The organism is Streptosporangium nanhuense, assembly GCF_059358815.1.
On sequence record NZ_JCADBG010000002.1, the window covers coordinates 56,222 to 170,635 of the forward strand.

Annotated in this window: 105 protein-coding genes and 1 pseudogene (2 of these 106 only partly in view); 55 read left to right on the forward strand and 51 right to left on the reverse strand. The window is 71.0% G+C overall.

Translation table 11 applies throughout. The annotated features are described in order from the left end of the window. The 3 genes from AC5L38_RS05135 to AC5L38_RS05145 all read left to right on the forward strand — a co-directional run. Positions 1–484, forward strand: the 3' portion of a protein-coding gene (locus AC5L38_RS05135) for a Sco1979 family transcriptional regulator (RefSeq protein WP_495242067.1). The gene continues 377 nt to the left of window position 1, outside the view; only the last 484 of its 861 coding nucleotides appear in the window; its start codon lies beyond the left edge, outside the window; its stop codon occupies positions 482–484. Next, on the forward strand, positions 485–721 hold the full coding sequence (locus tag AC5L38_RS05140; RefSeq protein ID WP_344749145.1) for a DUF397 domain-containing protein: 237 nt from the start codon (positions 485–487) through the stop codon (positions 719–721). It begins immediately after the preceding gene. 177 nt (positions 722–898) lie between these two features. Continuing rightward, the gene (locus AC5L38_RS05145) at positions 899–1,102 is read left to right on the forward strand and encodes a hypothetical protein (protein ID WP_350970701.1); all 204 of its coding nucleotides are present in this window, start codon (positions 899–901) and stop codon (positions 1,100–1,102) included. Positions 1,103–1,211: 109 nt separating this feature from the next. Here the strand turns inward: AC5L38_RS05145 and AC5L38_RS05150 are convergent, their stop codons facing one another. Then, positions 1,212–1,793: a histidine phosphatase family protein gene (locus AC5L38_RS05150; protein WP_495241597.1), complete on the reverse strand. Its 582-nt coding sequence runs from the start codon at positions 1,791–1,793 to the stop codon at positions 1,212–1,214. Between the two features lie 231 nt (positions 1,794–2,024). On the opposite strand from AC5L38_RS05150, the gene AC5L38_RS05155 reads away from it, so the two are divergent. The 8 genes from AC5L38_RS05155 (at position 2,025) to AC5L38_RS05190 (ending at position 11,576) form a co-directional block, all read left to right on the forward strand. Beyond that, positions 2,025–2,879, forward strand: a complete 855-nt coding sequence (locus tag AC5L38_RS05155) for a Gfo/Idh/MocA family protein (RefSeq protein WP_495241598.1) — start codon at positions 2,025–2,027, stop codon at positions 2,877–2,879. A gap of 275 nt (positions 2,880–3,154) precedes the next feature. After that, the gene (locus AC5L38_RS05160; protein WP_495241599.1) at positions 3,155–4,114 is read left to right on the forward strand and encodes an ABC transporter substrate-binding protein; all 960 of its coding nucleotides are present in this window, start codon (positions 3,155–3,157) and stop codon (positions 4,112–4,114) included. A 146-nt stretch (positions 4,115–4,260) separates the two neighbouring features. Next, positions 4,261–5,316 (forward strand): FecCD family ABC transporter permease, encoded by a 1,056-nt coding sequence (locus AC5L38_RS05165; protein WP_495241600.1) that lies wholly within the window; start codon positions 4,261–4,263, stop codon positions 5,314–5,316. Between the two features lie 61 nt (positions 5,317–5,377). Beyond that, on the forward strand, positions 5,378–6,151 hold the full coding sequence (locus AC5L38_RS05170) for an ABC transporter ATP-binding protein (RefSeq protein WP_495241601.1): 774 nt from the start codon (positions 5,378–5,380) through the stop codon (positions 6,149–6,151). Positions 6,152–6,371: 220 nt separating this feature from the next. Next, complete coding sequence (locus AC5L38_RS05175; RefSeq protein WP_495242068.1) at positions 6,372–7,040, forward strand: adenosylcobinamide amidohydrolase; 669 nt, start codon at positions 6,372–6,374, stop codon at positions 7,038–7,040. A 400-nt stretch (positions 7,041–7,440) separates the two neighbouring features. Next, positions 7,441–9,150 carry a hypothetical protein gene (locus tag AC5L38_RS05180; RefSeq protein WP_495241602.1) on the forward strand — a complete coding sequence of 570 codons (1,710 nt, stop codon included), beginning with the start codon at positions 7,441–7,443 and terminating at the stop codon, positions 9,148–9,150. Beyond that, on the forward strand, positions 9,150–10,730 hold the full coding sequence (locus tag AC5L38_RS05185; RefSeq protein WP_495241603.1) for a serine/threonine protein kinase: 1,581 nt from the start codon (positions 9,150–9,152) through the stop codon (positions 10,728–10,730). Before AC5L38_RS05180 ends, AC5L38_RS05185 begins: the two co-directional genes overlap by 1 nt. A 183-nt stretch (positions 10,731–10,913) precedes the next feature. Next, complete coding sequence (locus AC5L38_RS05190) at positions 10,914–11,576, forward strand: response regulator (RefSeq protein WP_495241604.1); 663 nt, start codon at positions 10,914–10,916, stop codon at positions 11,574–11,576. On the opposite strand, the gene AC5L38_RS05195 is transcribed toward AC5L38_RS05190, so the two are convergent. From AC5L38_RS05195 to AC5L38_RS05205, 3 genes are all read right to left on the reverse strand, one after another. Continuing rightward, a complete protein-coding gene (locus AC5L38_RS05195; protein WP_495241605.1) occupies positions 11,516–12,220 on the reverse strand; it encodes a hypothetical protein in 705 nt (234 codons plus the stop codon). The genes AC5L38_RS05190 and AC5L38_RS05195 overlap by 61 nt on opposite strands. A gap of 486 nt (positions 12,221–12,706) precedes the next feature. Next, complete coding sequence (locus tag AC5L38_RS05200; protein WP_495241606.1) at positions 12,707–14,089, reverse strand: hypothetical protein; 1,383 nt, start codon at positions 14,087–14,089, stop codon at positions 12,707–12,709. 703 nt (positions 14,090–14,792) lie between these two features. Continuing rightward, on the reverse strand, positions 14,793–15,389 hold the full coding sequence (locus AC5L38_RS05205) for a TetR/AcrR family transcriptional regulator (protein ID WP_495241607.1): 597 nt from the start codon (positions 15,387–15,389) through the stop codon (positions 14,793–14,795). Between the two features lie 55 nt (positions 15,390–15,444). Here AC5L38_RS05205 and AC5L38_RS05210 point away from each other — a divergent pair, with 55 nt between their 5' ends. Further along, on the forward strand, positions 15,445–16,248 hold the full coding sequence (locus tag AC5L38_RS05210) for an SDR family NAD(P)-dependent oxidoreductase (RefSeq protein ID WP_495241608.1): 804 nt from the start codon (positions 15,445–15,447) through the stop codon (positions 16,246–16,248). A 148-nt stretch (positions 16,249–16,396) separates the two neighbouring features. Here AC5L38_RS05210 and AC5L38_RS05215 read toward each other — a convergent pair whose 3' ends face one another. Then, the gene (locus AC5L38_RS05215) at positions 16,397–17,026 is read right to left on the reverse strand and encodes a hypothetical protein (RefSeq protein ID WP_495241609.1); all 630 of its coding nucleotides are present in this window, start codon (positions 17,024–17,026) and stop codon (positions 16,397–16,399) included. 471 nt (positions 17,027–17,497) lie between these two features. On the opposite strand from AC5L38_RS05215, the gene AC5L38_RS05220 reads away from it, so the two are divergent. The 3 genes from AC5L38_RS05220 to AC5L38_RS05230 all read left to right on the forward strand — a co-directional run bounded on the left by AC5L38_RS05220 (position 17,498) and on the right by AC5L38_RS05230 (position 19,667). After that, positions 17,498–17,719 (forward strand): hypothetical protein, encoded by a 222-nt coding sequence (locus tag AC5L38_RS05220; protein ID WP_495241610.1) that lies wholly within the window; start codon positions 17,498–17,500, stop codon positions 17,717–17,719. Positions 17,720–17,964: 245 nt separating this feature from the next. After that, a complete protein-coding gene (locus AC5L38_RS05225; RefSeq protein ID WP_495242069.1) occupies positions 17,965–19,161 on the forward strand; it encodes an RNA-guided endonuclease InsQ/TnpB family protein in 1,197 nt (398 codons plus the stop codon). A 59-nt stretch (positions 19,162–19,220) separates the two neighbouring features. Further along, positions 19,221–19,667 (forward strand): carbonic anhydrase family protein, encoded by a 447-nt coding sequence (locus AC5L38_RS05230; protein ID WP_495241611.1) that lies wholly within the window; start codon positions 19,221–19,223, stop codon positions 19,665–19,667. A 392-nt stretch (positions 19,668–20,059) separates the two neighbouring features. Here AC5L38_RS05230 and AC5L38_RS05235 read toward each other — a convergent pair whose 3' ends face one another. Further along, complete coding sequence (locus tag AC5L38_RS05235; protein WP_495241612.1) at positions 20,060–20,311, reverse strand: hypothetical protein; 252 nt, start codon at positions 20,309–20,311, stop codon at positions 20,060–20,062. After that, positions 20,302–20,763, reverse strand: coding sequence for an ATP-binding protein (locus AC5L38_RS05240; RefSeq protein ID WP_495241613.1), 462 nt, complete (start codon positions 20,761–20,763; stop codon positions 20,302–20,304). The genes AC5L38_RS05235 and AC5L38_RS05240 overlap by 10 nt, the downstream gene beginning before the upstream one ends. A 137-nt stretch (positions 20,764–20,900) precedes the next feature. Between AC5L38_RS05240 and AC5L38_RS05245 the strand changes: the two genes are divergently transcribed. The 6 genes from AC5L38_RS05245 to trpS all read left to right on the forward strand — a co-directional run bounded on the left by AC5L38_RS05245 (position 20,901) and on the right by trpS (position 27,226). Further along, positions 20,901–21,734, forward strand: a complete 834-nt coding sequence (locus tag AC5L38_RS05245; RefSeq protein WP_495241614.1) for a helix-turn-helix domain-containing protein — start codon at positions 20,901–20,903, stop codon at positions 21,732–21,734. Continuing rightward, entirely contained in the window at positions 21,719–21,922 is a 204-nt protein-coding gene (locus tag AC5L38_RS05250) for a DUF397 domain-containing protein (protein WP_495241615.1), read from the forward strand. The genes AC5L38_RS05245 and AC5L38_RS05250 overlap by 16 nt, the downstream gene beginning before the upstream one ends. 353 nt (positions 21,923–22,275) lie before the next feature. Then, on the forward strand, positions 22,276–24,363 hold the full coding sequence (locus tag AC5L38_RS05255; protein WP_495241616.1) for a DUF6421 family protein: 2,088 nt from the start codon (positions 22,276–22,278) through the stop codon (positions 24,361–24,363). Next, positions 24,360–25,025: an SDR family NAD(P)-dependent oxidoreductase gene (locus AC5L38_RS05260; protein WP_495241617.1), complete on the forward strand. Its 666-nt coding sequence runs from the start codon at positions 24,360–24,362 to the stop codon at positions 25,023–25,025. Before AC5L38_RS05255 ends, AC5L38_RS05260 begins: the two co-directional genes overlap by 4 nt. Further along, positions 25,022–26,086: a threonine aldolase family protein gene (locus tag AC5L38_RS05265; RefSeq protein ID WP_495241618.1), complete on the forward strand. Its 1,065-nt coding sequence runs from the start codon at positions 25,022–25,024 to the stop codon at positions 26,084–26,086. Before AC5L38_RS05260 ends, AC5L38_RS05265 begins: the two co-directional genes overlap by 4 nt. A gap of 174 nt (positions 26,087–26,260) precedes the next feature. Beyond that, a complete protein-coding gene (gene trpS, locus AC5L38_RS05270) occupies positions 26,261–27,226 on the forward strand; it encodes a tryptophan--tRNA ligase (protein WP_495241619.1) in 966 nt (321 codons plus the stop codon). A gap of 63 nt (positions 27,227–27,289) precedes the next feature. Here trpS and AC5L38_RS05275 read toward each other — a convergent pair whose 3' ends face one another. Further along, positions 27,290–27,589 (reverse strand): DUF3467 domain-containing protein, encoded by a 300-nt coding sequence (locus AC5L38_RS05275; protein ID WP_329092600.1) that lies wholly within the window; start codon positions 27,587–27,589, stop codon positions 27,290–27,292. 74 nt (positions 27,590–27,663) lie between these two features. Then, a complete protein-coding gene (locus AC5L38_RS05280; RefSeq protein WP_495241620.1) occupies positions 27,664–28,296 on the reverse strand; it encodes a DUF305 domain-containing protein in 633 nt (210 codons plus the stop codon). A gap of 145 nt (positions 28,297–28,441) precedes the next feature. Here AC5L38_RS05280 and AC5L38_RS05285 point away from each other — a divergent pair, with 145 nt between their 5' ends. Next, a complete protein-coding gene (locus AC5L38_RS05285) occupies positions 28,442–29,182 on the forward strand; it encodes a thioredoxin-like domain-containing protein (RefSeq protein WP_495241621.1) in 741 nt (246 codons plus the stop codon). A 60-nt stretch (positions 29,183–29,242) separates the two neighbouring features. On the opposite strand, the gene ald is transcribed toward AC5L38_RS05285, so the two are convergent. Further along, on the reverse strand, positions 29,243–30,361 hold the full coding sequence (gene ald, locus AC5L38_RS05290; RefSeq protein ID WP_495241622.1) for an alanine dehydrogenase: 1,119 nt from the start codon (positions 30,359–30,361) through the stop codon (positions 29,243–29,245). Between the two features lie 1,058 nt (positions 30,362–31,419). On the opposite strand from ald, the gene AC5L38_RS05295 reads away from it, so the two are divergent. Beyond that, entirely contained in the window at positions 31,420–32,427 is a 1,008-nt protein-coding gene (locus AC5L38_RS05295; RefSeq protein WP_495241623.1) for an excalibur calcium-binding domain-containing protein, read from the forward strand. A gap of 38 nt (positions 32,428–32,465) precedes the next feature. Here the strand turns inward: AC5L38_RS05295 and AC5L38_RS05300 are convergent, their stop codons facing one another. From AC5L38_RS05300 to AC5L38_RS05310, 3 genes are all read right to left on the reverse strand, one after another. Continuing rightward, positions 32,466–34,688: a xanthine dehydrogenase family protein molybdopterin-binding subunit gene (locus tag AC5L38_RS05300; RefSeq protein ID WP_495241624.1), complete on the reverse strand. Its 2,223-nt coding sequence runs from the start codon at positions 34,686–34,688 to the stop codon at positions 32,466–32,468. Between the two features lie 177 nt (positions 34,689–34,865). Then, the gene (locus AC5L38_RS05305; protein WP_495241625.1) at positions 34,866–37,904 is read right to left on the reverse strand and encodes an AfsR/SARP family transcriptional regulator; all 3,039 of its coding nucleotides are present in this window, start codon (positions 37,902–37,904) and stop codon (positions 34,866–34,868) included. 90 nt (positions 37,905–37,994) lie between these two features. Next, positions 37,995–38,414 carry a helix-turn-helix transcriptional regulator gene (locus tag AC5L38_RS05310; RefSeq protein WP_495241626.1) on the reverse strand — a complete coding sequence of 140 codons (420 nt, stop codon included), beginning with the start codon at positions 38,412–38,414 and terminating at the stop codon, positions 37,995–37,997. Between the two features lie 1,632 nt (positions 38,415–40,046). Between AC5L38_RS05310 and AC5L38_RS05315 the strand changes: the two genes are divergently transcribed. From AC5L38_RS05315 to AC5L38_RS05330, 4 genes are all read left to right on the forward strand, one after another. Beyond that, positions 40,047–41,321, forward strand: a complete 1,275-nt coding sequence (locus tag AC5L38_RS05315; protein WP_495242070.1) for a helix-turn-helix domain-containing protein — start codon at positions 40,047–40,049, stop codon at positions 41,319–41,321. Positions 41,322–41,410: 89 nt separating this feature from the next. Further along, the gene (locus AC5L38_RS05320) at positions 41,411–42,031 is read left to right on the forward strand and encodes a copper resistance CopC family protein (RefSeq protein ID WP_495241627.1); all 621 of its coding nucleotides are present in this window, start codon (positions 41,411–41,413) and stop codon (positions 42,029–42,031) included. Next, positions 42,028–44,070, forward strand: a complete 2,043-nt coding sequence (locus tag AC5L38_RS05325; RefSeq protein WP_495241628.1) for a bifunctional copper resistance protein CopD/cytochrome c oxidase assembly protein — start codon at positions 42,028–42,030, stop codon at positions 44,068–44,070. The genes AC5L38_RS05320 and AC5L38_RS05325 overlap by 4 nt, the downstream gene beginning before the upstream one ends. 178 nt (positions 44,071–44,248) lie before the next feature. Continuing rightward, positions 44,249–44,662, forward strand: coding sequence for a sensor histidine kinase (locus tag AC5L38_RS05330; protein WP_495241629.1), 414 nt, complete (start codon positions 44,249–44,251; stop codon positions 44,660–44,662). A 46-nt stretch (positions 44,663–44,708) separates the two neighbouring features. Here the strand turns inward: AC5L38_RS05330 and map are convergent, their stop codons facing one another. Then, complete coding sequence (map, locus tag AC5L38_RS05335; RefSeq protein WP_495241630.1) at positions 44,709–45,557, reverse strand: type I methionyl aminopeptidase; 849 nt, start codon at positions 45,555–45,557, stop codon at positions 44,709–44,711. A gap of 44 nt (positions 45,558–45,601) precedes the next feature. Here map and AC5L38_RS05340 point away from each other — a divergent pair, with 44 nt between their 5' ends. Then, a complete protein-coding gene (locus tag AC5L38_RS05340) occupies positions 45,602–45,784 on the forward strand; it encodes a hypothetical protein (protein ID WP_344743302.1) in 183 nt (60 codons plus the stop codon). 15 nt (positions 45,785–45,799) lie between these two features. Here the strand turns inward: AC5L38_RS05340 and AC5L38_RS05345 are convergent, their stop codons facing one another. Together AC5L38_RS05345 and AC5L38_RS05350 are read right to left on the reverse strand one after the other, a co-directional pair. Next, entirely contained in the window at positions 45,800–46,459 is a 660-nt protein-coding gene (locus AC5L38_RS05345; protein ID WP_495241631.1) for a cyclase family protein, read from the reverse strand. Continuing rightward, positions 46,456–46,725, reverse strand: a complete 270-nt coding sequence (locus AC5L38_RS05350) for a CBU_0592 family membrane protein (protein ID WP_495241632.1) — start codon at positions 46,723–46,725, stop codon at positions 46,456–46,458. Before AC5L38_RS05350 ends, AC5L38_RS05345 begins: the two co-directional genes overlap by 4 nt. 102 nt (positions 46,726–46,827) lie before the next feature. Between AC5L38_RS05350 and AC5L38_RS05355 the strand changes: the two genes are divergently transcribed. Then, positions 46,828–47,778 (forward strand): LysR family transcriptional regulator, encoded by a 951-nt coding sequence (locus AC5L38_RS05355; RefSeq protein ID WP_495241633.1) that lies wholly within the window; start codon positions 46,828–46,830, stop codon positions 47,776–47,778. A gap of 117 nt (positions 47,779–47,895) precedes the next feature. Here AC5L38_RS05355 and AC5L38_RS05360 read toward each other — a convergent pair whose 3' ends face one another. Continuing rightward, positions 47,896–48,474, reverse strand: a complete 579-nt coding sequence (locus AC5L38_RS05360) for a hypothetical protein (RefSeq protein WP_495241634.1) — start codon at positions 48,472–48,474, stop codon at positions 47,896–47,898. 122 nt (positions 48,475–48,596) lie between these two features. Here AC5L38_RS05360 and npdG point away from each other — a divergent pair, with 122 nt between their 5' ends. From npdG to AC5L38_RS05375, 3 genes are all read left to right on the forward strand, one after another. After that, positions 48,597–49,262: an NADPH-dependent F420 reductase gene (gene npdG, locus AC5L38_RS05365; RefSeq protein ID WP_495241635.1), complete on the forward strand. Its 666-nt coding sequence runs from the start codon at positions 48,597–48,599 to the stop codon at positions 49,260–49,262. A 151-nt stretch (positions 49,263–49,413) separates the two neighbouring features. Further along, positions 49,414–50,586, forward strand: coding sequence for a trans-sulfuration enzyme family protein (locus AC5L38_RS05370; RefSeq protein ID WP_495241636.1), 1,173 nt, complete (start codon positions 49,414–49,416; stop codon positions 50,584–50,586). A 100-nt stretch (positions 50,587–50,686) separates the two neighbouring features. Further along, positions 50,687–51,598: a threonine/serine dehydratase gene (locus AC5L38_RS05375; protein WP_495241637.1), complete on the forward strand. Its 912-nt coding sequence runs from the start codon at positions 50,687–50,689 to the stop codon at positions 51,596–51,598. Between the two features lie 99 nt (positions 51,599–51,697). Here the strand turns inward: AC5L38_RS05375 and panB are convergent, their stop codons facing one another. Continuing rightward, positions 51,698–52,543, reverse strand: a complete 846-nt coding sequence (gene panB / locus AC5L38_RS05380; RefSeq protein ID WP_350970736.1) for a 3-methyl-2-oxobutanoate hydroxymethyltransferase — start codon at positions 52,541–52,543, stop codon at positions 51,698–51,700. Between the two features lie 408 nt (positions 52,544–52,951). On the opposite strand from panB, the gene AC5L38_RS05385 reads away from it, so the two are divergent. The 3 genes from AC5L38_RS05385 to AC5L38_RS05395 all read left to right on the forward strand — a co-directional run bounded on the left by AC5L38_RS05385 (position 52,952) and on the right by AC5L38_RS05395 (position 56,726). Beyond that, the gene (locus tag AC5L38_RS05385; RefSeq protein WP_495241638.1) at positions 52,952–54,112 is read left to right on the forward strand and encodes an MFS transporter; all 1,161 of its coding nucleotides are present in this window, start codon (positions 52,952–52,954) and stop codon (positions 54,110–54,112) included. Positions 54,113–54,529: 417 nt separating this feature from the next. Beyond that, positions 54,530–56,092, forward strand: a complete 1,563-nt coding sequence (locus AC5L38_RS05390; RefSeq protein WP_495241639.1) for an MFS transporter — start codon at positions 54,530–54,532, stop codon at positions 56,090–56,092. Between the two features lie 7 nt (positions 56,093–56,099). Further along, positions 56,100–56,726, forward strand: coding sequence for a TetR/AcrR family transcriptional regulator (locus AC5L38_RS05395; protein ID WP_495241640.1), 627 nt, complete (start codon positions 56,100–56,102; stop codon positions 56,724–56,726). 144 nt (positions 56,727–56,870) lie between these two features. Here the strand turns inward: AC5L38_RS05395 and AC5L38_RS05400 are convergent, their stop codons facing one another. Both AC5L38_RS05400 and AC5L38_RS05405 read right to left on the reverse strand, forming a co-directional pair. Next, complete coding sequence (locus AC5L38_RS05400) at positions 56,871–57,116, reverse strand: DUF397 domain-containing protein (RefSeq protein ID WP_495241641.1); 246 nt, start codon at positions 57,114–57,116, stop codon at positions 56,871–56,873. Continuing rightward, positions 57,101–57,939: pseudogene (locus AC5L38_RS05405) on the reverse strand (helix-turn-helix domain-containing protein). Before AC5L38_RS05405 ends, AC5L38_RS05400 begins: the two are co-directional and overlap by 16 nt. Before the next feature lie 275 nt (positions 57,940–58,214). Between AC5L38_RS05405 and AC5L38_RS05410 the strand changes: the two are divergent. Next, complete coding sequence (locus AC5L38_RS05410) at positions 58,215–59,975, forward strand: hypothetical protein (RefSeq protein WP_495241642.1); 1,761 nt, start codon at positions 58,215–58,217, stop codon at positions 59,973–59,975. 20 nt (positions 59,976–59,995) lie between these two features. Here AC5L38_RS05410 and AC5L38_RS05415 read toward each other — a convergent pair whose 3' ends face one another. From AC5L38_RS05415 to AC5L38_RS05465, 11 genes are all read right to left on the reverse strand, one after another. Then, a complete protein-coding gene (locus AC5L38_RS05415) occupies positions 59,996–60,193 on the reverse strand; it encodes a hypothetical protein (protein WP_495241643.1) in 198 nt (65 codons plus the stop codon). 75 nt (positions 60,194–60,268) lie between these two features. Further along, positions 60,269–60,745 carry a hypothetical protein gene (locus tag AC5L38_RS05420; protein WP_495241644.1) on the reverse strand — a complete coding sequence of 159 codons (477 nt, stop codon included), beginning with the start codon at positions 60,743–60,745 and terminating at the stop codon, positions 60,269–60,271. A 63-nt stretch (positions 60,746–60,808) separates the two neighbouring features. Next, positions 60,809–62,593, reverse strand: a complete 1,785-nt coding sequence (locus AC5L38_RS05425) for an NAD+ synthase (protein ID WP_495241645.1) — start codon at positions 62,591–62,593, stop codon at positions 60,809–60,811. 372 nt (positions 62,594–62,965) lie between these two features. Next, positions 62,966–63,298 (reverse strand): hypothetical protein, encoded by a 333-nt coding sequence (locus AC5L38_RS05430; protein WP_495241646.1) that lies wholly within the window; start codon positions 63,296–63,298, stop codon positions 62,966–62,968. Positions 63,299–63,886: 588 nt separating this feature from the next. Continuing rightward, positions 63,887–64,813 (reverse strand): TolB family protein, encoded by a 927-nt coding sequence (locus AC5L38_RS05435; RefSeq protein ID WP_495241647.1) that lies wholly within the window; start codon positions 64,811–64,813, stop codon positions 63,887–63,889. A 59-nt stretch (positions 64,814–64,872) separates the two neighbouring features. Continuing rightward, positions 64,873–66,996: a sensor histidine kinase gene (locus tag AC5L38_RS05440; RefSeq protein ID WP_495241648.1), complete on the reverse strand. Its 2,124-nt coding sequence runs from the start codon at positions 66,994–66,996 to the stop codon at positions 64,873–64,875. A 2-nt stretch (positions 66,997–66,998) separates the two neighbouring features. Next, entirely contained in the window at positions 66,999–68,477 is a 1,479-nt protein-coding gene (locus AC5L38_RS05445; protein ID WP_495241649.1) for a BTAD domain-containing putative transcriptional regulator, read from the reverse strand. Positions 68,478–68,562: 85 nt separating this feature from the next. Further along, on the reverse strand, positions 68,563–70,527 hold the full coding sequence (locus tag AC5L38_RS05450; protein ID WP_495241650.1) for a sensor histidine kinase: 1,965 nt from the start codon (positions 70,525–70,527) through the stop codon (positions 68,563–68,565). A 147-nt stretch (positions 70,528–70,674) separates the two neighbouring features. Then, positions 70,675–71,670 carry a terpene synthase family protein gene (locus AC5L38_RS05455; RefSeq protein WP_495241651.1) on the reverse strand — a complete coding sequence of 332 codons (996 nt, stop codon included), beginning with the start codon at positions 71,668–71,670 and terminating at the stop codon, positions 70,675–70,677. A gap of 101 nt (positions 71,671–71,771) precedes the next feature. Then, the gene (locus tag AC5L38_RS05460) at positions 71,772–72,317 is read right to left on the reverse strand and encodes an EF-hand domain-containing protein (RefSeq protein ID WP_495241652.1); all 546 of its coding nucleotides are present in this window, start codon (positions 72,315–72,317) and stop codon (positions 71,772–71,774) included. Between the two features lie 35 nt (positions 72,318–72,352). Then, a complete protein-coding gene (locus AC5L38_RS05465) occupies positions 72,353–73,423 on the reverse strand; it encodes a terpene synthase family protein (RefSeq protein ID WP_495241653.1) in 1,071 nt (356 codons plus the stop codon). Between the two features lie 193 nt (positions 73,424–73,616). Here AC5L38_RS05465 and AC5L38_RS05470 point away from each other — a divergent pair, with 193 nt between their 5' ends. Beyond that, positions 73,617–74,978, forward strand: coding sequence for a glutamine synthetase family protein (locus tag AC5L38_RS05470; protein ID WP_495241654.1), 1,362 nt, complete (start codon positions 73,617–73,619; stop codon positions 74,976–74,978). Positions 74,979–75,353: 375 nt separating this feature from the next. Continuing rightward, positions 75,354–76,088, forward strand: a complete 735-nt coding sequence (locus tag AC5L38_RS05475; RefSeq protein ID WP_495241655.1) for a hypothetical protein — start codon at positions 75,354–75,356, stop codon at positions 76,086–76,088. Between the two features lie 136 nt (positions 76,089–76,224). Here AC5L38_RS05475 and AC5L38_RS05480 read toward each other — a convergent pair whose 3' ends face one another. Next, positions 76,225–77,100, reverse strand: coding sequence for an alpha/beta hydrolase (locus AC5L38_RS05480; protein ID WP_495241656.1), 876 nt, complete (start codon positions 77,098–77,100; stop codon positions 76,225–76,227). A gap of 114 nt (positions 77,101–77,214) precedes the next feature. On the opposite strand from AC5L38_RS05480, the gene AC5L38_RS05485 reads away from it, so the two are divergent. The 3 genes from AC5L38_RS05485 to AC5L38_RS05495 all read left to right on the forward strand — a co-directional run bounded on the left by AC5L38_RS05485 (position 77,215) and on the right by AC5L38_RS05495 (position 82,736). Then, complete coding sequence (locus AC5L38_RS05485) at positions 77,215–77,925, forward strand: type 1 glutamine amidotransferase (RefSeq protein WP_495241657.1); 711 nt, start codon at positions 77,215–77,217, stop codon at positions 77,923–77,925. 263 nt (positions 77,926–78,188) lie between these two features. Next, positions 78,189–81,170, forward strand: a complete 2,982-nt coding sequence (locus AC5L38_RS05490) for a bifunctional [glutamine synthetase] adenylyltransferase/[glutamine synthetase]-adenylyl-L-tyrosine phosphorylase (protein WP_495242071.1) — start codon at positions 78,189–78,191, stop codon at positions 81,168–81,170. 228 nt (positions 81,171–81,398) lie between these two features. Further along, on the forward strand, positions 81,399–82,736 hold the full coding sequence (locus tag AC5L38_RS05495; RefSeq protein WP_495241658.1) for a hypothetical protein: 1,338 nt from the start codon (positions 81,399–81,401) through the stop codon (positions 82,734–82,736). Positions 82,737–82,745: 9 nt separating this feature from the next. Here AC5L38_RS05495 and AC5L38_RS05500 read toward each other — a convergent pair whose 3' ends face one another. The 6 genes from AC5L38_RS05500 to AC5L38_RS05525 form a co-directional block, all read right to left on the reverse strand. Then, positions 82,746–83,582 carry an LLM class flavin-dependent oxidoreductase gene (locus AC5L38_RS05500; RefSeq protein ID WP_495241659.1) on the reverse strand — a complete coding sequence of 279 codons (837 nt, stop codon included), beginning with the start codon at positions 83,580–83,582 and terminating at the stop codon, positions 82,746–82,748. Positions 83,583–83,633: 51 nt separating this feature from the next. Further along, positions 83,634–84,185 carry a C40 family peptidase gene (locus AC5L38_RS05505; protein WP_495241660.1) on the reverse strand — a complete coding sequence of 184 codons (552 nt, stop codon included), beginning with the start codon at positions 84,183–84,185 and terminating at the stop codon, positions 83,634–83,636. Positions 84,186–84,630: 445 nt separating this feature from the next. Then, entirely contained in the window at positions 84,631–84,813 is a 183-nt protein-coding gene (locus tag AC5L38_RS05510; protein ID WP_495241661.1) for a hypothetical protein, read from the reverse strand. A gap of 189 nt (positions 84,814–85,002) precedes the next feature. Continuing rightward, complete coding sequence (locus tag AC5L38_RS05515) at positions 85,003–85,506, reverse strand: hypothetical protein (RefSeq protein WP_495241662.1); 504 nt, start codon at positions 85,504–85,506, stop codon at positions 85,003–85,005. A gap of 290 nt (positions 85,507–85,796) precedes the next feature. After that, on the reverse strand, positions 85,797–87,221 hold the full coding sequence (glnA, locus tag AC5L38_RS05520) for a type I glutamate--ammonia ligase (protein ID WP_362676736.1): 1,425 nt from the start codon (positions 87,219–87,221) through the stop codon (positions 85,797–85,799). Between the two features lie 159 nt (positions 87,222–87,380). Next, positions 87,381–88,412, reverse strand: a complete 1,032-nt coding sequence (locus AC5L38_RS05525; RefSeq protein WP_495241663.1) for a hypothetical protein — start codon at positions 88,410–88,412, stop codon at positions 87,381–87,383. A 132-nt stretch (positions 88,413–88,544) separates the two neighbouring features. Between AC5L38_RS05525 and AC5L38_RS05530 the strand changes: the two genes are divergently transcribed. The 4 genes from AC5L38_RS05530 to AC5L38_RS05545 all read left to right on the forward strand — a co-directional run bounded on the left by AC5L38_RS05530 (position 88,545) and on the right by AC5L38_RS05545 (position 91,894). Further along, on the forward strand, positions 88,545–89,006 hold the full coding sequence (locus AC5L38_RS05530; protein ID WP_495241664.1) for an RDD family protein: 462 nt from the start codon (positions 88,545–88,547) through the stop codon (positions 89,004–89,006). A 207-nt stretch (positions 89,007–89,213) separates the two neighbouring features. Continuing rightward, on the forward strand, positions 89,214–90,269 hold the full coding sequence (locus AC5L38_RS05535; protein WP_495241665.1) for an RNA polymerase subunit sigma-70: 1,056 nt from the start codon (positions 89,214–89,216) through the stop codon (positions 90,267–90,269). 62 nt (positions 90,270–90,331) lie between these two features. Continuing rightward, the gene (locus AC5L38_RS05540) at positions 90,332–90,652 is read left to right on the forward strand and encodes a cupin domain-containing protein (protein ID WP_495241666.1); all 321 of its coding nucleotides are present in this window, start codon (positions 90,332–90,334) and stop codon (positions 90,650–90,652) included. A gap of 105 nt (positions 90,653–90,757) precedes the next feature. Beyond that, on the forward strand, positions 90,758–91,894 hold the full coding sequence (locus AC5L38_RS05545) for a serine hydrolase domain-containing protein (protein WP_495241667.1): 1,137 nt from the start codon (positions 90,758–90,760) through the stop codon (positions 91,892–91,894). Positions 91,895–92,049: 155 nt separating this feature from the next. On the opposite strand, the gene AC5L38_RS05550 is transcribed toward AC5L38_RS05545, so the two are convergent. From AC5L38_RS05550 to AC5L38_RS05590, 9 genes are all read right to left on the reverse strand, one after another. Beyond that, complete coding sequence (locus tag AC5L38_RS05550) at positions 92,050–92,844, reverse strand: class I SAM-dependent methyltransferase (protein ID WP_495241668.1); 795 nt, start codon at positions 92,842–92,844, stop codon at positions 92,050–92,052. Beyond that, positions 92,844–93,524, reverse strand: coding sequence for a DUF4191 domain-containing protein (locus AC5L38_RS05555; protein WP_436757093.1), 681 nt, complete (start codon positions 93,522–93,524; stop codon positions 92,844–92,846). The genes AC5L38_RS05550 and AC5L38_RS05555 overlap by 1 nt, the downstream gene beginning before the upstream one ends. 242 nt (positions 93,525–93,766) lie before the next feature. Further along, positions 93,767–94,696: a lipoyl synthase gene (gene lipA, locus AC5L38_RS05560; RefSeq protein WP_495241669.1), complete on the reverse strand. Its 930-nt coding sequence runs from the start codon at positions 94,694–94,696 to the stop codon at positions 93,767–93,769. Between the two features lie 233 nt (positions 94,697–94,929). Then, the gene (gene lipB / locus AC5L38_RS05565) at positions 94,930–95,607 is read right to left on the reverse strand and encodes a lipoyl(octanoyl) transferase LipB (RefSeq protein WP_389914308.1); all 678 of its coding nucleotides are present in this window, start codon (positions 95,605–95,607) and stop codon (positions 94,930–94,932) included. Positions 95,608–95,635: 28 nt separating this feature from the next. After that, positions 95,636–96,373: a Type 1 glutamine amidotransferase-like domain-containing protein gene (locus tag AC5L38_RS05570; RefSeq protein WP_495241670.1), complete on the reverse strand. Its 738-nt coding sequence runs from the start codon at positions 96,371–96,373 to the stop codon at positions 95,636–95,638. Between the two features lie 49 nt (positions 96,374–96,422). Continuing rightward, on the reverse strand, positions 96,423–97,319 hold the full coding sequence (locus AC5L38_RS05575; protein ID WP_495241671.1) for a TIGR01777 family oxidoreductase: 897 nt from the start codon (positions 97,317–97,319) through the stop codon (positions 96,423–96,425). A 210-nt stretch (positions 97,320–97,529) separates the two neighbouring features. Then, positions 97,530–99,047, reverse strand: coding sequence for a 2-oxoglutarate dehydrogenase, E2 component, dihydrolipoamide succinyltransferase (sucB, locus tag AC5L38_RS05580; RefSeq protein ID WP_495241672.1), 1,518 nt, complete (start codon positions 99,045–99,047; stop codon positions 97,530–97,532). A 38-nt stretch (positions 99,048–99,085) separates the two neighbouring features. Next, positions 99,086–100,465, reverse strand: coding sequence for a dihydrolipoyl dehydrogenase (gene lpdA, locus AC5L38_RS05585; protein WP_495241673.1), 1,380 nt, complete (start codon positions 100,463–100,465; stop codon positions 99,086–99,088). A 207-nt stretch (positions 100,466–100,672) separates the two neighbouring features. Then, complete coding sequence (locus tag AC5L38_RS05590) at positions 100,673–102,172, reverse strand: leucyl aminopeptidase (protein ID WP_495241674.1); 1,500 nt, start codon at positions 102,170–102,172, stop codon at positions 100,673–100,675. A 139-nt stretch (positions 102,173–102,311) separates the two neighbouring features. On the opposite strand from AC5L38_RS05590, the gene AC5L38_RS05595 reads away from it, so the two are divergent. The 3 genes from AC5L38_RS05595 to AC5L38_RS05605 are packed head-to-tail and all read left to right on the forward strand — an operon-like array spanning position 102,312 to position 104,654. Next, positions 102,312–102,647, forward strand: a complete 336-nt coding sequence (locus AC5L38_RS05595) for a GntR family transcriptional regulator (protein WP_329092738.1) — start codon at positions 102,312–102,314, stop codon at positions 102,645–102,647. Then, positions 102,644–103,681, forward strand: a complete 1,038-nt coding sequence (locus tag AC5L38_RS05600) for a DUF1648 domain-containing protein (protein WP_495241675.1) — start codon at positions 102,644–102,646, stop codon at positions 103,679–103,681. Before AC5L38_RS05595 ends, AC5L38_RS05600 begins: the two co-directional genes overlap by 4 nt. Positions 103,682–103,733: 52 nt before the next feature. Next, positions 103,734–104,654, forward strand: coding sequence for a CPBP family intramembrane glutamic endopeptidase (locus AC5L38_RS05605; protein WP_495241676.1), 921 nt, complete (start codon positions 103,734–103,736; stop codon positions 104,652–104,654). An 84-nt stretch (positions 104,655–104,738) separates the two neighbouring features. Here AC5L38_RS05605 and AC5L38_RS05610 read toward each other — a convergent pair whose 3' ends face one another. Next, positions 104,739–105,698: an adenosylcobinamide-GDP ribazoletransferase gene (locus AC5L38_RS05610; RefSeq protein ID WP_495241677.1), complete on the reverse strand. Its 960-nt coding sequence runs from the start codon at positions 105,696–105,698 to the stop codon at positions 104,739–104,741. A gap of 236 nt (positions 105,699–105,934) precedes the next feature. Next, positions 105,935–107,113, reverse strand: coding sequence for a bifunctional adenosylcobinamide kinase/adenosylcobinamide-phosphate guanylyltransferase (locus AC5L38_RS05615; protein ID WP_495241678.1), 1,179 nt, complete (start codon positions 107,111–107,113; stop codon positions 105,935–105,937). Between the two features lie 256 nt (positions 107,114–107,369). Here AC5L38_RS05615 and AC5L38_RS05620 point away from each other — a divergent pair, with 256 nt between their 5' ends. Then, entirely contained in the window at positions 107,370–107,576 is a 207-nt protein-coding gene (locus AC5L38_RS05620; RefSeq protein WP_362836278.1) for a hypothetical protein, read from the forward strand. A 162-nt stretch (positions 107,577–107,738) separates the two neighbouring features. Here AC5L38_RS05620 and AC5L38_RS05625 read toward each other — a convergent pair whose 3' ends face one another. Further along, positions 107,739–108,737: an aldo/keto reductase family protein gene (locus tag AC5L38_RS05625; RefSeq protein ID WP_495241679.1), complete on the reverse strand. Its 999-nt coding sequence runs from the start codon at positions 108,735–108,737 to the stop codon at positions 107,739–107,741. Positions 108,738–108,792: 55 nt separating this feature from the next. Between AC5L38_RS05625 and AC5L38_RS05630 the strand changes: the two genes are divergently transcribed. Beyond that, a complete protein-coding gene (locus AC5L38_RS05630) occupies positions 108,793–110,151 on the forward strand; it encodes an SMI1/KNR4 family protein (protein WP_495241680.1) in 1,359 nt (452 codons plus the stop codon). A gap of 291 nt (positions 110,152–110,442) precedes the next feature. Here AC5L38_RS05630 and AC5L38_RS05635 read toward each other — a convergent pair whose 3' ends face one another. Continuing rightward, on the reverse strand, positions 110,443–111,051 hold the full coding sequence (locus AC5L38_RS05635) for a DUF3043 domain-containing protein (RefSeq protein ID WP_389914343.1): 609 nt from the start codon (positions 111,049–111,051) through the stop codon (positions 110,443–110,445). Between the two features lie 145 nt (positions 111,052–111,196). Between AC5L38_RS05635 and AC5L38_RS05640 the strand changes: the two genes are divergently transcribed. From AC5L38_RS05640 to AC5L38_RS05660, 5 genes are all read left to right on the forward strand, one after another. Next, complete coding sequence (locus AC5L38_RS05640; protein WP_495241681.1) at positions 111,197–112,033, forward strand: PspA/IM30 family protein; 837 nt, start codon at positions 111,197–111,199, stop codon at positions 112,031–112,033. Further along, positions 112,030–112,308 carry a PspA-associated protein PspAA gene (gene pspAA, locus AC5L38_RS05645; protein WP_344746177.1) on the forward strand — a complete coding sequence of 93 codons (279 nt, stop codon included), beginning with the start codon at positions 112,030–112,032 and terminating at the stop codon, positions 112,306–112,308. Before AC5L38_RS05640 ends, pspAA begins: the two co-directional genes overlap by 4 nt. Before the next feature lie 9 nt (positions 112,309–112,317). Next, positions 112,318–113,223: a zinc metalloprotease HtpX gene (gene htpX, locus AC5L38_RS05650; protein ID WP_495241682.1), complete on the forward strand. Its 906-nt coding sequence runs from the start codon at positions 112,318–112,320 to the stop codon at positions 113,221–113,223. Between the two features lie 118 nt (positions 113,224–113,341). Next, complete coding sequence (pspAB, locus tag AC5L38_RS05655) at positions 113,342–113,956, forward strand: PspA-associated protein PspAB (protein WP_495241683.1); 615 nt, start codon at positions 113,342–113,344, stop codon at positions 113,954–113,956. A gap of 196 nt (positions 113,957–114,152) precedes the next feature. Next, on the forward strand, positions 114,153–114,414 hold the 5' portion of the coding sequence (locus AC5L38_RS05660) for a serine/threonine protein kinase (protein ID WP_495241684.1). The gene runs 2,390 nt beyond the window's last position; the window shows 262 of its 2,652 coding nt (coding positions 1–262); its start codon is at positions 114,153–114,155; its stop codon lies off the right edge, out of view.

The window sequence follows — 114,414 nt, forward strand, 5'->3', positions numbered from 1 at the left end:
GCAGACGTCCGCCTACGCGCACACCGTGATCCGGTTGGGCTACCCGGACGTGCCGGAGGCGGAGATCGAGCGTCGTGTGCATATGCGCATGCAGCGGCAGGATCGCCTGACGAAGAAGGACGGCCCCCGGTTGTGGGCGGTTATCGACGAGGCGGCCCTGAGGCGTCCCATCGGAGGCAAGGAGATCATGCGAGAACAGCTCCAGCACCTGCTGGAAGTGTCCTCGCTTCCCAACATCACCCTTCAGGTGATGCCCTTCCGATTCGGCATGCACGCGGCCGAGGGTGGTGCGTTCAGCATCTTGCGGTTTCCCGAGTCCGACCTGTCGGACGTCGTCTATGTCGAGCAGCTCTGGGGTGCCCTCTACCTGGACAAACGTGAGGATATCGATCCATATCTCACGGCCATGGAGCAGTTGTGCGTGGAAAGCACCACGCCCGGGGGCACCGCCGAGATCCTCGGCGACCTTCTCAGAGAGATGTAAATGAAGCAGACCTACAACGGCATGCCCGCCACTGACCTTGCCGGGGCCAGCTGGCGCAAGAGCCGCTACAGCAACTCGACGGGTAACTGCGTCGAACTGGCCGAACTGTCAGACGGCAGCATCGCGGTCCGCAACTCGCGTTTCCCCGAGGGGCCTGCCCTGATCTACACACGGGATGAGATTCGCGCCCTGGTGCTCGGGGTGAAGGATGGGGAGTTCGACGGTTTGACGGTGTAACACCGTTTTTACATCAGGGCCGCCGGGTTAACCGTGGCGCGCCTGTGACGTAACCGGGGGAGTGGATCGGCACGGAAGAGTTTGAGATCACAGTGATTGGGGGCTCAAACCGTGCTCGACCAGATGACCTTGTATCCGGTTGCCGACGACGTGTTGTTCGCACCAGGCGGGCGCGTCGTGATCCGCACTTACGGCGTCGCCTCGGCGGCGACCGGGGAGGGTACGCCCACTCCGGTGTCCTACCGCACATGGGTCACCGGAGTGCGCGACCAGCCGCGTTACTGGCGTTGGGGTCACTTCGAGGACGCCTGCCACGGCCATCGCAAGGTCCTCGAATGGCTGACCGGCCGGGGCCCCCAGCCCGTCGAGCTCGCCGCCTGAACGGGCGCTCCTCGCCGTACGGCGTGATCGCGCCAGGTCGGACGGCGGCGTTCCGGTCAAGGACCGCGCGACGTCGGACGGCGGCGTTCCGGGCGAGGACCGCGCGAGGTCAGACGGGGGCGTTCCAGGCGAGGACCACCGGCTCGCCGTGCTCGAAGCCGAGCCGGGAGTAGGTTCCGGTGTCCAGGCGGAAGAGACGCCCGTCCTGCGGGGGCAGCCCGAGCCATCGGGCGCACAGCACCCGCAGGTAGTGCCCGTGGGCGACCACGACCACGTCGCCCTCCGCCTGCCTGGCGCGGGCGATCACCCGGTCGGCGCGGGCGCCGACCTGCTCCGCGTTCTCGCCGGGATGGCCGGCGTCACCGGCGACGACGCCGTCGCGCCACAGATACCAGCCGGGGCGGCTCTCGCGGATCGTGGCGGTGGTGATGCCCTCGTAGCCGCCGTAGTCCCACTCCCACAGGTCCGGCTCGGTCTCGGGGTTCTCGATCCCGGCCAGCGCGGCGGTGTCCCTCGCGCGCCTGGCCGGGCTCACCAGGGCCAGGTCGAACGTCCGGCCCGAGATCAGCGGGGCCAGCGCCCGCGCCTGGTCCTCGCCCTTGGGGGTCAGCGGCAGGTCGGTGAGCCCGGTGTGCCGGCCGTCCCGGCTCCACTCGGTCTCGCCGTGCCGCAGCAGAGTCATCTGGTTCATGGTGGTCCCCATCATGCCGGTACGGACGCTGTCGCCGTCCGCCACCCTCCCGCCTACGGAGGGACCGGGGCTCGTCGAGGGGGCGTCGCCGGTTCGTCGGTGATCCGCGAGTGGCGCGTCGGTGGCCCGTCGGTGGCTCGTCGGTGGCGTGCCGGTGGCGCGTCGGCGGCGGGGCACGGAACACCGTCCAGGGCACACGATCACGGTGGGAGAGCGTGCGAAACTGGATCGGTGACGTTATCTGTGGGTCTGGTGGGCGCCGGACCGTGGGCCGAGATGGTGCACGCGCCGATGCTGGCGGCTGGTCCGAACACGCGTCTGGCGGGCGTGTGGGCTCGTCGTCCCGAGGCGGCGGCCAGGTTCGGCGCCCCGGTCTTCGAGCGGATCGAGGAGCTCTTCGACAACTGCGAGGCGGTCGCGTTCTCGGTTCCGCCCGCCGTCCAGGCGGAGCTGGGAGTGCGTGCCGCCAAGGCGGGCAAGGCGCTGCTGCTGGAGAAACCGCTCGCCGCCGACCTCGACGGGGCCCGGCGGCTGGCCGAGGCGGTGGCCGAGGCGGGCGTGGCCTCGCAGATGGTCCTCACCTGGCGTTACTCGCCCGCCACCCGCGCCTTCCTGGCCAGGGTCTCGGCCATCGAGCCGTTCGGCGGGAGGGCGGCCAACGTCTCCGGGGCGATGCTCGGCGGAGCCTTCGCCACCTCCTGGCGGCTGGAGCGCGGCGCGGTCCTCGACGTCGGCCCGCACATGATCGACATGCTGGACGCGGCGCTCGGCAGGGTCGTCGGGGTCCGGGCGCACGGCAACCCGCTGGGCTGGGTCGGCCTGCTGCTCGAACACGAGACCGGCGCGGTCAGCGAGGCGTCGCTGTGCATGAGCGTGCCGGGTGAGAACCCGCCCTCCGACGTCGAGATCTACGGGCGTCTCGGCAGGGAGTCCCTGGACGGCACCCGGCTGGGCTCCGACGTCTTCTCCCTCATGCTCGCCGAGTTCGCGCTGACCGTACGGCGCGGTGGCGGCCACCCGCTGGACGCCGCGCACGGCCTGCGCCTGCAGGAGATCATCGCCGCCGCCGAGGAACAACTCGGCTGAGGGGGAACGCGGCGGGAGCGGCCCGGCGGGAGCGGTCCGGCGGCGCCGCGGACCCGCGGCGCCGGGGACCCTGGGGAGACGTTCGGGGGGATTGATACCGTTCGTCTGACGCGCAGCGTGAGCGAAGTCCGGTGTGAGCCCGGCGCTGTCCCGCAACTGTCATGGCCCGTGAGGGTCGAGCCAGGTCGCCTCCGCCGCGTCGACGACGACCCTCGTGGAAAAGGGTGACCCGTCTCTCCTGGGTCTCTCGGTTCCGGCAACTGAAAGGACCTCGTGTGAGGCCCGTACGCAGCGTCCCCGCCGCCCTCGCCGGTGCCCTGCTCGCCGCGCTGACCCTGGCCGGATGCGGCCAGGACACCTCCGCCTCGTCCCCCGCCACCTCCGCGAGCGCGGCGGCCACCCCCTCGGCGGCGGGATTCCCCGTCACCGTCGAGGCGGGCAACGGCCCCGTCGCCATCGCCAGGAGGCCGGAGCGGATCGTCTCGCTGTCGCCCACCGCCACCGAGAGCCTGTTCGCGGTCGGCGCCGGGCCGCAGGTCGTGGCGGTGGACGACCAGTCCACCCATCCCGCCGACGCGCCGAAGAGCGACCTGTCCGGCTTCAAGCCGAACGTGGAGGCGATCATCGCCAGGAAGCCCGATCTGGTCGTGGTCGCCAACGACGCCGACGGCGTCGTGGCCGCGCTGGGCAAGGTCGGCGTTCCCGTGCTGCTGGAGCCCGCCGCCACCAAGCTCGACGAGGCCTACGACCAGATCACCGATCTCGGCGCCGCCACCGGCAACGGCGACAAGGCCACCGAGCTCGTCGCCGGGATGAGGAAGCAGCTCGACGAGATCGCCGCCGCCGCGCCGAAGGACGCGAAGCTCACCTACTACCACGAGCTGGACACCACTCCCTACGCGGCCACCTCCACCACCTTCATCGGGCAGATCTACGGGCTGTTCGGCCTGACGAACATCGCCGACGAGGCCCCCGACGCGGCCGGCGGCTATCCCAAGCTCTCCGCCGAGTTCATCGCCAAGGCCGACCCCGACCTCGTCTTCCTGGCCGACACCAAGTGCTGCGGCCAGTCCAGGGACACCCTCGCCAAGCGTCCCGGCTGGTCCAAGCTCTCCGCCGTCAAGAAGGACCAGGTCATCCCGCTCGACGACGACGTCGCCTCCCGCTGGGGGCCGCGCGTCGTCGACCTCGCCAGGCAGGTCGGCGACGCCGTCCAGAAGGTGGCGGCAGGCTGACCGGCGTCGGGAAGAAGAACCGAGAAATGCTCCCGCCCCGCCCCGAAGGACGAGGCATCCGCCCCGGACCTCCGGGGAGCCCGGGTGACGCGCCCTCGGGGTCGCCGTCCCCCGGCACCGGTACGAACATCAGCACGGGTGCCGATGTGGACTGGAAGGCAGGGGCCCAGGGCAGGCAGGCGGCACGGCTGAGCCCGCTGGTGACGGTCTCGGCCGTGGGCCTGCTCCTGGCGAGCATGTTCGCCGGGCTGCTGGTCGGCGCCGCGGGCATCGCGCCGCGCGGCGTGCTGCTCCAGCTGCTCGACTGGCTGCCGTTCGTCTCGGCGGACTCGGGGCTGGCCCCGGTCGAGCTGGGCCTGCTGACCGAGCTGCGGCTGCCCCGGGTGCTGCTCGCCGCGATCGTCGGCGGCCTGCTGGCCGTCGCCGGAGCCGGTTACCAGGGGGTCTTCCGCAACCCGCTCGCGGACCCCTACCTGCTGGGAGCCGCCGCGGGCGCCGGCCTGACGACCACGGCGGCGATCGTCTTCACCGGCGGCGACATCGAGGCGATCGGCATTCCCGCCGCCGCCTTCGCCGGGGCCGTCGGCGGCGTGCTGCTCGCCTACGCGCTGGGCAGCGTGGCCGGCCGGGGCGGCGGCACCGCGACGCTGGTCCTCGCGGGCGTCGCGGTCACCTCCTTCCTCACCGCGATCCAGACGTTCCTGCAGCAGCTCAGGGTGGAGGAGCTCCAGCGCATCTACGCCTGGATCCTCGGCGACGTCGGCGGCGGCTGGGGCCAGGTCGCGCTCGTCGCCCCGTACGCCGTCGTCTCGGTGGTGGTCATGCTGCTGCACGGCAGGCTCCTCGACGTGCTCTCGGTCGGCGACGACGAGGCGGTCACCCTCGGCCTGAACGCCGCCCGGGTCCGCCTCGTCGTGCTGCTCGCGGCCTCCCTGGCCACCGCGGCGGCCGTCGCGGTGAGCGGGCTGATCGGCTTCGTCGGCATCGTCGTGCCGCACGTGGTCCGCCGCCTGGCCGGGGCGTCCTACCGGATCGTGCTGCCGATCTCGCTGATCGGCGGGGCCGCCTTCCTGGTGCTCGCGGACCTGATCGCCAGGACCGTGCTCGCGCCCGCCGAACTGCCCATCGGAGTGGTGACCGCCTTCGTCGGCGCGCCGTTCTTCGTGGCCGTGCTGCGCGTGACCCGCCGGGTGGAGACATGACGCCGTACGGTGAGCGCGCGACCCGCGTGCCGCGCGCAGGGGAGAGGCGGAGGGGAGACCGGTGAGCCACCTCGTGGTGAGGGACCTGTCGGTCGTGCTGGACCGGCGCGCGGTGCTGTCCGGCGTCGGCCTGGACGTGCGCGACGGCGACTGGCTGGCCGTCATCGGCGCCAACGGCGCGGGCAAGTCCACGCTGCTGCGCGCCCTGGCGGGAGTGCTGCCCTTCGGGGGCGAGGTGCTCGTCGACGACGTGCCGCTCGGGCGGCTCAAGCCCAGGGAGCGGGCCAGGCTGCTGGCCTGCGCCCCGCAGTCCCCGGCGCTGCCCGCCGACATGACCGTGTTCGACTACGCCCTGCTCGGCCGTACCCCGTACATCCCCTACCTGGGCAGGGAGAGCCGCCACGACCGGGAGGTGACCGCCTCGGTGCTGGAACGGCTGGACCTCTCCTCCCTCGCCGCCCGCCCGCTCGCCCACCTGTCCGGCGGCGAGCGCCAGCGCGTCGTGCTCGCCAGGGCGCTGGCCCAGCAGGCGCCGGTGCTCCTGCTCGACGAGCCCACCACGGCCCTCGACCTGGGACACCAGCAGCAGGTGCTGGAACTCGTGGACCGGCTGCGGCTGGCCGACGGGCTCACCGTCGTCACGACCCTCCACGACCTGAGCCTCGCGGGTCAGTACGCCGACTCGATGATGCTGCTCTCGGGTGGCCGGGTGGCCGCCTCCGGCACCCCGGCCGAGGTGCTGACCGGGGAGCTGATCGGTGAGCACTTCGACGCCCGCGTCCGCGTCGCGGCCGGTCCCGGCGGCAGGCCCGAGGTCCACCTGGAGCGTCCTTGAACGGGCCCGGGGTTCGCCGGAGGCGTTGCGAAGTGTCTTCGAGCGGGCCTGGGGTTCGCCAGGGACGTTCCGAAGTGTCTTCGAGCGGGCCCGGGACCGGCCGGAGGCGTTCCGAAGTGTCCTCGAACGGGACCGAGACCCGTCGGAGGCGTTCGTGAACGGGTTCGACGAGGTCCGTCCGGACGTCGTGGAGCGGGCCCGGGGTTCGCACGGGGCGTCCCTGAGGCTGAGCCACCGCGACGAGGACGGCGCCCGGCTGGCCGCGCTGCTGTGGGAGTTCGGCCCCGGCTGGCGGGCGATCTCCTCGGCCATGGTCGGCGGCGGCATCGGCCCGGCCGCCTGGATGCTCAACGCCCAGGTGGTCGCCGGATACTCGCGGATGGACCCGGTGGACCACCTCCTGGAGCTGGCCCCGCCCGGCCCCGGGGTCGGCATGCTCACCGCGGCGTCGGTCGACCGCTTCACCCGGGCCCGCGACGGGGGAGCGGAAGTGGTGGCGACCGTCGGCCTGCGTGTCCCCACCTGGGCCGCCGCCCCGGAAGGCGCCGCCGACCCGGAGCTGGCCCCCATGTACCTGCCGGGAACGATCAACATCGCGGTCGCCGTACCGGTCGCCATGAGCGACGCCGCCCTCGTCAACGCGGTCATGACGGTGACCGAGGCCAAGACCCAGGCGCTGCTGGAGGCCGGTTTCCCCTGCACAGGCACCGCCTCCGACGCCGTCTGCGTGGCCGCCCCCGAGCGCGTCCCCGGCGGCCCGGAGGAGCTCTTCGGCGGCCCCCGCTCCACCTGGGGCGCCCGCATCGCCCGCGCCGTCCACACCGCCGTCCACCAGGGCGCCCGCCGATGGGCGAACCGTGATGGATCGGCTGCCGGTGGGCGAGAGTGAGACTTCCGACACTGAGCGGGTGACCGCGATGACGACGGAGCCGACGACCCGGCGGAGAGGCACGAGGCCGGGGGCGACGCTGCTCGCCCCCTTCGAGGTCTCCTTCGATCCCGCCGCGCCGCCGCGGCTGGAGGGACGGGCTTTCCTCGCGGACCGATCTTCGTACGGCATACCTTGTCGCGCCGGGAGCCGGTCAGGCTTAGACTTTGCGTAGCTGTCCGCGACGGGGCGTGGGCGTGACGATAGGCCGCAAGACGGGATGGTCAAGACGGGGTGGCGATGCCCTGCTCATGACCTTTTACGGGTGATGAGGGGAAAGAAAGTCAAGCCCTCGGGCCTGGACGGTTCACTTATTCACCCCCGTTTGCGACCCTGGTCCTATCCCCTGTAGGGAGTGGCGATGCGGCGGTTCGGTTCTGCGCTGGTGGCGTTCGGAGGGCTCTCTTTGGCGATCGCCGGGGTGGCTCCCGCCCTGGCGCACGAGCACCCCAGCGGGATCACCGACCTGGTGACCCCCGCGGTGGTCAGGATCGAGGCGACGGCGAAGGTCGACATCACGTTGCTCGACCACATCGGCGAGCTGGTGCACGTGGAGCGTTCCTACGAGGTGCCGATCGGCAGTGGCACCGGCACCGTGATCAACCCCGACGGCGGCATGGTCACCCTCACCCGGGTGGTCAAGACCGACCGCGACGTCCGGATCTACGCCGCCAACAAGATCTTCGCCGCGCACCACAAGGTCAAGATCCCCGACGACTTCGAGCGGCACAAGCTCAAGGACGACCAGCTCAACCACCACCTGCAGGAGTGCTACCCGCCCAAGCAGCCCACCGCCACCTGCATCATCGACGTGACCACCGAGATCACGGCCTTCCCCAACATCTCCCCCGCCGACAAGGAGGGGTTCAAGGCCGAGATCGTCCGCACCGGCGACAGGCCCGACAGCCCCGCGGTGCTGAGGCCCGTCGGCCGCGCCGACGGGAGCGCGGGCCTGCCCACCGCCCCGCTCGCCACCTCGGTGCCCGCCAAGGAGGGCTCGCCGGTGGCGATCGCGGGGTTCACCGGGCGGCCCGCCGCGAACCTGCCGGAGACCGTCGACATCGCCCACCTGCGGGCGGGCGGCGCCGGCGAGGGCGGCCGGCAGTTCAAGGACCCGGAGAACAAGGTCAACGAGCCGGAGAAGCTGGGCGCCCTGATCGACAGGGGCCTGCTCGGCGGCCCGGTGATCGAGGACAAGAAGGGCGAGATCGTCGGCCTGCTGATCGGCGGCGGCAAGGACGCCCGGATGATCGGCATCCGCGAGGTCACCAAGGCCCTGGCCGAGGCCGACGTCGCGCCCGCCAGAGGCCCGATCGACGCCGCCTTCGAGCAGGCGCTGACCCGCTTCCACACCCACTACTACGGCGACGCCGTCCCCGCCTTCCAGCGCGTGCTGGAGCTCTACCCGGGACACACCGTGGCGGCCGCGCACCTGAAGACGTCGCAGGCCAAGCGCGGCACCGCCGAGGACGAGGCCACCAAGAGGGTGGCCTCCTCCACCGACCTGCCCCAGGGCACGCCCCTGTGGCCGTTCCTCGCCGGCGGCGGCCTGCTGGTGCTGGCCGTGCTGACCACCGCGATCCTGCTCTGGCGTCGCAGGTCGCAGGAGCCCGACCCCGAGCCCGACCCGGAGCCGGGTCCGGGGCATGGGGCGGGGCAGGGGCCGGGCGCGGACACCCGGCCGCCGTTCCCGACCTCGCCGCCGATACCGATACCGACACCGCCGCGACCGGCCTTCGACGAGCAGGCCGACTCCACGGTCGTGGTCGGCCGCTCCTTCCCGGCGCTGCCCAAGATCTCCACCACGCCCGGCCAGCCGGTGCTGGTGGCACGCGACCCGGGTCACAACACCGGGCCCGGTCACAACACGGGGCCGGGTACGGGTTCCGGTCACAACACGGGTCCGGGTCACAACACCGGCCCGGGTCACAACACGGGTCCGGGTTCCGTCACGGGATCGGGGACGAAGCCCGGTGACACGCTGTCGCAGAAATACTGCACGGGTTGCGGGATGCGGCTGGGACCCGCCCACAGCTTCTGCGGTTACTGCGGCCAGCCGACCAAGACGTGATGTCCGTGAACGACAGGGCGCTGATCGGCCGGGAAGTGGCCGGTTACCAGATCGAGGACATCATCGGCAAGGGCGGCATGGCCGTCGTCTACCTCGCGGTCGACCCCAGGCTCAACCGCCGGGTGGCACTGAAGATCCTCAATCCGCTTCTCGGTGAGGACGACCGGTTCCGCCAGCGCTTCGTGCTGGAGTCGCGCACGGTCGCGAGCATCGACCACCCCAACATCATCCCGATCTACGAGGCCGACAGCGCCGACGACGGCACCCTCTACATCGCGATGCGTTACGTCGCGGGCCCCGACCTGCGCAAGCTCTTCTACGACCGGGGGCCGATGCCGGTCAGCCAGGTCAGCCGGATTTTCGCCCAGGTGGCCGCCGCGCTCGACACCGCGCACGCCCACGACCTGGTCCACCGTGACGTCAAGCCCGCCAACATCCTGATCGCCGCCCACACCGAGGGCGACCACGCCTATCTCACCGACTTCGGCATCACCAAGCACCGCACCTCGATCTCCGGGCTGACCCAGACCAACCAGTTCATCGGCACCCCCCGGTACATGTCGCCCGAGCAGATCAACAAGGAGCACATCGACGGCCGCTGCGACCAGTACGGCCTGGCCTGCGTGGTCTACGAGGCGCTGTCCGGGCGGCTGCCCTTCCAGCGCGACAACGAGATCGCCCTGCTCTGGGCGCACCTCGCCGAGACCCCCACGCCGCTCACCACGCTCCGTCCCGAGCTGCCGCTCGAGGTCGACGGCGTCATGATGCGGGCCCTGGCCAAGTCGCCCGAGCAGCGCTACGACACCTGCGGCCAGTTCATCGCCGAGCTGCGCGACGCGATCAGCGGCGCCGGCCAGCCGTACCAGCTCGCGCAGTCTCCCTACGCCCCGTCGGCGCCGACGGCCTCCAGGGTGTCCGAGACGACCGAGGCGTCCGGCACGCGGAAGGCGCCGAAGCGGAAGCCCTCGTCCGGGAGGGGCATCCTCATCGGCGCGGCCGTGGCGATCACGGCGATCGTCGCGCTGGTGGCGGTGCTCGCGACGTTCCTGCGCGGCGACGACACCTGGGTGGCGTACGAGGGCTCGCCCGCGGTGCCTGTCGCCTTCCAGTACCCCGGGGCCTGGACCCTCCAGCCGCACGCCGACGTGTTCGTGGCGGCCTCACCGAAGGTGGAACAGTTCCGCACGCTGTTCGCCACGCCCGTCACCGCCGACTGGGCCGCGGCGAACGAGATCATCAAGGACGCCCCGCAGGAGGCCACCGGCTTCTACGCGCAGACGCTCGACACCCTCGACCCGCTCAGCGGTGCCAAGCAGCTGCAGGAGACCCTGCAGTCCTCGCTCCCCGGCACGGTCAGCGTCTTCTCCCAGGTCGTCCAGGTGAGCGTGGGCGGACGAAACGCCTCGCGCCTGCAGGGGACGATCGCCGACCCGCAGCGCGGCGGCCAGCTCGAGTTCACCGGCTGGGTCGTCCAGCGGCAGGACGAGCCCGCCCTCCTGATCTACTTCTGCGCCTCCGGCAAATGTGACGACTCGGTCGCCAACCGGTTCGTGAGGAGCGTCTCGTTCCCGGCTTCCTGACGCGTTGACTTGTGTCCCACTTGTGAGCGGCTTGTCCGGGCGTTTTGTCCTATGGGCAAGAGGGTCGGCAGGCTTTAGTCTCCCCGAATGGCGGTTCTCCTTCCCCTTCTTCGGCACCCGCGTGCGGGCCGTCGATCGCCCGTCCCCGGAACGAGGTGTCCAGCCGCCTGACAAGGAGGAGAAGTGAACATCCGCGTCGTGATCGCCGACGACCAGGCGATGGTCCGCGCCGGGCTGAGGCTCGTGGTGGAGAGCGAGCCCGGCCTGGAGGTGGTCGGTGAGGCCCCCGACGGGATCGAGGCCCTCGCCGTGACCCGCCGCACCAAGCCCGACATCGTGCTGATGGACATCTCGATGCCGCGCATGGACGGTCTCACCGCCGCCAGGCAGCTGCTGGGCCAGCCCGACCCGCCGAAGGTCGTGGTGCTGACGACCTTCGACACCGACGAGAACCTCTACGCCGCGCTCCGCGCCGGGACCAGCGGGTTCCTGCTCAAGGTCTCGCCGCCCGAGCAGCTCGTGGAGGCCATCCGGGTCGTCGTCGCCGGGGACGCCCTGCTCGACCCGGCCGTCACCACCCGCGTCATCGCCTCCTTCGCCGGACGCCACGACCCCGCGCCCCCGCCGCAGCTGGCCGACCTCACCCCGCGCGAGCTGGAGGTGCTGCGCTCCCTGGCGCGCGGCCTGACCAACGCCGAGATCGCGGGGGAACTCTTCGTCGGTGAGGCCACGGTCAAGACCCACGTGGCACGGGTGCTGATGAAGCTCCACCTGCGCGACCGGGCTCAGGCGGTGGTGTTCGCGTACGAGTCGGGCGTGGTCCGGCCGGGGGCGGCCGTCGGATAGTAGGAGATCCACTCCTCGCGGCTCATCCGGAGCATCTTCACCCCGAGCGAGCCCAGCGCGACCGCGGGGGCGATCCACATCGGGACGGTCACCGGACCGTACGGGACCACCAGCGAGGCGCCGTAGCCGACCAGGACGACGAGCGGCACCCACCAGTGCGCGAATCCCGCCCGCCAGACGCCGATCAGCAGGACGGGCAGGCCGAAGACGGCGAAGAACAGCCAGGGCATCTGGAACCCGAAGACGACGCCGGGCAGGTTCAGCATCTCGTCGAGGATCCGCTGCGTCTGCTCGGGGGTGTTGCGCTGCCCGAGCCACCACTCCACCGGGTCGGAGATGAGCAGGCCCGACAGGTTGATGTAGCCGATGACGGTGAGCGAGCCGACGATGTGGCCGAAGACCACCGCGCGGCGGCGCATCACGTGCAGCAGGCTGAGGGCCACCAGGGCCATCAGCAGGTAGGCCCAGTGGTACAGCACCGACTGGACCTGGGCGAGGACGGGGTTGTCCCCGAAACTGACCGCCTCGCGATCGTCCCCCCAGGTGCCGGGGTCGAGGACGACGGCGATGGCCTGGAGCAGCGGGGCGACGATCAGTAACACGCCGGAGGCGATGCGCCGGAAGTCGGCGGAGTTCTTGAACATGGGGGTCTCCCTGCCTGTGTCTGTTGGCCAGGGGCCGGGGCGCGGCCTGCCGGCCGGGCGCCGTGACGGCCTGTTAGCCAGGAAGGTAGGCGGAGGCCCCCGGCCGGGTCGTCCGCCGCCGGGCTGATCCGGGGTCCCTCTCGTGGGGTAAGAAGATCTCACCACGAGCCGATCAAGGTTGTGAGGTGCGCGCCCTGTGAGGCCATGGGAACCGTGCGTGAACCGGCGACCGGAAAGACACGTGATGTTGCACGAAAACTGAACTCGATCTACGACAGCGTCCCGCGCCGCAACCCGGGGAGGCCGAGTTCCACCCGGGCAGAGCACCGACGAATACGGCATGCCGGCAACTACGTGGGGCAAGAATCGGCTCGTGAGCTTCAGGGCGCGGTGCTCTTGGGGTGCCCGCGGACGCCCCAAGAGCACCGGTACGCCATCTGATCAATCCGACGAACGGGACAGGGCGAACCGCCGCCGGGGTCCTTGTCAGGAGGTGGGCAGGCCGCTGTCCAATCGGCATCCGTCGGTGGTCCGCGTGTTGTCACAACGGTTGAGTTGGAGGCTGTCCACCACGTAGGCGAAAGACTGGCCGCTCGGGCTCACCACCGAGAGTTGCACGGTGGCCGCGCCGGCCGGTGCGATCGCCGAGACGTTGTGCTCCGCCCAATCGGAGGTCAGGGCGTGGAGCGAGCCGTCACTGTTCGAGATCAGCGCGTTCGACGCGTTGTACCAGGAGAGCCGCAGCTTGACGCCGCCGGAGGTTGCGGTCGTCAGCCGAACGAAGAACTTGTAGCGTTGCCCCGGGCTCACCTGGGGCCTGCGAGTGACCGACACGATCCCCTCGGCCCACGACTGGACGTTCATGGTCAGGGACCGCCGGCCGTCGTAGTAGCGGGCCGACACCTGGCTGTCCGGTCCGGGCGGGGTGGCCTGCATCCATCCGCCGCCGGAGACGGTGAAGCCCGTGGGGTACGCATAGGGCGCGTCCGCCTCGATCGTGCGTTCCTGCGCGGTCAGCAGGTCGTTGCTGTACCCCACGTCGCAGCAGACCGGCGCGGTGAGCATCGACCAGGTGGCGAGGTTGGCCTTGCGAGGGTGCGGATAGGCGCTCGTGTAGAACGTGGCCATGGTCTCGCTCGGGTCGTAATAGTTGTTGAACTCCTGGTCGACCTGCCAGGTGTGCCACTGGGTGGACATGACGTCGGCGTCCTCGTGGAGGACCGTCTCGGTGACCTTGGCGTGGTCGACGTCGAACAGGTGGATGAACTCGTGCAGCATGGTCGCGCTGTCCCACTCGTCGGTCGCCGCGACGCAGAGGACTTCGCAGAAGGCCTGCGCCGTCCCGTCGAAGTCCTCGAACACCATGTAGGTACGGTTGGTGTGGTCGTAACCCGCCGCCTCCAGATCGTCCTCGACGACGTCCGCGGCGGTCTCGCCGCCGATCACCCCGTTCTCGATCTTCTCCGGCACCACGAGGGCGCGTGCGTAGCCCGCGTAGCCGCTGGTGTCGTAGCCGGTCCGGCAGCTCAGATTGACGTGCTGGTCGTAGTTCGTGGACTCGTCCAGCGACCAGTCCACCCGGTCGACGATCTTGGCGATCCTCTCGACGAAGGCGTCGTAGTGGTTCCCGGACTCCTCGTGCCAGGCATAGATCACCTGGACCGCCGGGATACTCCCCGCGGCGTTCTTGGGGTCGGACAGTGTAGTGGTACAGCCCCGCTTGGGAATGTTCGCGTCCGCCGGCTGGACGTAGGGGACATCGGGTTCGGTGCCGATGGGATTGAAATCGGCGTGTGCCGTATCCGCCATCAGGACGACAAGTGCCACCGCGACCAGCGCGGACGTGAATCGCGTCAACCAGGCTGACAAAGGATTTTCCTCCAGTGATTTACCGTGCTGTGAACCCGTGAACGCCCATGGCGGGCAGCCGGGAATTCCGGGCGCCATTTCGGGGGTGAAATCCGGCGGTATGCCGGTAAGTGTGATGTGGCCGGTGACGCCGGCTCTGCGCGTGATCCTTTTCAAATGAGCCGCGAAACTCGGTCAGGAACGGAGCTCGCCTGAGTTCGGGTTCCGCCCAGCGCTCGGCCGGCTCCGCGGGCAGCGGTGGTGACAGGGCGGGGAGGCCGATAACCGCTGGTCCAACGGCCGAGATCCCGGCCTGGGGCAACTGGGCCCGGGCGGGTCGGGTCGGAAACCGCTCGTACGGCCGGTGGCTGGGCGCCGCCGGCCTTTTCGGGCCTCGAATCCCATTCCGAAAAAAACGTGTTCCGAATGTATGCGGGCGATGACCGCCTTACGTCTTTGCCGGAGAATCATCGGTCCAGGCAAAGGTAGGCAGCATCTGTTTCGACCCGATTTCGCAGCGACTCCCGGTACTGTTACCACTGAGCGGCAAGCCGTGAGCATGCGACGTTAAAAAGCCGTAATTACGACGGGGTGCGACCGCCGACGATCGGCGGCGCGTTTGCCGGGCCGGATGCACGGGATATCCGGAAGGCGGCGGTCTGATACGGCGGCTGTGGATCGGGATCCTCGGGGGCCGTAATCCGTGGGTCGCGAGGGATCTCCCTCAGCACTCGCCCATCGCGGCACGCGTCTGGGACGGCGACATGGGCGGGACGGGCAGCGGACGGGCCGCTCCGGCGCGCAGGCCGTCGAGGGTGAGGGCGAGGTGCCGCCGCCAGACGCCGGGAGCGACGCGGAACGTCGCGCGTACGGTCGCCGCGACCCCCCAGATCACGAACGCCATGTCGTCGAGCGCGACGTCGTCCCGCAGATCGCCCGACTTCTGGGCGCGCTCGACGATCCGGCTCATCAGCGCGTACCCCGTGTCGGCGCCGGCCGTGGCGCCGCGTGCGGCGAGGTCGTTGTAGCCGAGGTCGGTGGCCTGCAGCTCGCACACGCCGGTGATGAACGCGACGAACCCCTCCCAGGCGTCGTCCGCCGCGAGCGAGCTCGCGGCCAGGTCGGCGACCGTCGCCACCCGGTCCTCGAACACCGCCGCCACCAGCTCGGCGCGGGTCGGGAAGCGGTTGTACAGCGTCCCGATGCTCACCCCCGCCGTACGGGCGATCTCTTCCAGCGGCACGTCGAGCCCCCGGTCGGCGAAGAGCCGCCTGGCCGCCAGGAGGAGACGCTCGCGGTTGTGGAGGGCGTCCTTGCGCATACGGGAATCCTCGCTTAAGTTGAGGCGCATCTCAACTTGAGGAAGGTCTCAACTTATGGCACGGACCATCGTGATCACCGGCGGCACGAACGGCATCGGCAAGGCCCTCGCCCGGCACCACGCCGAGCGGGGCGACCTGGTCGTCGCCGTGGGCAGCGGCGAGGCGGGCGGCCGGCGCCTGCGCGAGGACGTGCCCTCGGCGCGCTTCGTCCAGGCGGACCTCGGCTCCATCCGGCAGACCCGCGCCCTGATCGAGCGGCTCCGCACCGACCACCCGGTGATCGACGCGCTGGTGCTCGGCGCCTTCAGGTACAACCTCGCGAGGATCGAGACCGAGGAGGGGTTCGAGCACACCTTCGCCCTGTACGTGATCAACCGCTGGCTGATGACCGAGGGCCTGCGCGAACCGCTGGCGAGGGCATCGGCGCCCGTGATCGTCGACCTGTGCGGTGTCGGAGGCATCCGCGCGGGACGGATCCACTGGGACGACCCGCAGCTGACCAGGGATTACCGGCCCTTCAGGGCGACGATGCAGGGCGCCAGGGGCAGGGAGTTGCTGGCCTCGACCTACTCCGCCGAGCGGACGGGCTACGTGCTCTACAACCCGCTCTTCGTCGCGACCGGACTGTTCGAGCCCTTCCGGCAGCCGGTACGCGGTCTCGTGCGGGTGACGTCGGCGCTGTTCGCCCAGCCGGTGGCCAAGGCCGTGCCGCCGATCGCCGCGCTGATCGACAATCCTCCGGCCGGGCCGCTCACCGCCTACCGCAGGGGCAGGTCCATCGCGTTCGCCGTCGACCGCGACGAGGCGCTGAGGTTCGAAAAGCTCGTCCGTGCGATGGTGGCGCCGTTCTCCGGATGAACGTCTTCCACCTGTCGTTTCCGGGTGGTCGGCGGTGCGCCCGGCCGGAGCCGGGTGGTCCCGGCAGGCCCCGCGTTCCCGGGTGGTCCCGGCAGCCCCCGCGTTCCCGGGCCTGCTGGCACCCGTCGTCCGCCGGTCGGACGTGCGCTCAGCCCACGCCGGGGACGACGGCGTTCTTCTCCTTGAAGTCGTAGCCGTTCTTCGCGGCGTTCTGCCGCAGGCTGTCGAAGGAGTTCTTGCTGGCCTGAAGGTCGGCCTCGGTGGCGGTGCCGTTCTTCAGCTTGCCGGTCAGGTTGCTGAAGCTGTCGGTGACCGCCTTGACGCCCTTGCACATGGTCGGGTTGGCCAGGGCGAAGCGCCTGGCGACCTTCAGCTCGTGCAGGGTGAAGAGCCCGGCCACGGCGGCCTTCGCGAAGGTCCGCTTCCGCTTCTCCGCTCCTTCCTTGAAACCGCCGCTCTGCAGCGGTTTGTAGATGTAGCGGTAGAAGGCTCCCAGCGCGAGACCCGCGTGCAGCGCGAAGCGGGTCTTGGCGAACCTCTTGGTGTTGGCGCCGACCGGGCACTCCTCCGCGGTGTACTCCTCGGCGCTGTCCGCCGAGAGATCGCCCGCGGGCGGGGCGCCCGCGGCGGGCGGAACGGCCGCGGGCGGCGCTGTCGTGGCCACGACGGCCTCGGGTTTGACCGCGACCGGCCTGTCGCCGCCGCAGCCGCCGATCAGTGTCACGGCCAGCAGTGCCGCTGCCGGGACGGCAACGGATCGGGCACTCCGTACGGACATCTTCCCCCCTGGATGACGGTTACGGCGTCGCCTTTCGACCTCTTTGTACCCTTTGTGATTGCTTCGACACTTTGCGTGAGAGGGGCTTCTGGGGTGTTCGGCCGGGTGGGTGTGGTCAGCGAGGTGGCCCGCTTGCCGCGCCTCGCGGGCCGGGGCCCTGATCGCAAGTAATCACTTGTTTACTTCTGGTCGTTTTGGACGCGAAAAAACAGGGTGCAGATTCACTCTCTTCGACTAACCTCGCCAATGCCCTTATGTCGCTCTTAATGCGTACATCGCCCTCTTTGGCACTCCGTAGGCGGCGTATTTGGCATCCCCTCGTACGAAAGGCGACTGGTGCGGTACCGTCTTGCCCCCATTGCGGTGGCCACTGTGTTTTCCCTCCCGTTCATTTCCCTTTCCGCTCCCGTTCAGGCTCAGGTCAAACCGTGTCACGGCCACGGCACGGACGGCGCGGTCCAGACCCCTGTCGTGATCGACCGTTCGGCGGCGTGCCCGGGCACCGGGTCCGCGCTCGCCATCCACTACCCGCACAGCGTCGACGGGACGCTCCTGTTCCAGGACAAGCCTCCGCTGGAGGAGGCGAGCGAGCACGACGACGTCAGGTTCGTCATCGGCACCGGCGGTTCCCAGCCGTACATCACCTACGGCGGCCAGCGCTACTTGGTTGCGGGCCGGCGCTCCGGCCTTTAGGTCGGAGTGGGGTGCCCGTTAGGGCGTGAATGTGCCCTGACTTTCAGGTCTTGCTGTTCGGCCCACGATGCGTAGGGCGTCAGGACGGCGCGGGGCTACCTGTGTCGCTCCGCGATGGTGGGTGCGCCGGAGAAGTGAGCGGTGTCGATGCGGCGGTCCAACTGGTCGCCGAGTTGTCGAACACTCATACTTTCGGTAATGGATTCCGTACTTTCGGTGATGGAATTCATGGCATCTTTGGTGCCGTGCAGCTTCGTTACAACTATCGGCTCTACCCCGACGCCGACCAGCGTGCCGCGCTGGCCCGCGCGTTCGGGTGCGCCCGGGTGGTGTTCAATGACGGGCTGCGCGCACGCCAGGACGCCCGAGACCAAGGCCTGCCGTACATCTCGGATGGGGACCTGTCCAAGCGGGTCATCACGCGGGCGAAGCTCACTGTGGAGCGCGCGTGGCTGGGCGAGGTCTCAGCGGTGGTTCTTCAGCAGGCGCTCGCCGATCTCAACACCGCGTACCGCACCTTCTTCGCCTCCCTGTCCGGCAAGCGTAAGGGGCGCACGGTGGGCTCGCCCCGGTTCAGGTCCCGTAAGGACAACCGGCAGAGCATTCGGTTCACCAAGAACGCTCGATTCGCCGTCACGGTGGGAGGGAGGCTGCGCCTGCCGAAGATCGGGGAGGTGCCTGTCCGCTGGTCGCGCTCCCTACCACCAGAGCCGTCATCGGTGACGGTGGTCAAGGACGCATCGGGCCGCTATTTCGCGTCGTTCGTGGTCGAGACGAGCGATGACCCCCTGCCGACCGTCGTAGGCGAGGTCGGTATCGACCTGGGGCTCACGCACTTCGCGGTGCTGTCCGACGGCCGCAAGATCGGCAACCCGCGTATTCTGCGGCGGGCGGCCAAGAAGCTCCGCAAGGCGCACAAGGCGCTGAGTCGCACACAGAAGGATTCGGTTAACCGCACGAAGGCCAAGCTGAAGGTCGCCAAGGTGTACGCCAAGGTGACCGACACGCGCCGGGACTGGGCACACAAGCTCTCCACCGCGTTGATCCGCGACAACCAAGCGGTGTACGTGGAGAACCTGGCGGTGTCCGGTCTGGCCCGTACGAAGCTGGCCAAGAGCGTGCACGACGCGGGCTGGTCGCAGTTCGTCGCCATGCTGGAGTACAAGGCCGCCAGGTACGGGCGGACCTTCGCGAGGATCGACCGGTGGTTTCCGTCGTCGAAGCTGTGCTCGGCGTGCGGCACCGTCGCCGAGTCGATGCCGCTGGACGTCCGGTCGTGGATCTGCGTCTGTGGCGCGGCCCATGACCGGGACGTCAACGCGGCGATCAACATTCTGGCCGCCGGGCGGGCGGACAGGTTAAACGCCTGTGGAGGTGACGTAAGACCACCGCTCGCGGTGGCGGACGCCGATGAAGCAGGAAGCCTTCGGGGTGTCGCATGAGCGGCACCTGCGAGAATCCCCGGCCTTCAGGTCGGGGAGCGCGTCAAAACCTGAACAACGTGCACTTCCACGGCCACGCCGAGTACAAGTTCGCCGGCCAGCCCTTCGCCCCTCTTGAGGCGCACTTCGTCCACGAGCGGGCGACCGGGCCGAAGGGCTACGTGGTCTTCTCGGTCCTCGTCGACGCCAAGACCTTCCACGGCCTCTCCCAGCACGACCGCCTGATCACGTTGCCCCCCGCGCTCGGCGAGTCCAAGAACGTCCACGGCGTCGACCTCAAGGCCCTGCTGCCCGAGAGCCACGCCACCTACCGCTACACCGGCTCCCTCACGACGCCGGACGAGACCGGCTCCTACTTCCAGCCGGTCAACTGGGTCGTCTTCGACCAGCACGCGAAGGCGCACCAGAACAACATCCAGTCCTACCGGTCCCTGTGGGGCCCGGAGGGCAACCACCGCGAACTCCAGGAGAACGACCAGGAGCCCAACTTCTACTCGTACCACTGACGCCACGCCGTTCCGGGCCCACCCGGTTCGGTGACTTCGACGACCACGCCGGCCGGGGTACGCCTCAGTCGGCGTGGTCGTCTCATGCGCCGGGTGGGGGAGGGGCATGTACGCGAGAGGGATGGTTCGTATGCCGCCGGGGCGGTGGGGGCATTCGCCGGAGCGGGACGGGACGCGCCCGACGTGAGCGAGGAAACCCAGTGGAACAGCATCGGATGCCGTGGAAAGCGGCGGTCAACGGTACGGACCTCGCGAAAGAAGTTTCCCTGATGCGTATTCACCGTGATCTCGCGCGCACCGATTCGCGCCGCTGTTCCGACGGGTTTCTCTTCCGAAGAACACGAAGGCGGAAATCGGTGAATCCCGGCGCCTCTATCTGGTCGCGAACCGGGTCAGCCGCCCTCTTGGGAAAGGGTACGGCCGGATGCTCGGCAGATCCGGCCGCCTTCTCGGGAAAGGGCACGGCTGGATGCGCTGCCGATCCGGCCGCCGGATGTTCTCCCGCTATCCGTTTCCAGGTCGAACCAGCCTTTCCTGGCCCGGTGGAGGAACGCGTCCCAGGCGTCGAAGCCGAGCAGGACGCCCGCCTGCCCGGGGGTGCTGATCCTGACCCCTTCGCGGGTGACAGCCACGATCACTCGCACGGGGGCACCGCCTGGTCGATCGCGCACCACACGGTACGGCCGAGATCCCCCTGGTCGCGGACTCCCCAGCGCTTCCGGGAGATCTCACCGACGATGCCGAGGCCGCGCCCGTACTCCTCGTCGTCGGCAGGTACGGCTCCGGGCTCCGGGGGCCTCCAGGAGCCGCCACCCGGGTCCAGAACCTCCAGGAAGAGGGAGTCCGCCCGCCGGGTGAGGGTGAGCGTTATCAGATCGTCGGGGCGTCTCCGCCTGGCGTGCACGACGGCGTTCGTCACCAACTCGGACGTCGCCAGCCGCACATTCTCGTAGGCCGGATGATCGGCACCGATCCATTCCCGTACATACGCGCGCGCCTTCGCGGCGGACGCGGGATCGATTTCGAGGTACGCCTTCCCTAGGACCTCGGATTCGCCGTCCGGGTATTTCTGCCAGAAGCCACACGCGGGATTCATCTTCACCTGCTCAGACAGCCGGGTTCCGAATACTTCTGTGCAGCATCGCATTACTGCGCTACATTCAGTAGTCGAACGGATGCGGTTCGTATTCAACGGTTCGGCTGAAACCGTCGATGAAACCGAGGTGATGTCCCATGCCGCAGGCCAAGGTGCTCGATCCCAGCACGTCACCGGTCGCCTTCTTCGGCTTCGAGCTCCGCCGATACCGCCAGGAGGCCGGTCTGTCCCAGGAGAAACTCGCCAAACTCATCGGATACTCCCTGGGCACGGTCTCCATGGTCGAGACCGGTCGCCGGTCGCCGACGGAGGACTTCGTCAGGCGAGGCGACGAGGCCCTCGGCGCGGAGGGGGCGCTCATCCGGATCAAGGAGATGATCGACAACGTCGCTGCCCAGCTACCGGCCTGGTTCCGCCCCTGGGCCGAGATAGAACAGGCCGCAGAGACCCTGCGGACCTGGCAACCGCTCATCATGCCGGGTCTGCTTCAGACAGCCGAATACGCGCGGGTGCTCTTCACTGATGAGCCTCGTGCCCCAGTGGACAGCGTGGAGAGAAACGTGGCGGCCCGGCTGGAGCGTCAACTCATCATGGAGCGGGAAAATCCACCCATGCTGTGGGTGGTTCTCGACGAAGGGGTGCTGAAGCGCCGAGTCGGCAGCGCATCGATCATGGCAGGACAGCTCGACCACCTGCTTGAGATGGGACGGCGGCCTTCTGTCGCCATCCAAATCGTTCCCTCGGAAACGGGAAACACCGTGGGTCTTCTGGGCGGGTTTTTCATTGCGCAGACCCGAGGTGTCGCCAATAGTGTTTATGTGGAGTCTGCCGGTTATGGGCAGATTTCTGATCGCCCTGATGACGTGGCGGACATCATGACCAAGTACGAGGCGATCAAGGCAGAGGCCCTCCCGCGGCGAGCGTCGCTGGAACTGATCGAAGAGATGAGGGAACGATGGACCAAGAGCTGAGCGAGGCCACGTGGGTGAAGTCGTCGCTCTCCGGCGGTAACGGTGGCGAATGCGTGGAGGTCGCGAGGCTGTCCGGTGGTCGGGTCGGTGTCCGCGACAGCAAGGACCGTTCGGGTCCGGCGCTGGTGTTCACCCCGGGGGAGTGGGCGGCGTTCACCCGCTGGGTCCGCGCCGACGACACCGTCTAGTTCCACGACGATCCGCAGTACGAGCAGGCTTCGGCCCCCGGGGGCGGGAGCCTGTTCCCTGTCTGCGACACTCTCGGCACTCACCCGTTGTCGACCTGCACTGGCTTGAACAGCGGCGCGAGGCCCTCGGTGAACCTGAGTTCCGCCGCCTCCTCGCCGGGCGTCTGAGCGCCGAGGCCATCGACACCGTCATCGCTGCGCTCGACCAGCCCGACGCCTGCCCCTTCCCGCGGCCCGCCCCCGCCCGCGCGGCCTCCATCTTTTACCCACTCCGGCCCGTAAGGGATGCGTCAAAACGGGCATAGGTTGTGTATATTTTCCGTTAACCACTCGCATCTGAAGGAGGATTTATCGTGACGGCGTTCCCCCGCGTACTGTTCGACGAGGCACACAGCGAGTCGTGGACCATCCGGCGGGAGGTCGCCGAGACGATGAATCCCGGCCATCCCGACGACAGCAGCTACGCCCGCGCGGCCGGGTTGTTGCGCGGGCTGGGGCACTCCGTGGACGCGCACGTCGAGGGGCCGCTCACCCCGGGGCTGCTGAGCGCGCGGGACGTGCTGGTGATCGCGCATCCCTCCGCTGATCGCTGGGAGCACACCACCGGGCTGGGCAGCCCGGTCCTGCCCGTCGAGGAGCTCGACGCGATCGAGGAGTACGTCCGCGACGGCGGCGGCCTGGTCGTGATGGCCGAGTACGAGCAGGACAAGTACGGCAGCAACCTCACCGAGCTGCTCGCGCGCTTCGGCGTGGGCGTCGAGCACACCCTCGTCCGGGACCCCGGGAGCGCCCACAACGGCGTGGCCTCCTGGGTCCTGGGCACCCCCCAGAACGCCCCGGAGAACGGGCAGGACCTGCTCGCCGGGGCCCGTCGCGCCTGCTTCTACCGGTCCGGCGTGCTCACCGCCCCCGATCACGCGGCCGTCCTGTTCGCCACCTCGCCCACCGCGACCCCCGCGAACCGCCCGCTGGCCGTGGCCGTACGGCACGGCGAGGGCCGCGTCGTGGTGGTCGCCGACTCCGACCTGTTCGGTGACGACTCGATCGGCGACTACGACCACGCCGCGCTCTGGGGCAACCTCGTCACCTGGGCCGCCCGCGTTCCCGCGCAGGGGGCCACCAGAGGCACCGGGGACTCCGAGACCCACGCCGAGTTCCGGAAGCTCAAGGACGCCGTCGAGGCCCTCAAGCCGCTGCAGGTCAAGGACGGCTCGGTCCCCGAGGAGGGCGACAAGCCGCGGGCCGCCGAGCTGGTCTCCGCGATCGCCGGGCACGTCGAGCGGCTCGCGCCGCGCTTCCCGCACGACGCCGCCTACCTGGCCGCCGTCGTCGCCGACCTTCGCAGGTGGGCCGGCCAGGGCCTGGGCGTCCCCGACTTCCTCGACGCGCTCGACGCCTTCCACCCCGACACCCAGCGGGTGGACGGGCTGGAGCACCTGGTCGTCTTCCCGATGTACACCCAGAACGGCACCACCTTCCGGCACATCGAGGCCGTGTGGATCCGGACGATCTGGCCCGAGTGGCTCGCCGAGCTGGAGCGGGGCGGCTACGACAACCCGATGTTCGTGCCGATCGCCTTCGAGGACTTCACCTCCGGCTACGACACCAACTCCGCGGTGCTCTTCCCCGAGACCGTCGCGGTCCGCGAGACCCCGGCCCGCTTCACCTGGGGCGGGATCTTCGCCGACCGGGAGGCCGCGAGGTTCCGGGCGGTGAGCGGGGCCGCCGCGGCCACGCTGAAGCTCGCGCTGCCGCCGGACGCGGCCAGGCTGATCGCGTCGCAGGAGCTGGCCCAGGACACCTTCGTGCTCTGGGACCTGATCCACGACCGCACCCACAGCCACGGCGACCTGCCGTTCGACCCGTTCATGATCAAGCAGCGGATGCCGTACTGGCTCTACTCCCTGGAGGAGCTGCGCTGCGACCTGACCGCGTTCGGCGAGGCCGTGAAGCTGGAGAAGGAGGGCGTGCCGCACGCCCGCTACGTCCAGCTGGCGATCCTGTTCGACCGGCTGTTCCGCTTCCCGATCACCGGTGACCGGGTCCGCAACTACGACGGCCTGGGCGGGCAGCTGCTCTTCTCGTACCTGCACCGCAACGACGTCGTCCGGTGGACCGACAACCGGCTGAGCGTCGACTGGGACCGGCTCGCCGGGGGTGTCGCGGACCTGCGGGGCGAGGTCGAGAAGCTCTACCGGGACGGCATCGACCGCTCCAAGCTCGCCCACTGGCTCGCCGCCCACCAGCTGGTCGCCGCCTATGTGGAGCCGAACCCCGCCTCGGTCTGGGCCAAGGGGGTCGGTGCCCTGCCCGTGGAGGGATTCCCCAAGGCGGTCGTGGACGCGGTGCTGCCCGACGAGTTCCCCCTGAGCATGTTCTACGAGGCCCTGCGCCGTAAGCTCGGCGACGTCGTCGACTCCACGAAGGGCATCCGAGCATGATCATTCTTGTCACCGGCGCGGGCGGTCCCGCGGGCCGGGCCGTCGTCCGCAGGTTCACCGGCGAGGGCCACACGGTGATCGGCGTCGACAAGAGCGGCGCCGAGGGGTCCCTCGCGGTCGACCTGCTCGACCCCGGCGCGGTCGCGAGGCTCGCGGAGGACGTGCGGGCCGAGCACGGCAGGGTGGACGGGATCGTGCACCTGGTCGGCGGCTGGCGCGGGTCCAAGACCTTCGCCGAGACGTCGCTGGACGACTGGGCGCTCCTGCACGACCTGCTGGTCCGTACCCTCCAGCACGTCACGCTCGCCTTCGAGCCGCTGCTCAAGGCGAGCGAGCGCGGCCGGTTCGCCATCGTCTCCGCGAAGGCGGCCGAGCGCCCCACCCAGGGCAACGCGGCGTACGGCACCGCCAAGGCCGCCTCCGAGGCGTGGACCCTGGCCTTCGCCGACGCCCTGGAGGGCACCTCCTCCACCGCGAACATCCTGGTCGTCAAGGCGCTCGTGCACGCGGACATGCGCGCGGCGAGCCCCGAGCGGACGTTCCCGGGCTTCACCGACGTCGACGACCTCGCCGAGGCGATCGCCGGCCTGTGGAGCACCGACGCCAACGGCACCCGGATCGACCTCACCGCCGACGAGAAGGCAGGGGGGAAGACCGCGTGACGGACGCCATCCGCAGGCACGACCCGCTGGTGAAGGGCTTCGCCAGCGACAACTACGCCGGGGTCCACCCGGAGATCCTCCAGGCGATCGCGCTCGCCAACGGGGGCCACCAGACCTCGTACGGCGACGACGTCTACACCGAAGCGCTCCAGGAGGTCTTCAGGAGGCACTTCGGCCCCGCCGCGCAGGCGTGGCCGATGTTCAACGGCACCGGTGCCAACGTGGTCGCGCTCCGCTCGATGACCGCCCACTGGGAGGCGGTGGTCTGCGCGGAGTCGGCGCACATCCACACCGACGAGGGCGGCGCCCCCGAGCGGTCGGCCGGGCTCAAGCTGCTGCCGGTCGCCACCCCGGACGGCAAGCTCACGCCCGAGCTGATCGACAGGCAGGCGTGGGGCTTCGGCGACGAGCACCGGGCACAGCCCAAGGTCGTGTCGATCACCCAGACCACCGAGCTGGGCACGCTCTACACGCCGGAGGAGATCCGGGCGATCTGCGACCACGCCCACGAGCTCGGCATGGTCGTCCACCTCGACGGCGCCCGCGCGACCAACGCCGCCGCCGCGCTGGACGTGCCGCTGCGCGCGTTCACCACCGACGTGGGCGTGGACGTGCTGTCCTTCGGCGGCACCAAGGCCGGCCTGATGTTCGGCGAGGCCGTCGTGGTGCTCAACCCCGACGCGGTGCGCGGCCTGCGCTACCTGCGCAAGAGCGCCATGCAGCTCGCCTCCAAGATGCGGTTCGTCTCGGTGCAGTTCGAGGCGCTGCTCGCGGGCGACCTGTGGCTGCGCAACGCCCGCAACGCCAACGCGATGGCCCGGCGGCTCGCCGACGCCGTGCGGGACGTGCCCGGGGTGGAGATCCCGCGCCCGGTGCAGGCCAACGCGGTCTTCGCGGTCCTGCCCAAGGACGCCACCGAGCGCCTGCAGAAGCGCTTCCGCTTCTACACCTGGAACGAGGCCACCGGCGAGGTCCGCTGGATGACCGCGTTCGACACCACCGAGGCCGACGTGGACGCCTTTGCCGCCGCCGTGGCGCAGGAGTTACACTCACCGGCATGAGCAAGCACGGTCCGGGTCTGTGGCGGGCCGCCGAGAGGCGGATCCGCTAGCCAGTCCCGACTGCGCACCAAACGGCCGCCGTTCACCGGCGGTCGTTTTCGCTTTTCCGGCGCGTTCCGGGGGCGTTCCCGGTACGACCGGCGGGCGGCGGTCCTCTTCTCACCAGGAGTGACCATGACAAAGCGCGCCTTCTCCGCGTTCAAACCGACCGGCCGCCTCACGCTGGGCAACCTCCTCGGCGCGATCATGCCCGCCGTGCGCCTCCAGGACGAGGCCGACTGCGTCTACGCCGTCGCGGACCTGCACGCCCTGACGATCAGACACGACCCGGAGCTGTTGCGCGCCCGCACCCGCGAGGCCGCGACCCTGCTGCTCGCCTGCGGCCTGGACCGCTCTCTCGTGTACGTCCAGTCGCGGGTGCCCGCGCACACCGGGCTGGCCTACCTGCTGGAGAGCACGGCCCACTTCGGCGAGATGCGACGCATGATCCAGTTCAGGGAGAAGTCGGCCGGGCGGGAGGAGGTGCGGCTCTCGCTGCTCACCTACCCCGCGCTGATGGCCGCCGACATCCTGCTGCACCGGGTGGACGTCGTGCCCGTGGGGGAGGACCAGCGCCAGCACGTGGAGCTGACCAGGGACCTCGCCCTGCGGTTCAACCGGCTGTACGGCGAGGTCTTCACCGTGCCCGAGGCCGTGCGCCCGCGGGTCGCCGCCCGGGTGATGGACCTGAGCGCGCCCACCTCCAAGATGGGCAAGTCGGACGGCTCGCCCGCCGGGACGATCTATCTGCTCGACCCGCCCGCCGACCTCCGGCGCAAGGTCATGCGCGCGGTGACCGACTCCGGCACCGAGGTCGCCTACGACCCGGCGGGCAAGCCCGGCGTCTCCAACCTGCTCGCCGTGCTCGCGGCCTGCTCGGACCGGCCGGTCGAGTCGCTCTCGTACGGGTCGTACGGCGCGCTCAAACGGGACACGGCGGAGGCGGTGGTGGAGACGCTGCGGCCCGTCCAGGAGCGCCACGCCGAGCTGTCGGCCGACCAGGCCGAACTGTCTCGGCTCCTGGAGGCCGGGGCGGCACTGGCCGCCGAGCGCACCGCCGGGCTGCTGGCCGAGGCGCGGGAGGCCATCGGCCTGCCGTGAGGCTCGCCGGGAACCCCTGCGCGGGGCCCGTCGTGAAGGCGTGAGGGCGCGCCGGGCCCCGCCTCAGTTCTTGTGACCCGTCTCGTGCTCGTACGCGGTCAGCTGCTGTTCGAGGGCCTTCATCAGCTCGAAGACCTGGCTCGGGGGAATGCGGATCCGGCTGACGATCCGGGTCGGCACGCTCACGAAGTGCTGCCCGGAGGAGGGGTCGTTGGCCAGCTGGGGCGGCCTGGTGATCACCGCGAAATCCAGGACAAAACCATCCTGGGTATGCCAAACGGAGGCGAAGTTGGCGTATTGCCCCATTTCCACCTCGGCGGAGATGCTCACCTCCAGGCGGTTCTCCGGCTCGTCGTTCACCATTCTCTTTCCTCCGGCCAGGTTGGCTCCATGCTGCCCTGACCGGAAACCGGCCACACAGGGACGCGCCGACGCTATTAAAGGATTGAAGGCAGCCGCTGGGCGCCGCGCTGCCGCAACATGTCGGTCATCAACTCGATCTCGCCAGTCTGACCGTCGACGATGTGCTGTGCCATGGTGGCCACCTCTTCGCGGTCGGACAGTTTCAGCAGACCCCTGCCCATCTGCACGCCGCCCTCGTGATGGCGGATCATGAGCTGCAGGAAGAGGATCTCCTGGTCCTTGCCTGTGGCCTCGCGGAGCTTTTTGAGCTCGTCCTCACTTGCCATACCGGGCATCGCGGCGGGCGCGTCCGGTGTTACAGCGTGACCGCCGCCGCCGTGGCCGGACATCCAGGCCATGGTGGGGCGATCGCTCGACTGGTTGAGACCCCACTGCTGCAGCCAGCCCGTGAACATGCCGCGCTGGGCCGTCTGCGTGACGATGATGTCGTAGGCCAGCCGCCGGAGCGCGTCGTCCTCGCTCCCGTCCCTGGCGATGAAGGACATCTCGACGGCCTGGGCGTGATGAACGGACATGTCGCGGGCGAAGCCCGCCTCCGGCGAGGCGTCGGTCGGGGTGGCCGTCCTCCCCACCACCAGCAGCAACGCGACCGCCGCGACCAGGCATCCGAGCAGCACGCCGACCGCCACGCCACGCCTGGGCCTCATGCCGTCTTTACCGGAGGTCTCCATTACCTGCCCAGAGTACCCACTGTCGTGAATCGTCGCTGTATCAGCCGTTGTCATCCCCTTATTCTCCACATACGCCGGTAGGGCATAGGGTGACCCGACGCTGTTTGTTGCTGGAGGGTTGATGACCAAGGAAAAGGCGCAGGCGAGGCGTGAGCACCTCACCCGTATGCGTGAGGAGCAGAAGCGCAAGGAGCGCAGAGCCGCGTTCCTGATGTGGGGTGCCGGAGGTGCCGTCGTCGTTCTGCTCGTCGCGGTCGTCGCCTTCTACATGGTCAACGAGCGCGCCACGAACTCGCTCGACAACGTGGCCACCGCGAAGTACGCGGGCAGTCAGCACACCCAGACCAAGGTGGCCTACAAGGAGACCCCGCCGATGGGCGGTGAGCACAACCCGGCCTGGCAGAACTGCGGCGTCTACGATCAGCCGATCAACAACGAGAACGCCGTCCACGCCATGGAGCACGGCGCCGTGTGGATCACCTACCAGCCGGACCTCCCCAAGGCGGAGGTGGACACGCTCAGGGAACTGGCCTCCAAGGACTACATGCTCCTGAGCCCGTACCCGGGCCTGCCCTCCAAGGTCGTGGCCAGCTCCTGGAACCACCAGCTCAAGCTGGACAGCGCGACCGACGGGCGTCTGCCCAAGTTCATCCAGAAGTACAAGAACGGCCCGGACACCCCCGAGCTCGGCGCGTCCTGCAGCGGCGGCGTGGGCACCACCACCGCCGAGGCGCCCATCCCGGACGTCGCGCCCAGCCAGAACCCGTCGTCGGCTCCCAGCGACGCCCCGGCCACGGACGCTCCCGCCACGGACGCCCCGGCCACCGACGCCCCGGCTCCCAGCGGCACCCCGGCTCCCTGATCGCCTGATCCGGCCGGTGTCCGACGCCGGTGACGCCGTCCCGACGAGGCGTCCCGGCGGCTAGGCCCGCAGGACCCGTTCCAGGGGCACCGCCTCCAGCCCGTGAGCCTCGGCCACGGGCCGGTTGGTCAGGTGCCCCTCGTGCGTGTTCAGGCCCAGCGCCAGCGCCGGGTCGCTCCGCAGGGCCTCCCGCCAGCCCAGGTGGGCGATCGAGAGGGCGTAGGGGACGGTCACGTTGGTCAGCGCGTACGTCGAGGTGTGCGGCACCGCGCCCGGCATGTTGGCCACGCAGTAGAACACCGAGTTGTGCACCCGGTACGTCGGGTCGGCGTGGGTGGTGGGCCGGGAGTCCTCGAAGCAGCCGCCCTGGTCGATGGAGATGTCCACCAGGACCGACCCCGGCCTCATCCGCGAGACCAGCTGGTTGTCGACCAGCTTGGGAGCCCTCGCGCCCGGTATGAGCACCGCGCCGATGACCAGGTCGGCGTTGAGCACCGCCCGCTCGATCTCGTACGTGGTGGAGGCGATGGTCTTGCAGTGGCCCTTGTAGATCACGTCCGCCTGGCGGAGCCTGTCGATGTCGCGGTCCAGCAGCAGCACCTCGGCCTGCATGCCGAGCGCGATGACCGCGGCGTTCATGCCGGAGACCCCGGCGCCGATCACGACCACGCTGGCCGCGTGCACGCCGGACACCCCGCCCATCAGCACGCCGCGCCCGCCGCCCTGGCGCATCAGGTGGTAGGCCCCCACCTGGGGGGCGAGCCGCCCGGCCACCTCCGACATGGGAGCCAGCAGGGGCAGGAAGCCGTTGGCGTTCTGCACGGTCTCGTAGGCGATGCCGGTGACCCCGGCGTCGAGCAGGGCGCGGGTGCACGCGGGGGAGGCGGCCAGATGCAGGTAGGTGAAGAGCACCTGGCCCTCGCGCATCCGGTGGTACTCCTCGGCGACCGGCTCCTTGACCTTCAGGACCAGCTCGCCCGCGGCCCACACCTCGTCGGCCGTGTCGAGGATGGTCGCACCGGTGCTCTGGAAGTCGGTGTCGGGAATGGAAGACCCCGTCCCGGCGTCTTTCTCGACGAAGACCTCATGGCCGTGCCGGACGAACTCGTGGGCCCCGGCGGGGGTCAGGGCCACGCGGTACTCGTGGTTCTTGACCTCACGGGGAACGGAGATCTTCACGGCTCCTCCAAGGGTGGGCGCGTGTCCTCTTCTTCACTGTGCGTTCCCCGAAAGGGAGCAGTCACGCGCAGAGTGGCAGGAATGGGGTCGGAGTCGATGACATTCCGTCAGCGGCCGTCGACGCTCGGTCTCCCGGGAGATGGTGTGACGTGCGGGGTTACCGGCTCCCCGCGCCGATCGGTAGGCTCGCCGCGAACAGGTGCGAGGAATACGGGGATATGACGATGGGGATGCACGCGGGGCAGGGTGGGCCGCCCGTACCGCAGGGACCTCCAGCCGGGCCTGACGACCCCTCTGGGGAGCCGTGGTCCTCGTCCGGCTCCTACGACGCCTTCACCCCGCCCGGCCGCCCTGGCGCCTCGCCCGGCCGCCACGCCCGCGACGCGGGAAGGCCGGGCGACGCCCCCTCCGAGGGGTCCGCCGGCCCCGGTGACCTCGGCGAACCGGGTCGCGGCGACGGGGGTTTCGGCGGTCCCGGTCCAGGTTCCGGTGGCTCCACCTTCGACGCCTTCGGCGGTTCCGGTCCCGCTCCTCGTTCCGGTCCCGGTTCCGTTCCTGGGTCCGGTGCTTCCGGCTTCGACGCCTTCGGGAGGCCCGTTCCCGATCATGGCGGTTCCGGCTTCGACGCCTTCGGCGGGCGCGGGGCCGGGCCCGGTGCTTCCGGCTTCGATGCTTTCGGCACCGGAAGTTTTGGCTTCGATGCCTTCGGCGCCGGTGGCGCGAGGCCCGGCGATCCCGGCTTCGACGACCTGGGCCCCGGCGGTACGAGGTTCGGCGATCCGGCTTTCGGGGATGCCGCTTTCGGCGGGCCGGGCCCCGGCGATCCGGGCGGCCATGATCTGGGCAGCCATGATCTGGGCGGCCACGGTCCGGGGGGGCCGGTTCCCGCGGTCCCGGGCGACCCCGAGCTCGACACCCTGGCCCTCCCCGAGGGGCGGGCCACCGGTCAGGTGCCCGGCGAGCCGGGGGCGGGCATACCCGGAGTCCCAGGCGTACCGGGGGCGGACGTACCAGGGGCACCGGTCGCACCGGTCGCACCGGGGGCACCGGGAGCGGGCGTGCCCGGCGCTCCCGGGACCGGCGAGCGGCGGGCCGGGGAGTCGCCGGACGGGGCGCCGGGGGAGCCCAGGGCGAGCCGGGTCACCACCGCGATCCTGGTGTCCGTCCTGGTCATCGTCGTGTTGATCACCGGTGTGCTCGGCACCATCGCGGTGCTCATGACCCGAAATCCCGACATGCCGCTCGGCGCCACGCCGCCCAAGAGGCTGGCGATCCCCCTCCACTTCGCCCCGGTGACCGAGGCGAAGCCCGGAGCCTGCACGGTCCCGGACACCTATCCCGACGACCTCGGGCAGACCTGTTACTCGATCGACGCCGGGGTCAACGTGAACGCCGTACGGAAGATCGAGGCGATCCAGGAGAAGAGCGGCGCCTACTCGGTCAGGATCGCGTTCGCGCCCGCCTTCCGCGAGCAGATCAACGACCTGACCGCGGAGGTGCTCAACGAGGACGACCCGGTCAGGCAGCAGATCGCGATCGTCGTGGGGGACAAGGTGGTGGCGGCACCCCGGGTCGCCCAGGCGATCACCGACGACAGCCTGAGCATCGCCGGTGCCTTCACCAAGGAGCAGGCGGACGCGATGGTCGTCAGGCTGCTCGGCTCCGGGGCCGTCGTCCCGCAGCCCAGCGGCACGCAGCCGAGCGCGTCGGTCTTCACCCCGCCGGACCCGGCCAACCAGCCCTCGAACCCCCCGGCGAGCTCTCCGGCGAGCCAGCCCGCGAACCCTCCGGCCAACCAGCCCGTGACCCCTCCGCCCACCACCGGCGACCCCGCCAACCCGGCCGGCACGAACACCGCCGGGACCGACGCGAACCGCCAGGCGGACACCACCGGCGACACCTCGGGGACCGCGTCCGGCGTGGGCACCGACCGCAAGTACCCCACTTGCAAGGCCGCGCGGGAGAACGGGGACGGCCCCTACACCAAGGGCGTCCACAAGGAGTACGAGTGGTACATCGACGGGGACGGGGACGGCGTCGCCTGCGAGCTGGAGGGCACCGGCTGACACAGGCTGACACCGGCTGACACAGCGCGAGACCGGGGTCAGCCGTCCAGGGCGATGTCGTGGGGGCGGATGGGCACCCGGGGCAGCCGCAGGCCGGTCGCGGCCCGTACGGCGGCGGCCACCGCGGGGGTGGAGGAGAGCGTGGGAGGCTCGCCCGCGCCGCGCAGGCCGTAGGGGGCGTTCGGGTCGGGATTCTCCATGATCGACAACTTCATGGGCGGCATGTCGAGGATGGTGGGGATCAGGTAGTCGGTGAACGACGGGTTGAGAACCAGCCCGTCGCGGACCTGGATCTCCTCCATCAGCGCCAGTCCCAGTCCCTGCGCGCTGCCGCCGTGGATCTGCCCCTCCAGCGCCAGCGGGTTCATGATCCGTCCCACGTCCTGGACGGCCGCCAGCTCCACCACCTTGACCAGCCCCAGCTCCACGTCCACGTCCACCACGGCCCGGTGGACGCACAGGGCGAGCTGGGTGTGCGAGTCGCCCTGCCCGGTGGCCGGGTCCAGGGGGAAGGTGGGCCGGTGCCGGTACTCCCTCGTCTCCTCCACCGCCCCGGCCCGCTCCAGCGCCTCCACCAGCGACGACCCGTCGCCGGTCAGCTTCCCCAACCGTTCCCGCACGGCCTCGCAGGCGGCCTTGACCGCGCCGCCGGTGACGTACGACTGGCGGGAGGCCGACGAGGAGCCCGCGGAGCCGACCGACGTGTCCGCCGTCGCGACGGTCACCGCGTCGATCCCCAGCTCGGTCCTGGCGATCTGCTCCTGGACCATCAGCAGGCCCTGTCCCACCTCGGCCGCCGCCGTGTGCACCAGGACGTGCGGCTCGCCGCCGATCAGCTCCACCCGCACCCTGGCGGTCGAGTGGTCGTCGAAGCCCTCGGAGAAGCAGATGTTCTTGATGCCGACGCCGTACCCGACACCGCGCCGCACCCCCTCGCCGTGGGTGGTCTGCGAGACGCCGCCCGGCATGCCCAGCAGATCCGGGACGTCCCGGGCGTCCGGCGTGGCGGGCAGCGGCATCGCGGCGAGCTCCCTGAGCATCTCGGCCAGCGGCGCGGGCGAGTCGATCACCTGCCCGGTGGCCAGCACCGACCCCTGGGAGACCGCGTTGCGGATCCTGACCTCGACCGGGGAGATCCCGCACGCCTCGGCCAGCCTGTCCATCTGCGACTCGTACGCGTAGCAGGCCTGGACCGCGCCGAAGCCGCGCATCGCGCCGCAGGGCGGGTTGTTGGTGTAGACGCCGTAGGCGTCGATCCACACGTTGTCCACCTCGTACGGCCCCACCCCCAGGGAGGCCGCGTTGCCGACCACGGCGGGAGAGGTGGAGCAGTAGGCGCCGCCGTCCAGCAGGATCTCCGCCCTGACGTAGAGCAGCCTGCCGTCGCGGGTGGCGCCGTGCTCGTAGCGCATCCGGGCCGGATGGCGGTGGACGTGGCCGTAGAAGGACTCCTCGCGGTTGTAGACGATCTTCACGGGACGGCCGGTGCGAAGGGCCAGCATGCACGCGTGGACCTGCATGGACAGGTCCTCGCGGGCACCGAACGCCCCGCCCACCCCGGCCAGCGAGAGCCGTACCTTCTCCTCGGGCAGCCCCAGGCACGGCGCGATCTGCTCCCGGTCGGAGTGCAGCCACTGCGTGGCGATGTACAGGTCCACCCCGCCGTCCTCGGCCGGCACGGCCAATCCGGACTCGGGGCCGAGGAAGGCCTGGTCCTGCATGCCGACCTCGTACTCGCCGGTGACGACCACGGGGGCCTCGAACGCCGAGCCGACCCGGATCGGCTGGTGGCGCACCACGTTCCCGCCCTCGTGGACCGCGGGGTAGGAGGCGTCGAAGGCGGCCCGGCGCGGGTCGGTGACGGCCTCGCGGACCTCGTACTCCACGACGATCGCCTCGGCCGCCCGCCTGGCGCGCTCCGGATGGTCGGCCGCGACCAGGGCGACCGGCTCGCCCTGGTAGCGGACCTGGTCGACGGCGAGCACCGGCTGGTCCCTGTGGTCCAGGCCGTAGAACTTCGCGCCCGGCACGTCCTCGTGGGTGAGGACCGCGTACACGCCGGGCATGGCCAGCGCGGGGCCGACGTCGATCGAGCGGATCCACGCCGACGGGTGCGGGCTGCGGAGGGTGACCCCCCAGATCATGTCCGCCAGGTACAGGTCGGAGGAGTAGGCGAACTCGCCCGTGACCTTCAGCGTCCCGTCGGGACGCAGGACGCTCTCGCCGACGCCGCGCTGCCGCCGTGTTTCGATGCCGCTCATCTCAGCAGTACATCAGCCTGGTCCGGGGGAGGACATGGCAGGCACGACGCAACGCGGGGGGTGGCCGTTGGCGACTCTTGCGGTTGTGCCCGGCGCCGCGCCCCGGTGCTCCCGTGCCCGCCACCCGAGCCCGGTGTCCCGGTGCCGGTGTGTCCGGTCGTGTGCGCGAGCCGCCCCTCAGAGAACCATCGTCCGGCTCGGGGGCGTGACGGGCTTCCCGCCGGAGGCCAGCACGAGCGCCTCCTCGATCGCCGCCTGCTCCTCCACCTCCTTGTTCCCGACCTCCCTGGCCAGCACGATGGAGCGCGCCAGGTGGGCCGAGGCGTGTTCCGTATCGCCGAGGAGCCGGTAGGAGCGGCCCAGGTCGAGCAGCAGGTACGGTTCGGCGATGCTCAGCCGCTCGGCGCGCGCGCAGTCCAGAGCGATCTCGAAGGAGGCCTTGGCCGACACGGCGTCCCCCATGGCGAGATGGGTGGTGCCGATCCTGCTGTGCACGGACGCCTCCTGGTAGCGGTTGCCCTCCTTCTGGCACATGGTCAGGGCCTCGTTCAGCACCTCCAGCGCCTGCTCGAACCGGCGCAGGCCGCTGTACCCCGCCCCGAGCATGGTGAGCGCGTAGGACTGGCCCGATCTGTACCCGATCGCGTTCGCGATCTCCTGCTGTTTCCGGGCACAGTCGACGGTCTCCTCGTAGCGGTCGAGTTCGAGGTAGTTCATGGCGAGACTGCCCAGCGCCTTCTGCTCCCCGTGCGCGTCGGAGAGCCGGCGGCACAGGTCCAGCTGACGCCGGAAGTGGGGTACGGCCTCCGCCGGGCGGTTGGCGATGTTCAGCGCGACACCGGCGAAGCAGTGCGCGTGCGACTCGATGCTGTGGTCGTTCAGCCGCCGGCCGATCGCGAGAGGCTGCGGGCTGATCGCGAGGAGCTGGTCGCGAAGCCCGGCGTGCTGGAGGTGCCAGAACAGCGCGAAGACCAGGGCGACGCCGAGCCGGGCGGTCCGCTCCCGGGTGGCGGACATCGCCTGGAGGGCCGCGGACAGGAGGTTGGCCTGCTCCCGGCGCAGCCAGTCGCGGGCCTCGTCGTACGAGGTCAGTGAGAGCGGCGCGGCGTCGAGGTCGACGTCCACCAGGACCGGGTGGGGATAGCGGCCCAGCTCTATGGCCAGGCGGGTGGTCCCGATGTACGAGCTCAGCGCCCGGTCCAGCGTGGCGTCGCGGTCGGTCTCCGTGTCCTCGCTCGCGGCCTGCTCCTTGGCGAAGAGCCGCACCAGGTCGTGCAGCCGGTATCTTCCCGGCTCGTCCATCTCCGCGAGGTGCGCGTCGACCAGCCGTTCCATCGCCTGCTCCGCCGTCTCCGCGGGGACGTCCAGCAGGGCGCCGACGATGTGCGCGGTGACGTCGTCCGTCTGCAGCACGCCGAGCGCGCGCAGCGCGCGGGCGGCCGTCCGGTCGGGGAGGTGGTCGCTGCCGGCGAGCATGTCGTAGCTGACCGCCAGGCTGGAGCGCACCGCGAGGTCGCCCGCCGCCAGTTCCCTCAACCGCCCGCGCTCGTCGTCCAGCCGGCTCACCAGGTCGTTCACGTTCCAGCGCGGCCGGTTCGCCAGCCGGGCCCCCGCGATGCCGACGGCCAGCGGCAGCCCTCCGCAGAGATCGATCAGGCGCCTCGTGGCCCGGGTGTCCTGGGCCACCCGCTCGGCCCCGATCAGCTTGGCGAGCATCGCGGAGGACTCGGTCGGCCGCATCCCGGAGATCGGCACGCGGGCACAGTCGTCGAGCAGGGTGAAGCTCTCCCGGCTGGTCGCCAGGATCGCGTTGCCCATCGGCACCGACAGCAGCGGACGGATCTGGGCCAGGTCGGCGGCGTCGTCCAGCACGACGAGCATCTCGCGGCCGTCGAGCTCGCCGCGCCACAGGGCGGCGGCCTCGTCGACGTCGGTGGGGACGGCCTGCGGGGGCGTGCCGAGGTCGCGCAGGAACCTGCCGAGCACCTCGACCGGTTCGAGCCGCTTCATGCCCGGTGTCGCCCCGCGCAGGTTCACGTACAGCTGCCCGTCGGGAAAACGGTCGCGGACCATGTGCGCGATCCGGACGGCCAGGGTCGACTTACCCGATCCGGGCGCTCCGGTGATCGCGACGACGTGGTGCGGCGGGCCCCCGTCCCAGGGGGAGAGCAGCCCTCTCAGCCGGACGAGCTCGCCCGTACGTCCGACGAAGCCGACGGGATCACGCGGCAACTGGCGGGCCATCTTCGTTCTCGGGGCCGTGCGACGCCGCGAGCTCGCGGGTTTCCGCTCGTCCGTGTCCGGGGCCGTGTCCGGGTTCGGGTGATTTTCCGAGTCCTGGGGGTTCGCCGGGGTCCCGGAGCTCCCGAGGGGCTCGGGGGCGGCGGGAGCCGTCGAGGGCAGGTCGAGCAGCGGGTCGGCGCGCAGGATCAGCTCGTGGCACCTGCGGAGGCTCTCGTGCGGCTGGAGGCCGAACTCCTCCGTGAGCAGGCGCCGGGTCTCCTGATAGACCCCCAGGGCCTCCACCTGCCGGCCGCAGCGGTAGAGCGCGATCATGTACAGCTCGCGGAGCCGTTCACGCAGCGGGTGTTCCGAGGTCAGGAGCACCAGCCGGGCGGCGGCCTCCTGGGGGCGCCCGAGCAGGAGCAGCAGGTCCGTGTGCAGCTCCAGCGCGGTCAGGCGCAGCTCGCTCAGCCTGTTTCGCTCGAACTCGGCGAACGGCCCGGGAATGCCGCTCAGGCAGGTGCCTCGCCACAGTCCCACGGCCCTGTTCAGGAAACGCAGGGCCTTCTCGTACGCGTTGTCCGCGTGCGCCCTGCGCGCCAGGCCGAGACACTCCTCGAACACCAGGGCGTCGACCTGCTCGGGGGGCAGCCGCAAGGAGTATCCGCCCGACACGGAGGCCAGCACCCCTGAGGGCCTGCGCGGATCCCGGTCGGGGTCGAGGGTCCTGCGCAGCCCGGAGACGTAGGTGTAGACGCTCTGTTCCGCCGTCTTCGGCGGGCGCTCCCCCCACACCCCGTCGATCAGCTTCTCCTTGGTGACGACCTGTCCGGCATTGATCGCCAGGACGCAGAGGACGGCCTGCCGCCTGGGCTCCCCCAGGTCGAACCTCTGCGATCCCCTCCGGCCGGTCACGGGGCCCAGAATGTCAATGCCGAGCCTCCCCGCCGGGAGATCCTCTTCGACGGGGGCGGTGGCGTGTGTCTCGTCCATCAGACCTCCACGCGGTCGGGCATGGCGCGGCGAAGCCGTGGAGAAGACACTATCCGACGAGTTTGTGACGCAAGATTCTCCGCGAATCACCTAGACGATTCCCGCCTTGGCGATACGGACTCCCGTCTGGAGTCTGCTGTGCGTCCCGAGCCGTTCCATCGCGTTGGCCATGTGGCGGCGCACGGTGCGGGAGGTCAGCCCGAGCCGGCGGCCGATCATCTCGTCCGTCATGCCCTCCGCGGCCATTCTGAGAATGGTCCTCTCCTGCTCCGTCACCGAGAACGACGCCTTCCACCCGCGGGGCCGCGACTCGGCGCGTGCCCAGACGTGCTCGAACAGCTCTCCCAGCAACGAGACCAGCACGGGGGCGCGCACCATGGTCATCCGGGACGCGTGGCCCGTCATGGCGATGCGGCCGTCGATCACCAGGAACCTCTCGGAGATCAGCGGGTCGACCCTCAACTCCACGGACGCGGGGAGAGCGGCCGTCTCGTACGGCGAATCGACCACGATCCTCGTCCGCACCTCCGGCGGGACGACGGCAGGGGCAAAAATCCGGAGGAACGCGGTGTTTTTCCCTGGTTCAGGAAGAAACATGTCTATCGTCCGCTCGGCGGACGAGCAGAGGGTCTCGGCGTCGTGGCGGACCCGGGACCGCTCTCCCGCGGAGGGGGAGGCCGGCAGGGAGTGGGTCATGTGCCCCCCGCGAGCCGTGCCGGACCGAACGCGCTCCCGGCGGGCGTCGCCGACGACCCGCGCCACGATGAGCCTCCGATGCGCCCTGCGCCGGAAAGGAGGTATTTTGCGCTGGAAAGGAGATGTCCTGCGCCAGGAGGTAGGTGTTCTGCGCCGAACGGGAGGCGTTCCGCGCCGGGGAAGGGGTTGAGAGCCGCGCGGGCGGGTGGTCGGTCGTCACCGTCGTGCGCGCGTGAGGGGGAGTCGCCCATCGATGTCGGTCCCTCCGTCATGTCATCCGGGCCGGTGGCGGCGGGGAGACGCTCGGAAGACGCCTTCTCGTGTCGGGCCCGGAGAAACGGACCCCCGTCACCGGTCTTCACCGGAGCTTTCCGGAATTCTCACCGCTCACTGTCGCAGGTGAGCCTAGAGATCATCTAGAGACGCCCGTCGGGGTCCGGGTGCGGGAGCGTGCGCCGGGGGCCGAAATCCGGCCGAAGGGCGGGGTGGCCGAGGGTGTGCGGGCGAATCGCATTCGTGGTTTTCCCGGGGCGGATCGCGTTTCTCGCTCCCGGAGGGTGGGCCGCATTCCCGGTTTTCAGCGGACCGGTGTGGCCGAATGCTTTCTTTGTGTCCACGACAAATCAGCCGTCTGCCTTTCGGAAGTCCGGCTGACCGCTTTAGGACATTGACTTGATGGTGGATTATTTCAATATATTTTTAGAGTAATGACTGGTTCTAAAGGAGGGGTGGCCGGTGACGCGGAGCCCGTTCGCCGACCGGCCTGCGGACCGGTCGGCGATGGGGAACGGGCGGAACGACATGACACCGACGAGATGGGCCGGGGGGCCGTCACCGGCATCCCCGGTCCGGGCCGTGTGGCCCGCGAGCCGTAACCTGCGATGAAGTCGTACGTATGTGACACGAATCATACACATGTGTTCTTCTGTCCGGGATCCCCGTGAAGAGAAACGATCTTCGTGGAGGGGTTCGGATCCCGGCTCGGCCGCGATCGGTGGCGCCGATTCGAGGGGCGCGGACGCCCCGGGTTCTCGGCGGGTGCCGTTATCGCTGCAGTGTGCGTGGCTGGTGCCCGCACACTCACGCCGGTGCGAGGCACCGGTTCCGCCGGGTGGAGCGGCTCGCTGGCTGGAAGCTCTCCACTGAGGGGCGGGGCTCTTTTCGTTCCTTGTCCTTCGGACGGGCTGAGCCTTCGCTCAGTCCCCGTACTCCCAGCCCAGGTTGGCCTGAGCGCTGGTCATCTGCGAAGAATACTTACCGGTGTCCTTCGAGGGGGCAGACGAATCAGCACTCACGGTCGTAGCATTGCCAGTGGCGGCAAAAGTGGCCGTAAAAAGCAGGGCGAGGGCAGACAAGGCAAGACGTCGGCGCACGGGGAGACTCCTGTCGTAGGTTCTGCTGCTCAAATGATATCTTTCAAGGGGTAACGTGACTGGTCAAGACTTGGTGGGGCAGCGCATCAAAACCGTCCGTCGGCAACGTGGTCTTTCTCAGGCGCAGCTCGCTCATCCAGAACTTTCGGACAGTTACGTCTCTCTGATCGAGAGTGGCAAGCGTACTCCGACGCCCGCGGTGCTGGAGCTTCTCGCCGAAAAACTCGACTGTTCCCTGACCTATCTGATCAACGGCGTCACGGCCGAGCAGATGCAGGAGATCGAGCTCGCGCTCGGCTACGCGCAGATGGCCCTGGACAACGGTGAGGTCGTCGAGGCCCGCACCCGCTACGCCGAGCTTCTAGCCGACAACGGCCTGGCGGGCCTGCCCCAGCTGCGGCAGGACACCGAGTACGGCCTGGCCCTCGCGACCGAGGCCTGCGGCGACCTGGACCAGGCGATCGCCCTCTTCAGCGGGCTGCACGAGGGCGACGCGGCGACCATGAACCCCGAGCGTCACATCGCGGTCGCCGTCGCGCTCTCGCGCTGCTACCGCGAGGCCGGGGACCTGACCCGGGCGATGCAGGTCCCCGAGAAGATCCTCACCGGCGCGGTCCAGCCCGTCTGGACCGACGGCCTCATGAGGCTGGGCGGCCAGCTCTTCGCCGCGTACGTCGACCGCGGCGACCTGCTCAGGGCGCGCCAGTTCTCCGCCGAGCTCCTCGCCGCCGCCGAGCTTCTCGCCACCCCGCTGGCGCTCACCCTGGCGCACTGGAACGCCGCGATCGCCGCCATCGAGACCGGTCACGCGGAGGAGGCGGTCACGCACGCCGAGCGCGCCCTGGCCATCCAGTCCGAGTACGGCGACCCGCGCCGGCTGGCCCGCCTGCGCAACGACTACGCCCAGGTCCTGCTGATCGCCCGGCCCATGGAGGCCGAGGCCTGGCGCGACGTACTGCTCAAGGTCGAGAAGGAGCTGGCGGAGAGCTCCGCCAGCTCGATCACCAAGATGCGCTGCGCGATGAACCTCGTCCGGGTGGAGCTGCTGCTCGCCAGGCCCGACCGGGCCGAGGAGCACATGCGCTTCGTCTGCGACCTGCTCGACGGCATGCCCAAGGCCCTTCAGGCCGAGGCCCGCCTGCTGCACGGCGAGACCCTCGCCGCGCTGGGCATGCAGGCGGACGCCTCGCGGGAGCTGTCCGCCGGGGCCGAATGCCTGGAGCAGGCGCCGGAGACCCGCTTCACCGCCCACGCCTGGCTGACCGCGGCCCGGGTCCTGGAGCGGATCGACGAGCCGGACCGCAGCGTCGACGCCTACAAGCGGGCGATGGCCTGCGTCGGGCTGTAGATCGGGATGGCGAGGGCGACCCGCGCGAGACCGTAGATCGGACAGGGGGGTCGAGACCGCGTGGTCACGTCGGTAGCCTTGTGGTTGCCATGAAGACTTCCCCTGTCGCGGTCGCCCTCGCGCTTCTCGTCGCCCTCGTCCTCGGTACGGCATTCGCCTCGCCCGCCCTCGCGCATGACCGGCTCAAGAGCAGCAACCCGGCCAAGGGCGCGAAGGTCGAGACCCTGGAGGAGGTGAAGCTGACGTTCAGCGCCACGGTGCGCTTCCCGAAGGTCGTCGTCCACTCCGGTGACGAGTCCTTCGAGGACGGCAAGGCCGCCATCGACGGCCCCGTGGTGACCCAGAAGGTCAAGGGAGGCCTTCCTCCCGGCAGTTACGTCATCGCTTACCGCGTGGTGTCCTCCGACGGCCACCCGATAGAGGGGGAGATCCCCTTCACCCTGCTCGGCTCCGCCGAGCCCTCCCCGTCCGAATCCTCGGCGTCCTCGTCTCCCCCCGCGTCCCCGGAGCCCGCCGCGAGCACGGCCACCGCCGAGGACCCCGCCGCGAGCACGCCGGTCGCCACGCTCAGCCCGGCCGCCGCGGCCGGGGCGTCCGGCGAGGACGGCTCCTCGGGAGGCGTGCCCGGCTGGATGTGGATCGTCGTCGGCGCCCTGACCGGCGTCGGCATCGGCCTGTTCTTCAGCATGCGCGGCAGGAAGCAGCCATGAGCAAGACCGCGCGGGCCGCGCAGGCGGCACAGGTCGAGGCGCCGAAGAACGGCCGGATCGCGAGGCTCGCCCTGGCCGGCACCGGGGCGGCCGTCGTCGCCCTGGTGGTCGCCATGATCGCCAGCGGTGCCGCGAGCCCGCGCATCATCCCCGGCCTGCCCGACCAGGGCGCGTTCACCCGCTGGGGACTTCCGCTGGCCAAGCTGGCGATGGACGCCGCGGGCGTGCTCACCGTCGGCACGCTCCTGGCCGCCGCGATCCTGCTCCCCAACGACAAGGGCCTGCTCGGCAAATCCGCCCTCGACTACGTCAAGGCCGCCTCCTGGACCGCCCTCGCCTGGGCCGGGGCCGCCGCCGCGACGATGGTGTTCAGCCTCTCGGAGGCGCTCGGGCTGCCGGTGGCCGAGGTGCTCGGCGGCGACGAGCTCACCAGCTTCGCCAGCCAGGTCTCCCAGGGCATCTCGCTGACCCTGGTCATCCTGTTCTCGGTCGCGATCGCGCTCTTCGCCCGGGGAGCGATCACCGCCGGCGCGGCCGGCGGCCTGCTGGTCCTCGCCCTGGCCACCATGCTCCCGCCCGCGCTGACCGGCCACTCCTCCTCCTCGCCCAACCACGACCTGGCGACCACCGGCGTCGCCGTCCACCTGGTCGTCCTCGCCCTGTGGGTGGGCGGGCTCGGCGTGCTCTGCGCGCACGCGCTGCGCCGCCGGCCGCACCTGGAGATCGCCGCCGCCCGCTTCTCGGCCCTGGCGCTGTGGTGCTTCGTCGGTGTGGGGCTGTCCGGCCTCTTCAGCGTCGTGGCCAGGCTCAGCGCGCTCTCCGAGCTGTTCACCTCCGCCTACGGCCTGCTGCTGGTGGCCAAGACCGTCGCGTTCGCGCTGCTCGGCGCCGTCGGCTGGTGGCACCGCAGGCGGACCCTGCCGCTGCTCGCGGCGGGCGGGTCCGGGACGTTCGTCCGCTTCGCCGTCGGCGAGGTCGTCGTCATGTTCGCGGCCGTCGGGCTGGCCGTCGCGCTGTCGCGCACCGCGCCGCCCCCGGCGGTCCTGCCCGTCGACAGGGCCTTCGACGTGCTCGGCTACACCATGCCGCCGGAGATCTCGCTGGCCAACCTGGCCTCGCTGTGGTGGTTCGACCTGTTCTCCGGCACGCTCGTCGCCCTGCTGGCCGGCCTCTACCTCGCGGGTGTCGTACGGCTCGCCCGGCGCGGCGACTCCTGGTCCAAGGGCCGTACGGCGGCCTGGTTCACCGGCGTGCTGATCCTGCTGATCGCCACCCAGAGCGGTGTCGCCCGCTACGCCAAGGTGCTCTTCAGCGCGCACATGGCCGAGCACATGACGCTGTCGATGATGGTGCCGATCTTCCTCGTGCTCGGCGCGCCCGTCACCCTGGCGCTGCGCGCCCTGCGGCCCGCCGCCCGCAGGGGCGACCGGGGCCCCAGGGAGTGGCTGACGACGATCCTGCACAGCAGGTTCGTCCGCGTCATCGCCCATCCGGCGATCGCCACCGCGATCTTCATCGTCTCCACCTACGCGCTGTACTTCACGCCGCTGTTCGCCGCCGCGATGGAGGAGCACCTCGGCCACATCGTGATGACGGTGCACTTCCTGCTCAGCGGGTGCCTGTTCTTCTGGGTGATCATCGGTGTCGATCCCGCCCCCTACCGGCTGCCGCACGTGGCCCGGCTCATCCTGCTGTTCGTGACCATGCCGTTCCACGCGTTCTTCGGCATCGCGCTGATGAGCATGACCACCGTGCTGGCCTCCGACTGGTACGACCAGCTCGGCCGCACCTGGGGCGCGTCCGCGATCGAGGACCAGCAGACCGGCGGCGCCATCGCCTGGGGGTTCGGCGAGATCCCGACCCTCATCGTGCTCCTCGCGCTGGCCTTCCAGTGGTGGCGCCACGACGATCGCGGGGCCCGCCGCGCGGACCGCCGCGCCGACGCCGTCGCGGCCCGCGACGGGGGCAGCGGCGACGTCCAGCTCGACGCCTACAATGACTACCTGGCCAAACTCAACAGGCGAGACGGCGCGGAGTAGCCGGACAGCTACGCCCTTCTATCTTCGAGCCCCCTCACGGACACCTCCCGGTAGCCTGTATTTCAGGGGGCTCGTGCTCACCGCAGCGGGTGCAGCGCTTTTGACCGCGCGCCACGCCCAGTCACATATCCGGTCGGGGGGCCGGTGGCTGCAATGTGCATCAGGGAAGGTTGAGCCTGTGTCCGAAGAAGTGCGCGTACGCGAGGGCCGGAGCCGGAGCCTGGCCCAGGCGCTCGAAGAGCATCTCACCGAATGGGCCGAGCGCACCGGGGTCACCGTCGAGATCTGGGCGCTGCCCGTCCAGGACGTCACGTCCGTGATCGCCGGAGCCGTGTTGGCCGCGCTCGGGGAGGCGCTGGCCAACGTCGAGCGGCACAGCGGCGCCCGGGTCGTCTCCGTCGCCGTCACCTTCGGGAGGGGCGGCCTGCGCATGACGGTGAGTGACAACGGCATCGGCTTCTTCGGGGAGGCGAGGGGCCGGGGCGTCGCCGCCATGCGCGCCCACTTCGAACAGCTCGGCGGCACGATGAGCGTCAACGGCGTCCCCGGCGAGGGAACCACCGTCACCGGGGTGGTGCCCTGCCAGGACTAGCCGGGATCAGGGGCCCGCCGCCGGGATCTCCGCAGGTCGGCCGGGTTCAGGGAAGTGTCAGGATCTCGTGGCCGGTCTCGGTCACCAGGATGGTGTGCTCGAACTGGGCGGTCCGCATGCGGTCCTTGGTGACGGCGGTCCAGCCGTCGGACCAGATGTCGTAGTCGATGGTGCCGAGCGTCAGCATCGGCTCGATCGTGAACGTCATGCCCGGCTCCAGCGTGACCGCCAGTGACGGGTCGTCGTAGTGGGGGACGATCAGGCCCGAGTGGAACGTGGTGCCGATGCCGTGGCCGGTGAAGTCGCGGACCACGCCGTAGCCGAACCGCTTGGCGTAGGCCTCGATCACGCGGCCGGCCACGTTGAGCTGGCGGCCGGGGGCGATGGCCTTGATGGCCCGGTTGGTGGCCTCGCGGGTGCGCTCGACCAGCAGGCGCGACTCCTCGTCCACGTCGCCGACCAGGAAGGTCGCGTCGGTGTCGCCGTGCACGCCGCCGATGAAGGCGGTGATGTCGATGTTGACGATGTCGCCGTCGCGCAGCACGGTGTCGTCCGGGATGCCGTGGCAGATCACCTCGTTGATCGAGGTGCACAGCGACTTGGGGTATCCGCGGTAGCCGAGCGTGCTGGGATAGGCGCCGTGGTCGCAGAGGAACTCGTGGCCGATCCGGTCGAGCTCGTCGGTGGTGACGCCGGGGGTCGCGTGCCTGCCGACCTCTTCGAGCGCCTGGGCCGCCAGCCTGCCCGCGACCCGCATCCGTTCGATGATCTCGGGGGTCTTGACGTCGGCCTCCCCGGTCTTCGGGGACTTCTTCCCGACGTACTCCGGCCGCTGGATGTGAGAGGGCACCTTGCGGATGGGAGAGATCCGCCCGGGCTGGAGCAGTGTCGTCATGGTCCCCCAGTCTAGTTGTGCTTCTCACTGGGCAGTATTGCCGCATGAGTGATCAATGGTGGTTCTGCCTGACGCACATGGCCGTCGAACCCGACGACGGATGCCCGAACAAGGACCGGATGGGCCCGTACCCGACCCGCGAGGCGGCGTCGGCCGCGCTGAAGACCGCGGCCGACCGGAACGAGGAGTGGAGGAAGAACGACCGCGCCTGGGACGGGGACGACTGAGGTCACCGGCCGGCGCTAGCCGTCCACGACGGCGTACGCGCGGACGGGGAAGGTCCCCAGGCCGGCCAGCAGCGGTGGCGCGGCGTGGAGGCGGAACCCGCTGCCGGGCAGCGCGGCCAGCCCCGTCATGTGCTCCACGATCGGGATGCCCGCTCCGAGCAGCAGCGTGTGCGCGGGCCGCTCGCCGCGGGGCGGGGTGTCGTCGATGTTGAGGCTGTCGATGCCGACGAGCGCGGGCCCCCGCTCCGCGAGCCGGCGGGCCGCCTCCGGTTCGAGGTAGGGGTGGCCGTGGAAGTACGCCTCGGTGCCGAAGTGCCGGTCCCAGCCGGTGTGCAGGAGGACGGCCCTGCCGCGCACGTCCAGCCCGGCGAACCGGTCGAGCCCCACCGAGGGCGCCCCCTCGGCCCGTACGACCAGGCCGGGCAGGTCGGCGAGCGACTCCAGCGGCACCCCCGCCAGGTCGGGCCCCTGCGGGTAGCGGTGGTAGGGGGTGTCGAGGTAGGTGCCGGTGTTGGCGACCAGCTCGACGCTGCCGATGTGGAACTCCGTGCCCGGGGCGTAGACCTCCCGCGAGGCCTCCCGGCTCAGGTGCACGCCCAGGCGGGGGCCGGGGACGCCGGGGTAGGTGGTCATCCCCTCGGTGATGCGGTGGCTCAGCTCGACCAGCCGGGTCACGGGACGCTCACCCCCTTCCGCCTCGTGCGGGCCCCGGCCATCCTGCCGATCGCGACGAGGCCGATCACGCCCCAGACGACGTTGAGGATCGCCGAGGGCCAGGCCGCGAGGTAGGCCGTGTTGACCATCAGGGCGACCGCCCCGGCCAGGTTGATCACCTGGTAGGTCATGCCGTCGCCGGACAGCCTGGACATCGACACCATGGCGTACCCGTACAGCATGAGGGCGGCGCCGGCCCAGCCGAGCAGGTTGACGAAGAGGGACACCGGATCACGCGCCCGACGGGGAGAAGCTCATGCCCCACGATTTCCACTTCCCTCGCTGAAGGGCAAATAAAGTTTTCTTAATATCCACGTAAGCTGAGCTGCATGGATATCGATCCCCGGCGGCTTCGGGTGCTCCACGAGGTCGCCCGTCGCGGCGGTGTCATGCGCGCGGCGGAGGCGCTCCACCTGACGGCCTCGGCGGTCTCGCAGCAGCTCGCGCTCCTGGAGCGGGAGGTCGGGCTCTCCCTCATCGACAGGTCGCAGCGCCGGGTCGCCCTCACCCCCGCCGGCCGGGTCCTCGCCGGATACGCCGAGCGCGTCGAGGAGGAGCTGGGGGAGGCGAGGCGGGAGCTGATCCGCTTCACCGAGCGGCTGGCCGGGCCGGTGGCGATCGCCGCGTTCCCGACGGTCATCCGGCACCTGCTGGTGCCCGCGCTGGGCAGGCTGGCCGAGCGCCACCCCCAGATCACGCCGCGGATCCAGGAGCTGTACGGGGCGCCCGCGCTGCGGGAGCTGCGCCTCGGCGGGGTCGACCTCGCCCTCACCGAGACGGACGCCGACAAGACCGACAAGGCCGTCGCGGCGCAGCAGTCCATCGCCTCCCACCCCCTCTACGTGGACGAGTACCGGATCGTGGCCCCGCCGGGCTGGGCGGAGGTCCCGAGGGAGGTCGCGGACCTGGCGGGGGTGCCCTGGATCGCCGGGCCGTCCGACCAGGCCTGCGGCCACGCCCTGGAGCGGTTCGCCGCCCTGCACGGGTTCACCCCGCGCCGGGTGCACATGATCCAGGAGTTCCCGCCCACGCTCGCCCTGGTCGCGGCGGGGCACGGGGTGGCGATCGTGCCGTCGCTGGCCCTGCTCGACGTCCCGGAGGGCGAGGTCGTGGTCACCGGCATCACCAACGTGGGCGCCAGGAAGCTGGACGCGGTGACCCGCCTCAGCCGCACCCGCTCGGGTGAGCCCGACCCGGTGCAGGCCGTGGTCATCGCGGCGCTCAGGGAGGCGGCCGAGGAGCTGTCGGGACGGCTCGGAGCGCGCTGGAACGCCTCCTAGCCGCACCGGCCGGGTTGCCCGGCCCGCTTGCCGGGCCCGGTTGCCCGGCCGGGTCGGTGACCCGGCGGGGTCCGGTCGGCGGGTGGCCGCCGGGTGGCCGGTCGGCGGTCGGAGGGCCTAGTCGGCGACCTGCGGGCCGCTGATCCGCTCCAGGAGCCTGGCCAGGCGGTCACGCAGGCCGGGACGGCGGCCGACCTCGCCCGCGGCCATGCTCACCAGGTGCTGGGCGCCGTCGAAGGAGAACGGCGCCCGTTCGGGGACCGTCAGCGCGTCGTGGGCCAGGCCCTTCAGGTCCGGGTCGCCGCCGTCCAGGGCCAGGATCGTCGTGCCGGTCCTGCGGGCGTCGCTCACCCGTTCCAGCAGCGCCTCGGGGGCGCGGTCCTCGGCCACCACGAACAGCGTCTCGCCCCGCCGGGCCCGCTCGATCCGCTCCAGCCCCACCCGCAGGTGCGCGGGCGCCCCGGGGACGGGGGCCCAGCGGACCAGCGTCGGGGAGAGCTGGGGCATCCCGGAGAGCCTGGCCTCGTCGCTCAGGTGCGCGGTCAGGTGCCAGGGTTCCCCGCGGGGCGTGCCGACCAGCAGCAGCCCGCCGGGGGAGCGCGTCGCGCGAAGGGCGAGGCCCAGCTCGCGGGTCCGCTCCACCCAGCCGGTCGAGGCAAGGACCTCGCGCAGCAGCGTCACCGATCCAGCGTCCATCGCACCATCGTGCCCCAGACACCCCGCGCCGATCCGGGAAACGCTGCCCTGAGATGATCTGGACAGGCGATATGGTCGACGGAGTCCGGCCCTGAGCGACCGGGGACGATGAGGAGCGGCGAGTGAGCACTGACATTCCGGACGTGAGCAAGGTCTCGGTCGGGATCCTGGGCGGGACCGGCGACCAGGGCAAGGGCCTGGCCCGGCGGTTCGCCCTCGCCGGGCACACCGTGCTGATCGGCTCGCGGAGCGCGGAACGGGCTCAGGCGGCGGCGGAGAGCATCGGCGGATCGGTGCGCGGCGCCGACAACGCGACCGTGGCGGTCGAGGCCGACGTGGTGATCGTGGCCATTCCCTGGGACGGGCACCGCTCGACGCTGGAGTCCCTCCGCTCCGAGCTGGCCGGGAAGATCGTCGTCGACTGCGTCAACCCGCTCGGCTTCGACAAGCAGGGCGCCTACGCGCTCCCGGTCGAGGAGGGCAGCGCCGCCCAGCAGGCGGCCGCCGTCCTGCCCGACAGCCGGGTGGTCGCCGCCTTCCACCACGTCTCGGCCGTCCTGCTGCTGGATCCCGAGGTCGAGGAGATCACCCTGGACGTGCTCGTGGCGGGCGACGACCGCGAGGCCACCGACACCGTCCAGGCGCTGGCGGCCCGCATCCCCGGCGTGCGCGGCGTGTACGCGGGCCGCCTGCGCAACGCCCACCAGGTCGAGGCGCTGACCGCCAACCTCATCTCGATCAACCGCCGCTACAAGGCGCACGCGGGCCTGCGCATCACCGACATCTAGCGTCCGGCCGGGCGGGGCCCTCGTCCGCGACGGACGGGCCCCGTCGACGACGGCCTTCCGGTGGTCGTCTGAGTGGATTCGACTCTTGAAGCAGGCCAATCTTGCCTGATTGGATCTGACAAATAGCTCCTTAACCGGACATCCTTGTCATATGACTGATTTTCGTCCGGAGACCCGCACCGTCCACCTGCCCCAACCGCCTCTGAACGGCAGCCAGCCCATCACGGTGCCGCTCTACCAGACCTCCGGGTTCGTCTTCGACGACCCGGCCGTTTTCGCCGACGGGATGGGCCGCCCGGACGGGGCCTTCGTCTACGGGCGGCTGTCGAACCCGACGGTCCGCTCCCTCGAGGAGGCCGTCTCCGGGCTGGAGGGCGGCGTCGGCGCCGTGGCCACCGGCTCCGGGATGGGCGCCATCAACTCCGTGCTGCTCGGGCTGCTGGCGCCCGGCGACCACCTGATCGCGCAGAAGCCGCTCTACGGCGGCACCGCCTCGATGATCAACGACCTGGCGGGGCGGTTCCGGATCTCTGTCTCCTACGTCCCGGAGGACGACCCGGCGGCGCTGCGCGCGGCCGTACGGCCGGAGACGAAGCTCGTCTACCTGGAGACCATCGCCAACCCGGTGACCCAGGTCGCCGACCTGCCGGGCATGTGCGCCGCGGCCCGCGAGGCCGGGCTGGTCTCGGTGGTCGACAACACCTTCGCCTCCCCGATCCTGTGCAGGCCCATCGAGCACGGCGCCGACATCGTGGTGCACTCCACGACCAAGTACCTGAGCGGGCACACCGACGTGCTCGGCGGGATCGCCGTCTTCGCCTCCGACGAGCTGTACCGCAAGGTGTGGTCCTTCCACACCAAGCTGGGCGCCACCGCGGACCCGTTCGCCGCCTGGCTCACCCTGCGCGGCATCCAGACGCTGCCGCTGCGGATGGAGCGTCACTGCTCCAACACCCGCGAGCTGGCCACCCGCCTGGACGCCCACCCCGCGGTCTCCGTCGTGCACTGGCCCGGACTGCCCTCGCACCCCTCGTACGAGCTGGCGGCCAAGCTCCTGCCCGACTTCGGGGGGGTCTTCTCCTTCGACCTGACCGGCGGGCGGGAGGCGGGGGAGCGGTTCATGAGCTCGGTGAGGCTGGCCCTGCTGGCGCCGTCCCTCGGCGGCGTCGAGACGCTCATCCTGCACCCCGCGACCACCTCCCACCGCTCCCTGACGGCCGAGGAACTCGCCCGGCACGGGATCGGCGAGGGGACCGTGCGGGTGGCGGTCGGCATCGAGCACGTCGAGGACCTGTGGGCCGACTTCGAGCAGGCGCTCGCCTGACGCCGCCGGGAGCAGGGCCCGCCGTGTCTCCTACACTGCGGCGCGGGGCCGGACGGTCACTTCCGGCACTTCCGGATCACTTTCTGGGGAGGGGGCGCGCGTGAGCGTGTCGATCGAGGACGTGGAGCGGGCCGCCGAGCGCATCGCCGGGCATGTCCTGCGTACGCCGGTGGTCGAGGTGTCGCCGGGGCTGTTCCTGAAGCTGGAGGGGCTGCAGCACTCGGGGTCGTTCAAGGCGCGCGGGGGTTTCAACCGTGCCCTGACCTCGGAGGGGATCCCCGAGGCCGGGCTGATCGCGGCGAGCGGGGGCAACCACGGCCTGGCGGTGGCGTACGTGGCGCGCGGCCTCGGCGTCCGGGCGGAGATCTTCGTGCCGACGGTGGCCAGCCCGGTGAAGGTCGCCGGGCTGCGCGCGCTGGGCGCTCGGGTGACCCAGACCGGCGCCGTCTACGCCGACGCGTACGAGGCCTCGGTCAAGCGGGCGGCCGAGACCGGTGCCCTGGACATCCACGCCTACGACCAGGCCGAGGTGGTGGCGGGGCAGGGCACGGTCGGCCTGGAGGTCCTGGAGCAGACCGGGGGAGTCGACACGGTCGTCGTCGCGGTCGGCGGCGGCGGGCTCGTGGCCGGGATCACCGTCGCCCTCGGCGGCCGGGCACGCGTGGTCGCCGTCGAGCCCGAGCTCATCCCGACCCTGCACCGGGCCCTGGAGGCGGGCGGGCCGGTCGGCGTCGAGGTCTCGGGTGTGGGGTCCGACGCGCTGGGCGCCAGCCGGGCGGGCGAGCTCGCCTACGAGATCACGAGCGCGGCGGGGACAGAGAGCCTCTTGGTCTCCGACGAGGCCATCGTCGAGGCGCGGCGCGAGCTGTGGCGGGAGCACAGGGTCGCCGCCGAGCACGCGGGCGCCGCGGCGTACGCGGCCCTGCTGTCCGGCGTGTACACCCCGGCCCCCGGCGAGCGGGTGGCCGTCGTCGTGTGCGGCGCCAACACCGATCCCGCCACGCTCGTCTGACCTCTCGCACGGGCCGGAACCGGCTCGTACGGGCTCCTACCGGAGAAAAGCCGCCCCGGTGCCCCAGGTTCTCCTGGGGCACCGGGACGGCCCGGGGTCTCAGCGGTAGCTGTGCTCGGCGGTGGGGAAGGCGCCGGTCGACACCTCGTCGGCGAAGCTGCGTACGGCCCGGTCCATCTCGTGGGCCAGGTCGAAGTACTTCTTGACGAACTTGGCGGGGCTGGCGGTCAGGCCCATCAGGTCCTGCCAGACGAGGACCTGCGCGTCGGTGCCCGGCCCGGCGCCGATGCCGATGGTGGGGATCGACAGGGACGCGGTGACCCGCTCGGCCAGGTCGGTGGGGACGCATTCCAGGACCACCGAGAACGCGCCGGCGTACTCCAGGTCCTTGGCGTCGGCCATCAGCTCGTCGCCCGACTGGCCGCGGCCCTGCACGCGGTAGCCGCCGAGCGCGTTGACCGACTGGGGGGTCAGGCCCAGGTGGGCCATCACCGGGATGCCGGCCGAGACCAGGGCCTCGACCTGGGGGAGCACCCGCCGCCCGCCCTCGAGCTTGACCGCGTGGGCCCCGGCCTCCTTCATGAAGCGGGCGGCCGTCTCCAGGGCCTGCTGGGGAGAGGACTGGTAGGAACCGAACGGCAGGTCGGCCACGACCATCGCGCGGGAGGAGCCGCGGACCACGGCCGCCGTCAGGGGCATGAGATCGTCCACCGACACGGGCAGTGTCGAGTCGTACCCGTACACGACCATGGCGGCCGAGTCGCCGACGAGCAGCACGGGGATGCCGGCCTCGTCGAAGACCCTGGCGGTCATCGCGTCGTACGCGGTGACCATCGGCCACCGCTCGCCGCGCTCCTTGGCGGCGGCGACGTCGCGCACGGTGATCCTTCGTCCAGCCTGGCCGCCGTAGAGAGAGGTCGGCCGGTTGGTGACGGAAGAGGACATGGGACCTCCAGTGAAAGTCTCGAGGCGCCCCTGTGGCGTCCCCGGACGGTTTCGATGATTGCACGCGTACGACAGGTTCAACAGACCCGATCGGTGCGGTAATCCGATGGGTGGGTACGGGTGATATGCGACACATTCATCCTTTTTGGTCCGGCGCGTTCGTGTTCCCGGCCCGCCCCCGTGCGTACCCTCGGCCCGGTGACGGAGTGTGAGCGGGCGGTACGTCCGGCCGGCGGGCGGAGGGCGGGCGGAGGGCGGGCGGAGGGCGGACGGAGGGCGGACGGAGGGTGCCGCCTCGGCGCGGTAATCCGGTGGCGGAAGTGCTACGGGTGTACGGCACAATGCTCGCGGAGGTAAGTAATCACAATGGCTTTGGAACCTTACCGTCGCCTGCTCGCGATTCCGGGTGTGCGATCGTTGCTGCTGGTGGGGCTGGTCGCCCGCATTCCCTCGACCGCGATCGCCATCACGCTGACGATGCACGTCGTCGACCCCAGCGGCCTCGGACTCGGCTTCGCCGCGGCCGGCCTGGTGACGATGGCGAGCACGGTGGGGATGGCGGTCGGCTCGCCGCTGGCCGGAAGGTTCGTCGACAGCCACGGCCTGCGCCCGGTGCTGCTGGTCACCACGCTCGCCCAGGTAGCCTTCTGGTCCACCGCGTGGGCGATGCCGTTCCCCCTGCTGCTCGCGGCCTCGGTGCCCGCGGGCCTGCTCAGCCTCCCGGTGTTCAGCGTGATCAGGCAGTGCCTCACGGCGCTGGTCCCGGTCGACCAGCGCAGGATGGGCTTCTCCCTCGACTCCATGATCGTGGAACTCTCCTACATGGCCGGTCCCGCCCTGGCGGTCGCGGGGGTGACCCTCCTGGGCAGCGTGCCCACCATGGGCGTCGTCGCGACCGGCCTGGTCGCCTCGGGAGTGGCCCTGATCGTGCTGAACCCGCCCGTCCGCTCGGACGAGGAGCTCCAGGAGCCGGTGGTGAAGGTCCCCCGGCGCCGGTGGCTCACCCCGGGCATGCTCGGGCTGCTCGGCACGGTCGCCGCGGCGACCTTCGTGCTGGCCGCCACCGAGCTGTCCCTGGTGGCGACGATGACGCAGGACGGCGACACCGCGTGGGTCGGGCTGGCGATCGGCCTGTGGTGCGCCTACTCGCTGATGGGCGGCTTCGTGTATGGCATGCTGCCCCGGGGGGTGTCGCCGCTGATCCTGATCGGTGCCATGGGCGTGCTCACCATCCCCGTCGGGCTGGTCGGCGGCGACTGGCACTGGCTGATCCTGGCCCTGCTGCCGGCCGGGGTGCTGTGCGCCCCCGCGCTGTCCTCCACGATCGAGACCGTGACCCGCTGGGTGCCCGCGGGGGCCCGCGGGGAGGCGATGGGCCTGCACGGCACGGCGCTGCTGATCGGCGCCGGTTCCGCGGCGCCCATCGCGGGCGTGATCATCGACGGCCCCGGTCCGGGGTGGGCCTTCGCCGCCGCCGGACTGGTCGGTGTGGTGATGGTGCTGGTCGCCCTGCCGTTCTGGCGGCGTACCGCGGCCGCGGTCAAGGAGCCCGTCCCGGTGGCCGCCTGACCTCTGCCCCGCCTGGCCGTGCCCGGTCCGGGAGGCGCCCGATTCCGGGGGGCCGGTCCGGGCCGTGCCCGCTTCGGGAGCGCGCCCGGTTTCTGGGTGTCGGTCCGGGCCGTGCCCGCTTCAGGGCGCGCCCGGTTTCGGGCGTCGGGGTTCCGGCCATGCCCGCTTCAGGGCGCGCCCGGTTTCGGGCGTCGGGGTTCCGGCCATGCCCGCTTCGGGGCGTCGCCGGCCCGGTGATCCGGGCCGTACCCGATGTCAGCGCTTCCGACGGCCCCCGGCCTCGGCGCGTCACGCCGGAGGGGCGCAGGATGAAAGCGGGATATTTCATGATAAATACGAAACGATACAGTTGCGTATCGTAATGATCAGCGCTACGGTGGTGTTTCGAAACTTAAGCGTATCGAATACGGGGCCTTCGTGGAACAACAGCTCGGCCACCCCCGGCGGTGGCAGATCCTGGGAGTGCTGGTCTTCAGCCTCCTGGCGGTCGTGCTCGACAACACCATCCTCAACGTCGCACTGAAGACGATCGCGGACCCTGAGGTGGGCCTGGGGGCCACCCAGAGCCAGCTGGAATGGGCGATCAACTCCTACACGCTCGTGTTCGCGGGCCTGCTGTTCACCTTCGGGGTGATCGGTGACCGCACCGGGCGCAAGCGCATGCTCATGGTCGGCATGGTGCTCTTCGGCCTGGCCTCGCTGGCCAGCGCCTACGCCCAGGACCCCATGCAGCTGATCGTCGCCCGCGCGTTCATGGGCATCGGCGGCGCCGCGATCATGCCGGCCACGCTGGCGATCATCTCCAACGTCTTCCCCCCGCAGGAGCGCGGCAAGGCGATCGGCGTCTGGGCCGGCGGGGTGGGCCTGGCCGTGGCGATCGGCCCGATCACCGGCGGCCTGCTCATCGAGCACTTCTGGTGGGGCTCGGTCTTCCTGGTCAACCTGCCGATCGTGCTGGTCAGCATGGTGCTCATCAGCCTGGTCGTGCCCGAGTCGCGCGACCCCAAGCCCTCCAGGCTCGACCCGGTCGGCGTGATCCTCTCCATCGTCGGCCTCGTCGCCGTCACCTACGGCATCATCCGGGGCGGGGAGCTGGCCACGATCGCCAGCGCCGAGGTGCTCGTCCCGACCGTCCTCGGCGTCGTCGTGCTCGCCGCCTTCGTCTGGTACGAGCGCCGCATCGACCACCCGGCCTTCGACGTCACCTATTTCCGTGACCCGCGCTTCGCCACCGCGGTCGGCATGATCGGCATCGTGTTCTTCGCGATGATGGGCGCGATGTTCTTCCTGGTCTTCTACCTGCAGATCGTGCTGGGCTTCAGCGCGCTGCAGGCGGGCGCCCTGATGATCCCCTTCGCCGCCGCACAGCTGATCTTCGCGCCGCTGAGCCAGCAGATGGCCGCCCGCTTCGGCGGCAAGCTGAGCGCCACCGTCAGCATGGTCGTCGTGGCCGCCGCGCTGGCCTCCTACGCGCTGATGGACCACAACACCCCGATCATCCTGCTGGAGGTCGTGTTCTTCGTCCAGGGCGCGGCGATGGCCAACATCATGCCCCCGGCGACCACCGCGATCATGGAGGCGCTTCCCAGGGAGAAGGCCGGGGTCGGCTCGGCCATGAGCAACACCGTCCGCCAGGTGGCCGGCGCGCTCGGCGTCGCGCTTCTCGGCTCGCTGCTCTCGGCCACCTACCGCGACCAGATCGCCCCCACCCTGACAGGCCTGCCCGACCAGCTCAGGCACCTGGCGGGGGAGTCGCTGACCGGCACGCTGGGCGTGGCCCAGGGCCTCGGCGCCCAGGGCGCGGCGCTGATCGAACCGGCCAAGCACGCCTTCGTCGAGGGCATGCACGTCACCGCCCTCGTCTCCGCGGTCATCGCGCTGGTCGGAGCCCTGATGGTGTTCAGGTGGCTGCCCGGCAAGTCCTCCAAGGCCCCCGCCCTGGGGGAGATCACTCCTGACCAGGAACCGGCGGTAGTGTAGGAGCGCCATGACGACCACCGACGAGATTCAGGCCGCCGGGGCTCAGAGCCCCCGCCCCGCGGGCCGTCCCCGCAGCGCCAGGGCGGAGAAGGCCATCATCGACGCGACCCTCGACCTGGTCGGGGAGGGCGTGGGCATCTCCGAGCTGTCGATCGAGGCGATCGCGGCTCGCGCGGGGGTCGGCAAGACCACGATCTACCGGCGCTGGTCGAACAAGGAGGACCTGCTCGTCGACGCGCTGGCGACCCTCAAGACGCCGCTGCCCCCGGTCGACGGGGTCTCGGTCCGCGAGGATCTGGTCGTCTACGCGCGGGTGTTCCTGCGCGACGCGTGCGACGCGCGCAGGCGCTGCGTGATGAACATCGCGATGAACGAGGCCGAGAGGCACCCCCGCCTGGTGGAGCGCATCCGTAAGGCGGCCATCGAGCCGCGCAGGGCGGCGATCACCGCCCTGCTGCGGCGCGGCGTCGTCACCGGCGAGCTGCGGGCCGGCCTCGACGTCCCCATCGCGATGGCCAATCTGGTCGGCACCGTCATGTGGTACATCCGCACCGAGGGCGTCGACGAGGGCACCGACCCCTCCGACCTGGCCGAACGGATCGTCGACCACCTTCTGGCGGGTCTCGGCCCCTGAGGCTTCTCCCGTACGGCCGCCGAGGAGACCTCTCGCACGGGCGGCGTCATGAATCTCGTTGCGAAACCCCGGCACCGGGCGCCGGGGTTTCGGCGTTTCCGGTGCTTCGGCGCCTTGATGTCTCGGTGCCTCGGACGTGAGGTGTCAGTCGCCGAGGTGGTCGAACTCGCCGAGCTTCACGCCCGCGATGAAGACGTCCCATTCGGCCCGGGTGAAGAAGAGCTTCGGCCCGCCGGGGTTCTTGGAGTCGCGCAGGACGTGCAGGGCGCCGAGGTCCGCCTTGTACCCGCTGCGAGGGGCGCCGATGACGGCCACCTCGACGCAGTTGCCGCCTTCGGAGCCGCTCAGGGAGGATTTGCGCCAGGTCGCGCCGGTCAGGTCTGCTGCCATTCCGTCATCACCTTCGCTATGAGGTCGGCGCTCGCCCGCGCGGGCAGGGCCGCCGAGCGGACAGCTTCGTATCGCCTGCAGATCGCCGCCACGTCGCGAGGATGGTCCGTGACATGCCCTACGGCGGCGGACTCCACGAATACACCATCCAGGCTGCCCTCGGCGCTCACAATGAAGAATCCTCCCTCCAGACCCGCGATCGCACCGCCGTTTACGTAGGCGCTTTTTGGTACGACCTGGATGGAGATATTCCGGTGCTCGGACGCGCTCAGAAGCGCGGCGAGCTGGTCGCGCATGATGTCCGGACCTCCGACGCCCCGGTGCAGGACTCCCTCGTCGAGCACGGTCCACAGCGGCGGGGGTTGTCGCGCGCCAGGATCTTCTGACGCTCCAGGCGGGCGGTCAGCAGCTCCTGCACCCGCTCGTCGGTCGTTCCCGGACAGGCCTCCAGGATCGTACGGGCGTAGTCGGGGGTCTGGAGGAGGCCGGGGACGAGCAACGGGTACCAGCCCCGCAGGCTGTGGGCCTGTTGCTCGATGTCCACCCAGGGGCGGAAGCGCGGCGGGAGGACGCCGTAGGTCAGCATCGGCCAGATCCGGATGAGCACGCCGTTGGCGTCGAGCGCCCGGTCGCACCGCTCGGTGAAGTCGAGCGACGGGTTGCGCCTGGCCCTCTCGACCATGCTGACCAGGCCGGTCGAATAGGCGATCTGCTGGGCCAGCTGCTCCTGTGACAGTCCGGCCTGATCGCGCAGGCGGCGAAGCTCGGAGGCGAAGAAGGTGAGGGGACTGGTCTCACCTTCCGGCTCACGCGGGGCGGGCATCGCGGGCTCCTTTCTCGTGCCGGGGCCGCTGGGGGACCGACGCGCGCTTCGTTATCGGACCACTACGAAAAGTAATGGCCCGTTGCCGCAATAGGAAGTGCGTATCCGGAACGCGGTGAAAAGTGCTTTGGATCCGGAGTCGGGGGCTCCGTCGGGTGCATATTTCCCGAGCGGCCGCCAGTCTTTTCTTGTCAACATCTTCAGTTGTTGAGAATTCGCGATAATCTGTTGGGGCTTTGTTTCGCTGACGTCTCGCCCCGAGGAGGCCGGGCCGAATGGCGGAGTTTGTCGGCATTGATCCGGCCGGGGCGCGGCGTCTCATCACCTCCATGGACGACGCCGTGCAGCGCGCTCAGACGCTGAGGCCCTCGCTGTCGGCCTCCATCGCCGAAGCGGGCACCGACTGGCCCGCCGGACCGGGCGCCGAGGTGCTCGACGGGGTCGGGCGCTTCCTTGACGAGACGCGGCGTGATCTGACCTGGCGGACCCAGACGATCGAGCGCGTCGAGGGCGCCGCTTCCCAACGGGGCCTCAGGACGGCGGAGTTCGCGTTCGGCGACGAGGTGGAAGCTCGGACCGCGGGAATCTTCGCGGGAAAACGAGCCCTGGCGGCATGGCAGGCGTACCAGAAGGACCCCAGCGTCCAGAACTGGGAGAAGGTCCAGGAGGCGCTCAGGGAAGGGCAGGGCAAGACCGTCGACGCCGCCTACTCGGCGGGACTGCTGACCACCCTGGGCACCGGCACTTTCGCGGGCATCTTCGCCGCCGTGAGCGCGAGAAACCAGAACGACGCGCGTGGCTACAGTCCGGCCAACCTGGCGAAGGCGAAGAAGGACCTGGGCCCGCTGGCCGAGGCGTTCGCCTCGACGGACGCGGCGGGCACCCTCCCCAAGGGGCTGCGCGACCACGCGTTGGGAGACCTGCCCATCGGAGACATGGCGGCGCTACTCGGACTGGCCCGCCAGTCACGCGAGTTCGTCCTGGCGGCCGGAACCAAGCTGCTTCAATACGGCGGTTCGCGGGTGGACGGGAAAGACTGGAACGCTTACTGGCTGGTCAAGGCGCTGAGCCGGGATGCGGGAGCGACCCAGCGGTTCCTGGCCTCGGCCGAGAACGCGGCGCTGCTGTTGCGGCCCGAGATGGTGAACGGCCTCGACGGTACGGACTTCGAGAAACTACTGGCCACCGCTCTGGACGGGGCCTTGGCCCCGGGGGCGGGGGACGTCACCCTCCGCCGTGACGCCTGGCTCAACATCATCGATCTCTACAGCAGGAAGAACTTCTGGCCCGCGCTGTCCGCCCCGTCTCCGGTCGGCCAGGTGCTCGCCACGCATGTATCACAGTATTTTCCCGAACTCATCGGCGTTTGGAATCGAAAGGATAGGTTTCCAAGTCGCGGAACGGATGAGGGATGGCAGAAGTTTGACTCTGGAAAGATTTCAAATTTCTTTGGAGGGTTACTTCAGAGTCCTGGGGCGCTGATACCGCTCAGGAATGGTTACGGGGAATTTTTGAAAGAACTCGATCTGGGGGAGGGGCATCCGTTTGGTGATGCCTCAACCGAGGAGGGCAGAAAAGGTCAACGTGAAATTTTCTACGAAAAAGTGGTCGAATCGGGAGCGTTGGCGTCAATTTTTTTCAGCGGCTTGCATGAAGCCGATCTGTCTGCTGACGAAACGGACAAGGTCATCGTAGAGCTTCTTACTTTCCCCTTGGACCTTTTTGGTGCAAGCGTCTTGGGTGAAGTGATCGATGGTGGTGTGTTCAAGGAGACGGTGGCCGGAAAAGTAGTCGACATAGTCGAAAAGAACAATTTGAAGAGCACGATCGAGGGGATCCTTGACAGAGAGAGGCCGGGAGAGGCCTCGGACCTGGTTGAGGTCCTGGTCGATGCTCAGATAGCCGCTCTTGGTGCCTCGCGGCAGGCCCATGGTCATCCGCCACTTGGGGATTCAGACCTTCGGCAACTCAGAGATCTGTTCTACGGGAGGCTTGAGCCGGTGTTGAAGACCGCACTCGACGCGCGTGGGGGATGATGATGGAGCCGAGTGAACTGCTACGCCAGGCCGAGGAAAAGGAAATATTGGCCGATCGGCTTGAGGGATACGTCAAGAACCTCGAAACGATCTTTGATCGAGTTAAGGCCGATTCGACTGCCGATGGTCCGGTATGGATCGGTCCATCGGCTGAGCGTTTCAATTCCGATGTGATTCAAAGGCGGTCGGATGTCATTCGGCTTGCGGAACAGTGTCATGGGGCCGCACGCAACCTGAGGCGGACCGCTTCGCGATTTCGAGAGCAGGCTCGTCTTTCTCGACCGCCTCTGTGATCATCGGCTTTCAGATATGCAGTCGGTCTTTCCGATGATCTCTACATTGGGTTGAGCATCCTGCGCGACCAGGATGACGGTAATTCCAGGATCATTTTTGTGTAAAACGCCGATGGTCCGCCCGGGGCGCGCCCAACTGGATTCCCGATCGACCTCGTAACCGATTTTTCGAAGCTCCTCCATGAGGAGCAGGCTGAATGATTCGACGCGTTGGGCCGGAGGAGTCGGGCTGTCTTCGCTGAAATCACTGCTGAGTTCATAAGAGCGGAGGGCGGTTTCGTCTTTGGCGCAAACCGCAAAGTCGCTTTTCTCCTTGCCGGTCCTGTCGACTATTTTTTTGTTTGTTGCCGGATAGAAGGCGGCAAGCTTTTCCATGTCCGTGGCCAGCACCTGGGCGGCCTCGTCGAGGGTGGGGTGGCTGTTTGTGCAACCAGCCACCAGTAGAAGCAACAGAGCACATCCCGCGATACGACGCACCCTGACGACTGTACTGATCGTTTCCTTGGCAGGGGAGCCCATCGTCTGGAAACGGTCCGGGGGTCAGGTGGTGGTCTCGCGCCAGCGGTTGGTGATGGGGAGGCGGCGGTCGCGGCCGAAGTTCTTGGGGGTGATCTTCGGGCCCGGGGGATACTGGCGCCGCTTGTACTCGGCCAGGTCGACCAGGCGGATCACCCGGGTGACCAGGGCCGGGTCGTGTCCGGCGGCGACGAGTTCGGCGGAGCCCATGTCCTTCTCGACGTAGTCGTCTAGCAGCCGGTCCAGGATGTCGTACTCGGGCAGGGAGTCGGTGTCGCGCTGGTCGGGGCGGAGCTCGGCGCTGGGCTCCTTCTCGATGGAGCTCTCCGGGATCGGCGGCACCGCGAAACCGTGCAGGAAGTCGCCCGACCGGCCCGCCTGGGCGTTGCGCCAGCGCGACAGGTCCCAGACCAGGGTCTTGAGCACGTCCTTGATGGGCGCGAAGCCGCCCGCGGAGTCGCCGTAGAGGGTGGAGTAGCCGGTGGCCAGCTCGCTCTTGTTGCCGGTGGTGAGGACGAGGTGGCCGTGCTCGTTGGACAGGCCCATCAGGATCATGCCGCGCACCCGGGCCTGGAGGTTCTCCGAGGCCAGCCCGGAGAGCTCGATCTCCTTCTCGAAACCGCTGACGATGTCGGCGATCGGCACGGTCCTGGCGTTGACCCCCTGCCGGTCGACCAGCTCCTGGGCGTCGCTCACCGAGTGGTCCGAGGAGTAGCGGGAGGGCATCAGCACCACGTGCACCCGGTCGGGGCCGATGGCGTCGGAGGCGATCGTGGCGGTCAGCGCCGAGTCGATGCCGCCGGACAGGCCGAGGACGACCGACCGGAAGCCGTTCTTGGCGACGTAGTCGCGGACCGCGAGGACCAGTGCCGAGTAGATCTCGGCGGTGTCGTCGAGCTGCTCGGCGATCGCCGGGGCCTGCGGCTCGTACGGCTCGACGGGGCGGGCCGACAGCTCCAGCCGTTCCACCGTGATCACGGTGCCGTCGCCGGCGTCCACCTGGAAGGTGCCGAGCCCTCCGTACCTGGCCTCGGGCAGCTCAAGGTCGGTGATCAGCAGTTCCTCGGAGAAGCGCGCCGCGCGCGAGACCAGCTCGCCGGAGGCGGAGACGACCAGGGAGTCCCCGTCGAACACCAGCTCGTCCTGGCCGCCGACCTGGTTGACGTAGGCGAGGGCGCATCCGGCCTCGCGGGCGCGCCTGGCCACCAGCGCCAGGCGTACGTCGTCCTTCTCCTTCTCGTACGGGGAGGCGTTCGGCACCACCAGCAGCCCGGCCCCGGCCTCGCCCACCACCGCGACGGGACCGCCCTCCTGCCAGAGGTCCTCGCAGACCGCGATCGCCACGTCGACGCCGTGCAACCGGAAGATCGGCATGCGGTCGCCGCGGACGAAGTAGCGGTACTCGTCGAAGACGCCGTAGTTCGGCAGGTGGTGCTTGGCGGTCCTGACGACCACCCGCCCCCGGTGCAGCAGCGCGGCCGCGTCGAGCGGGGCGCCCTTGGGCTGGCCGACGCGCGGGGCGAGTTTCGCGCGGTCCACGTAGCCGACCACCACGGGGACCTCGCCGAGCCCCGCCTCCTCCAGCCGTCGCGCGGCCTCCTCGATCGCGGCGATCGACGCCTCCACGAACGAGGTGCGCAGCACGAGGTCCTCGACGGGATACCCGGTCAGGAACATCTCGCTGAAGACGACCAGGTGCGCGCCGCGGTCGGCGGCTCGGCGGGTCCACTCGACGAGCCGGTCCGTGTTGGCGGCCAGGTCACCGACGGCGGGGTTGGTCTGGGCCAGGGCGATGCGGAGTTGAGCCACACGGCCATCCTATTGGGGCGTGTTCCGCGCCCGCCGTCGCCCGCCGTTCAGGTGATCCCTCCCCGGTCGCCGGCGGACGAGCGCGGACGCCGTCCGCCGCCGGGCGCTCCCGGCGGGGGTCTCGGCTCGCTCTCCGCGCTTCGCCGGTACGGGGTCCCGGGTTCGGGTACGGCGGCCGGTGGCCGGGGCGGGGCTCTCCGGCCGGTGGCGCGGGTGGGCGTGAAGCCCCCCGTGGGACCGGGGTCGCGAGCGACCGTTCCGCTCGGGAGGCCTCACCTCTCCTTCGGCGTACTCGTCCCGCTCCGTTCTCAGCGTGGCGTTGCCGCCCGATCACGATCGCGGGACGTGACGGTGCTCGCCGATGACGTGTCCCTAGTTCGACGTCCAGCAGAAGCGGGCGTATCCGGCGTCGTAGCCGTCCAGCCAGCCCCTGTCGTAGTCGCTGGGCGGCCCGGCGTAGCTACGTGCCCTCCGGCGGCAGTCCTGGGCGGCGGACCGGTAGCCCTCCCTGTAGCCCCGCCAGTAGTCCCTCGGGTCCTCCGCCGAGGTGCCCGGGGCCGTCACGGCCTCTTTCCGCGGGGTGCTCGACGCCGCGGCCTGCTCGGGGTCCGGCTCGGCCGAGGCGGACGAGAACGAGACCGATCCGAAGGCGAGGGTGGCGAGCAGTGCCGGGCCGAGCATGATCAGTTGTCGCTTGTCATACATGCTTTCCTCCTTTGTCCGGGCCGCGAGCGGAGCTCACTCGACGGCCGTTATTAGGAGGAAAGATATAAGGCAACTCGTTCGGACTAAAGGATTGAACCGCTCATTTGCTTATTTTCGGGGTCAGTTAAGCAGGATCTGATTTTGCTTGTTTTTTGTTCGTTTCGGTAATTTTCGAGAAAACATAGTTTCTCGCTGGGTGTAGGCATTCGTCGACGCGCGAAACGTAAAAGCCCGGCGAGGTCCGGGTGTGATCGGCGGCCCGGCGGGAGAGTGCCCTGCGCCGGGCGGGCCGTACGGTCCGCCCGGCGTCTCCGGGCTGCTGTGGAGGCTGTCGCGGGCCGGTGAGGATCTCCGGCTCCGGTGCCTCGGATCTCCACGGTTCTCGCCCCTTCGAAAACCTCCGGCGCTTCAGGCTTCCGGGCTTTCGCCGGCCGGTCGATCCCGGCTGTGAAGAGTCGCGCGAAGCCGGAGGAGGCAATGAGGCGGCCGGGCCCTTTCAGGGAGCTATCAAGTGATATTTGATGACAACGGATGGCTGGTAAAAGCGGCCGGGGAATCGGCCGGTGGATTCCCCGGCCTGAAAACGCGTCAGCCGATGATCCCGACCAGCCCGAGGTTCTTCACCCCGGCGGGCTCGGTGATCCGCTGGACCTCCTTGCCCGAGCGGGAGAGGACCACGATCGTGTTGGCGGCCGTGCCCCTGACGCGGACCGCCAGGCGGCCGTCGCTCAGATAGCGCGCGCCCAGCAGCCGTCCCCTGACCGGGACGGCGACCTTCGCGCCCGTCCTGGTGTCGTGGATCGACGGCGTGAACGACAGGGGCCAGGAGCCGTCACCGCCCGGGGCGTTCGGGCCGATGGCGTTGACCACCACCCGGCGGCCGTCGGGCGACAGGCTCTCCACGTGGTTGGCGAGCCTGACGCCCGGGGCGCGCCTGGAGGTCCGCGTCCTGGTGTCCAGGAGATGCACACCGTTGACGTCGCCCGCGTACCCGGCGAGGGTCCTGCCGTCGGCCGACCAGGTCAGGTGGCAGGGGCCGAGGGTCTTCCCCGCGTCGGCCCGCCCCCTGCCGTCGGCGCCGACCACGGCCACCGCCGTCGCGCCGGTCGTGCCCTTCACCGGGTAGGCGATCCGCCTGCCGTCGGCCGTCCAGGCGGGGGTCAGGCAGGGACCGCCGTAGGCGGCGTTCCTGGCGATCACCTTGTCCGGGCCGGACCCGGAGGCCGGCGTGACGCGCAGCCTGTTCTCGCCGTCGATCCAGGCGACCCTCCGGCCGTCGGGCGCGACCGCGAACTGGCCCGCGAAGGTCTTGCCGCCGGCCCTCAGGCCGCTGGTCCGGCCTCCCCGGTGGGTCCGCACCTCGATCCCGGCTACCCCGTGGCGGAAGTAGACGGCGCCGGAGACCGGGGCCGCCCCGGTGACCCCGGTGACCCCGGTGGGCCCGGCGAGTGCGGGAGTGGTGGCGGAGGCCGCCAGGACGAGCGCGGCGCCGACGGTCAGGGCCCAGTGCTTCAAGAAGATCTCCTCGGGTGAATTCCGTACGGCTGGTTAGAGCCCCGAGCGGACGAAAAGGTTTACAGGCGGCCCGCCGTGACCGGCGCGGCCGGGATCGGCAGCACGGCCTCCACGACCGTCCCGCCCCCCGGGGCCGCCTCGATCACGCAGGTGCCGCCCAGCTCGGCGGCCCGCTCGCGCATGGAGAGCAGCCCGACCCCCGAGCGCGGCCCCGAGGGCAGCCCGCCCCCGTCGTCCTGGACGCGTACCACCAGCGACTCCCCGCGCCGCAGCGAGATCACCGCGGAGCTGGCCCCGGCGTGCTTGCGGACGTTGGTGAGCCCCTCCTGCGCGATGCGGTACGCGGCCACCTCGGCCGCCGCGGGCAGGTCCGACAGGTCGCCCTCGGTCTCCACCGCGACCCGCGGCGTGCCCTCCTGGGCCAGCGCCCGCACGGCCCCCACCAGGCCGAGCTCGTCGAGGGTGGGCGGGCGCAGGCCGTACACCAGTTCCCTGATCTCCTCGCTGACCGCGTCCATGCCGCCGCGCAGTTCGAGCAGGAGCCTGTCCGCCGAGGCGGGGGCGGTGCGCAGGCTGATCCTGGCCATGTTGATCGACATGGCCATGTCGGTCAGCGCGTGGCCGAGCCCGTCGTGCAGGTCCCTGCGCAGGCGGCGGCGTTCCTCCTCACGGGCGGTGAGGATGCGCTCCCGGGAGCGCTGCAGGTCGGCGGTCATCCGCACGGCGTGCGCCACGTCGGCGACGTACGGGACGGCCGCCGCGATCAGGCGGCCGTTGTGCGCGGCGGCGAACCTGCGGGGGCCGGGGGAGCCCAGGAGCAGCCGCCCGACCGGCTCGCCGTGCCAGACCAGCGGCACCTGGCGCGGCGCCGGGCCCAGCAGGCCGACCTGGACCTGCCTGGAGCCGGGCTCGTAGACCTCGACGGCGACGCCGGTGACGCTCAGCCCGTCCTTGACCACCGAGGCGACGGCGGCGAGCGCGTTGGCCGGCTCGGTCTCGCGGACCTCCCTGGCCAGGCGCGCGGCGAGCGCCTGCGGGTCGCCCTGCGTGCCGTACATGAGCCGGTCGACCAGGCTCCTGAGCCGGTGCCGGAGCGGGTGGAAGATCACCCCGGCGAGCAGTGCCGCCACCAGGCCGCCGATCCGGTCGTATCCCGACAGGGCCAGCCCGGCGACCGCGCCGACCGCGTAGATGACGCTGACCGCGGCGATCAGCCCGGCGGCGACGAAGGCGCGGCTGACCACGGTGTCGATGCCGTAGAGGCGGTAGCGCAGCACCGAGAAGACGATGGCCCCCGGGATGAGCCCGGTCCAGATCGTCGCGGCCAGCCACCAGTCCGGTCCGGCGAGCAGGAAGGCGACGTAGACGGCGAACGCGAAGACCGGCCAGGCGATCTGGCGGCGCAGCTCGGGGCCGGCCCGGCGGAAGCGCAGCACTATGGACACCAGTGCCAGGACCGCGAGGACCGAGATCAGGGAGGCGGTCGTCCCGCGCGCCGCCATGTTGTGCGGGGCGAGGAAGTCCACCGCGAGCGGGTTGGGGATGACCCGCGGCCAGTGGTAGAGCGCCGGGTCGGGGTCCGGGCGGGTGAAGTTCAGGAACAGGTTCGTCAGGAACACGACCACGCCGGCCGCGACCAGCGGCCGCCACCGCCGCGAGGGCAGCCGCCCGTCGGGGGAGTACAGCGGGAACAGGATCGCCAGCAGGAAGCCGCCGACGTCCTTCCCCGTGACCATGCTCAGGCGCAGGTACCCGGCGGACTCCATGTCGCCCGCCGCGGCGAAGGTGAACATCACCGCCTCGGAGAACGCGTTGACCGCGCACATCAGGCCGCCCACGCACATCAGCCACGCCGTGGCCGGGCGCGCGCGGTGGGCCAGCAGGAAGGCGCCCACCACCGGGAACGTCAGCCCCGCCGCGAGGTCGGGCGTGGCCGGCTGCTCCGGCCGCCACTCGGGCGGCAGGTCGACGCGCAGGGCGAGGCCGACCACGGTGAGCCCCACCGACAGGAGCGCCATCGAGACGGCGGCGAGCCGCAGCGGGGAGCGCAGCAGCCCGCGCACGAGCGAGACGGCGGGCCGGGCGGGGGCGTCCTCGGTGACGGTGACCGCGTCGACGACCCGCCTGGGCACGCCGCCGGCGCCGTCGAGCGTCCGGCCGCCTTCGCGTGGCCGCAGGGGCATGGCTATCTGCTCACGTCGCCGGGGTTGACCAGCCCGGACTCGTACGCGGTGACGACGAGCTGGGCTCGGTCGAACAACCCGAGATGGTCGAGCAGCCTGACCACCGACTGCGAGACCGACCGCTCGGGGACCGCCAGGGTCGCCGCGATCTGCCGGTTGGTCAGACCGCGGGCGACGAGCTTCATCAGGTCGAGTTCCGCGTCGCCGAGACCGGCGAGGCCGGGCGGCGCCGACGGGTCGGTGCGCCCGGCGAACGCCGCGATCAGGCGGGTGGTGACGGCCGGGTCGATCAGCGCGTCACCGGCCTGCGCGGCCCGCATCGCGGTGATGAGCTGCTCGGGCGCCGACGTCTTGAGGACGAACCCGCTCACCCCGGCCCGCAGCGCCGCGTAGAGGTTGTCGTCCGTGCCGAACGTGGTCATCATGACGACCTTCGGCGGCGCCGCGTCGGCCAGGATCCTGCGCGCGGCGGTCAGCCCGTCCAGCCTGGGCATCTGGATGTCCATCAGCACCAGGTCGGGGGAGGTCTCCCTGACGACCGTGATCGCCTGCTCGCCGTTCTCGGCCTCCCCGACCAGCTCGAAGCCGGGTTCGCTGTCCAGCACCACGCGCAGGCCGGTGCGGACCAGTGCCTGGTCGTCCACCACCACGACCCGCAGCCCCGGCAGCGCCCGTTCCTCGGCGGGCGTCACGCGCGCCGCCGGTTCGGCGGCCCGCACCGGACCCGCGGGCGGGTCGAGGTGCGCGGCCTGGGCCAGCATGTCGGACTCCAGGCGCTGCAGGGTGGCGCCCAGGTCGAGGCCGAGCTCGTCGCGGAGCATCACCCTGGCGCGCCGGAGCGCCCCGAGCGCGTCGCCCTGCCTGCCGTTGCGGTACAGGGCCAGCGCGAGCAGCCGCCAGGCCTCCTCGCGCAGCGGGTGCGCGGAGGCGTGCGCCTCCAGGTCGGCGACCAGGGCGCCGGAGTGTCCCAGCAGGAGTCCCGCGTCGGCGCGGCGCTCGACCGCGATCAGCCGCAACTCCTCCAGCCTGCCCGCCTCGCTCACCGCCCACGGCAGGTCGGAGAACTCGGCCAGGGCCGGGCCGCGCCAGAGCGCGAGCGCGGCCTCCAGGCGGTCCCACACCTCGGCGGGCTCGCCGCTCGTCTTGACCGCGTTCTCGAAGCTCCAGGCGTCCACCTGGACGGGCGAGGCGCGCAGCGCGTACCCGGGCGGGGCGGAGACCAGGACCTCGGCCTCCTCCCGCGGCGCGCGGCCGGGTTCCAGGGCGCGCCGCAGCCGCGACACGTATCCCTGGATGGTCGACAGGGCCTGGGCGGGGGGCTCGCCGGGCCACAGCTCGTCGATGAGCATGCTCACCGGGACGGCGCGGCCACCGGCCACGAGGAGCCGGGCCAGCACCGCCATCTGGCGTTGGCCGCCGAGGTCGAGGGATGTCTCACCATGAACGGCCTGGAACGGGCCAAGAGCACGAAATGTCAGCATTGCAGGCGCAAGGGTAGGGCTACCTGGACCAACGTCATAGGGCAATACTCACCATCGTTCGCGAGCCGTAAGAAATCATCGGTGGTCAGATCTCCACATTCAAGTTCACCGGGAGTATCGCCTCGACCACGGTGCCCCCCTCCGGGGGCGTCGTTATCACGCATGTCCCGCCCAGCTCGGCGGCCCGCTCGCGCATCGACGCCAGCCCGACCCCCGAGCGACGTCCGGGGGGAACACCGCTCCCATCGTCGCGCACCCGGATGCCCAGGTCGTCCTCGCCCCGCTCCAGCGACACCCGCACCGTCGCGGCCCCGGCGTGCTTGCGCGCGTTGGTCAGCGCCTCCTGCACGATCCGGTACGCGGCGACCTCGGTCGCCGCGGGCAGTCCCGGCAGCTCGCCCCTGACCTCCACGACGACGTCGGGGCCCGCCATCTCCGCCACGGCCCCGGCCAGGCCGAGGTCGTCCAGCGCGGGCGGCCGCAGGCCGTACACCAGGTGCCTGATGTCGCTGGTGACGCTGTCCATGCCGGAGCGCAGCTCGCCGAGCATGCGCTCGGCCGTCTCGGGGGAGACGCGCAGGGAGAGCCTGGCCGCGTTGATGGACATCGCCATCCCGCTGAGCGACTGGCCGAGACCGTCGTGCAGGTCGCGGCGCAGGCGGCGGCGCTCCTCCTCGCGGGTGGTGACGATCCGCTCCCGGGAGCGCCGCAGCGCGCCGACCAGCCGGACCGCGTGGGCGGCGTCGGCCACGTACGGCGTGAGCGCGGTGATGACCCGCTCGTTGTGCGCGGACGGCAGGCGCCGGGCCCCCGGCGGGCCGATGAGCAGGCGGCCGACGGGCTCGCCGTGCCAGACCAGCCGGATGTCGCGCGAGACCTCGTCCAACGTCCCCACCGTCGTCTCCTCGGGCCAGCCGCCGGGGAAGCGCACGCCCGTACCGGTGACCGCCAGGCCGTCGCGCAGCACGTCCAGGGCCGCGGCCAGTCCCCCCGCGGGGTCGGTGCGCTGGAGCCTGCGCCCGAGCTCGGCGGCGAGCGCCACCGGGTCGCCCCTGCCGCCGTACAGGAGGTGGTCGGCGCCGCGCTGCAGCACCCGCCGCATCGGGTGGAAGAACGCTCCCGCGCAGAGCGCGGCGACCAGGCCGCCGATCCGGTCCACGTCCGACAGGAACAGGCTGGAGGCGGCGCCCACCGCCACGTACACCCCGCCGATCACGCCGACCAGGCCCGCGCCGACCAGCGTCCTGGTGATGAGCGTGTCGATCCCGTACAGCCGGTGCCGCAGCACCGAGAAGGTGATCGCGAGCGGGACCAGCGGGATCGTGAACGACGCCAGCCACCACACCGGGTTGCCGATCACCCAGGGGACGATGACGGTGGCGATCGCCACCAGCGTCCAGACGATCTGCCCGCGCTCCTCGTGGCCGGCCCGCCGGAACCGCGCGGCGAGCGAGGCGAAGGCCAGGATCATCATCGCGTTGGTGAGCATGTCCAGCGAGAACCGCAGGGGGTGGGAGGAGGAGTCCATGTACCGCCGCCCGGCGAGGGGCATCAGGTCCATCACGAACACGTCGGCCGCCAGGACCGCGACGGAGGCCCAGACCAGCACCCGCCAGCGCGGGGAGGGCAGTCTCCCGTCCGGGTACAGCAGGGGCAGCAGCACGACGAGGAAGAGGATGGTCAGCTTCCAGCTCACCCCGGCGACCATCCAGATCGCCTCCGTGGGGACCGTCCACCCCCGCGCCGTGTCCAGGAGCGCGAGGTTCACCGTGAGGCTGTTCAGCGCGGCGCACAGCCCGCCCAGGCAGAGCAGCCAGCCGATGACCAGCCGGGGCCGCTGGAACACCAGCAGCGCCCCGAGGACGGGGAACGCGGCGCCGGCCACGTCCTCGGGCGCGAACGGCAGCGGCGTGTAGGAGGGCTGCGGGAGCTGCGCCGTGACCCAGATGTTGACGCACTCCATCGCCACGGACGCGGCGGCGGCGAGCACCGCCGCGACCCGGCTCTGGGCGGGCGTCATCCTCGGGATCCCCAGGTACAGCCCGCGCATGATGGTTTAGGCCCTTCATTTTGTGCTTAAAAGGACCTTAACCTGCGCAGACCGCAATTTAATCAACGAGCGCTCAACGCCGGTCGGATCTCCGCGCGGCGCCTCGGAGCCCCCACCCGGGCCGTCCGCGAGGGCGGGGGCGGCCGGTCACGGTACGTCGTACCGGCTGGACTCCAGGAGCCATTCCAGCTGGGCCCTCGGCGCGGTGAGGAAGGCGCACGCGACCTTGCTGACGTCCCTGGCCTGGCCGGTCGAGAACCCGAACCGGTCGAACAGCGCCGGCAGCCGCCGTGCGGAGGTCCGCAGGTCCTCGGCGCGGGCGGCGATCCGGTCGTTCACCCAGGCGACGGCCGCGGTGTCGGAGAGCCCGAAGGCGGTCGCGGCGACCGTCACGTAGTTGTGCACGTCACCGTTGGCCCGTTCCTTGTGGTGCGAGGCGACGTCGTTGCACCAGGCGGTGACGTCGTTGCAGGCGTCCACGAGCGTCCGCCAGGTCGTGCTCTCGCGCAGCCCGGCGGGCACCTCGACCCCCAGGCAGGGCTCCACCAGGTCGAACAGGTAGGGGCCCGCGGTGCCCCGCCGCAGCCGTGGGTACTCCGCGGGGGAGGGCACGCGGCCCGCGCAGCGGTTCTCCGCCTCGACGCGGCAGGCCTGGCCCTGCGCCGCCAGCCCCGCCAGGAACCGGTGGCGCCACCGGGTGCTCATCCGCCCGGTGGTGGCCTTCCAGAGGTCGCCGAAGGCCAGCTCGACGGGTGAGGAGGCGTGGGCGGGCGCGCGCGCGACGAGGTCGAGCCGCGCGAAGGTGGCTTCGACGATCTCGGTCGCGCGCCCGGCGGGCTTCTCGTCCCACTCGTCGTCGAAGTGGAACAGCCAGGTCAGCCATTTGGCGAACAGCAGCGCCGACTCCACGCCGAATCCGCAGAAGGCGCGGCCTGCCATCCGCTCGAATCCGGCGCCCGTGGGGGGTTCGAGCCCGACCTCGCGGGCCCAGACGGCCAGCTCGGCGCCGATCAGGTCGACCGAGGGGTGCATCGGGCAGGGGGCCGACATCACCGGCACGAGCTCGGTGAGGGGCAGCAGCAGCGCCGCGGCCACCCCCGAGGGCGGTGACGGCTCCGGGTTTCCCGGTGTCGCGGCGGACATGGCGGGCGAAGGGGACAGGAAAAGTGACATTGAGTGTGGCAAGGGTTGTGGGTGGGGTCGGGAACGGGTGAGGGGATCGCCGAACGTTGGGGTGGGAGCCACTACAGCGGACCGAACAGCCAGTTGCCGGCCACGTCCGGATCGGCGCTCGTGTAGAACTGCCGGGTCGCCTCGACCAGCTCGCCCACGGACACGACGCCGTCGCCGTCGCCGTCGAGCCGCTCGAAGGTGGCCCGCACGTCCTCGCGGGGGGTGCCGAACGCGGCCATCATGGTCCAGAACTCGTCCGGCCCCACGGCCCCGTCGCCGTCGGTGTCGCACAATCCGGCCACCGCCTCGGCGGCGGGCGCGAACACCGCGTCGAAGTGGTCACCCTCGATGAACGCGGAGGTCATGCCCGCGCGGAACTCCTCGGAGGAGATGGCGCCGTCGCCGTCGGTGTCGATCTCCGCGGCCAGGGTCCGCCAGATCCCCTCGAAGCCCTGGGCGAGCCTGTGACCGGCCTGGGAGGTCGGCGACTCGCCGAAGCCGACGAGGATCCGGGCGCCGAGACCGAGAAGGTCCTCGCGCTCGATCGATCCGCTGCCGTCGACGTCCATGTGCCCGAAGGCACGGTCGAGCTTGTGATGGAGGAGTGTGGTGCTCATCGTTTACTCCAGCGTTACTTGGTGAAATCGAAGCGTTACCCTAAGTGACGATAGCGGGGTGTTTCCAGGAGCAACTCCAGGTAAGCCCGGGGGATGGTCAAGAAAGCGCATGCCACCCGCGTCACCTCGCGGGAGGCGGCGAAGCCCAGGCCGTGCCGCTCCGTGAGCGCGGGGATCGCGCGGGCGGCCGTCCACAGCTCCTCCATGCGGGTGGCGACCCTGTCGATGGTCCACGCTTCCGCGTCCGTATTGGAGCGTTCCAAAAAAATGGTGCCCGCATGGCCGCGTCCGGCCACCGCCTCCTCGCACCAGGCGGCCACGTCACCGCTCGCCTCGGCGAGCGCCCGCCACTGCGGGCTCCGCCGCACCGGGACCGGCACCTCCACCCCCAGACAGGGCTCCACCAGGTCGAACAGGTAACGGCCGAAGGCGTCCCTGCACGGCTCCGCGTGATCGGCGGGCGAGGGCGTTCCGCGGTCCGGAGGTGTTCCGCGGTCCGGGGGCGCCTCGCGGGGAAGGGGCGTGGACGTCCTGTGAGGCGAGGCTGTCCCGTGAGGCGCGGGCGTTCCGTGAGGCGCGGGCATTCCGTAAGGCGCAGGCATCCCGTGCGGCGCGGGTACCCCGTGAGGCGCGGGCGTCCCGTGGGGAAGGAGAGCCTCGCGCTGGGCGGACAGCCCGGCCGTGAACCGCTCGCGCCACGCGCCGCTCATCCCCGGCGCGCACGCCGCCCAGAGGCCGGAGAAGGCACGCTCCAGCGGCGCCGGGCCCGGCTCGCCGCCCGCGGCCACGGCGAGGACCGGGGTGAGGGCCTCCGGGGCCTGGCGCAGGCGCGACATCCAGGTCAGCCAGCGGGCCAGCGGCGTGACCGCGCCGGTTCCGCAGCGGGCGAACGCCCACCCGGCCAGCCGGGAGGCGGCGGGGTCGGGGTCCAGGCCGGCCGCGCGCGCCCAGTCGGCCGCCGCGGCCTCGACCAGGTGTATCGACGGATGGACGGGGCAGGGCATCGCCAGCGCCGCGAGGCGTTCGGCGAGCCTGGCCGGTGGTCCGGCGGGCCCGGCCGGCGGCGAGACCGCGTGCGGTGGTCCGTGAACTTCGGTACGCGTCATCGTTTCCCCCGGATCAGTACTTCCAGCGACTCCGGTCGCACACTGTAAGAGGAGAGGGGGGCGGGCACGCGGAGGCGCGACGGTCCGGATGCCGCATCTCACCGTTCTTCCTCGTAACGTGTGCGAAACACTGAGAGGGCAAACTGAGAGACCACTAGGCGTGTTGCGGCACGTCGGCAATGAAGGAGAAGCCTTGGACCGCCAGCAGGAGTTCGTTCTCCGCACCCTTGAGGAGCGCGACATCCGCTTCATCCGGCTGTGGTTCACCGATGTGCTCGGGTTCCTCAAGTCGGTGGCCATCGCCCCGGCCGAACTCGAAGGTGCCTTCGCCGAGGGCATCGGCTTCGACGGCTCGGCCATCGAGGGTTTCGCCCGGGTCTACGAGTCGGACATGCTCGCCAAGCCCGACCCCTCGACCTTCCAGATCCTTCCCTGGCGCAGCGAGACGCCGGGCGCGGCCCGCATGTTCTGCGACATCCTCATGCCGGACGGCTCGCCCTCGCACGCCGACCCGCGCTGGGTGCTCAAGCGCACCCTGGCGAAGGCCTCCGACATGGGCTTCAGCTTCTACACCCACCCGGAGATCGAGTTCTTCCTGCTGAAGAACCGGCCGGAGGGCAACGAGCGGCCCGAGCCGATCGACGGCGGCGGCTACTTCGACCACACGCCGCACAGCTCGGGGCACGACTTCCGGCGTAACGCGATCATGATGCTGGAGTCGATGGGCATCTCCGTCGAGTACAGCCACCACGAGGGCGGCCCCGGCCAGCAGGAGATCGACCTGCGCTACGCCGACGCGCTCACCACCGCCGACAACATCATGACCTTCCGGCTGGTCATGAAGGAGGTCGCGCTGGAGCAGGGCATCTGGGCGAGCTTCATGCCCAAGCCCTTCACCGAGCACCCCGGTTCCGGCATGCACACCCACATGTCGCTCTTCGAGGGCGACCGCAACGCCTTCTACGAGCCCGGCGCCGACTACCAGCTCTCCAAGATCGGCCGCTCCTTCATCGGCGGCCTGCTCACGCACGCCGCCGAGATCACCGCGGTCTGCAACCAGTGGGTCAACTCCTACAAGCGGCTGTGGGGCGGCGCCGAGGCGATCGCCGGAGCGGGCGGCGAGGCCCCGAGCTACATCTCCTGGGGTCACAACAACCGCTCCGCCCTGGTCCGGGTGCCGATGTACAAGCCGCACAAGGGCGGCTCGACCCGCATCGAGTTCCGCTCGCTCGACTCCTCCTGCAACCCCTACCTCGCCTTCGCCGTGATCCTCGCGGCCGGCCTGAAGGGCATCGAGGAGGGGTACGAGATGCCCCCCGGCGCCGAGGACGACGTGTGGGCGCTGACCTCGGCCGAGCGCAGGGCGCTGGGCATCCAGCCGCTGCCCCAGTCGCTGGACGAGGCCATCGCGGTCATGGAGCGCAGCGAGCTCGTCGCCGAGACCCTCGGCGAGCACGTCTTCGACTACTTCCTGCGCAACAAGCGCGCCGAGTGGAACGACTACCGCAGGCAGGTCACCGAGTTCGAGCTGGGCCGCTACCTGCCGGTCCTCTAGCGGCCGCCTTCTCCGGCGGCCGATGGCGGGCAGGAGCGGGCAGGGGCGAGCGGGGGCGAGCGGGCCGAACGTGCAGGCGGCCACGCGGGTACGGGCACGGCGGGCATCCGGGGTGCCCGCCGCGCCGCCTGTGAGGCACGCCCCAGGGCCGGGCGACGTGGCCGGGCCCGGCGAGCCGGGGCCTCGTGGCGAGGAGCCGTCCCGGTGCGGTGATCCGGGACCGCCCGCCGAACGTCATACCGGCGTTACCCGCAGCTAATGAGGTCGTCATCGATCCCGAGTTGGCTGTATGTACAAGCAGTCCGGTAAAATCGGTCGGTCCGATTAACGTGATTTCTGAGGATTGATCGCCATAAAGGCGACAGGAGGTGCGGCATGACGACGACGTCCGAGCTGCAGACCGTGCTGACCGTTCCGGCGCGTTTCCGTGGCCCCGAGGGCTCCGCGAACGGCGGCTGGATCGCGGGTACGGTCTCGGAGGCGTTGTACGGCACCCGGCACGACTCGGCCGTCGAGGTCACGCTGCACGCCCCCACGCCGCTGGACACCGAGCTGTCCCTGCGCCAGCTCGCCAACACCGCGACCCTCACCCACGGTGAGAAGCTCCTCGTCGAGGCCATCACGGTCGCCGAGGAGCTCGACGCCCCGGACTTCGTGCCCTTCAACGAGGCCGCGAAGGCCGAGGGCGGCTTCGCCGGTCTCACCGGGCACGCCTTCCCCGGCTGCTTCGCGTGCGGCCTGCGCGACCCCGGCGACGGCCTGCGGATCTTCCCCGGCCCGGTGCCCGGCACCGACCTGGTCGCCGCCGGCTGGCGGGTCCCGATGACCATCACCGACGCGGACGGCACCGTCCCCGACGCGGTCCTCTGGGCCGCCCTCGACTGCCCCACCGGCTGGGCGCACTTCGGGCCGGGCGAGTTCGCCCTGCTCGGCCGCCTGACCGTGCGGGTCCACCGCCGGATCTACCCCGGCGGCACCTACTCCGTCGTCGCCCGCGCCACCGGCCGCGAGGGCCGCAAGCTCTTCGGCGAGAGCGCCGTCTACGAGATCGACGGCACCCTGGTCGCCGCTGCCAAGGCCACCTGGATCACCCCGGCACAGTCCAGCTGACCCGTTCCCGCTTCAGCCGGCCCGTCGTCCAGTGGCTTCTCGCCCACGCCGTGACCGGCACGCCGCCCGGCACCGAGTTTCCCCCTTCGTACGACCTGCGCGGCGGCGCCCCGGCATCCGGGGCGCCGCCGCAGGCTCAGCGGGAGAGGTGCCCGGCGACCAGCGAGGCGCAGCGGTCGTCGAAGAGGATCGTGTAGTGGTTGCAGTCGTCGATCACCTCGTCCTCCAGCGCGGGCAGCCGCCTGACCCACGCGGCGGCCAGCTCGTCGGGCAGGAAGCCGACCGGCTGGTTCAGCAGTCCCCGCGGGGCGCGCAGCAGCGACAGCGGCGAGGTGATCGCGTGCAGTGCGGCACCGACCGCCTCGCCCTCGGTGAGCAGCCACCGGCCGTCCTCGCGGACCGGCTCGCGCCGCGCCCGCGAGCGCACCGCCCCCTCCGGCCCCCACGCGTCGTAGCGGACGTACTCCTCCGCCTCCGCGGTCCACGCCTCGGCGAAGGCGGGGTGGGCCCTGAAGAAGTCCAGGTACGCGCCGACGCTCGGGAAGGTCTGGTCCAGCCGGGCGAGGGCCGGGCCGAGCGTGGCCTCCAGGACCACGTCGGGGTCGGCGCCGGGGGGCAGCGGCATCGGGAGCCCGCCGTCGACCAGCACCACCCTGGCGTAGTCGCGTCCCGCGGCGGCGAGGGCCGCGACGTAGGCGCCCATCGAGTGGCCGGTGAGCACGACGCCGGACCCGTCACCCGACCCGGCGCCCACGGACCGGGCCACGAGGTTCACGTCCTCGGCGTGCCTTTCCAGGCCGTACGGGCCGGGGAGCCCGGCGCTGTGGCCGCGGCCCCGCAGGTCCATCGCGACCAGTGACCACTCGGCGGGAAGCCTGCGGGCGACGCCGGCCCAGGCCATGAGCGAGGCGGTGATGCCGTGCACCGCCACGATCACGCGAGGCCCGGTACCGAACCTGGCGACGCGCAGCGCGCCGCCGGGGACCTCGACATCACTCAGGACGGGGTTCATCGGTTCTCCTTGAAAGGGGAGCGAACGGGGAGCTCCGCCTTCGGTCCGGGCGGGGCTGGGATCTTCGCATCGGGTGGTGACCGCCTTGTGCCTATATCGGACCATAATTGCCTTATGAGGATTACCGTCATCGAGCACGAGGCCGACGCGGGACTCGGATTCCTCACCGGATGGCTGTCCGGGGCCGGTGCCGCCTGCGAGGTCGTCCGGCCCTACCTGGGCGAGGCCGTGCCCGAGCGGGCCGCCGGAGGGCTGGTCGTCCTCGGCGGCGAGGCGGCGGCCTGGGAGGACGAGCGGTGTCCCTGGCTGCCCGCCACCCGCGACCTGATCCGCGTCTGTGTCGAGGAGGGCGTGCCGACCCTGGGGATCTGCCTGGGGGCGCAGCTCATGGCGCTCGCCTGCGGCGGTGCCGTCGGACGCGGGGAGCACGGGCTGGAGGTCGGCGTGACCGAGGTCGTCCCGCTGCCCGCGGCCGGGGCCGATCCGCTGTTCGCCGGCCTCGGCCCTTCCCCCGCCGTGCAGTACCACCGCGACGCGATCACGGAACTCCCCCCGGGCGCGGTGCCGCTGGCCACCGGCAGCCCGTACCCCAACCAGGCCTACCGGCTGGGGGAGAACGCCTGGGCGGTGCAGTTCCATCCCGAGGCCACCCCGGAGATCTTCGTCGGCTGGACGGCGGGCTCGGCCGACACCCTGACCGGCCTGGGCCACTCCGTCGAGGAGCTCAACGCGCGGGTGAAGGAGAACGAGAACGGCCTGGTCGCGGCCTGGAAGCCTCTCGCCGAGCGTTTCGCCGGAGTCGTCATGGCCGTCCAAACCGCGTGACCGCGCGATTACGTTCCGAATCCGCTAACGACGCCGCACGGTTTCGGGATTAACCTGTGCGGCGACGCTCCGAAACCGTGAGACGTGGGCAAGGGTGGGGATCCGGAGGCGGGTCCGCACCGATCCCACCCACCCGCCGGGGAAACCGAGGCCCACGCGACCGCGGGGGGCGTGCACCTTTGATCGCTCGGGGTAGGGATTGAGGAAGGGCACCCGTGCTTGTGATCGAAGACCATGGAGGGTCGGTGGAAACCGTGCCTCGGATGCAGACGACCGCCGGGCGCCTAGCGAGGCTCGGCTTCGCCGACGGCGCCAGGGCCGAGCGGCTGCTCGACGAACTGGGGCCCGAGGCCGTCGGCGACATCGACCTGCTGGCCTCGCTGGTCGCCGCGGCCGACCCCGACCTGGCGCTCACCTCGCTGAACCGGCTGGCCGAACAGGACCCCAGCGTTCTTGGAGCGCTCCGGGCCGACCCCGGCCTGCGCGGGCGGCTGATCGGCGTCTTCGGCGTCAGCGCCGCGCTGGGCGACCACGTCGTCAGGCACCCGGACCACTGGCGCCTGCTCGGCGGGACACCGGTCACCGACCGCCCGAGCGAGGAGGAGCTCCGCGCGGAGCTGCTGCTCGCGGTCGGCGCCGACCCCGACGACTCCGAGCCCAGGGCCGCCGACGCCTCCACCGCCACCCTGTCGGCGCTGCGCGCCGCCTACCGGGGCCGCCTGCTCCACCTCGCCGCGCGCGACGTCACCGGGACCGTCTCGCTGTCCGGGGTGACCGCCGAGCTGTCCGACCTGGCCGGGGCCGCGCTGGAGGCGGGGCTCGCCGTCGCGAGGTCCGAGCACCCGGAGGCGGGGGCCGTGCGGCTGGCCGTCATCGGCATGGGCAAGTGCGGGGCACGCGAGCTCAACTACATCAGCGACGTCGACGTGATCTTCGTGGCCGAGCCGCGCGAGGGGCCCGACGGCTCGCCCGACGAGCACGCGGCCATCAAGCTCGCCACCCGGCTGGCCCAGGGCATGATGCGCGCCTGCTCGACCAGCACCCCCGAGGGCGCGCTGTGGGAGGTCGACGCGGCGCTGCGTCCCGAGGGCAAGGCCGGGCCGCTGGTCCGCACCCTCGCCAGCCACCTCGCCTACTACCGGCGCTGGGCCAAGACCTGGGAGTTCCAGGCCCTGCTGAAGGCCAGGCCGGTCGCGGGCGACGCCGAGCTCGGCCAGCAGTACGTCGCCGCGATGAACGAGATGGTCTGGCAGGCCGCCACCCGCGACAAGTTCGTCGAGGACGTCCAGGCCATGCGCCGCCGGGTGGAGGCCCACGTCCGCAGCGGCGAGGCCGACCGCCAGCTGAAGCTCGGGCCCGGCGGACTGCGTGACATCGAGTTCGCGGTGCAGCTGCTCCAGCTCGTCCACGGCCGCCTCGACCCGCTGCTGCGACGGCGTGCCACGCTCCCCGCGCTCGGTGCCCTCTCCCGAGGGGGCTACGTGGGCAGGGACGACGCCAAGGCCCTCGCCGAGGCGTACACCTTCCTGCGCCAGGTCGAGCACCTGATCCAGCTGCACCGGCTGCGCCGCACGCACGTGGTGCCCGAGGGCAACGCCGACCTGCGCCGTCTCGGCCGGAGCCTGGGCATGACCGCCGACCCGGTGGGGGAGTTCACCACCCGGTGGCGGCGGCACGCCATGGAGGCCAGGCGCCTGCACGAGAAGCTGTTCTACCGGCCGCTGCTGCAGGCCGTGGCCCGGCTGCCCGAGTCGGAGGACCGGCTCTCCACGGCCGCGGCCAAGGCCCGCCTGGAGGCGCTCGGCTACGCCGACCCCGGTGGGGCGCTGCGCCACATCAGCGCGCTGACCAGCGGAGTCTCCCGCCGTGCCGCGATCCAGCGGACCCTGCTGCCGGTGATGCTCGGCTGGTTCGCCGACGCCCCCGACCCCGACGCCGGCCTGCTGGGCTTCCGCCAGGTCTCCGACAAGCTCGGCTCCACCCCCTGGTACCTGCGGCTGCTCCGCGACGAGACCGCCGTGGCGTCGCGCCTGGCCAGGATGCTCGGTACCAGCCGCTACGTGACGGGCCTGCTGATGAACGCCCCCGAGGCGGTCGCGATGCTCGGCTCGGACGCGGAGCTGGCCCCCAGGCCCGTCGAGACGGTGCTGTCCGAGGCGCGGACCGTGGTCGCCCGCCACCCCGGGGACGCCGAGGGCGCGGTGGCCGCGGTCCGGGCGCTGCGCCGCAGGGAGCTGGTCCGCACGGCCGTCGCCGACCTCTCCGGGATCATCGGCATCGAGGAGGTCGGCCAGACGCTGTCCAACCTCAACGACGTGACGATCCAGGCCGCGCTCGACGCCGCCATCGACAAGGTCGAGATGGAGCGCCGCACCCCGCTGGGCACGAGGTTCGCGGTGATCGCGATGGGCCGCCTGGGCGGGATCGAGTCCTCGTACGGCAGCGACGCCGACGTGATGTTCGTGCACTCGCCGCTGGAGGGAGTGCCGGAGCGCCAGGCCACCGAGACGGCGTTCGAGGTGGCCAACGAGCTGCGACGGCTGCTCGCCCTGCCCGCCCCCGACCCGCCGCTGCTCATCGACCCCGGCCTGCGCCCCGAGGGCAAGGCGGGGCCGCTGGTCCGCACCCTGGCCTCCTACGCCGCCTACTACGAGCGGTGGTCGTCGCCGTGGGAGTCACAGGCGCTGCTGCGCGCCCGCTTCTCCGCCGGGGACGCCGAGCTCGGCGTCGGGCTGCTGCACCTGGCCGACCCGCTGCGCTACCCCGAGGGGGGCATCTCCGACGCGGCCGTGCTGGAGATCCGCAGGCTCAAGGCCCGGATGGAGGCCGAACGCCTTCCACGCGGCACCGACCCGGCGCTGCACACCAAGCTCGGCCCCGGCGGGCTGTCCGACGTGGAGTGGGTGGCCCAGCTCATCCAGCTCCGCCACGCGGGGGAGCGGCCGTCGCTGCGGACCACCCGCACCCTGGAGGCGCTGGGCGCGGCGGTCACGGAGGGCCTGCTGTCGGAGGCGGACGAGGCCGTGCTCGCCGAGGCGTGGCGGTTCGCCTCGCGCATCCGCGACGCCATCGTCGCGGTGAGAGGACGCGCCTCCGACTCGATCCCGGTGGACGCCCGCGAGCGCATGCTCATCGCCCGCGCCCTCGGCTACCCGCCCGACGGTACGGAGGACTTCGTGGACGACTACCGCCGCGCCACCCGTCGCGCCCGCCGGGTCGTGGAACGCGTCTTCTACGAGGGCTGAGCCGCCTTTTTAGAGGTACGCACGTTTCGCCAGGATCGTCCTGGTTTTTCAGGGGCGGTACGTACGGCGCGGGTCGTGAGGGCCGGTCCGCGCCGAAGGGAGCCGGAGGGGAGCCGGAGGGGACACGCGTTCGCCCGCGTGTCCTCCCGGTCACGAAAACCGACCTGTTTCGGGTGATCCGTTGCGTCGCCGGGGGCGTACGTGTATCAACGGTCCCGGGTGATCCATTTGATTTCCGTTTACATCGACCTGGCCATCGGGCTGATCCTGGCCTTCCTGCTCCTGTCTCTCCTGGTGAGCGGGATCAACGAGGCCTTCGTCCGGCTGCTCGGGATCCGCAGCAAGTTCCTGTGGGCCTACCTCAGGGACACCCTGGACGGCTCCGAGGACGGCAGGTCGTGGATCCCGTCGAAGATAGCCGACGTATTCGCGAAGCTGCCCTTCTCCAAGGACGATCCGCGCCCGGCGCACAGTCCCGAACCCGCGCCCTCGGTGGTCGAGCCGATGCGGGTCGACGCCGCCGCGGTCCAGGCCTCCGAGGAGGCCAGGGAGCGGCTCTCGGAGGAGATCGCCGAGGGGATCGCCCCGCAGAGCACCGCCGGAGAGGCCGCGGAGGGGGCGGGGGCCGGCGGTTCCCCGGGTTCTGCTGATTCCTCCGGCTCTCCCGGCTCTTCCGGCTCTTCCGGCTCTCCCGGCTCTTCCGGCTCTTCCGGCTCTTCCGGCTCTTCCGGCTCTTCCGCGGACGCCGGGCCTGTCTCCGTGCCTGCCTCCGGGCCTGCCTCCGTGCCTGCCTCTGTGCCGCAGGTGGACATGACCGCGCGGCTGTACGAGCGGCTCCAGGAGATCGACCACCCCAAGGGCGCCCGTACCAGCATCGCCAACATCCCGCCCGAGCGGTTCTCCGGCGCCGTGATGGAGCTGGTCGCGGCCGAGGAGGGCGGGATCGACGGCCTGCTCGCCAAGCTGGAAGCCATCAACAGCCCGCTCGCCGGCCACCTCAAGGGCGTCTGGGAGGGCGCCCAGCGGGACCTGCCGAGGTTCCGCAAGGGCGTCGAGGACTGGTTCAACGGGGAGATGCAGCGCCTGTCCACCCTCTACGCCCGCTACGTCAAGTGGGTGGTGTTCGCGCTGGGCGTGGTGCTGACCCTGGCGTTCAGCATGGACGCGCTGGAGTACGGCAAGACCCTGCTGCGCGACAACGCCTACCGCGCCGGGGTGAGCGCCATCGCGGGCGGCGGCGGGGACGGCTACGCCGCGCTGAGGGACAAGTGCGCCGGTGGCGAGGCCGGTCTCGCCGAGCCGTACCAGTGCGTGACCGAGTCCCTCAGCTCCCCGGCACTGGTCAAGATCTTCGATCACGCGATCGTGAGCATCACGATCCCGCCCGACGGCTCCGCCGATCCGTCCTTCCACTGGAACGGCGGAGCCTGGTGGGACCGGCTCATCACTCCCGGGCACTGGCCCGGCTACCTGCTCACCATGGTCGCGCTGCTGTTCGGGGCCTCGTTCTGGTGGGACGTCCTGCGCCGCATCACCGGCGTCCGGGGCGACCGCTCCAGCTCATAGCCCCGGCCCCTAGCGGAGTTCTGCCAGGAGCAGGTCGACCTGGGGGAGCGGGTTCGGTCCGTGCGCGCGGACCACGACCGTGCGGGCACCCGCCTCCCACAGCGACCTGACCTGGTCGGCGGCCTCCCCGGGGGAGCCCACCGCCATCACGACCTCCTCCGGGGCGACCTTCAGGAACCCGGCGGTGCCCTCGGCCAGGGCGGTGACCACCGTGGGGTCGTCGCCGAGGTAGAGGTTCACGAAGACCACCATCTCGTGATCGCCCTCGCCGGTCAGCTTCAGCGCGTCCTCGATCTGCCGGGGGCCGACCCCCTCGGGCAGGATCGTGCCCTGGGCCACCCGTCCCGACAGCTCCAGCGAGCGGGGCCGCACCACCCCGGCCAGCACCGGCGGCACGACGGCGGGGGGATGCACCAGGCTCACCCCGTCGAGCCGCACGGCCCTGCCCTGGAGGGTGACCGTCTCGCCGCGCAGCAGCTCCCGTACCGCCGTGATCGTCTCCTCCAGCAGCGCCAGCGGGGAGGGGGCGAGGGCGCCCACCTGACGCATCCAGTCCTGGACGCCGTGCCCGATCCCGGCCGCGAGCCTGCCCGGGTGCAGCCTGGCCAGGTTGCCCAGCTCCATGGCGAGCAGGGCGGGGTTGCGCAGCGGCGCCGGGGTGATCCCGATGCCCACCCGGAGGCGTTCGGTGACGGCGAGCGCGGTGGCCGCCGACGAGATGGCCCCGGTCCAGCCGAGATCCTCCACCACCCAGACGTCGTCCACCTCGGCCGCGTCCAGGTGGCGGCAGAAGGGGACGAGTGACTCGGGGGGAAGGTCACGGTCGAACATGACGCCCAGGCGCATATCTCTCCTAGTGAACGGCGGGAGTTCCCGCTGTGCCGTTTTCGCGGGACCTCAGAGGGTCCTCGTGTAGCGGAAGTAGCCGGCGAGGTCGTCGACGGCCGCGACACGATCGATCCGCACCTCGGTCCCGGTCCTCCGTGCATTGATCATCTTGCCCTGGCCGACGTAGATGCCGACGTGGTGGGTCCTGACTTTACGCTTGCCGACCTTGCCGTAGAACACGAGATCCCCCGGCCTCGCCGCGGCGGCCGGGACCCTCTTGAGCCGCCTGACGTGGTCGTCGGTGTTGCCGGGGCCGAGCACGTCGCGCCCGTAGGCGAGGTGGTAGACCCAGCGGGCGAGACCGGAGCAGTCGAGCCCGAGGGTCTTGGTGGCGGGACAAGGTTTGATCGATCCTTGGTAGCCCTGGCAGGTACCGAGGGAGGGGCCCGGGTCCTTGTCGTGGCCGCCGCCCCAGGAGTAGGGGATCTCCCCGCCCCACCAGCCGGGCTGGTGCTCCCCGGCCTCGATCGCGTACGCGATGGCGGTGATCCGGTTGGGGGTGACGGGCCGGGTCGGTATCCAGGCGGAGGCGCTCAGGAGCAGGAACGTTCCCAGGAGCACGATCGCCGCGGCCTGCTTGCGGCGCCGGTGAGGGTCGGGACGTCCGGGGGCACTCGCATCCCCGAAGAGCCCGGAGAGCCCGGAGAGCCCGGGGCGATGTTCGGGTAACCGGGGGCGTTCGGGAGGTTCGGGGTACCGCTCCCCGGCTCGGGAAGGCGTGAGATCCGCCTCTTCGCCCCGGAGTGCCTCTGCCACGTCACCTCGCCTGGTCGGTCCCTGTGAGTCATGACCAGTCTGCCCAACAAGCCGGTGATGCGCGTCGTGGGTGGATTTGACCTAAGTTGTGCTGGCCCAACGGCGGGAGGCGATCCGCGCCCGTGACATGCGGCGACCCGCGCCCGTGACATGCGGCGACCCGCGTGCGGGGCACGCGGGTCGCGGTGGTGCGGGGTACGGGCGGGGCGCGACGGGAGGGCGCCGCCCGCCCGTGCCTCGTGGCAGGGCGTCAGTTGTCGTCGTCCCCGTCGTCGTCCGTGCCGCCGTCCTCGTCCACGTTCGTCGTGTTGACGACGTCGGGGCCGTCGTCCCCGTCGTCGTCCCCGCCGCCCCCGCAGCCGCCGACCAGACCGACGAGCACCGCCATCGTCGCGGCGGCCAGCGCCGCCTTCCGCGTGGTCTGAGCAAGCATGCACAACCTCCAGGTGCCGTTCCTCGGCCGGACGCGTCGGCGTCCGGCCTCATTCCTCTGTCCCGTCCGGCGGTGATCTAACCTGGAGGCGCCGTTCTTGATCGTGATCGCCGTGGAACGCACGGCCCCGTCACGCCGCCGGACGAGGCCGTCGTCGGGCTCGGCAGGCGACTCCCCCGAGGGGCACGCCTAGTAACCGCGGCTCTCGGCCGACCGGCGGATCCTCGCCCCGCCGTACTGGCCGCGCGGGACGCATCCGGAACACGGGCAGGGGAACCTGCCGTGGGCGTCGGGCATGTATCTCCAGCCGGTCACCTGGTTCACGCCGCGAACGCGGTGGATCTCCTTGGCCGTGATCTTCCGGGGGATGAGGACCTCGTAGCCCCGGGCGTCCTCGCATCCGGCGATCAGCGCCGCGGCCTCGGCGCTGGGAAGCATCTCGTGATCATGCGAGAAGTAGCCCACGAGGACCGGCTCGTCATCGGGCACCCGGAAGTCGACGGCCACCATCACGGTGCGCGCGCCACCACGCCTCAGCTCGCGGGTCCACTGGTGGGTGAGCTGGTAGGAGGGGAGGACCGGCAGGCAGAACACCCCTGACCGGCCGTCGCGATCCCGGCTCCGCGCCTGGATACCGGATCTCCGCACCGAACGGACCCGCTTGGCGTCCGTGAGATGCACGAACAAGGTCATGAACCACGCCTTCCGGAATGCGCCGCACCTCTCCGATGAAGATCAACGAGAGCGTGGTCAGCAGCGTAACCCGGCGGGTGAACATGACAAACGGCTTTTTCGCCACGTGAAAGGTTGCCACCGCACCCCTCCGAAGGCGTCCATCCCGGTCGTGAACGGGTGACCGCTTCCCGCGAACGCGAAAGGCCGCCGAGCGCGCCCTCGCCGGGAGGGACGGCCGACGGCCTTTCGGGTGCCGCCCATGCGCTTCCCGGTGACCCGGTCACCGGGGGTCGCGCGGACAGGGAGGCTCAGACGTCGTAGTAGAGCTCGAACTCGTGGGGGTGCGGGCGCAGGCGGATCGGGTCGATCTCGTTCTCGCGCTTGTAGGCGATCCAGGTCTCGATCAGGTCCGGCGTGAACACGCCGCCCTCCAGCAGGTACTCGTGGTCGGCCTCCAGGGCCGCGAGCACGTCCGACAGCGAGCCCGGGACCTGCGGGATGTTGCGGGCCTCCTCCGGGGGAAGCTCGTACAGGTCCTTGTCGACCGGCTCGACCGGCTCGATCTTGTTGCGGATGCCGTCGATGCCCGCCATGAGCTGGGCGGCGAAGGCGAAGTAGGGGTTGCAGGAGGGGTCGGGGACCCGGAACTCGATGCGCTTGGCCTTCGGGTTGGAGCCCGTGATCGGGATGCGGATGCACGCCGAGCGGTTGCGCTGGGAGTAGACCAGGTTGACCGGGGCCTCGTAGCCGGGCACCAGGCGGTGGTAGGAGTTGACCGTCGGGTTGGTGAACGCCAGCAGCGACGGGGCGTGCTTGAGCAGGCCGCCGATGTAGTAGCGGGCGGTGTCGGACAGGCCCGCGTAGCCGACCTCGTCGTAGAAGAGCGGCTCGCCGTCCTTCCAGAGCGACTGGTGGCAGTGCATGCCGGAGCCGTTGTCACCGAAGATCGGCTTGGGCATGAAGGTGACCGTGTGGCCGTGCTCCAGGGCCGTGCTCTTGACGATGTACTTGTACAGCATCAGGGTGTCGGCGGACTTGAGCAGCGTGTTGAACCGGAAGTCGATCTCGGCCTGTCCGGCGGTGCCCACCTCGTGGTGCTGCATCTCGACGTCGATCCCGGCGTCGATGAGCTTGCGGACCATCTCCGAGCGCAGGTCGGTGAAGTGGTCCATCGGCGGGACCGGGAAGTAGCCGCCCTTGAAGCGCGGCTTGTAACCGAGGTTGCCGCCGTCCTGGGCCTTGCCGCTGTTCCAGGCGCCCTCGATCGAGTCGATGTGGTAGTAGCTCGAATGGGCGTTGGTCTCGAACCGCACGTCGTCGAAGATGTAGAACTCGGCCTCGGGGCCGAAGTAGACCGTGTCGGCGATGCCGGTGCCCTTGAGGTACTCCTCCGCCTTGCGGGCGACGTTGCGCGGGTCGCGGCTGTAGGCCTCGCCCGTCAGCGGGTCGTGCACGAAGAAGTTGATGTTGAGCGTCTTGTGCTGCCTGAACGGGTCGAGCACGGCCGTGGACGGGTCGGGCAGCAGCAGCATGTCCGACTCGTGGATGGCCTGGAACCCGCGGATCGACGAGCCGTCGAACATGAGGCCGTCGGTGAAGACGCCGGCTCCGAAGTTCTCCGAGGGGAACGTGAAGTGGTGCGTCGTCCCCGGCAGGTCGGTGAACCTGACGTCAACGAACTGCACCCCTTCGTCCTTGATGAACTTCAGGACGTCGTCGGCGGAGTTGAACACGCGAACCTCCCATGGGACGGGCTAACAGACCGAAAGTATGCCTGTGCCGTTACCGCCCCGTGTCTCGTTTGTTTCACCCGTGTTAAGCGAAAGTCGCCTCCACGGTAGTCCTCAAGCCCGCTATAGACGGGTATGGCGGGCCTTTCCTTTGCCGGAGTTTCACGTCCCCGACGTCAGCGTCCCGCAGCTTCCCGGAGGCATGTCGGCCTCGGCGCGGGAGTAGGGATCCACGGCGGGACCGGTCGCCTCCACGTCGGCCCGCGAGTCCGGATAGAGGGGGTGGACGAAGCCGTCGTCGATGTCGCACCGCGCGGGGGCCACACCCCCGCGGTTCCAGTCGCCCACCCAGAAGCGCAGCCGGTCACCGTCCCGCCACGCCTGCACGACGCCGACGCTGTGGGCGACGAGCCTCGTCACGGTGTCGGGGCGGCCGGGCCGCCGGATCGCGTACACGAACAGGTGGTTGACCTTGACCCGGACGCCCCTGAGGCCGTTCTCCCGGAAGGCCGACAGCCGGGTCTCGCCGTCCACCTTGACGGTCCGGGTGACGAACTCGGCGCTTTTCGGCGCCAGGCTCGTCACCCATCGGCGGCTGTGGTACGCCCCCTTTCTGCCCGGACTTTTGAGCCCCTTGACGAACGGCGTGCGCTGCTCCGGGTCCAGCAGGCGGATCAGCTTCTCCGGCCTGCCGCCCGTCAGCACCTTCTCGTCCAGGTGCGAGGCCACGAGGAGGTCTCTCGCGTGCCGCAAGGCGGCGGACACCTCCTTGCGGCTCAGCCCGCCCACCGCCCTGGCCGGCGGCATGACCAGCCCCTTGGCGCCTTCGGCGTACCCCTGGGCGGGAGAGCCGTCGAAGGGGGAGGGCTTCCTCGACTCCGCGCGTGCCGTCTCAGAAGGCGCGTCCGTCCCGGCTGTGCCTCCGGTACCTCCGGCGGTCAGGTCCGAGAGCCGTCCGGAGACGGCGGTACGGACCTGGTCGACGACATCCGGCCGGTAGGAGACGAACACCCCGGCCGCCGCGACCAGGACCGCCACCGCGATCGCCGCGTTCCGCAGCCTCCTGCGCCGCCGGAGGCGGGGATGCCGCGCCCACTCCTGCGCGGCGGCCTTGCTCATCCGCCTGCGTTCCCGCTCGTCGATCTGGGCCGTGAGCGCTCTGAAGCGCTCGTCGATGTCGTCGGTGTCGGACACGAGGGTTCTCCGGGGATCGCGGGGGGTGCCGACACACATGATCCACGGCTTTCACGCGATACCGGTAGCCGGTAGCGGGTAGGGGGCGCGGGCGGATGTGAGGGCGGCGGCCCGGACGGCTACCGTTGGAGCATGAGCAGCAAGCAGCCACGCTGGACCCAGACCTGGCTCGGCGGCGTCAGGTCCGCCGGGGTCGATCTCGGCTACCCGGGGGAGCGGCTCGGGCTGCCCAGGGAGGGCAGCGGCTCGGTGGCCGGGTTCGGCCGCAGGATCGGCGCCATCATGATCGACTGGCTCATCTGCACCTGGGCCATCACCCAGGGGCTGCTGCGGATCGACCCCGCCGACGCGCCCTGGGTGCCGGTCCTCATCCTCGCCGTCGAGTACCTCCTGCTGGTGGGCACCATGGGGATGACCTTCGGGATGCGCCTGTTCGGCGTCCGGGTCGCCGCGCTCGGCGGCGGCGCCCCCGGCCTCGTCTCCGTGCTGGTACGGACCCTCCTGCTCTGCCTGGCCGTACCCGCCCTCGTCTGGGACCGCGACCAGCGCGGCCTGCACGACCGCGCGGCGAACACCGTGGTCGTACGCCTCTGAGCCGACCCCGCACCGGGTCGCCCGCTCCAGCATTCCCGGGGTCCGCGCCGCCTTCGTCCCCTTCGGCGTCCGTTTCCGGGCTCGTGCCGGATCTCGCGGTTCCGGCGGAGAGGGAACCGGCGTCCGCACCGGTTCCTTTTCCGGCCGTCGGCCGTCATACCGGGGGCGGCCGCGCCGGGCGGGACGCCGTACGGGAGGTGTGAGGTCGTGACCAGGGACGAGGCGGGCCGGGGAACGGTGGAAAACGGCGAGGACGGCGAGGTTCTGGCCGCCGCGCTGGCGGGTGACGAGCCGGCGTTCGGCGCGCTCGCGGAGAGGTACCGGCGGGAGTTGCGGGTGCACTGCTACCGGATGCTCGGCTCGTTCGAGGAGTCGGAGGACATGGTGCAGGAGACGTTCCTGCGCGCCTGGCGCAAGAGGGAGAGCTTCCAGGGGCGCTCGACGTTCAGGGCCTGGCTGTACCGGATCGCGACCAACGCGTGCCTGGACCTCCTCGACCGCCACCCGCGCGGCCCGCGCCCGCGCGAGGCGCCGGTGCTGGCCACCCCCGGAGTGCCGTCGCCGTCGCCGGCCGAGGTCTTCTGGCTGCGTCCCTACCCGGACCGCCTCCTGGAGCCGGCCGCGCCCGCCGGTGCCGAGCCGGACGCCGCCGTGGTCGCCAAGGAGACGATCGAGCTGGCGTTCATGGCCGCCATCCAGCACCTGCCTCCCCGGCAGCGGGTGGTGCTGATCCTGCGCGACGTGCTCGGCTGGCCGGCGCAGGAGGCCGCCGCGCTGCTGGAGGTGAGCGTCGTCTCGATCAAGAGCACCCTGCAGCGGGCACGGTCGACGATGCGGGAGAACCTGCCCGCGCGGCGGCTGGAGTGGGCGCCGTCCTCGGATCCGACCGGTGAGGAACGCGCGGTGCTGCAGCGCTACATCGACGCCGTCGAGCAGGCCGACCCCGCCGTCCTGGCCGGGATACTGCGCGCGGACGCGTGGCAGTCGATGCCCCCGGCGCCGATCTGGATCCTGGGAGGGCCGGCGATCGTCGACGCGTGGCGCCCGGCCATGGTCGGCCCCGAGGCGTGGGGCGACTGGCGCGTCCTGCCCACCCGCGCCAACCGGCAGCCCGCGGCGGCGGCGTACCTCAGGCGTCCCGGCGAGTCCGGGTACCACGGTTCGTGGCTCGGTGTCCTGCGGGTCGAGGACGGGCTGATCACCCAGATCACCACCTTCGGCGCCGATGTCTTCCCGGCCTTCGATCTTCCCCGGACGCTGTGACGGCCGCCGGTGAGGATCCGGCGGAGGCTGTGACGGGCGCCGGGGAGGATCCGGCGGAGGTTGTGACGGGCGCAGGTGAGGATCCGGCGTCCTCGCTGCCCGGGCGGTCCGGGCCGTCGTTCGACGTGCGGAGGGTCGTCGTCGAGCCCGGCGGCTCGCGCCTCCACGACGGAGCCGAGTGGCGGGGGGCGATCGTCCTGCTGGAGCGCGGGCGGATCGAGGTGGTCTGCTCCGACGGCGACCGCCGGGCCTTCCGGCGCGGCGACGTGCTGTGGCTGGACGGGCTGCCGGTGCGCGCCCTGCGCAATCCGGGACGGGAGCCCGCCGTCCTGCTCGCGATCTCCCGGCGGCCCTCCCCGCCATCCCCGCCCTCCTCGCCCTGAACTCCCGTTCCGCGGCCCCGGGCCGATTTCCTGGATCCGGACCGATTCCTTTTCCGGCGCCGCGCCGTCGTACGGGTCACACGCCTTATCACGAGGGGAAAGACCATGAACGACACGCAGAAGCGGGTCCAGGAGACGGCCGACAGGCTCGTGGAGTCCGGCGCCGAGAGGGGCCTGCAGGTCGCCGCGTACCGGCACGGCGAGCTGGTGGTCGACGTCGTCGCGGGCGTCGCCGATCCGGCCACCGGGCGCCCCGTCACGCCGGACACGCCCTTCTGGAGCGCCTCGACCGGCAAGGGCGTCACCTCGACCGTGGCGCACGTTCTCGTGGAGCGGGGCGTCTTCGGCTACGACACGCCGATCGCCGAGCTGTGGCCGGAGTTCGGCGCCCACGGCAAGGAACGCGCGACCGTGCGGCACGCCCTGACCCACTCGACCGGCGTGCCCGGCATGCCGGTGGCCACCACGCCGGAGGACCTGTGCGACTGGGAGGGGATGTGCGCGGCGATCGCCGGAGCCAGGCCCTGGTGGGAGCCGGGCACCAGGAGCGGCTACCACCCCCAGTCGTTCGGCTACATCGTCGGAGAGATCGTCCGCCGGGCCACCGGCACGCCGATCTCCCAGGTACTGCGGGAGGAGGTCGCCGGGCCGCTGGGGGTGGCGGACGAGCTGTTCTTCGGCGTCCCCGGGTCCGAGCTGGGCAGGCTGGCCCGCCTGGAGGACGCGCCGAGCGCCTTCGAGATGCCCGAGGGGATGTCGATGGAGACGATGTTCGCGGACATCCCGTTCTTCAGGGTCGTGGACGGCTACACGGCGGCGCCGATGGCGGCGATGCCCGACGCCGCCTTCGGCAACCGCGCCGACGTGCTGACCTCCGACATCCCGGCGGGCGGCACCATGTCCGCCCGCGCCGTGGCCCGCATGTACGCCGCCCTGCTGGGCGAGGTGGACGGCGTCCGGCTCGTCTCCCCCGAACGGCTCCGCGAGATCACCGCGGTGGAGTTCAGCGGGACGGACGAGGTCACCGCCTCCCCGGCCACCAGGTCTCTCGGGTACGCCCTCGGCGCCACCGGGCTCCTCGACAGCCCCACCCTGTTCGGCATGGCGGGCAGCGGGGGATCGGCCGCGTACGCCGACACGGCCACCGGGATCGCGGTCGCCGTGACCAAGAACCTCGTCCACGGCGGGGACTTCACCACCTTCGAGACCCTCGGCGGGCTCGTCGTGAACGCCGGTGAGTGACGACCACCAGCGGCCGCCGCCGGTCAGTGTGCCTGGTGTGAGCGGCGTCCATCGGCTCGGGCACCCGGTGCCGGCGGTTCCGAACGGCCCTGACCGGTTCGCTCACCCGGGGTGAGCGGTCCCGCCCCGCCGGGTCGCCCGGCGGGGCTCCGGGCCTATCGCACGCAGGTGAAGATCGCGGTGCCGGGCAGGTGGCGGCCGCGCAGCGGGCTCCAGCCGCCCCACTCGCGGTCGTGGCCCGGCGGCCACTCGGGCTCGGTCAGCCCCCGCAGCACCAGCCCCGAGGAGGTGATGAGCCCGACCCAGTCGGCCATCGTGCGGTGGTGCTCGACGTAGGACGGCCGCCCGTCCTCGCCGATCTCCACGTACGCGGACCGGTCGAAGTAGGAGCGGTCGGAGGTCAGCCCGGCGGGGCCCGGGTCGTCGGGGAAGGCCCAGCGGACCGGGTGGCTCACCGAGAAGACCAGCAGGCCCCCGGGACGCAGCACCCGGTGGATCTCGGACAGGACGGCCCCGGCGTCGGCCACGAACGGCAGCGCGCCGTAGGCCGAGCAGGCCAGGTCGAACGTCCGATCGGCGAAGGGCAGCACCTCCGCGTCCGCCTGGACCACCGGCAGCGCGGCCCCGGTCTCCAGGTCGATCCGGCCGGAGTGCTGGAGCTGCCGGAAGGACAGGTCGAAGGCGGCCACCCTGGCGCCCTGCCCGGCCAGCCAGCGCCCGCACTGCCCGGCACCGCAGCCGATCTCCAGCACGTCCCTGCCCGCGACGTCGCCCAGCAGGCGGGCGTCGGCCTCGTCCAGCCCCTCGGGGCCCCAGACGAACCCGGAGTCGCGCAGGAACTCACCGTGCTCCGATTGGTACTCGTCGGCGGCGCCGTCCCACCAGCCGCGGTTGGCCCGGGAGGTGGCCGCGGCGTCCACCCGGTGACGGCCCACCCCGGCGAGGCTCATCAGCGCATCTTCGGGCGCGGCATCTTCGCGCCGCGCGGCAGCGGGCCCTTGGGCATCGGCAGCGTCTGCGGGAGGGCCTTCAGCCGGTTGTTGATCTCGTACAGGGCGGGCTTCTTGAGGTTGCGGGGCAGCTTCATCAGGTGCCGCTGCAGCTTGGCCAGCGGGACCTGCCCGTCGCCGTCACCGGACTGGATGTCGTAGACGGGGACGTCCAGGGCGACCCGCTGGACGCGCTTCTTCTCGGCGACCAGCATCTTCTGCACGCGGCTGCCCGGCCCCTCGGAGACCAGGATGATGCCCGGGTAGCCGACCACGCGGTGCACGATGTCCTGGTCGCGGGTGACGGCGACGGCGGGGGTGACCTCCCAGTTGCCGCGCATGCCCTGCAGGATCGCGGCGGCGGCGCCGACCTGCCCGTGCAACATGGAGTACTGGGCCCGCTGGGCGAGCTGGCCGAACACCACCAGCCCGACGGTCAGGGCCAGCATGACCCCGATGAAGAGGAGATACCAGAACCAGCCCGTGACCAGGCCGATCACCACGCACAGCGCGAGCGTGCCCAGCGCCGAGGCGTAGACGATCGGCATCCCCTTGGGGTTTGCCTCTTTGATGATCTTCGCGATCATGCGGAGCTGCTTGATGCGCCCCGGGCGCTCTGAGTCTTCGGGCTTCTTGGCCATGTTCTGAAGGATACAAATCCAGGGCTCAAGAAGTGAAAACGTGACCTGCCGAACACCGGCCCCCGCGACGGGGACGGCCGGGGGCTGGTGACCGTACGCGCTCGCCGGCCGCCGGACCGTTGTGACGCGTCCGCGAACCGGCCGCCCAGAGGGGTTCGACGGTGAGAGTCATGGGCGGGAAACCGGAAGGACCCCGCTCGAAAGCGGGGTCCTTCCGGTTGCCGTGAGTTTCCGGGACGGGCTCAGGCGTGCTGGCGAGCCTCGACGGCCTGCTTGTACAGGCGGCCCGCCCGGTAGGAGGAGCGGACCAGCGGCCCGGACAGGACCCCGGCGAAACCGATGGCCTCCGCCTCCTTCTGCAGCTCCACGAACTCCTCCGGCTTCACCCAGCGCTCGACGGGGTGGTGGCGCGGGGTGGGCCGCAGGTACTGGGTCACGGTGAGCAGGTCGCACCCGGCCTCGTGCAGGTCGCGCATGGCCTGGATGACCTCCTCGCGCTCCTCGCCCATGCCGAGGATCAGGTTGGACTTGGTCACCAGACCGGCCTGGCGGGCCTTGGTGATCACTCCCAGGGACCGGTCGTAGCGGAACGCGGGCCGGATGCGCTTGAAGATCCGCGGCACGGTCTCGATGTTGTGCGCGAACACCTCGGGCCTGGAGGAGAAGACCTCCTCCAGCTGGGCCTGGTCGCCGTTGAAGTCGGGCACCAGCAGCTCGACGCCGCAGCCGGGCAGGAGGGCGTGGATCTGCCGCGCGGTCTCGGCGTACAGCCACGCGCCGCCGTCGGGCAGGTCGTCGCGGGCGACACCGGTCACGGTCGCGTAGTTGAGCCCCATCTGCCGCACCGAGTCGGCCACGCGGCGCGGCTCGTCGGTGTCGTACTCCTTGGGCTTGCCGGTGTCGATCTGGCAGAAGTCACAGCGCCGGGTGCACTGGTCGCCGCCGATGAGGAAGGTGGCCTCGCGGTCCTCCCAGCACTCGGAGATGTTGGGACACCCGGCCTCCTGGCAGACGGTGTGCAGTCCCTCACGTTTGACCAGCGCACGGAGCTCGGTGTGGTTCGGGCCGGCCCTGAACTTGGTCTTGATCCAGTCGGGCTTCTTCTCGATGGGGGTCTCGGCGTTGCGGACCTCGAGGCGGAGGAGCTTCCGCCCCTCGGGGGCGACGGTCATGCGAGCTCCTTCGTCGGTCGAGGGACCGAGGTGGTGCACATCGAGGTGCGGTAAATATCGTCACGCTCGCTCACCTCACCAGCTTATGTCCCGCCGCGGGTTGCGCCGGACCCGGGTCACGGCGTATGGGGAACGGCGTGCGGGGGGTGCGGAGCACGGCGCGTGGACAAGCCCGGAGGACGGCGCCGGGGAGGCCGGCGCCGGGGACGCGCTCCGGCGGCCGGTCGCCGGGGTCAGCGCCGGAACAGGTCTTCCTCGGGCAGCTCGAAGGCCTGCGCGCCGAGCGCCTCCGCCAGGTGCTTCTCGGCGTACGGCAGGACCTCGTCGACCACGATCCGGCGGCCGGTCTCGGCCGACAGCGAGGAGACCCCGGCGTCGCTGATGCCGCACGGGACGATCCGGTTGTACCAGCTCGGGTCGTTGGAGCAGTTGAGCGCGAAGCCGTGCATCGTGACGCCGCCGGAGACCCGGATGCCGATCGCGCCGACCTTCCTGTCGGGCAGGCCGTGCGAGGGGTCACCGGCCACCCAGACGCCCCCGCGCCCCTCCACCCGGCCCGCCTGGACCCCGAAGTCGGCGCAGACGTGCACCAGGGTCTCCTCCAGGAGCCTCACGTAGGCGTTCACGTCGAGGGGGCCGCCGAGCCTGACGATCGGGTAGCCGACCAGCTGGCCGGGACCGTGCCAGGTGATCCGGCCGCCCCGGTCGACCTCGACGACGGGGGTGCCGTCGGAGGGCCTCTCGTGCGGCGCGGTGCGTTTGCCCGCCGTGTAGACCGGCGCGTGTTCGAGCATCAGGCAGGTGTCGGGAATCTCCTCGGCCACCCGGCGCGCGTGGATGCGCCGCTGAAGATCCCATGCCTGCTCGTAGGGGAAGTCAACGCCAAGACGGACGATTGCCAGGTCACTCACGCCTCAAGAGTAGTTGACCCGTTCGTGGTTAAGACGTGAGAAGCCGAGGCTCGATGCGGAACTCCTTGGCCCCGCCCGCCCCGTCGTGCTCGACCTTGTACGCGTAACCGTCCGGGTGCACGCTGACGGCCTGGATGAACTCGGTGCCCACGTAGTGCAGGGCGACGCCCTCGTCGGCGGCGTAACCCCCGGGCAGCTCGCCCGAGGCCACCGCCTCGTGCAGCAGCCGGCGGCGCTGCGGGTCGGAGTTGTAGTGGACGCCGCAGGAGTAGGGGAGCATGCCCAGCCCCTCGGACCACACCCGCAGCGTCGGCCCGAAGGAGTCGGTGTTGCCGCCCACGTGCCAGCAGAGCGCCCCGGCGCTCTGGCCCGCGAGCACCACGCCCGCCCGCCACGCCTCCTCGAACATCTCGTCGAGGCCGTGCAGCCGCCACAGGGCCGCCAGGTTGGCCACGCTGCCGCCGCTGACGTAGATGACGTCCTGGCTGAGCATCCACTCGCGCGGGTCCTCGACGTTGGGCATCGGGAACACCGTCAGGTGACTGACCTCGACGTCCCACGCGCCGAAGGCGCCGTACATCTTCAGCAGCCAGTCGGAGTCGTCGCCGGTGGCGGTGGCGAGCAGGCCCAGGCGGGGCCGGTCCTGGCCGGTGAGGTCGAGGGCGTACCTGAGCAGCGGGCTCGCCTCCATGATCCCCTGACGCGTGGACGCGCGGAACGAGCCGCCTCCGATCGCGAGGATGTGCGACTGCCCGGGGCTGCCCATGTCTGTCTCCCAAGTGATCTCATCGGCCAGAACGCCGAAAACAGGGATCTTAGAGTACGGCGGCCAGTGCCTCGTCGAGACGCGTATGCCGGAAAGCGTGACCGCTGTCGAGCAGGCGCCGCGGGAGCACCCGCTGGCCGGTCAGCACCCCCTCGTCGGCGAACTCCCCGAGGGCCGTGCGCAGCACGAAGCCCGGCACGGGCAGCGGCATCGTGGGCCGGTGCAGGGCCGCTCCGAGAGTCTTGGTGAACTCGGCGTTGGTGACCGGCTCGGGCGCCGTCAGATTCACCGGCCCTGACATTTCGGGATTTTTCAGGATGTGTTGGACGGCGAGCACCCAGTCGTCGATGGAGATCCACGACCAGTACTGCCGTCCCGACCCCAGCGGGGCGCCCAGCCCGACCTTGAAGACGGGGAGGATCCGCGCCAGCATGCCGCCCCGCCCGCTCAGCACCAGGCCGGTACGGAGTCTCACCACCCGGATGCCCGCCTCCTCGGCGGGCGCCGTCTCCGCCTCCCAGGGCACCACGACCTCCCGCGCGAGGAACCCCTCGCCCGCGGGCGCCGTCTCGTCCACCGCCACGTCACCGGTGTCGCCGTAGAAGCCGATCGCCGAGCCGGACAGCAGCACCGAGGGCTTCGCCGCAAGACCGGCGAGCGCGCCCGCCAGGGTCCTGGTCCCCTCGACCCGGCTGTCGACCAGCTCGCGCTTGTGCCCCTCGCTCCAGCGCCGGTCCCCGATGCCCGCGCCGGCGAGGTGGATCACCGCCTCCGCGCCCTCCAGCGCCGCCTGGTCCACGACCCCCTTGGCGGGGTTCCAGAAGGCCTCGTCGTCGCCTCGCGGCACTCGCCGGACCAGACGGACCACCCGGGCGCCGTCGCCCCGCAGAGCCCTGACCAGAGCCGATCCCAGCAGGCCCGAGGACCCGGTCATCGTGACCTTCATGTCGTTCAATGTAATCGACCTCCCCCCGGATCTTCGGAAACCGGACGCCCAGCGGATTCGCGTCACGCCGCGGCCTCTCGGGGGCCGCCCCCGAGGCGGGGGACCGCCCGTTCCCGGAGGAGCCCTGAGGGAGCCCCGGGGAGCCTCGGGGAGAACGGGCCGGGCCGGCCCGCGACGTCGCGGACCGGCCCGGTGGGAGAGAACGGGTGACTAGCCGTGCAGGCCCAGCTGGTTCTCGAAACGGCCGTCCTCGAGGCGACGCTTGATCGTCGTCAGGAAGCGGGCGGCGTCGGCGCCGTCGACCAGGCGGTGGTCGTAGCTGAGCGCCAGGTACATCATCGAGCGGACCGCGATGACCTCGCCCTCGGGGGTGTCCAGGACCACCGGGCGCTTGACGACGGCACCGGTGCCCAGCATGCCGACCTGCGGCTGGTTGAGGATCGGGGTGTCGAACAGCGCGCCACGGCTGCCGGTGTTGGTCAGCGTGAACGTGCCGCCGGTGATCTCGTCCGGGCTCACCTTGTTGGTGCGGGTGCGCTCGGCGAGGTCGGCGATCTTACGGGCCAGCCCGGCGATGTTGAGGTCGCCCGCGTCCTTGATCACCGGGACGAGCAGGCCGCGCTCGGTGTCCGTCGCGAAACCGAGGTGCTCGGTGTCGAAGTAGGTGACCTCGTTGGTCTCGCTGTTGATCGTGGCGTTCAGCTTCGGGTGCTGCTTGAGCGCCTCGATCGTGGCGAGGGCGAAGAACGGCGTGAACGTGAGCTTGACGCCCTCGCGCCGCTGGAACTCGGCCTTCGCCTGGTCGCGCAGCCGCGCGATCTTGGTGACGTCGACCTCGACCACGCTGGTGAGCTGGGCCGAGACCTGCAGCGACTCGACCATGCGCTTGGCGATGGTCTGGCGCAGCCGCGACATCTTCTCGGTGCGCCCGCGCAGCGTGGTGTCGACCACGACCGGCTCGGGGGCCTGCGGGGCAGACGCCTGGGCCGGGGCCTGGGCGGCGGCCTGCGGGGCCTGCGCCTGGGGCTGGGGCTGGGCGGCGGCACGCTCGCGCTGGTCGCGGGCGGCCTCCAGCACGTCCTGCTTGCGGATGCGCCCGCCGACACCGGTGCCGGTCAGCGAGTCGAGGTCCACGCCGTGCTCACCGGCGAGCTTGCGCACCAGCGGGGTGACGTACGGGCTGTCGCCCGACGGCTGCGCGGCGGGCTCGGACGCCGCGATCGGCGACGGCGGCGCGGACTGGGAGGACTGGACGGTCTGCGGGGCCTGCGCCTGCTGCTGCGGGGCCTGGGCCTGCTGCTGCGGGGCGGGCGCCTGCTGCGCGGGGGCCTGCTGCTGAGGGGCGGGGGCCTGCGCGGGGGCCTGCTGCTGCGGGGCGGGCTGCGGGATCGAGGAGGCCGGCTGCGCCTGCTGCTGCTGAGGGGCGGGCTCGGGCTCGGGCTCCGGCTCGGGGGCCTTCTCCTGGGCCGGCGCGGCGGCGCCCTCGGTGCCGTTCTCGTCGATGACGGCGAGCTCGGCGCCGACCTCGACGGTCTCGTCCTCGGCCACCACGATCTTCGTGAGGATGCCCGCCGCGGGGGAGGGGATCTCGGTGTCGACCTTGTCGGTGGAGACTTCGAGAAGCGGCTCGTCGGCCTCGACGCGCTCGCCCTCCTTCTTCAGCCAACGGGTGACGGTGCCCTCCGTGACGCTCTCACCGAGCTGGGGCATCTGTACGGACTTCGGCATGGGTTGTCTTCTCTCGCGTTCCGAGTGGAGGGCTTGCGTTAGTTGTGGACGTGGAGCGGCTTGCCGGCCAGCGCCAGCATCGCCTCGCCGACGGCCTCGGACTGGGTGGGGTGCGCGTGGATGAGCTGCGCGACCTCGGAGGGCAGGGCCTCCCAGTTGTAGATCAGCTGACCCTCGGTCACCAGCTCGCCGATGCGGCGGCCGACCATGTGCACGCCGAGCACCGGGCCGTCCTTCGCCGCGATGATCTTGACGGCGCCCTGCGTCTGCAGGATCTGGCTCTTGGGGTTGCCCGCGAGGTCGTAGGTCAGCTCGACGACCTCGTGGCCGCGCTCCCTGGCCTGGGCGGAGGTGATGCCCACCGAGGCGACCTCGGGGTCGGAGTAGGTGATCCTGGGCACGCCGTCGTAGTCGATCGGCACGGGGTTCAGGCCGGCGATGTGCTCGGCCACCAGGATGCCCTCGGCGAAGCCCGCGTGCGCGAGCTGCAGGGTCGGGATGAGGTCGCCGACCGCGTACACGCCCGGCACGCTGGTCTGGCAGAACTCGTTCACCGTGACGGTGCCGCGCTCGATCGCGACGCCCGCCTCCTCGAAGCCCATGCCCGCGGAGACCGCGCCGCGGCCGACCGCGACGAGCAGCAGCTCGGCGTCGAGGGTCTTGCCGTTGGCCAGGCTGACGACCACGCCGGTGTCGGTGGTCTTGACGCCCTCGAAGAAGACGCCCAGCTCCTGCTTGATGCCGCGGCGGCGGAAGGAGCGCTCCAGCAGCTTGGAGCTGGACTCCTCCTCCAGGGGCAGCAGGTGCGGCAGGCCCTCGACGATCGTCACCTCGGCGCCGAAGGAGCGCCAGACGCTGGCGAACTCCACGCCGATGACGCCGCCGCCCAGGACGACCACCGAGGTCGGCACCCGGTCGAGCTTGAGCGCGTGCTCGCTGGTGATGACCCGCTCGCCGTCGATCTCCAGCCCCGGAAGGGACCTGGGCGCGGAGCCGGTCGCCAGCACGATGTTGCGGCCCTCGTAGACGTCGGAGCCCACCGACACCCGGTTCGGGCCCGCGAGACGGCCCTCACCCTCGATGATCGTGATGCCCTTGCTCTTGAGAAGGCCCTGCACGCCCTTCCAGGCGCGAGTGACGATCTTGTCCTTGAACGCGTGGACCGCGGGCACGTCGATGCCCTCGAAGCGGGCCTTGACGCCGTAGGTCGCGCTCTCCCGCGTCTCGTCGGCGACCTCCGCGGAGTGCAGAAGCGCCTTGGTGGGAATGCACCCGCGGTGCAGACACGTACCGCCGATCTTGTCCCTCTCGATCAGCGCGACCGTCTTGCCCAGCTCGGCCGCCCGCAGAGCGCAGGCATACCCACCGCTACCGCCACCTAGGACGACGATGTCGTAGGGGCCGCTGCCATCAGCCACAGGAAAGCTCCTTGTCGGATCGGAATACCGTTTTCACGGTCGCGCCCCTCGCCGTGTCCTGGTCGGCCGCGCGGATCCTCGATCGCATCCACGCCGCCACCGGACCCGGTTCGGCGCCGTGCCGGTGCCCGCCCTTGGCCTGACCCCGGCAACCGCATCTTTTCATTTGTCTAGGTCGCCTGTGACCCGCTTGCGCGGCGACGACGGTTACCGCGCGGGCTCGCCCGCGTGGCGCTCGGCCAGGCCCACGAGCGTCCGGGTGATCGCCCCGGTGCCGCCCTTCGGCGTGTAACCGTGGGGCTCGCCCTTGTTGAAGGCGGGACCGGCCATGTCAATGTGTGCCCAACGGACCCCGTCCGGCACGAATTCCCGCAGGAAGATGGCGGCCGTCAGCATCCCGCCGAAACGCTCGGGGTGCAGGTTGGCGATGTCGGCCACCGGGGAGTCGAGACCCTTGCGGAGCTCGTCGGGCAGGGGCATGGGCCACGCGGCCTCGCCCTGCTCGCCCGCCGTCGCCACGATCTCCGCGCGGAGATCGTCGTCGTTGCCCATGACGCCCGCCGTCCGCCAGCCCAGCGCGACGATCTGCGCGCCGGTGAGCGTGGCGACGTCGACGATCACGTCGGGGTCGTCCTGCCCGGCGCGGGCGATGCCGTCGATCAGGACCAGGCGGCCCTCGGCGTCGGTGTCGAGCACCTCGACGGTCTTGCCCGCGAAGCTGGTGAACACGTCGGAGGGGCGCTGCGCGGTGCCGCTCGGCATGTTCTCGGCCAGGCAGAGGTAGCCGACCGCGTTGACCTTCAGGCCCAGCCTGGCGATCGCCAGGAGCGCGCCGAAGACCGCCCCCGCGCCACCCATGTCCGACTTCATCCAGTCCATCGAGGCCGTCGGCTTCAGCGACAGGCCGCCGGAGTCGAAGGTGATGCCCTTGCCGACGTACGCGAGCTTCTTGGTGGCCTCGGGGTGGCTGTAGGAGAGGCGGACCAGCCGGGGCGGGTTGGCCGACCCCTGGCCGACGGCGACGATGCCGCCGTAGCCGCCCTCCCTGAGCGCCTTCTCGTCCAGGACCTCCACCGACAGGCCGGCCTCGCCGCCCACCTGCTCGGCGATCTCGGCGAAGCGGGCCGGCCACAGGTCCGACGGCGGGGTGTTGACCAGGTCGCGGACCAGCGAGACGGACTCGGCCAGGGTGGCGGCGCGGTCGATCGCGGCCTGGGCGCCCTCGGCGTCGGTCAGCACGGCCAGCTCCGAGACCGGGGAGCTCTGCTCTCCCACGGTGCGGTACTTGGTGAACGAGTAGGCGCCGAGAAGGCCGCCCAGGGCGGCGGCGCCGGCGTGCTCCGCGCTCGCGGCGGGCAGGGCCAGCGCCACCCGGCCGGTGCCGGCCAGGGCGCGGACCGCGGTGCCCGCGGCGCGGCGCAGGACCTCGGCGTCGTAGCCGTCAGAAGGGGCGTCGCCGAGACCGACGACGACCAGCAGGGGCGCGGTCAGCGCGCCGAAGGTGGGGATCTTGGAGACCTCGCCCGGCTTACCCTTGGCGCCCACGCTCGCGAGCGTGGCGGCGAGCCTGCCGCCGAGCGCCTGGTCGAGGCCCTCGGCCCCGGGAGCGGGAAGCGGTCCGTCCGGTCCGGCGTGGACGCCGACGACCAGCGCGTCGGTATCGAACGAGACAGCGTTGTCAGTTGGAGTAAGCCGCACAGTGGTCACATAGGCCGATGCTAGTCGGGCTGGCGCAGTACGCATAAACGAGGGTTCGTCCTACGAATCGTTCAACCTCGATGGTGCCATTCGGGGTAGCACCATTGAAGGTGATGGTGCTAATGTCACTAGCACTATGTTGCTTACCTTGGATCTGAACGATCCCCGGCCGCTGCACGAGCAGGTCGCCGAGGCGATCAGACGCGCCGTCGCCGAGGGTTCGTACGCTCCGGGAGACCGGCTCCCGCCGGCCCGCGACCTGGCCGCCGCGCTGGGCATCAACGCCAACACGGTGCTGCGCGCCCTGCGGGACCTGCGCGACGAAGGGGTGCTGGAGTTCCGCCGGGGCCGGGGCGTGAGCGTCCTCAGCCGCCCGAACCCGCGCAGCGTCATCGAGGAGAAGCTGCGCGCCCTGCTCGACGAGGCGGTCCAGTACGGCTACCGCCACGACGACGTCATCGAGCTCATCAGGGAACTGTCATGACCGGGCGGGGAGCCCGGTCCTTGGAAGGGGTGACCGACGTGGGTTTCCAGGCCCGATTCCTGTCCATCGCCGCCGGCTGGGTCACGCTGGTGACCGCCGTGATGATCGCCGCGCCGCTGGCGCTGCGAGACCGGCTGCCCGATCCGATCGCCACGCACTGGGGATCCTCCGGCGCCCCCGACAACTCGATGCCGTTCGTCGCCTCGCTGCTGTTCCAGGTGGGCCTGTGGGTCCTGCTGACGGGCGGGGCGTCGGTGTTCGCGCTCGCCAGCGCCACGCTGCTCAGGCGCAGGGCCAACCGCATGGGGCTCGGCGCCCTGCTGGGCGGGCTCGGCCTGTTCCTCCTGGGGCTGCAGGCGGTCACGCTGAGGGCCAACCTCGACGTGCCCGACTGGGAGCGGGCCGCCGGGCTGGGCTGGGACGCGCTGCTCGCGATCGCGGGGCTGCTGCTGGGCGGCTGGCTCGGAGCCCTCGCCGCCCGTCCGGGACCCGACGACCGTCCCGAGCCCTCCGCCCTCCCCACCCGGCGGCTCCCGCTCCATCCGGGCCAGCGCGCGGTGTGGGTCTCCTCCGTGAGCAACGGCATGCTCGTCGCGCTCGGCGGCTCCCTCCTGGCCGCGGGCCTGGGGTTCGCCGTGCTCGCCCTGGTCGGCGGCGAGGGCGCGCTGTGGCTCCCGGCGGTGATCATGTCTCTTGTGGGCCTGCTGGGGGCGACCTTCAGCTCGGTGCGGGTGCAGATCACCGAGGAGGGCGTCGTGATCTTCTTCGGGCCGTTCCGCCTGCCCCGCAGGCACATCCCGATCGAGCGGGTGGAGCGGGCCTGGTCGGAGGAGCGCTTCCCGGCCGGTGTCGGAGGCTGGGGCTTCAGAGGACTGCCAGGCGCTATGACGGTCATGATCCGTGGGGGTGAGTGCCTCGTGGTGGGTTACGTCTCCGGTGGCCGCCTGGCCGTCTCGATCGACGACGCGGAGAACGGGGCCGCCCTGCTGAACACCCTCGTCGACCGGGCGTCCACCGGCCCGTCCGCCCGCTGACCCCCGGCCCTTCTTCCACTCCTCCCGCGTCCAAGCCCCTGAAGGCGGTGTCATGCTTCGTCGATCCCCTGATCTGTGGTTGTTCCTGCTCGTCGCGTTTGGTCTGTCCTGGTTGTTCGCCCTTCCCCTCTGGCTGTCGGACACGCCGACCGGCACGTTCACGTTCACGGTGATCGGGTTGGCGATGATGTTCACCCCGACGCTCGGAGTCCTCGCCGTCCGGCTGTACGCCAGGCGGCTCGGGGACCCCTCGACCGGGCGCGAGTGGGCCGTGCGGACGGGGTTGTCGGCCGGAGGGAGCCGGGGCCGTGTGTTCGCGCTGGTCGCGCTGGCCTGGCTCGGCATCCCCGTGCTGGTCGTCGTCGCGATCGCGCTCAGTGCCGTCCTCGGCCTGCTCTCCGTCGACCTGGGGGAGTTCAGCATGTTCCGCGAGACCCTGGTGGCGACACCGGGCGGGCCGCCCCCGGTGGAGGCCGGGGTTCTGGTGGCCGTGCAGATCGCGTCGATGCTCCTGGTCGCCCCGCTGATCAACTCGGTCGCGGCATTCGGTGAGGAATGGGGATGGCGAGGCTGGCTGCTGCCGCGCCTGATGCCGCTCGGCACCCGGTGGGCGCTCCTGCTGTCCGGGGTGATCTGGGGGCTCTGGCACTTCCCGCTGACCCTGCGTGGATACAACTACCCCGAGCTGGGGGCGTGGGCGGCGCCGATGTTCATCGTCTTCTGCGTGGCCTTCGGTGCCCTGCTCGGCTGGCTCCGTCTCCACTCGGGAAGCGTCTGGCCCGCGGTCGTCGGGCACGGATCACTGAACTCCTCGACGGGCCTGATGCTGCTCGTCGGCGACGCGGCCGACCCGCCGGTGTTCGCCGTCGCGGGGATCACGAGCCTGGTCGGCTCCGTGCTGCTGGCAGTGGTCTCCGCGCTGCTGTTCAAGTACCGGCCGGTCGAGCGGCCGGTCCCGGTCGCCGTCACCTGAGATCCCGGCTGACCCGGGTGGGGGCCGCGTGAGATCCCTGACGAAAAAGGTCCCCAGGGCACTCGGGGCCGGGCCCGGGAGAGGTCAGTTCGCGAGAATCGTGCAGGCCAGCAGGGTCGTCGCGGTGGCGATCTCGACGAGGGCGCCGAGCACGTCGCCGGTGACGCCGCCGAGCCGCCGCACGGCCCTGCGCCGTACGGCCCAGGCTGCCAGCAGCCCCGCGAGCATGGCCAAGGGGAGACCCAAGGGCGCGAGGAACGGCCCCAGGCCCGATGCGAGACCCGCACCGGGGGTGCCCGCCCCGAGGAGGTCGCCGACTTCGGAATGGGTCATGTCCACGTAGGCCACGTAGCCCCATCCGCCGGAGGACCCGGAGGACCACAGGTCGAGGACGCCGATGCCGTGGACGTAGACCAGCGCCGCCGTTCCCGCGAGCACCAGCGCGGTCACGGCCACCGCGACGCTCCGCCGCACGGTGCCCGCGACCATCGCGCCGAGGCCGTCGGGGCGCGCCGGCGGAATGCCCGCGCGGCAGGCCCAGGTGAGGGCGAGCCGTCCGGCCGCGCAGGCCGCGATCAGGGTGAGCGCTCCCGCTCCCGCACCCGCACCGGTGACGGCTTCTTGCAGGGCCGCCACCTGGACCAGCAGGACGAGGATCAGGGTCACCACGCCGAAGGGGCCGATGTCCGACCGCTTCATGATCTCCAGCGCCCGCTCGGCGGGTTTCCCGCTGCCCAGCCCGTCGGCGAGGTCGGCCAGCCCGTCCAGGTGCAACCCCCGGGTGAGCAGTGCCACGACGGCCACGGCCAGCACCGACGCCGGAAGCGATGTCGTCCCCAGCCACATGGAGATCACCAGCACCAGCCCGCCGGCGGCCCCGATCACGGCCCCCACCAGCGGGGCCACCGTCATCGCGATCCCGCCCGCCCGGCGGTCGATCACTCCGGGACGGACCGGGAACACGCTCAGCGTGCCGATCGCGAGACGCACCCCGTCGGCGAACGTGGACGGGCCGTCCTGGGACGGGGGGGAGGGCTCGGACATGACCGACGATCGTAGCCGTCGGCCTGTCCGGTGTCGTGGCCGCGTACGTTCACCGGATCCGGCGGTGCGAGCTCGGGGACGGACCCTGCCCGGAGCCGTCCCGAAGACCCGGTGAAGAGGCACCGGGCCCGGTGCCAACGCCCCGGATCATCGAAACGGCGGGGGGATCGGTCGCCGAGCCGGGTGATCCGGTTCCCCGGCTCCCGCCGGGGACGATCGAAACGGGCGTGGGGCGATCAGCCGGGGAGGGGGAGGAGGCGGCCGGCGACGACGAGGGCGACGTCCTCCGACTCCAGGGCGAGGCGCTGGTTCAGCCGGCCGAGGGTGTCCCGGAACATCCGGCCGCTGGCGGTACCGGGCACCACGCCGAGCCCGACCTCGTCGGAGACCGCCACGACCCGGACCCGGGTCTGTCTCCAGGCCGCCACCAGATCGTCACAACGTGCCGCGACCGCGTTCCTGCCGTCCCTGCTGTCCCTGCCGTCCTCGCGGGTGGAGCCGTCGCCGCCCGGCCAGGCGTCGCACTCGTCGAAGACGGCGGCCACCCAGGTGCCGAGCCCGTCGATCAGCAGCGGGGTGTCGGCGGACCGCAGCAGCCCGGCCAGGTCGGCGGTCTCGGCGGTCTTCCAGTGGGCGGGCCTGCGGTCGCGGTGCGCCCGGACCCGGCGCAGCCACTCGGGGTCGCCGTCGCCGGACGGGCCCGTCGCGACGTAGAGCACCTCGGGTTCGGCCGCCAGCCGCAGTTCGGCCTCCGCCGACTTGCCCGACCGGCTCCCCCCGAGCAGAAGGGTCCTCCTGGGCGGAGGGAGCCGGGCGGGCGGGGGCTCGCCGATGTCGACGATCGTGTCGTCCGGTACGACGCGCACCCCCCACAGCGCGGCCCGCCGGGCCAGTTCCGCCTCCGTGGGGACCCGGTGGTCGAGGCCGACGGCCACCACGTGCGTCCGTTCACCGACCAGGCCTCGCCGGCGCAGGTCACCGAGCCGTTCCGGCCGGTCCAGCACGTCCATCAGCACCAGGTCCAACGCCTCTCCCGCACCGCCACCGCTGCCCTCCGCCCGTGCGCCCCGCTCGTCACGCGGAGATTCGCCGTCTAGAGGCTCGCCGTACGGAGATTCGCCGTACGGAGGCTCGCCGTACGAAGGAGAGGTGGCGTGGAGAACGCGCCGGCCGCCGGGGGTGGTGACGGTGAGGCCGTCCGGGCCGGCCGAGACGTGGTAGCCGGGCGGAGGCGGGCCGGACAGCGGCAGCCGCGCGAGACCGCCGGGCGCCACGGAGCCGTCACGTGCCACCTGGACGTCCAGTGCCACGGAGACGGGACGGCGGCCTGGCGTGACACGGGCGCAGGAGGCGCACCCGCAGTCAGGGGCCGGCCACCCGCCCGCGCTCGCCGTACCGGAGATCAAGATCTTCACGCCCGGTTTCCTATCAGGTCGGGGAGGTCGGGGAGGTCGGGGAGGTCGGGGAACCGGTCGAGAGGCCGCGCGCCCCCGTCTCCGGGTGGGAGCGGACGGCCGCGGCGGCGTGCCCGGGGTGCCCGGGGTGCCGGAAACGTCCCGGAGGCGGAACACGAGGTCATGATCTCGCCTTCATGCCCGGGAGTGTCCGGGAGAGGTAGTGTTCGCTGAGCCGCCGAGGGCACCGGCAGGACCCGCGAGAAGGAGCTATGGCATGACGTGGCGCTGGCGTTACGAAAACGCGAATGGTGGCGAGGTGGTCGAGGGTGTTTCGCCGTCCGACACGTTCCCGAGCCAGGCGGACGCCGAGTCGTGGCTCGGTGAAAGCTGGCGTGAGCTGCTGGAGTCCGGAGTCGAGAAGGTCACCCTGCTCGAAGGCGAGCGCGTCGAGTACGAGGGGATGTCGCTGCGCCCGGAGTGAACCCGGGCGAACGGAGAACCCCCCGGCCCCTCGAACCCTCCCCGGGAAACCGGGAAACCGGGGGATCGAGGGGCCGGGGGGTTCTTTCCCGTTCCGCGCACGAAGCACGAACGCGAGGAGCCCGGTCAACGCCTCGGGCGTTCACCGTGACCGGTCACCGGGCTACGGACGCCGCTCGGGGCTCACGGTCTTGGCCGGGTCGCGCTCGACGATCGGGCCGAGGATGTCGTCGATCTTCTTCAGTACCTCGGACTCCAGCTTCACCCCGGAGGCCTTGACGTTGTCGCGGACCTGCTCGGGCCTGCTGGCCCCGACGATGGCCGAGGACACGTTGGGGTTCTGCAGCACCCAGGCCACCGCGAGCTGGGCCATGGACAGGCCGAGGTCGGCGGCGACCGGCTCCAGCTGCTGGACGCGGGTGAGCACGTCGTCCTTGAGCATGCGGGAGATGAAGTTGCCCCCGCTCGGGTCGGTGGCCCGGGAACCGGCGGGGGGCGGCTGCCCCGGCCGGTACTTACCGGTGAGCACGCCCTGGGCGATGGGAGAGAAGACGACCTGGCCGATGCCCTCCTTCTCGCTCAGCGGCACGACCTCGGCCTCGATGACCCTCCACAGCATGGAGTACTGAGGCTGGTTGGAGACCAGGCGGTCGAAGCCCATCTCGTCGGCGATCTTCAGTGCCCGGCCGATCTGCTCGGCGGTCCACTCGCTGACACCGATGTAGAGGACCTTGCCCTGGCGTACGAGATCGTCGAAGGTCTTGAGGGTCTCCTCGAGCGGCGTCTCGTTGTCGAAGCGGTGTGCCTGGTACAGGTCGACGTAGTCGGTCTGCAGACGGCGCAGCGAGCCGTGCAGGGACTCGGTGATGTGCTTGCGCGACAGTCCCCGGTCGTTGGGGCCGGGGCCGGTCGGCCAGTAGACCTTGGTGAAGATCTCCAGGGACTCGCGGCGAACCCCCGCGAGAGCGCGGCCGAGAACCTCCTCCGCCTTGGTGCCCGCGTACACGTCGGCGGTGTCGAAGGTGGTGATCCCCTCGTCGAGTGCCGCTCGCACGCACTGCTTGGCGGCGTCCTCCTCTACCTGGGAGCCGTGTGTGATCCAGTTGCCGTAGCTGATCTCGCTGACCATGAGACCGCTGCGGCCAAGGTGGCGGAATTCCATGTTCCGAGGTTAGTAGGCGTCATATTTCGTGGCGATTCGGGATAGCCTGCCGGGCGTGTTGCGGTTGATCACTTCTCGGCGGGTACGACTCGCGCTTGCCACGGTGGCGCTGGCGGCGGCCGTCGTGGCGGTCACCCGCCTGTGGCGGCGGGCCGAGGACCGCCGGACCGCTCTTCCGGCCGGGGGATCCCGAAACGCCCTCCCGGCCGTGAGGTCAGGGGAGGCCGGGCCGCTGGGGCCGGGCTCCGGAGCCGGGCACACGCCGCGATGGCCCCCCGCACCCATCCTCGGCACCCCCACGGAGGAGGACCTCAGGAGATACGCGGCCAGGGAGCCCTCCGCCGTCAGGTCCGCCGTCGAGAGGATGTTCGAGCGAGGGCCGCGGACGCCGCGAGAGCCGCTGGACAGGGCCACCCGAGGCCGCCTGGTCCGCTGGGGTGCCGTGGGGATCGGGCTGTGCCTGCTCGCCTTCGGCACGCAGGCGCTGGAGAGCGCGGTCTTCTCGAACGGGACGGAGACGGCCGAGGCGACCGGTTCCCGGAGCGAGGGCGAGGAGTGCGGGCCGGAACCGCTCACCCCGCCGGAGCCGGGATCGCACTACCCGGCCTATACGGAAGGGGAGCTCCGGCTCGTCCGATGCGGGGACGCGAAGGAGTTCCAGCAGCTCGAACGGCTGTATTCCAACACGGATCAATATCCCCAAGCGGCGGATCCCACCCGGCCCTACGAGACCCCGGTCCCGTACGAGAGCGCCGTGACTCCCGCGACCCCCGTGACGGTTCCCGATCCCGACTGTCACCCGCGGGCGCGGACCCCGCGAGTGCGCGCGGTCGACCCGAGGGTGACCCGGGCGGTGAACCGCCAGTGGCGCCGCATCGAGAGGTGGCTGGCGGCCAACGCCCCCGCGAGCCTGCGCACGCTGGGCAGGCCCGCCAGGGCCGGTACGATCGCCGTCGCCGAGGCGCAGATGGGACTGCGCCTCCCCGACGACCTGCGCGCCTCCCTGCTGCGCCACGACGGGGCCTCCGTCGTGGCCGGCACCCTGCCGTTCGGGTTCCTCGGCCACGGGAACCAGGGGGTCCGCGAGATCCGTGACACCTGGCGGTGGCTGTGCGAAGTGGACGGCGAGGTCAGGGGTGGCGCCGGCGCGCGGGCGGAGTCGTGGGACGGGCGGATGATCCCGTTCGGTGCCGACGGGAGCGGCGACCACCTGGTGATCGACTCCGTGGTGCGCGACGTCGGCACCACCGACCACGAGGGCACGATGAGTTTCGCGACCGGCGGCACCCGGATCGGCTCGTACTACCGCCTGCTGCGGGCGACGGCGGACGCCATGGAGACCGGCGGCTCCGTCGGCCACTGGGAACCGGCGGTCGTCGGCGGCGAGCTGGACTGGAACGTCGTCGAGGGGTGACCGCCGTCCGGGGCGACGCTCCCGCGGTCCGTCCGGGGAGCGGGGCGGTCGTCCGGAGGTGAGGCCGGGGCGCGAGCGGGCTCGCCGCCGGGGAGACTCAGGGCTCGCCGCGGGGGACACGAGCGACCTCGCGAAGAACGCCGGCCTCACGAAGAACGCCGCCTCGCGGAGAACGCGGAGAACGCGAAGAAGAGACGAAAGAACGCGGAGAAGAGACGAAGAACCCCGCCCCTCGTGGAGGGAGCGGGGTTCCTGAACGTGCTCGGGCGCGGTGTCTGCCGGACGCCGCCGTCAGTTCTTCGGCGGGACCGGCCTGCCGCCGGGCAGCACGGCGGGCGGGGGGAAGCGCAGCTTGCGGATCTGCAGCGCGCGCATGGCGGCGTAGAAGCCGACGCCCCTCAAGTTCTCGTTGGGGAACTTCTCGGCGGTCAGCTTCTTCACCTTCCAGGACACCCAGATCGAGGTGAGGAGCACACCGACCATCATGAGCGGCCAGCCGACCGTGATCACCGCGACGTAGACGTAACCGCGGATGTCCGCCGGGAAGGGGATCCAGGTGAGCAGCAGGATGAGGAGGGAGAACGGCAGGAAGTACTGGCTGGCGAGACGACGGGAGTCGACCCAGTCACGCGCGAACTTCCTGGCGGGTCCCTTGTCGCGGGCGGGGAAGTAACGTTCGTCGCCGCGCAGCATGCCCTCGCGTGCCTTGACCCGTTCGCTGGCCTGGCGTTCGCGGAGGTTCTTGTAGGCCTCTTTGCGGTTCTGGGGGGCGTTCACCGGCTGCCGGCGACGGCCTTCGGCGTCCCGTCGCTTGGGTGTGGGACGCCCCTTGCCCGCAGGCTTAGGATCGTTAGCGGAGACGGGGGAGTCGTCCGCGGTGGTCTGGGTACGTCGGAACACAACGTCAGCCTACCGGGACTGCAACTTAGTGACGCCCCCGCGCGTTATGCGTAGGGTGAACCCTATGGTGGCTCCGGTGCTTTTCGGGGGCTGGACTCACTAGGGGTGACCCGAAGCGCATTGAAGAAGGGGACGGCCGACGCGCATGAGCGTGATGAAGAGACTTTCGCTGATCTTCAGGTCCAAGGCGAACAACGCGTTGGACAAGATGGAAGATCCTCGCGAGACCCTGGACTACTCGTATCAGCGCCAGCTGGAGTTGTTGCAGAAGGTGCGCCGGGGCGTGGCGGACGTCGCCACCTCGCGCAAGCGCGTGGAGCTCCAGATCAACCAGATCGAGGCGCAGTCGCGCAAGCTCGAGGAGCAGGGCCGCAAGGCGCTCGGAGTCGGCCGCGAGGATCTCGCTCGCGAGGCGCTGACCCGCCGTGGCAGCCTGCAGACCCAGATCGCCGACCTCCGCGTGCAGCACGACAACCTGCAGGCCGAGGAGGAGAAGCTCACCACCGCCTCCCACCGGCTGCAGGCCAAGGTCGACTCCTTCCGTACGCGGAAGGAGACGATCAAGGCGACCTACACCGCCGCCGAGGCGCAGACGCGGATCAACGAGGCCTTCTCCGGCATCTCCGAGGAGATGGGCGACGTCGGCCTGGCGATCCAGCGGGCCGAGGACAAGACGGCCTCCATGCAGGCCCGCGCGGGTGCCATCGACGAGCTGCTGGCCAGCGGCGCGCTCGACGACTTCAGCGGGCAGCGCGGCGACGACATCCAGGCCGAGCTCGACCGCATGGGCGGCGGGAACGACGTGGAGCTGGAGATCGCGCGGATGAAGGCCGAGCTCGGCCAGGGCCCCGCGCCGCAGGGCGCGATCACGCCCGGCCCGGCCCAGCCCCAGCAGCAGCCCCAGCCGCCGCAGCAGCCGCACCACGAGCACCCGCAGTCCAACCAGACGCAGCAGCTGCGCCAGCCGGGGGAGGGCCTGTGATCGTCCGCATCATGGGGGAGGGGCAGATCGACATCGCCCCCGCAGACCTCGACGTGCTGAACACGCTGGACGCCGAGCTGGAGGCCGCCATCGAGGCCGGCGAGGAGGAGGCCTTCCGGGTGCGGCTGCACGCCCTGCTCGACAAGGTCCGCCACGTCGGCAAGGCGCTGCCCGACGACAGCCTGGAGTCCTCGGAGCTGATTTTGCCTCCGGCCGACGCATCCATGGACGAAGTACGGGAGATGCTCGGCAATGAGGGGCTGATTCCCGGCTAGCTTGGGCATATGGCACAAACCCGGTTCGCCCCGGACCGGGGCCTGACCAGGCGCATGGTGCTCACCATGTTCCTGCTCGGACTGCTCTACGTGGTCTTCGTGGCCGTGTTGATCACGTTGGGCGTCCGGGCCGTCGTGGTGCTGCTGATCGCCGGTGGCATCCTGCTCGTGCAGTACTTCATGTCCGATCGCATCGCGCTGTTCGCGATGCACGGACGTGTCGTCTCCCCGCAGGAGGCCCCGGAGTTGCACGGCATGATCGACAGGTTGTGCGCACTGGCCGACATGCCCAAGCCGCGGGTGGCGATCGCCGACTCGGACGTCCCGAACGCGTTCGCCACCGGCCGCAACCAGAAGAACTCCGTGGTCTGCGTGACCACGGGGTTGCTGCGCCGCGTCGACGGCGGCGAGCTCGAGGGCGTGCTGGCCCACGAGATGTCCCACGTGGCCCACCGTGACGTCGCGGTCATGACGATCGCGTCCTTCCTCGGCATCGTCGCCGGGCTGATGACCAGGGTCGCGCTCTACAGCGGCCTGGGCGGGCGCGGGCGCGACGACAGGGGCGGTCTGCCGATCGGCCTGATCATCCTGCTCGTCTCTGCCCTGGTGTACGCGGTCAGCTTCCTGCTCACCCGCGCCCTGTCGCGCTACCGCGAGCTGGCCGCCGACCGTGCGGGGGCCCTGCTCACCCAGCGTCCCTCCGCCCTGGCCAGCGCCCTCGTCAAGATCAGCGGTGAGATGGCCCGCATCCCGACGAAGGACCTGCGCGAGGCCGAGCCGTTCAACGCCTTCTTCTTCGCACCGGCCCTGTCCGGCAAGGCCGGGCTGGCCGCGCTCTTCGCGACCCACCCGCCGCTGGAACGGCGCCTGGAGCAGCTCGGCAGGATCTCCGCCCAGCTCGGGCAGGGCGGGTGACCGGACGGGGCGGACGGGCGCGGACAGGCGGCAGGGGACGGAGGGGCGCGGCGCGTACCTCCGGCGGGTGGGCGACGGGGGCTCCGGGCGGCGGAGAGGTTCGAGGGGGAGTGATCCGATGCGCTGGTGGGACGCGTTGATGGGGCGGAGCGAACCGGCCAGGGCCGACCTGGACGCGCTGTTCGCGCTGCCCTCGGCCGCGGTGACCCTGCAGGCCGCCACCGATCTGGCGCCGACGGGAGTGGGGGCGGTCTGCTTCCGCTCGGCCGAGGGCGGGGCCTTCGCCGAGCTGGAGCGCGACGTCACCCAGCTGCTGGACGCCGGAGGCGGCCCCCCGGTGGAGGTGTCGAAGGACTCCTACGGCTACACGTGGCTGCTGGTACGCCGTGCCCCCGACATGCTCGGTGACCTGGTGACGGATCTGCACGCGGTCAACTCCTCCCTCGAGGCGGCGGGTTTCGGCCCCTCCCTGCTCTGCTCCCTGGTCTCCTTCGCCGCCCCCGACGGTCGCGCGCTCGCCCTGGTGTACCTCTACAAGCAGGGCACCTTCTACCCGTTCGCCCCGCTGCCCGCCGGACGTGCGGGAAGCCAGGCCGGTGGGCAGGCCGGTGGGCAGGCACAGCGCCGGGACAACGCGCTGGAGCTGCAGGTACGCGGCGCGATCGGCGGCGAGCTGGAGATCGAGCCTGATCTGGGCCGCTGGTTCCCCCTCTGGGGCGCGCCCGGCCTCTGAGAGGCGCCCGGTCCTGGATGCGCCCGGTCTCGGACAGGTCATCCGCCAAGCCCGTCCCGCAAGGACTTTCCACGCGATTCGCGAGATCATCTGGAACGCGCCATCGTGGCTGTCCGGCTTGCGGTTTGATGTACGTCCTGTGACCCTTTGCCCTCACAATGGGACCGGAAATCCATCACGGGAGAAGGGGGTGACCATGGCGGACCTCGCGTCCCTGCGGCCCGGGGATCCCGAGCACGTGCGGGAGTACCGGCTCACCGCCAGGCTCGGCGAGGGAGGCCAGGGAACGGTCTACCTGGGCGTTTCCCCGACGGGGGCACGCGTCGCGGTCAAGTTGCTCCGCGCGGATCTCACGCAGGACGAGGAGGCGATGGAGCGCTTCGTCCGCGAGGTCAGCACGACCCAGCGGGTCGCGCCCTTCTGCACCGCCGCGGTGATCGACACCGGGGTCGACCGGC

Excerpts from the sequence above, each read along its gene's own strand:
- AC5L38_RS05140 (WP_344749145.1), top strand. The coding sequence starts at position 485 with ATGAAGCAGACCTACAACGGCATGCCCGCCACTGACCTTGCCGGGGCC.
- AC5L38_RS05150 (WP_495241597.1), bottom strand. The coding sequence starts at position 1,793 with ATGAACCAGATGACTCTGCTGCGGCACGGCGAGACCGAGTGGAGCCGG.
- AC5L38_RS05180 (WP_495241602.1), top strand. The coding sequence starts at position 7,441 with ATGCGGCGGTTCGGTTCTGCGCTGGTGGCGTTCGGAGGGCTCTCTTTG.
- AC5L38_RS05185 (WP_495241603.1), top strand. The coding sequence starts at position 9,150 with ATGTCCGTGAACGACAGGGCGCTGATCGGCCGGGAAGTGGCCGGTTAC.
- AC5L38_RS05195 (WP_495241605.1), bottom strand. The coding sequence starts at position 12,220 with ATGTTCAAGAACTCCGCCGACTTCCGGCGCATCGCCTCCGGCGTGTTA.
- AC5L38_RS05205 (WP_495241607.1), bottom strand. The coding sequence starts at position 15,389 with ATGCGCAAGGACGCCCTCCACAACCGCGAGCGTCTCCTCCTGGCGGCC.
- AC5L38_RS05210 (WP_495241608.1), top strand. The coding sequence starts at position 15,445 with ATGGCACGGACCATCGTGATCACCGGCGGCACGAACGGCATCGGCAAG.
- AC5L38_RS05215 (WP_495241609.1), bottom strand. The coding sequence starts at position 17,026 with ATGTCCGTACGGAGTGCCCGATCCGTTGCCGTCCCGGCAGCGGCACTG.
- AC5L38_RS05240 (WP_495241613.1), bottom strand. The coding sequence starts at position 20,763 with ATGAATCCCGCGTGTGGCTTCTGGCAGAAATACCCGGACGGCGAATCC.
- AC5L38_RS05245 (WP_495241614.1), top strand. The coding sequence starts at position 20,901 with ATGCCGCAGGCCAAGGTGCTCGATCCCAGCACGTCACCGGTCGCCTTC.
- AC5L38_RS05250 (WP_495241615.1), top strand. The coding sequence starts at position 21,719 with ATGGACCAAGAGCTGAGCGAGGCCACGTGGGTGAAGTCGTCGCTCTCC.
- AC5L38_RS05260 (WP_495241617.1), top strand. The coding sequence starts at position 24,360 with ATGATCATTCTTGTCACCGGCGCGGGCGGTCCCGCGGGCCGGGCCGTC.
- trpS (WP_495241619.1), top strand. The coding sequence starts at position 26,261 with ATGACAAAGCGCGCCTTCTCCGCGTTCAAACCGACCGGCCGCCTCACG.
- AC5L38_RS05275 (WP_329092600.1), bottom strand. The coding sequence starts at position 27,589 with ATGGTGAACGACGAGCCGGAGAACCGCCTGGAGGTGAGCATCTCCGCC.
- AC5L38_RS05280 (WP_495241620.1), bottom strand. The coding sequence starts at position 28,296 with ATGAGGCCCAGGCGTGGCGTGGCGGTCGGCGTGCTGCTCGGATGCCTG.
- AC5L38_RS05285 (WP_495241621.1), top strand. The coding sequence starts at position 28,442 with ATGACCAAGGAAAAGGCGCAGGCGAGGCGTGAGCACCTCACCCGTATG.
- AC5L38_RS05300 (WP_495241624.1), bottom strand. The coding sequence starts at position 34,688 with ATGAGCGGCATCGAAACACGGCGGCAGCGCGGCGTCGGCGAGAGCGTC.
- AC5L38_RS05305 (WP_495241625.1), bottom strand. The coding sequence starts at position 37,904 with ATGGACGAGACACACGCCACCGCCCCCGTCGAAGAGGATCTCCCGGCG.
- AC5L38_RS05320 (WP_495241627.1), top strand. The coding sequence starts at position 41,411 with ATGAAGACTTCCCCTGTCGCGGTCGCCCTCGCGCTTCTCGTCGCCCTC.
- AC5L38_RS05325 (WP_495241628.1), top strand. The coding sequence starts at position 42,028 with ATGAGCAAGACCGCGCGGGCCGCGCAGGCGGCACAGGTCGAGGCGCCG.
- map (WP_495241630.1), bottom strand. The coding sequence starts at position 45,557 with ATGACGACACTGCTCCAGCCCGGGCGGATCTCTCCCATCCGCAAGGTG.
- AC5L38_RS05340 (WP_344743302.1), top strand. The coding sequence starts at position 45,602 with ATGAGTGATCAATGGTGGTTCTGCCTGACGCACATGGCCGTCGAACCC.
- AC5L38_RS05355 (WP_495241633.1), top strand. The coding sequence starts at position 46,828 with ATGGATATCGATCCCCGGCGGCTTCGGGTGCTCCACGAGGTCGCCCGT.
- AC5L38_RS05360 (WP_495241634.1), bottom strand. The coding sequence starts at position 48,474 with ATGGACGCTGGATCGGTGACGCTGCTGCGCGAGGTCCTTGCCTCGACC.
- AC5L38_RS05370 (WP_495241636.1), top strand. The coding sequence starts at position 49,414 with ATGACTGATTTTCGTCCGGAGACCCGCACCGTCCACCTGCCCCAACCG.
- panB (WP_350970736.1), bottom strand. The coding sequence starts at position 52,543 with ATGTCCTCTTCCGTCACCAACCGGCCGACCTCTCTCTACGGCGGCCAG.
- AC5L38_RS05395 (WP_495241640.1), top strand. The coding sequence starts at position 56,100 with ATGACGACCACCGACGAGATTCAGGCCGCCGGGGCTCAGAGCCCCCGC.
- AC5L38_RS05400 (WP_495241641.1), bottom strand. The coding sequence starts at position 57,116 with ATGGCAGCAGACCTGACCGGCGCGACCTGGCGCAAATCCTCCCTGAGC.
- AC5L38_RS05410 (WP_495241642.1), top strand. The coding sequence starts at position 58,215 with ATGGCGGAGTTTGTCGGCATTGATCCGGCCGGGGCGCGGCGTCTCATC.
- AC5L38_RS05415 (WP_495241643.1), bottom strand. The coding sequence starts at position 60,193 with ATGACACTGTTCCGCAAGCCGAATGACATCCGACCGCCTTTGAATCAC.
- AC5L38_RS05430 (WP_495241646.1), bottom strand. The coding sequence starts at position 63,298 with ATGTATGACAAGCGACAACTGATCATGCTCGGCCCGGCACTGCTCGCC.
- AC5L38_RS05440 (WP_495241648.1), bottom strand. The coding sequence starts at position 66,996 with ATGCCCCTGCGGCCACGCGAAGGCGGCCGGACGCTCGACGGCGCCGGC.
- AC5L38_RS05445 (WP_495241649.1), bottom strand. The coding sequence starts at position 68,477 with ATGCTGACATTTCGTGCTCTTGGCCCGTTCCAGGCCGTTCATGGTGAG.
- AC5L38_RS05450 (WP_495241650.1), bottom strand. The coding sequence starts at position 70,527 with ATGCGCGGGCTGTACCTGGGGATCCCGAGGATGACGCCCGCCCAGAGC.
- AC5L38_RS05455 (WP_495241651.1), bottom strand. The coding sequence starts at position 71,670 with ATGTCCGCCGCGACACCGGGAAACCCGGAGCCGTCACCGCCCTCGGGG.
- AC5L38_RS05460 (WP_495241652.1), bottom strand. The coding sequence starts at position 72,317 with ATGAGCACCACACTCCTCCATCACAAGCTCGACCGTGCCTTCGGGCAC.
- AC5L38_RS05465 (WP_495241653.1), bottom strand. The coding sequence starts at position 73,423 with ATGACGCGTACCGAAGTTCACGGACCACCGCACGCGGTCTCGCCGCCG.
- AC5L38_RS05475 (WP_495241655.1), top strand. The coding sequence starts at position 75,354 with ATGACGACGACGTCCGAGCTGCAGACCGTGCTGACCGTTCCGGCGCGT.
- AC5L38_RS05480 (WP_495241656.1), bottom strand. The coding sequence starts at position 77,100 with ATGAACCCCGTCCTGAGTGATGTCGAGGTCCCCGGCGGCGCGCTGCGC.
- AC5L38_RS05485 (WP_495241657.1), top strand. The coding sequence starts at position 77,215 with ATGAGGATTACCGTCATCGAGCACGAGGCCGACGCGGGACTCGGATTC.
- AC5L38_RS05490 (WP_495242071.1), top strand. The coding sequence starts at position 78,189 with ATGCAGACGACCGCCGGGCGCCTAGCGAGGCTCGGCTTCGCCGACGGC.
- AC5L38_RS05500 (WP_495241659.1), bottom strand. The coding sequence starts at position 83,582 with ATGCGCCTGGGCGTCATGTTCGACCGTGACCTTCCCCCCGAGTCACTC.
- AC5L38_RS05510 (WP_495241661.1), bottom strand. The coding sequence starts at position 84,813 with ATGCTTGCTCAGACCACGCGGAAGGCGGCGCTGGCCGCCGCGACGATG.
- AC5L38_RS05515 (WP_495241662.1), bottom strand. The coding sequence starts at position 85,506 with ATGACCTTGTTCGTGCATCTCACGGACGCCAAGCGGGTCCGTTCGGTG.
- AC5L38_RS05530 (WP_495241664.1), top strand. The coding sequence starts at position 88,545 with ATGAGCAGCAAGCAGCCACGCTGGACCCAGACCTGGCTCGGCGGCGTC.
- AC5L38_RS05545 (WP_495241667.1), top strand. The coding sequence starts at position 90,758 with ATGAACGACACGCAGAAGCGGGTCCAGGAGACGGCCGACAGGCTCGTG.
- AC5L38_RS05550 (WP_495241668.1), bottom strand. The coding sequence starts at position 92,844 with ATGAGCCTCGCCGGGGTGGGCCGTCACCGGGTGGACGCCGCGGCCACC.
- AC5L38_RS05555 (WP_436757093.1), bottom strand. The coding sequence starts at position 93,524 with ATGGCCAAGAAGCCCGAAGACTCAGAGCGCCCGGGGCGCATCAAGCAG.
- lipA (WP_495241669.1), bottom strand. The coding sequence starts at position 94,696 with ATGACCGTCGCCCCCGAGGGGCGGAAGCTCCTCCGCCTCGAGGTCCGC.
- AC5L38_RS05570 (WP_495241670.1), bottom strand. The coding sequence starts at position 96,373 with ATGGGCAGCCCCGGGCAGTCGCACATCCTCGCGATCGGAGGCGGCTCG.
- AC5L38_RS05575 (WP_495241671.1), bottom strand. The coding sequence starts at position 97,319 with ATGAAGGTCACGATGACCGGGTCCTCGGGCCTGCTGGGATCGGCTCTG.
- sucB (WP_495241672.1), bottom strand. The coding sequence starts at position 99,047 with ATGCCGAAGTCCGTACAGATGCCCCAGCTCGGTGAGAGCGTCACGGAG.
- AC5L38_RS05600 (WP_495241675.1), top strand. The coding sequence starts at position 102,644 with ATGACCGGGCGGGGAGCCCGGTCCTTGGAAGGGGTGACCGACGTGGGT.
- AC5L38_RS05605 (WP_495241676.1), top strand. The coding sequence starts at position 103,734 with ATGCTTCGTCGATCCCCTGATCTGTGGTTGTTCCTGCTCGTCGCGTTT.
- AC5L38_RS05610 (WP_495241677.1), bottom strand. The coding sequence starts at position 105,698 with ATGTCCGAGCCCTCCCCCCCGTCCCAGGACGGCCCGTCCACGTTCGCC.
- AC5L38_RS05620 (WP_362836278.1), top strand. The coding sequence starts at position 107,370 with ATGACGTGGCGCTGGCGTTACGAAAACGCGAATGGTGGCGAGGTGGTC.
- AC5L38_RS05625 (WP_495241679.1), bottom strand. The coding sequence starts at position 108,737 with ATGGAATTCCGCCACCTTGGCCGCAGCGGTCTCATGGTCAGCGAGATC.
- AC5L38_RS05640 (WP_495241681.1), top strand. The coding sequence starts at position 111,197 with ATGAGCGTGATGAAGAGACTTTCGCTGATCTTCAGGTCCAAGGCGAAC.
- htpX (WP_495241682.1), top strand. The coding sequence starts at position 112,318 with ATGGCACAAACCCGGTTCGCCCCGGACCGGGGCCTGACCAGGCGCATG.
- pspAB (WP_495241683.1), top strand. The coding sequence starts at position 113,342 with ATGCGCTGGTGGGACGCGTTGATGGGGCGGAGCGAACCGGCCAGGGCC.